Origin of the sequence: Paenarthrobacter sp. NPDC089988, from assembly GCF_044748465.1 — a bacterium.
In the GTDB taxonomy this organism is placed as follows: Bacteria; Actinomycetota; Actinomycetes; order Actinomycetales; family Micrococcaceae; genus Arthrobacter.
The window spans coordinates 57,672-173,014 of the sequence record NZ_JBIVGD010000007.1 but is presented as its reverse complement, the minus strand read 5'-3'; the positions used below and the strand labels follow the sequence as shown (position 1 = coordinate 173,014).

The 115,343-nt window shown below is 62.0% G+C and carries 97 protein-coding genes and 2 pseudogenes (2 of these 99 cut by a window edge); 52 read left to right on the top strand and 47 right to left on the bottom strand.

Going from position 1 to position 115,343, the window contains the following annotated elements; translation table 11 throughout:
* From ACIPV6_RS10845 to ACIPV6_RS10810, 8 genes are all read right to left on the bottom strand, one after another.
* Positions 1-1,328, bottom strand: partial view of a GMC family oxidoreductase gene (locus tag ACIPV6_RS10845; RefSeq protein WP_400270884.1) — the 5' portion only. The gene continues 370 nt to the left of window position 1, outside the view; only the first 1,328 of its 1,698 coding nucleotides appear in the window; it begins with the start codon at positions 1,326-1,328; the stop codon falls past the left edge of the window.
* Complete coding sequence (locus ACIPV6_RS10840; RefSeq protein ID WP_400270883.1) at positions 1,321-1,881, bottom strand: gluconate 2-dehydrogenase subunit 3 family protein; 561 nt, start codon at positions 1,879-1,881, stop codon at positions 1,321-1,323. The genes ACIPV6_RS10845 and ACIPV6_RS10840 overlap by 8 nt, the downstream gene beginning before the upstream one ends.
* Entirely contained in the window at positions 1,868-2,995 is a 1,128-nt protein-coding gene (locus ACIPV6_RS10835; protein ID WP_400270882.1) for an ABC transporter permease, read from the bottom strand. The genes ACIPV6_RS10840 and ACIPV6_RS10835 overlap by 14 nt, the downstream gene beginning before the upstream one ends.
* Positions 2,996-3,029: 34 nt before the next feature.
* Positions 3,030-4,574, bottom strand: a complete 1,545-nt coding sequence (locus tag ACIPV6_RS10830; protein ID WP_400270881.1) for a sugar ABC transporter ATP-binding protein — start codon at positions 4,572-4,574, stop codon at positions 3,030-3,032.
* Between the two features lie 11 nt (positions 4,575-4,585).
* Positions 4,586-5,659 (bottom strand): sugar ABC transporter substrate-binding protein, encoded by a 1,074-nt coding sequence (locus ACIPV6_RS10825; RefSeq protein WP_400270880.1) that lies wholly within the window; start codon positions 5,657-5,659, stop codon positions 4,586-4,588.
* A gap of 86 nt (positions 5,660-5,745) precedes the next feature.
* Positions 5,746-6,717, bottom strand: coding sequence for a 1-phosphofructokinase family hexose kinase (locus ACIPV6_RS10820; protein ID WP_400270879.1), 972 nt, complete (start codon positions 6,715-6,717; stop codon positions 5,746-5,748).
* Positions 6,714-7,520 carry a DeoR/GlpR family DNA-binding transcription regulator gene (locus ACIPV6_RS10815; RefSeq protein ID WP_400270878.1) on the bottom strand — a complete coding sequence of 269 codons (807 nt, stop codon included), beginning with the start codon at positions 7,518-7,520 and terminating at the stop codon, positions 6,714-6,716. Before ACIPV6_RS10815 ends, ACIPV6_RS10820 begins: the two co-directional genes overlap by 4 nt.
* Positions 7,520-8,890: an L-fuculokinase gene (locus ACIPV6_RS10810; protein ID WP_400270877.1), complete on the bottom strand. Its 1,371-nt coding sequence runs from the start codon at positions 8,888-8,890 to the stop codon at positions 7,520-7,522. Before ACIPV6_RS10810 ends, ACIPV6_RS10815 begins: the two co-directional genes overlap by 1 nt.
* A gap of 132 nt (positions 8,891-9,022) precedes the next feature.
* Here ACIPV6_RS10810 and ACIPV6_RS10805 point away from each other — a divergent pair, with 132 nt between their 5' ends.
* From ACIPV6_RS10805 to ACIPV6_RS10795, 3 genes are all read left to right on the top strand, one after another.
* Positions 9,023-9,874 carry a class II fructose-bisphosphate aldolase gene (locus tag ACIPV6_RS10805; protein WP_400270876.1) on the top strand — a complete coding sequence of 284 codons (852 nt, stop codon included), beginning with the start codon at positions 9,023-9,025 and terminating at the stop codon, positions 9,872-9,874.
* Positions 9,871-10,773 (top strand): aldose 1-epimerase family protein, encoded by a 903-nt coding sequence (locus ACIPV6_RS10800; RefSeq protein ID WP_400270875.1) that lies wholly within the window; start codon positions 9,871-9,873, stop codon positions 10,771-10,773. The genes ACIPV6_RS10805 and ACIPV6_RS10800 overlap by 4 nt, the downstream gene beginning before the upstream one ends.
* Positions 10,774-11,235: 462 nt before the next feature.
* The gene (locus ACIPV6_RS10795) at positions 11,236-11,961 is read left to right on the top strand and encodes an SDR family oxidoreductase (RefSeq protein WP_400270874.1); all 726 of its coding nucleotides are present in this window, start codon (positions 11,236-11,238) and stop codon (positions 11,959-11,961) included.
* Between the two features lie 481 nt (positions 11,962-12,442).
* Here the strand turns inward: ACIPV6_RS10795 and ACIPV6_RS10790 are convergent, their stop codons facing one another.
* From ACIPV6_RS10790 to ACIPV6_RS10775, 4 genes are all read right to left on the bottom strand, one after another.
* Positions 12,443-13,072, bottom strand: a complete 630-nt coding sequence (locus tag ACIPV6_RS10790; RefSeq protein ID WP_400270873.1) for a DUF1345 domain-containing protein — start codon at positions 13,070-13,072, stop codon at positions 12,443-12,445.
* Positions 13,073-13,401: 329 nt separating this feature from the next.
* Positions 13,402-14,028, bottom strand: coding sequence for a hypothetical protein (locus ACIPV6_RS10785; protein WP_400270872.1), 627 nt, complete (start codon positions 14,026-14,028; stop codon positions 13,402-13,404).
* 14 nt (positions 14,029-14,042) lie between these two features.
* Positions 14,043-15,191 (bottom strand): zinc-dependent alcohol dehydrogenase, encoded by a 1,149-nt coding sequence (locus ACIPV6_RS10780; protein ID WP_400270871.1) that lies wholly within the window; start codon positions 15,189-15,191, stop codon positions 14,043-14,045.
* Positions 15,192-15,248: 57 nt separating this feature from the next.
* Positions 15,249-16,397, bottom strand: a complete 1,149-nt coding sequence (locus ACIPV6_RS10775) for a glutathione-independent formaldehyde dehydrogenase (RefSeq protein WP_400270870.1) — start codon at positions 16,395-16,397, stop codon at positions 15,249-15,251.
* A gap of 529 nt (positions 16,398-16,926) precedes the next feature.
* Here ACIPV6_RS10775 and ACIPV6_RS10770 point away from each other — a divergent pair.
* Entirely contained in the window at positions 16,927-17,052 is a 126-nt protein-coding gene (locus ACIPV6_RS10770) for a hypothetical protein (RefSeq protein ID WP_400270869.1), read from the top strand.
* A gap of 4 nt (positions 17,053-17,056) precedes the next feature.
* Here the strand turns inward: ACIPV6_RS10770 and ACIPV6_RS10765 are convergent, their stop codons facing one another.
* Both ACIPV6_RS10765 and ACIPV6_RS10760 read right to left on the bottom strand, forming a co-directional pair.
* Positions 17,057-17,671, bottom strand: coding sequence for a helix-turn-helix domain-containing protein (locus tag ACIPV6_RS10765; RefSeq protein WP_400270868.1), 615 nt, complete (start codon positions 17,669-17,671; stop codon positions 17,057-17,059).
* Between the two features lie 481 nt (positions 17,672-18,152).
* Positions 18,153-18,905 carry an EAL domain-containing protein gene (locus ACIPV6_RS10760; protein ID WP_400270867.1) on the bottom strand — a complete coding sequence of 251 codons (753 nt, stop codon included), beginning with the start codon at positions 18,903-18,905 and terminating at the stop codon, positions 18,153-18,155.
* Between the two features lie 879 nt (positions 18,906-19,784).
* Between ACIPV6_RS10760 and ACIPV6_RS10755 the strand changes: the two genes are divergently transcribed.
* On the top strand, positions 19,785-19,955 hold the full coding sequence (locus ACIPV6_RS10755; RefSeq protein WP_400270866.1) for a hypothetical protein: 171 nt from the start codon (positions 19,785-19,787) through the stop codon (positions 19,953-19,955).
* Positions 19,956-20,290: 335 nt separating this feature from the next.
* On the opposite strand, the gene ACIPV6_RS10750 is transcribed toward ACIPV6_RS10755, so the two are convergent.
* The 4 genes from ACIPV6_RS10750 to ACIPV6_RS10735 form a co-directional block, all read right to left on the bottom strand.
* Positions 20,291-20,788, bottom strand: a complete 498-nt coding sequence (locus ACIPV6_RS10750) for a hypothetical protein (RefSeq protein ID WP_400270865.1) — start codon at positions 20,786-20,788, stop codon at positions 20,291-20,293.
* A gap of 690 nt (positions 20,789-21,478) precedes the next feature.
* A complete protein-coding gene (locus tag ACIPV6_RS10745; protein WP_400270864.1) occupies positions 21,479-22,945 on the bottom strand; it encodes an APC family permease in 1,467 nt (488 codons plus the stop codon).
* A gap of 276 nt (positions 22,946-23,221) precedes the next feature.
* Positions 23,222-23,695 (bottom strand): Lrp/AsnC family transcriptional regulator, encoded by a 474-nt coding sequence (locus ACIPV6_RS10740; RefSeq protein WP_400270863.1) that lies wholly within the window; start codon positions 23,693-23,695, stop codon positions 23,222-23,224.
* 39 nt (positions 23,696-23,734) lie between these two features.
* Positions 23,735-25,510 (bottom strand): thiamine pyrophosphate-binding protein, encoded by a 1,776-nt coding sequence (locus ACIPV6_RS10735; RefSeq protein WP_400270862.1) that lies wholly within the window; start codon positions 25,508-25,510, stop codon positions 23,735-23,737.
* A gap of 210 nt (positions 25,511-25,720) precedes the next feature.
* Here ACIPV6_RS10735 and ACIPV6_RS10730 point away from each other — a divergent pair, with 210 nt between their 5' ends.
* The 3 genes from ACIPV6_RS10730 to ACIPV6_RS10720 all read left to right on the top strand — a co-directional run bounded on the left by ACIPV6_RS10730 (position 25,721) and on the right by ACIPV6_RS10720 (position 28,614).
* Positions 25,721-26,962 (top strand): D-arabinono-1,4-lactone oxidase, encoded by a 1,242-nt coding sequence (locus ACIPV6_RS10730; RefSeq protein WP_400270861.1) that lies wholly within the window; start codon positions 25,721-25,723, stop codon positions 26,960-26,962.
* Positions 26,963-27,080: 118 nt separating this feature from the next.
* Entirely contained in the window at positions 27,081-28,319 is a 1,239-nt protein-coding gene (locus ACIPV6_RS10725) for a D-arabinono-1,4-lactone oxidase (protein WP_400270860.1), read from the top strand.
* Entirely contained in the window at positions 28,291-28,614 is a 324-nt protein-coding gene (locus tag ACIPV6_RS10720; protein ID WP_400270859.1) for a hypothetical protein, read from the top strand. Before ACIPV6_RS10725 ends, ACIPV6_RS10720 begins: the two co-directional genes overlap by 29 nt.
* A gap of 568 nt (positions 28,615-29,182) precedes the next feature.
* Here the strand turns inward: ACIPV6_RS10720 and ACIPV6_RS10715 are convergent.
* The 4 genes from ACIPV6_RS10715 to ACIPV6_RS10700 all read right to left on the bottom strand — a co-directional run bounded on the left by ACIPV6_RS10715 (position 29,183) and on the right by ACIPV6_RS10700 (position 32,576).
* Entirely contained in the window at positions 29,183-29,503 is a 321-nt protein-coding gene (locus tag ACIPV6_RS10715; protein ID WP_400270858.1) for a hypothetical protein, read from the bottom strand.
* Positions 29,504-29,698: 195 nt separating this feature from the next.
* The gene (locus ACIPV6_RS10710; RefSeq protein WP_400270857.1) at positions 29,699-31,132 is read right to left on the bottom strand and encodes a sugar porter family MFS transporter; all 1,434 of its coding nucleotides are present in this window, start codon (positions 31,130-31,132) and stop codon (positions 29,699-29,701) included.
* 234 nt (positions 31,133-31,366) lie between these two features.
* On the bottom strand, positions 31,367-31,555 hold the full coding sequence (locus ACIPV6_RS10705) for a hypothetical protein (protein WP_400270856.1): 189 nt from the start codon (positions 31,553-31,555) through the stop codon (positions 31,367-31,369).
* 127 nt (positions 31,556-31,682) lie between these two features.
* On the bottom strand, positions 31,683-32,576 hold the full coding sequence (locus ACIPV6_RS10700) for a sugar phosphate isomerase/epimerase family protein (RefSeq protein WP_400270855.1): 894 nt from the start codon (positions 32,574-32,576) through the stop codon (positions 31,683-31,685).
* 241 nt (positions 32,577-32,817) lie between these two features.
* Here ACIPV6_RS10700 and ACIPV6_RS10695 point away from each other — a divergent pair, with 241 nt between their 5' ends.
* The 15 genes from ACIPV6_RS10695 to ACIPV6_RS10625 all read left to right on the top strand — a co-directional run bounded on the left by ACIPV6_RS10695 (position 32,818) and on the right by ACIPV6_RS10625 (position 49,583).
* On the top strand, positions 32,818-33,816 hold the full coding sequence (locus tag ACIPV6_RS10695; RefSeq protein WP_400270854.1) for a substrate-binding domain-containing protein: 999 nt from the start codon (positions 32,818-32,820) through the stop codon (positions 33,814-33,816).
* A gap of 65 nt (positions 33,817-33,881) precedes the next feature.
* Positions 33,882-34,934 (top strand): ABC transporter permease, encoded by a 1,053-nt coding sequence (locus tag ACIPV6_RS10690; protein WP_400270853.1) that lies wholly within the window; start codon positions 33,882-33,884, stop codon positions 34,932-34,934.
* A 12-nt stretch (positions 34,935-34,946) separates the two neighbouring features.
* The gene (locus ACIPV6_RS10685; RefSeq protein WP_400270852.1) at positions 34,947-35,873 is read left to right on the top strand and encodes an ATP-binding cassette domain-containing protein; all 927 of its coding nucleotides are present in this window, start codon (positions 34,947-34,949) and stop codon (positions 35,871-35,873) included.
* Between the two features lie 33 nt (positions 35,874-35,906).
* Complete coding sequence (locus tag ACIPV6_RS10680) at positions 35,907-37,337, top strand: aldehyde dehydrogenase family protein (RefSeq protein WP_400270851.1); 1,431 nt, start codon at positions 35,907-35,909, stop codon at positions 37,335-37,337.
* Positions 37,338-37,357: 20 nt separating this feature from the next.
* Positions 37,358-39,307 (top strand): 3D-(3,5/4)-trihydroxycyclohexane-1,2-dione acylhydrolase (decyclizing), encoded by a 1,950-nt coding sequence (gene iolD / locus ACIPV6_RS10675; RefSeq protein ID WP_400270850.1) that lies wholly within the window; start codon positions 37,358-37,360, stop codon positions 39,305-39,307.
* The gene (locus ACIPV6_RS10670; protein WP_400270849.1) at positions 39,304-40,077 is read left to right on the top strand and encodes an HpcH/HpaI aldolase/citrate lyase family protein; all 774 of its coding nucleotides are present in this window, start codon (positions 39,304-39,306) and stop codon (positions 40,075-40,077) included. The genes iolD and ACIPV6_RS10670 overlap by 4 nt, the downstream gene beginning before the upstream one ends.
* 30 nt (positions 40,078-40,107) lie before the next feature.
* Positions 40,108-41,319, top strand: a complete 1,212-nt coding sequence (locus ACIPV6_RS10665; RefSeq protein WP_400270848.1) for a Gfo/Idh/MocA family protein — start codon at positions 40,108-40,110, stop codon at positions 41,317-41,319.
* 2 nt (positions 41,320-41,321) lie between these two features.
* A complete protein-coding gene (locus ACIPV6_RS10660; protein WP_400270847.1) occupies positions 41,322-42,341 on the top strand; it encodes a LacI family DNA-binding transcriptional regulator in 1,020 nt (339 codons plus the stop codon).
* Between the two features lie 64 nt (positions 42,342-42,405).
* Positions 42,406-43,338 (top strand): hydroxyacid dehydrogenase, encoded by a 933-nt coding sequence (locus ACIPV6_RS10655; RefSeq protein ID WP_400270846.1) that lies wholly within the window; start codon positions 42,406-42,408, stop codon positions 43,336-43,338.
* Positions 43,335-44,360 (top strand): Gfo/Idh/MocA family protein, encoded by a 1,026-nt coding sequence (locus tag ACIPV6_RS10650; RefSeq protein WP_400270845.1) that lies wholly within the window; start codon positions 43,335-43,337, stop codon positions 44,358-44,360. The genes ACIPV6_RS10655 and ACIPV6_RS10650 overlap by 4 nt, the downstream gene beginning before the upstream one ends.
* Positions 44,361-44,375: 15 nt before the next feature.
* Complete coding sequence (gene iolG / locus ACIPV6_RS10645; protein WP_400270844.1) at positions 44,376-45,389, top strand: inositol 2-dehydrogenase; 1,014 nt, start codon at positions 44,376-44,378, stop codon at positions 45,387-45,389.
* A gap of 3 nt (positions 45,390-45,392) precedes the next feature.
* Positions 45,393-46,172: an SDR family oxidoreductase gene (locus ACIPV6_RS10640; protein ID WP_400270843.1), complete on the top strand. Its 780-nt coding sequence runs from the start codon at positions 45,393-45,395 to the stop codon at positions 46,170-46,172.
* The gene (locus ACIPV6_RS10635) at positions 46,169-47,056 is read left to right on the top strand and encodes a sugar phosphate isomerase/epimerase family protein (RefSeq protein WP_400270842.1); all 888 of its coding nucleotides are present in this window, start codon (positions 46,169-46,171) and stop codon (positions 47,054-47,056) included. The genes ACIPV6_RS10640 and ACIPV6_RS10635 overlap by 4 nt, the downstream gene beginning before the upstream one ends.
* Positions 47,053-48,090, top strand: coding sequence for a Gfo/Idh/MocA family protein (locus tag ACIPV6_RS10630; RefSeq protein ID WP_400270841.1), 1,038 nt, complete (start codon positions 47,053-47,055; stop codon positions 48,088-48,090). Before ACIPV6_RS10635 ends, ACIPV6_RS10630 begins: the two co-directional genes overlap by 4 nt.
* The gene (locus tag ACIPV6_RS10625; RefSeq protein ID WP_400270840.1) at positions 48,090-49,583 is read left to right on the top strand and encodes a CoA-acylating methylmalonate-semialdehyde dehydrogenase; all 1,494 of its coding nucleotides are present in this window, start codon (positions 48,090-48,092) and stop codon (positions 49,581-49,583) included. The genes ACIPV6_RS10630 and ACIPV6_RS10625 overlap by 1 nt, the downstream gene beginning before the upstream one ends.
* A 634-nt stretch (positions 49,584-50,217) precedes the next feature.
* On the opposite strand, the gene ACIPV6_RS10620 is transcribed toward ACIPV6_RS10625, so the two are convergent.
* The 4 genes from ACIPV6_RS10620 to ACIPV6_RS10605 form a co-directional block, all read right to left on the bottom strand.
* Complete coding sequence (locus tag ACIPV6_RS10620; RefSeq protein ID WP_400270839.1) at positions 50,218-51,069, bottom strand: IclR family transcriptional regulator; 852 nt, start codon at positions 51,067-51,069, stop codon at positions 50,218-50,220.
* Between the two features lie 196 nt (positions 51,070-51,265).
* Complete coding sequence (locus ACIPV6_RS10615) at positions 51,266-52,759, bottom strand: NAD-dependent succinate-semialdehyde dehydrogenase (RefSeq protein WP_400270838.1); 1,494 nt, start codon at positions 52,757-52,759, stop codon at positions 51,266-51,268.
* A complete protein-coding gene (locus ACIPV6_RS10610; RefSeq protein WP_400270837.1) occupies positions 52,756-55,818 on the bottom strand; it encodes an FAD-binding and (Fe-S)-binding domain-containing protein in 3,063 nt (1,020 codons plus the stop codon). The genes ACIPV6_RS10615 and ACIPV6_RS10610 overlap by 4 nt, the downstream gene beginning before the upstream one ends.
* A gap of 89 nt (positions 55,819-55,907) precedes the next feature.
* The gene (locus tag ACIPV6_RS10605) at positions 55,908-56,747 is read right to left on the bottom strand and encodes a hypothetical protein (protein ID WP_400270836.1); all 840 of its coding nucleotides are present in this window, start codon (positions 56,745-56,747) and stop codon (positions 55,908-55,910) included.
* Positions 56,748-57,101: 354 nt separating this feature from the next.
* Here ACIPV6_RS10605 and ACIPV6_RS10600 point away from each other — a divergent pair, with 354 nt between their 5' ends.
* From ACIPV6_RS10600 to ACIPV6_RS10565, 8 genes are all read left to right on the top strand, one after another.
* Positions 57,102-57,926, top strand: coding sequence for an SDR family NAD(P)-dependent oxidoreductase (locus ACIPV6_RS10600; protein WP_400270835.1), 825 nt, complete (start codon positions 57,102-57,104; stop codon positions 57,924-57,926).
* A 37-nt stretch (positions 57,927-57,963) separates the two neighbouring features.
* Complete coding sequence (locus tag ACIPV6_RS10595; protein ID WP_400270834.1) at positions 57,964-59,457, top strand: aldehyde dehydrogenase family protein; 1,494 nt, start codon at positions 57,964-57,966, stop codon at positions 59,455-59,457.
* Positions 59,454-60,245, top strand: coding sequence for an HpcH/HpaI aldolase/citrate lyase family protein (locus ACIPV6_RS10590; RefSeq protein WP_400270833.1), 792 nt, complete (start codon positions 59,454-59,456; stop codon positions 60,243-60,245). The genes ACIPV6_RS10595 and ACIPV6_RS10590 overlap by 4 nt, the downstream gene beginning before the upstream one ends.
* Before the next feature lie 26 nt (positions 60,246-60,271).
* Positions 60,272-61,258 (top strand): ketopantoate reductase family protein, encoded by a 987-nt coding sequence (locus ACIPV6_RS10585; RefSeq protein WP_400270832.1) that lies wholly within the window; start codon positions 60,272-60,274, stop codon positions 61,256-61,258.
* A 587-nt stretch (positions 61,259-61,845) separates the two neighbouring features.
* A complete protein-coding gene (locus tag ACIPV6_RS10580; RefSeq protein WP_400270831.1) occupies positions 61,846-63,246 on the top strand; it encodes an MFS transporter in 1,401 nt (466 codons plus the stop codon).
* A gap of 113 nt (positions 63,247-63,359) precedes the next feature.
* On the top strand, positions 63,360-64,388 hold the full coding sequence (locus tag ACIPV6_RS10575; protein WP_400270830.1) for a zinc-binding dehydrogenase: 1,029 nt from the start codon (positions 63,360-63,362) through the stop codon (positions 64,386-64,388).
* A gap of 32 nt (positions 64,389-64,420) precedes the next feature.
* On the top strand, positions 64,421-65,920 hold the full coding sequence (locus tag ACIPV6_RS10570; protein ID WP_400270829.1) for an aldehyde dehydrogenase family protein: 1,500 nt from the start codon (positions 64,421-64,423) through the stop codon (positions 65,918-65,920).
* A gap of 756 nt (positions 65,921-66,676) precedes the next feature.
* Positions 66,677-67,597 (top strand): helix-turn-helix transcriptional regulator, encoded by a 921-nt coding sequence (locus tag ACIPV6_RS10565; protein WP_400270828.1) that lies wholly within the window; start codon positions 66,677-66,679, stop codon positions 67,595-67,597.
* Between the two features lie 332 nt (positions 67,598-67,929).
* On the opposite strand, the gene ACIPV6_RS10560 is transcribed toward ACIPV6_RS10565, so the two are convergent.
* A complete protein-coding gene (locus ACIPV6_RS10560; RefSeq protein WP_400270827.1) occupies positions 67,930-68,100 on the bottom strand; it encodes a hypothetical protein in 171 nt (56 codons plus the stop codon).
* 5 nt (positions 68,101-68,105) lie between these two features.
* Between ACIPV6_RS10560 and ACIPV6_RS10555 the strand changes: the two genes are divergently transcribed.
* Positions 68,106-68,405: a hypothetical protein gene (locus tag ACIPV6_RS10555; protein ID WP_400270826.1), complete on the top strand. Its 300-nt coding sequence runs from the start codon at positions 68,106-68,108 to the stop codon at positions 68,403-68,405.
* 148 nt (positions 68,406-68,553) lie between these two features.
* Here ACIPV6_RS10555 and ACIPV6_RS10550 read toward each other — a convergent pair whose 3' ends face one another.
* The 5 genes from ACIPV6_RS10550 to ACIPV6_RS10530 form a co-directional block, all read right to left on the bottom strand.
* Entirely contained in the window at positions 68,554-69,324 is a 771-nt protein-coding gene (locus ACIPV6_RS10550; protein WP_400270825.1) for a glucose 1-dehydrogenase, read from the bottom strand.
* Positions 69,325-69,404: 80 nt separating this feature from the next.
* On the bottom strand, positions 69,405-69,899 hold the full coding sequence (locus ACIPV6_RS10545; protein ID WP_400270824.1) for a DUF6644 family protein: 495 nt from the start codon (positions 69,897-69,899) through the stop codon (positions 69,405-69,407).
* Positions 69,892-70,659 (bottom strand): hypothetical protein, encoded by a 768-nt coding sequence (locus ACIPV6_RS10540; protein WP_400270823.1) that lies wholly within the window; start codon positions 70,657-70,659, stop codon positions 69,892-69,894. The genes ACIPV6_RS10545 and ACIPV6_RS10540 overlap by 8 nt, the downstream gene beginning before the upstream one ends.
* Before the next feature lie 58 nt (positions 70,660-70,717).
* Entirely contained in the window at positions 70,718-71,740 is a 1,023-nt protein-coding gene (locus tag ACIPV6_RS10535; protein ID WP_400270822.1) for an SDR family NAD(P)-dependent oxidoreductase, read from the bottom strand.
* A gap of 18 nt (positions 71,741-71,758) precedes the next feature.
* Positions 71,759-72,322: a cyclophilin-like fold protein gene (locus ACIPV6_RS10530; protein ID WP_400270821.1), complete on the bottom strand. Its 564-nt coding sequence runs from the start codon at positions 72,320-72,322 to the stop codon at positions 71,759-71,761.
* A 242-nt stretch (positions 72,323-72,564) separates the two neighbouring features.
* On the opposite strand from ACIPV6_RS10530, the gene ACIPV6_RS10525 reads away from it, so the two are divergent.
* Positions 72,565-73,677, top strand: a complete 1,113-nt coding sequence (locus ACIPV6_RS10525; protein ID WP_400270820.1) for an alpha/beta hydrolase — start codon at positions 72,565-72,567, stop codon at positions 73,675-73,677.
* A 279-nt stretch (positions 73,678-73,956) separates the two neighbouring features.
* Here ACIPV6_RS10525 and ACIPV6_RS10520 read toward each other — a convergent pair whose 3' ends face one another.
* Both ACIPV6_RS10520 and ACIPV6_RS10515 read right to left on the bottom strand, forming a co-directional pair.
* Positions 73,957-74,187, bottom strand: coding sequence for a hypothetical protein (locus ACIPV6_RS10520; RefSeq protein WP_400270819.1), 231 nt, complete (start codon positions 74,185-74,187; stop codon positions 73,957-73,959).
* A gap of 366 nt (positions 74,188-74,553) precedes the next feature.
* Positions 74,554-74,784 (bottom strand): cold-shock protein, encoded by a 231-nt coding sequence (locus tag ACIPV6_RS10515; RefSeq protein WP_400270818.1) that lies wholly within the window; start codon positions 74,782-74,784, stop codon positions 74,554-74,556.
* 216 nt (positions 74,785-75,000) lie between these two features.
* Here ACIPV6_RS10515 and ACIPV6_RS10510 point away from each other — a divergent pair, with 216 nt between their 5' ends.
* Positions 75,001-75,333, top strand: coding sequence for a PadR family transcriptional regulator (locus ACIPV6_RS10510; protein ID WP_400270817.1), 333 nt, complete (start codon positions 75,001-75,003; stop codon positions 75,331-75,333).
* 224 nt (positions 75,334-75,557) lie between these two features.
* Complete coding sequence (locus tag ACIPV6_RS10505) at positions 75,558-75,989, top strand: hypothetical protein (protein ID WP_400270816.1); 432 nt, start codon at positions 75,558-75,560, stop codon at positions 75,987-75,989.
* A gap of 36 nt (positions 75,990-76,025) precedes the next feature.
* On the opposite strand, the gene ACIPV6_RS10500 is transcribed toward ACIPV6_RS10505, so the two are convergent.
* A complete protein-coding gene (locus ACIPV6_RS10500) occupies positions 76,026-76,415 on the bottom strand; it encodes a hypothetical protein (RefSeq protein ID WP_400270815.1) in 390 nt (129 codons plus the stop codon).
* A gap of 356 nt (positions 76,416-76,771) precedes the next feature.
* Here ACIPV6_RS10500 and ACIPV6_RS10495 point away from each other — a divergent pair.
* The 3 genes and pseudogenes from ACIPV6_RS10495 to ACIPV6_RS10485 all read left to right on the top strand — a co-directional run bounded on the left by ACIPV6_RS10495 (position 76,772) and on the right by ACIPV6_RS10485 (position 79,040).
* Positions 76,772-77,796: pseudogene (locus ACIPV6_RS10495) on the top strand (tyrosine-type recombinase/integrase).
* 4 nt (positions 77,797-77,800) lie between these two features.
* Positions 77,801-78,133, top strand: a complete 333-nt coding sequence (locus ACIPV6_RS10490) for a helix-turn-helix transcriptional regulator (RefSeq protein ID WP_066275886.1) — start codon at positions 77,801-77,803, stop codon at positions 78,131-78,133.
* Positions 78,123-79,040 (top strand): hypothetical protein, encoded by a 918-nt coding sequence (locus ACIPV6_RS10485; RefSeq protein ID WP_400270814.1) that lies wholly within the window; start codon positions 78,123-78,125, stop codon positions 79,038-79,040. The genes ACIPV6_RS10490 and ACIPV6_RS10485 overlap by 11 nt, the downstream gene beginning before the upstream one ends.
* Before the next feature lie 129 nt (positions 79,041-79,169).
* On the opposite strand, the gene ACIPV6_RS10480 is transcribed toward ACIPV6_RS10485, so the two are convergent.
* Both ACIPV6_RS10480 and ACIPV6_RS10475 read right to left on the bottom strand, forming a co-directional pair.
* Positions 79,170-80,942, bottom strand: coding sequence for a DUF5605 domain-containing protein (locus tag ACIPV6_RS10480; protein ID WP_400270813.1), 1,773 nt, complete (start codon positions 80,940-80,942; stop codon positions 79,170-79,172).
* Positions 80,943-81,486: 544 nt separating this feature from the next.
* Entirely contained in the window at positions 81,487-82,077 is a 591-nt protein-coding gene (locus tag ACIPV6_RS10475; RefSeq protein WP_400270812.1) for a TetR family transcriptional regulator, read from the bottom strand.
* 77 nt (positions 82,078-82,154) lie between these two features.
* Here ACIPV6_RS10475 and ACIPV6_RS10470 point away from each other — a divergent pair, with 77 nt between their 5' ends.
* From ACIPV6_RS10470 to ACIPV6_RS10440, 7 genes are all read left to right on the top strand, one after another.
* Complete coding sequence (locus ACIPV6_RS10470) at positions 82,155-83,621, top strand: MFS transporter (RefSeq protein ID WP_400270811.1); 1,467 nt, start codon at positions 82,155-82,157, stop codon at positions 83,619-83,621.
* Positions 83,622-83,719: 98 nt separating this feature from the next.
* The gene (locus ACIPV6_RS10465; protein WP_400270810.1) at positions 83,720-84,724 is read left to right on the top strand and encodes an SDR family NAD(P)-dependent oxidoreductase; all 1,005 of its coding nucleotides are present in this window, start codon (positions 83,720-83,722) and stop codon (positions 84,722-84,724) included.
* Positions 84,725-84,775: 51 nt separating this feature from the next.
* Positions 84,776-86,635: a flavin-containing monooxygenase gene (locus tag ACIPV6_RS10460; RefSeq protein ID WP_400270809.1), complete on the top strand. Its 1,860-nt coding sequence runs from the start codon at positions 84,776-84,778 to the stop codon at positions 86,633-86,635.
* Positions 86,632-87,651, top strand: a complete 1,020-nt coding sequence (locus tag ACIPV6_RS10455) for an SMP-30/gluconolactonase/LRE family protein (RefSeq protein WP_400270808.1) — start codon at positions 86,632-86,634, stop codon at positions 87,649-87,651. The genes ACIPV6_RS10460 and ACIPV6_RS10455 overlap by 4 nt, the downstream gene beginning before the upstream one ends.
* A 61-nt stretch (positions 87,652-87,712) precedes the next feature.
* Positions 87,713-88,894, top strand: a complete 1,182-nt coding sequence (locus tag ACIPV6_RS10450) for an NAD(P)/FAD-dependent oxidoreductase (protein WP_400270807.1) — start codon at positions 87,713-87,715, stop codon at positions 88,892-88,894.
* A gap of 26 nt (positions 88,895-88,920) precedes the next feature.
* Positions 88,921-90,159, top strand: coding sequence for a cytochrome P450 (locus tag ACIPV6_RS10445; RefSeq protein ID WP_400270806.1), 1,239 nt, complete (start codon positions 88,921-88,923; stop codon positions 90,157-90,159).
* Positions 90,160-90,221: 62 nt separating this feature from the next.
* Positions 90,222-90,425: a ferredoxin gene (locus ACIPV6_RS10440; protein ID WP_400270805.1), complete on the top strand. Its 204-nt coding sequence runs from the start codon at positions 90,222-90,224 to the stop codon at positions 90,423-90,425.
* Between the two features lie 84 nt (positions 90,426-90,509).
* Here the strand turns inward: ACIPV6_RS10440 and ACIPV6_RS10435 are convergent, their stop codons facing one another.
* Positions 90,510-91,217, bottom strand: a complete 708-nt coding sequence (locus tag ACIPV6_RS10435) for a TetR/AcrR family transcriptional regulator (protein ID WP_400270804.1) — start codon at positions 91,215-91,217, stop codon at positions 90,510-90,512.
* Between the two features lie 494 nt (positions 91,218-91,711).
* Between ACIPV6_RS10435 and ACIPV6_RS10430 the strand changes: the two genes are divergently transcribed.
* Positions 91,712-94,024, top strand: coding sequence for a glycoside hydrolase family 3 N-terminal domain-containing protein (locus ACIPV6_RS10430; RefSeq protein ID WP_400270803.1), 2,313 nt, complete (start codon positions 91,712-91,714; stop codon positions 94,022-94,024).
* Positions 94,021-95,205 (top strand): family 1 glycosylhydrolase, encoded by a 1,185-nt coding sequence (locus ACIPV6_RS10425; RefSeq protein WP_400270802.1) that lies wholly within the window; start codon positions 94,021-94,023, stop codon positions 95,203-95,205. The genes ACIPV6_RS10430 and ACIPV6_RS10425 overlap by 4 nt, the downstream gene beginning before the upstream one ends.
* A gap of 314 nt (positions 95,206-95,519) precedes the next feature.
* Here ACIPV6_RS10425 and ACIPV6_RS10420 read toward each other — a convergent pair whose 3' ends face one another.
* The 4 genes and pseudogenes from ACIPV6_RS10420 to ACIPV6_RS10405 all read right to left on the bottom strand — a co-directional run bounded on the left by ACIPV6_RS10420 (position 95,520) and on the right by ACIPV6_RS10405 (position 101,307).
* Positions 95,520-96,632 carry a Gfo/Idh/MocA family protein gene (locus tag ACIPV6_RS10420; RefSeq protein WP_400270801.1) on the bottom strand — a complete coding sequence of 371 codons (1,113 nt, stop codon included), beginning with the start codon at positions 96,630-96,632 and terminating at the stop codon, positions 95,520-95,522.
* Positions 96,617-97,290 (bottom strand): annotated as a pseudogene (locus ACIPV6_RS10415) (ThuA domain-containing protein). The gene ACIPV6_RS10420 and the pseudogene ACIPV6_RS10415 overlap by 16 nt, the downstream one beginning before the upstream one ends.
* 120 nt (positions 97,291-97,410) lie before the next feature.
* On the bottom strand, positions 97,411-99,150 hold the full coding sequence (locus tag ACIPV6_RS10410; protein WP_400270800.1) for a DUF5060 domain-containing protein: 1,740 nt from the start codon (positions 99,148-99,150) through the stop codon (positions 97,411-97,413).
* 117 nt (positions 99,151-99,267) lie between these two features.
* Complete coding sequence (locus tag ACIPV6_RS10405; protein ID WP_400270799.1) at positions 99,268-101,307, bottom strand: hypothetical protein; 2,040 nt, start codon at positions 101,305-101,307, stop codon at positions 99,268-99,270.
* Positions 101,308-101,545: 238 nt separating this feature from the next.
* On the opposite strand from ACIPV6_RS10405, the gene ACIPV6_RS10400 reads away from it, so the two are divergent.
* The 5 genes from ACIPV6_RS10400 to ACIPV6_RS10380 all read left to right on the top strand — a co-directional run bounded on the left by ACIPV6_RS10400 (position 101,546) and on the right by ACIPV6_RS10380 (position 107,730).
* The gene (locus ACIPV6_RS10400; RefSeq protein WP_400270798.1) at positions 101,546-102,136 is read left to right on the top strand and encodes a TetR/AcrR family transcriptional regulator; all 591 of its coding nucleotides are present in this window, start codon (positions 101,546-101,548) and stop codon (positions 102,134-102,136) included.
* Positions 102,137-102,381: 245 nt separating this feature from the next.
* Entirely contained in the window at positions 102,382-103,896 is a 1,515-nt protein-coding gene (locus ACIPV6_RS10395; RefSeq protein ID WP_400270797.1) for an MFS transporter, read from the top strand.
* Between the two features lie 389 nt (positions 103,897-104,285).
* Entirely contained in the window at positions 104,286-105,488 is a 1,203-nt protein-coding gene (locus tag ACIPV6_RS10390; protein ID WP_400270796.1) for a glycoside hydrolase family 1 protein, read from the top strand.
* A 17-nt stretch (positions 105,489-105,505) separates the two neighbouring features.
* Positions 105,506-105,631, top strand: coding sequence for a LacI family DNA-binding transcriptional regulator (locus tag ACIPV6_RS10385; protein WP_400270914.1), 126 nt, complete (start codon positions 105,506-105,508; stop codon positions 105,629-105,631).
* Between the two features lie 62 nt (positions 105,632-105,693).
* Positions 105,694-107,730 carry a beta-galactosidase gene (locus ACIPV6_RS10380; protein ID WP_400270795.1) on the top strand — a complete coding sequence of 679 codons (2,037 nt, stop codon included), beginning with the start codon at positions 105,694-105,696 and terminating at the stop codon, positions 107,728-107,730.
* 190 nt (positions 107,731-107,920) lie between these two features.
* Here the strand turns inward: ACIPV6_RS10380 and ACIPV6_RS10375 are convergent, their stop codons facing one another.
* The 5 genes from ACIPV6_RS10375 to ACIPV6_RS10355 form a co-directional block, all read right to left on the bottom strand.
* A complete protein-coding gene (locus ACIPV6_RS10375; RefSeq protein ID WP_400270794.1) occupies positions 107,921-108,676 on the bottom strand; it encodes an SDR family NAD(P)-dependent oxidoreductase in 756 nt (251 codons plus the stop codon).
* Between the two features lie 61 nt (positions 108,677-108,737).
* Complete coding sequence (locus ACIPV6_RS10370; protein ID WP_400270793.1) at positions 108,738-110,522, bottom strand: hypothetical protein; 1,785 nt, start codon at positions 110,520-110,522, stop codon at positions 108,738-108,740.
* 91 nt (positions 110,523-110,613) lie between these two features.
* Positions 110,614-112,137 carry a DUF5605 domain-containing protein gene (locus tag ACIPV6_RS10365; RefSeq protein WP_400270792.1) on the bottom strand — a complete coding sequence of 508 codons (1,524 nt, stop codon included), beginning with the start codon at positions 112,135-112,137 and terminating at the stop codon, positions 110,614-110,616.
* A gap of 224 nt (positions 112,138-112,361) precedes the next feature.
* A complete protein-coding gene (locus tag ACIPV6_RS10360; RefSeq protein ID WP_400270791.1) occupies positions 112,362-113,609 on the bottom strand; it encodes an MFS transporter in 1,248 nt (415 codons plus the stop codon).
* 96 nt (positions 113,610-113,705) lie between these two features.
* A protein-coding gene (locus tag ACIPV6_RS10355) for a DUF5605 domain-containing protein (RefSeq protein WP_400270790.1) crosses the window boundary here: on the bottom strand, positions 113,706-115,343 show its 3' portion. 108 nt of this gene lie beyond the right edge of the window; only the last 1,638 of its 1,746 coding nucleotides appear in the window; its start codon lies off the right edge, out of view; its stop codon occupies positions 113,706-113,708.

The following is a 115,343-nucleotide window of genomic DNA, read 5'->3' as shown; positions in this document are numbered from 1 at the left end:
TCAAGGTCGCAGTAGTACTTCTTGGACGGGAAGCTGGGCACCTGGTTGTGGATGCCCATCAGGCGACGGTAGTTCTCGGAGAACCAGTCCTTGAAGTCCTGGCCCCAGCGGCGCATTCCGGGCGGAAGATTGTGGGCGGCCTCAATGGGCTGAAGGTCGCCGGGAATGCTGGTAAGGACGGATCCCCACAGCACGCCTTCGTCGTTGTCCGGGACGCCGTCGCAATTCAGGTCGTCCACGACGCTGGCCGCGACCAGGGGTGCCATGAAGGGGTTGCTGAACTCCGGCAGGACAAGGCTGCACCAGCCGAAGCTGTGCGTCATGAAGTTCCGGCCCACCTGTCCGTTGGCGTTGATGCCGGAGGCGAGCAGCAGGCGGCTATTCTCGAGGGCGTAGCAGGCCACCACCACGAGGTTGGAGCGCACCCTGTGGACGTTGCCGTCAGCATCGAAGTAGGAAACTCCGGTGATCCGGCGCCCGGAGGGGTCGCGGTCCAGCCTAAAGGCCCGTGAGTTGGAGCGGATTTCCAGGTTGCCTGTCTGTAGGGCAACCTCAACGGACGTGATGCGGCTGGACTGCTTGGCGTTGACGTGGCAGAGAAAGCCGTGGCAGAAACCGCAGTATTCGCATCCCTTGAGCGACTTGTAGTCTATCGAAGCCACTGCCGCCGGCTGCTGGAAGGGGCGGTAGCCGAGGCGCTGGCATGCTGCCTTAAACCGGTCATCGGCTGGCGCGGTGCGCAGCGGAGGCATCGGGAAACCCCGCTCCCGCGGGGATTCATAGGGATTGCCCTTTGGGTTTGGGCCCCCCTTGACGTTGCCCGCCTGTCCTGAGACTCCGAGTTCCCATTCGACGCGGTCGTAGTAGGGTTCAAGGTCGTCGTAGCCGATCGGCCAGTCGACCATGGTGGAGTCCGCATCCAAGGCATCGGGTCCGAACCGTTCCTCGATCAGTGTCTTCATACGGAAGTCCGCGTCGCGGTGGCGCCAGGAGGCGCCGCCCCAGTGCAGAGTTCCGCCACCGGGACCTATGGAGGGCGGCAGGTGCAGTGGTTCGCTGTTTCCGCGTACCCCAGCGGCCCAGGGGAGCAGCCGTGCGGTGGACTTACCGTCAGGCCGCCAGGTGACGGGATCGGTTGCCAGCTGAGGGACGAGTGAGCCGCGGGAGTAGTACTTCACTTCGTCCTGCTTGAAGGTGAATTCCTCGGAGGTGTGCACAGGGCCTTTGTCCAGAGCCAGCACCCGGATGCCGGCCTTGGTCAGCTGTTCGGCGATGATCCCGCCGGATGCTCCCAGGCCAACGACGATGGCCTCTGCAGTTTCAGTCATCTGCTCGCTTCAACTCTCTGCGTAGATCTTCAAGGGTTTTGATGGGGATGGTTTTGGAATCGAAGCCGGCCCGCATTTGTTCGGCGTCGTAGCCCCACTGTGCTCCGGGGAAGCCGACGAGTTGCCAGCCCAGTGCCTCGTGGTTACCGCCGTACTGGGGGTCGCAGAACATGCCTTGAATAGTGTGTTCCCAGACGAGGGCGAAGAAGGTGGCCAGGAGGCTCTCATTTTCGGGGCCTTCCGGGGCTGTGCTTGCTTCTATGCGTTCGAGCACCTCGTCTTGGCGTTCTTCGGGCAGCTCGGCGAACCGTTGGCCGTATTGCTCGGAAGTGAGCGCATTCAGGGCCTCCACTCCATCCCGGTAGCAGAGGCGCAAGGCCTCGTCCTCGTCGGCGGTGGTCTTGTCGATGTAGGTGATGACCCGGGTTTCCCGGGCACCGGGCTTTCCGTCGCTGCTGGGAAAGATCCGTGCGCTTATGGCGTCCACGGTTTGGGCTTCGGTTTCCGTGAGGAACAGCCAAGGTACTGTTGTCGTTTCGCTAGTGGCGGGCATCCGCTTCCTCCTTATCGATTGCAGGTGCAGCGCCGACCGGTGTCTCCTTGTGCGTAGGTTTGCCCGTGTAGCGCTGCTGGATGAGAAGTTTTCGCAGGGCACCGGGCAGTTTGTTGCCTACCCCGCTGGTAAACAGGACGGCCAGCAAGATCACGGCCCCTTTGACGATCAGTTGGGGCTGGGCCTGGATGCCCAGCAGGTCCATGATGTTCAGGATTACCGCGATGATCAGGCCTCCCAGGACGGCGCTGACAGGGTCACCGGTACCGCCGAAGAGGGATGCCCCGCCGACCACGACCGCGGCAATTGCGTTGAGCTCGTAGCCCTCACCGATGATGGCGCTGCCCTCGGTGAGCTGCGCGGCGATCATCACCCCGCCCAGGCCGGCCAGAAGGGAGGAAAGGCAGTAGGCGCCAATGATGTCCCGTTTGATCGGGAGTCCGGAGAGCCTGGCTGCTTCCGCGTTGCCGCCCAGCGCGAAAAGCCTGCGCCCGAAACGGGTCTGGGCCATAACCACAGCGAAGACAATGGTCACGAGCAGGGCGATCATAACCGGTGCAGGCATGGGACCGGCGTTGCCTGTGAAAGCTGCGAGGAAACCTTGGTCCTCGATGGCTACCTGCCTGCCCGTCTGGAGCATGTAGGCCACGCCGCGGGCGATGCTCATCATCGCCAGCGTCACGATAAATGGGGTGATACCGCCGTAGACAATCATCAGACCGTTGAAGATCCCGATTAGTCCCGCCGTCAGCAGAGCGAGCAGGAGGGCGACCGGCCACGGCGTGCCTTGCTGAAGGGCGAGTCCGGCTATCACGGACGATACTGCGGCGACGGCCCCTACCGAGAGGTCGATGCCGCCGGTGACGATCACGAGGTACTGTCCGACGGCGAGGACGGATACTACAGAAGCCGTGATGAGCACCGAGATGAGGTTCCGTGAGGTCATGAAGTGCTGTGAGAGGGCGCTGCCGACGAGAAGGACGATGGCGCCCACGGCCAGCAGGTATCCCTTGGATCCGAGCGAGGCGGTGAACGAGCGGAGCGAACTAAGGACGGACGGCAGGCTAGGGAACAGCCCTTGCGTCCGCCGCGCGGGGGTGGTGTTGGTTGCCACGGGTTTGAACTCCATTGTTGTGATTTCGGGACGGTCAGTTGAAGCGCTCGAGGATTGCGGATTCTCCGCACTGCTCGATTTCGCTGCGGCTCACGGCGCCAACAGTCCGGCCCCGGCTGAGGATGAGCACCCGGTCGCACATCAGGGCCTCATCGATTTCAGAAGTAATCAGGATGATGCTGCCACCCTGGTCGGCGAAGGAGCGGATGAGCTCGTAGATCTCAAGTTTTGCCCCAACATCCACGCCACGGGTGGGTTCGACGATGATCAGCGTGCTGACCTCGCTGACCAGCCACTTCGCGAGAGCAACTTTTTGCTGATTGCCGCCGCTGAGGTTTCCTACCGCTTCACCGACGTGTGCCGTCTTGATGGCAAGGGCCTCACGCATGCCTACCGCTGCCTTGTGTTCTTTGGCTTTGTTCAGGAAGGACCCGGGCGAGAACTGCGGCAGGGAGGCCATGGTGATGTTCCGTGTGATGGACATTGTCAGGATCAGTCCCTGGGTCTTGCGTTCCTCGGGGAGAAGGCCGATACCCAGGGCGATCGAGTGGGCGGGATCCTGCCGGCGCCGCTGCCGCCCGTTAACCAGAAACTGGTCGTGCCGGGACTTGTCAGCTCCGAACAGGGCGGCGGCAAGCTGGCTTTGGCCGTTACCGGACAGTCCTGCTATGCCGAGCACCTCTCCCTTGTGAAGGTCCAAGTCAACCCCGTGCAGGTTGTGGCCATCGCGGAGGCCACGGACCGACAGGGCCACCTCGCCTTCGGTCCGGCCGGTGCCCAGCCTGGGCATGTCTCCGGGCCCCACCTGAAGCTTCGCTGACCGGTCAGGGCTGACCCCGCCGAGCATTGACTGCAAGATGGCATCGTGCTGCCTCTCGTCGCCGTCGTGGAGGGCCACGCGGCGGCCGTCGCGGAAGACGGAGATTCTGTCACAGATCGTGTACATCTCGTCGAAGTGGTGCGAGATGTAGATGATGGCCAGTCCCAACTTCTTGAGCTGGTTGAGCAGGTCAAACAGTTGGTTCACATCGTGCCGCGGCAAAGTGGCTGTGGGTTCGTCCAGGATCAGCACCCGGGCGTCCCGGGTGAGGGCCTTGGCGATTTCAACGGCCTGGCGGTGCGCGATCGGCAGCGATGACACAGTGGCGCGGACATCGATGTCGAATCCGAGGCGCACCAGCTGTTCGCGTGCCTGGGTACGGACTTTGGACCAGTGGATGGTGCCGACGGCGGTGCGAGGCAGCTCTCCGACGTAGATGTTTTCCGCCACAGAGAGGTGCGGGACCAGGCTGAGTTCCTGGTGCACGGTCATGATCTGTGCCCGCTGGGCCGCCTGGGGTGTATCCAGCGTGACGGCATTACCGTCGATGAGGACTTCGCCGGTATCAGGCTTCTCCACTCCTGAGAGGATTCTCACCAGGGTGGACTTTCCGGCTCCGTTCTGTCCGGCGATGCCATGGATTTCTCCGGGCATGACCTCCAGATCGATGCCCGCGAGGGCCTGGGTTCCAGGGTATGCCTTGGACACTCCAGATACCGCGATCAGTGGGCGCAGGTCGAGCCCAGCGGGTGCAGTCATGATGGTCCCGCTTACTCGGCGCCGGCGAAGGCGAGGTTGTCCCTGATGTACTGGTTGGCGTTCTCTGGGGTTACGGCCAGAGGAGGCAGTATCCGCGTTGCCGGGGAGCCCCCGCACTTGCCGGTGGGAGTGCCGGTTACCGCGGCGATGGCTTCGTCCACAGCGTAGGCGGCCTGCAGTGCCGGCTGGTTGAGCCCATCCGCGACCACGGGGGAGGACGGATCCTGGGCCATCGCCTTGATGACTTCCATGCCGCCGTCAAAACCGGCAAGGATGACGTCGGTTTTGCCGTTCGGATCCATGCGTCCTGCGCCCTTGAGTGCCTCGATCACCGCGGGCATCACGACGTCGGTCTGGTTGAACACGACGTCGACGTCGGGGTTTCCAGAGAGTACGTTGCGCATGGCAGTCAGTGTCTTGTCGGGCAACGCTTCGCCGTAGTTGTTGGGGATCCGCTTAGTTTGCACCGTCGGGTGCTGCTCCATGTATTTGTTCCAGCCGGCCATGAAGCCGTTCTCACGGCTTTCGGTGACCAGTTCCTGTGGGAACAGGGCCTGAATGTAGAGGTTGATGGTCGAGTTTTCGCCCTTCTTGGCAATGGCGGCGGCTGCGGCTTTAGCTCCGACCAGCTCGGCCGTCGCTTCGCCGTCGTCGTGGACGTTGCAGGCCACTTTTTTGGCGAGTTCCTCTGAGACACGGTCGTTGACGACGATGACCGGGATGCCGGCAGCCTTGGCGGCATCTATACCGCCAGCGACATTTCGGTCGCCCACCGGCTCGATGATGATCGCCTTGGCGCCCTTGTTGATGAAGGTCCTCATCTGTTGGATCTGGGTCTGCGCGCTGCCTTGGGCGTCCACGGCCTCCATGGTCCAGCCCTTGGCGGTTCCGGATTTGACGGCGCCGTCGGACATGGTACTTAGCCAGGAGTTTCCGGCGATAAACCGCATGGAAATGCCGATCAGTCCTTTGTCCTCTGAAGACGTGGTGGCAGGTGCGGAACCACCGCAGGCTGTGAGGCCGATAAGGGTGGCAGCAGAGAGAGACGAGATAAGTGCGAGCCGCGCTGTTCGCTTGGTAACCATGGTTCTCCTTCGAAAATGGGTTGCGTGTAGCCAGACTTGGGCCTTGGGACCCGAGGCTGTGGTAAGTGGCGGGCGGGGGAGCGGGCCTAGACCTTGCTTCCTGCCGAAAGACCTGCTGCGGTGCAGGGCTCCTTGAGGGCTAGGTTCCGGTCGAGATCGTCGCTGATATCCACTCGTGTATGTGGCGCACGGCCGCGGTACAGAGTGCCCTCGTGTTGGACGGCAGCAGCCGCCCACGCCAAGCCTTCCCGGAGGGCATGGCGTCCATTCGCGCCGCCGGCGAGGAAGCCGGCCAGCAGTGCGTCCCCGGCGCCTACGGCGCTGACGACGCGGTCCACCCGTGCCTGACCGAAATAGCAGCCGGAATCGTCGAGGAGGATTGCTCCGTCTGATCCAAGGCTCGCCAGGACGGCACGGGCTCCCCGGTGTCGAAGTTCTTGAGCGGCGTCAACGACGTCGCCCAAGGTCTCCAACGTCCGTCCGGTGAGTTCCGCGAGCTCACTGGCATTGGGCTTGACCAGGTCAGGCCTAAACGGAAGGATGCTCCGCAAGGGTTCCCCTGAAGTGTCGACGGCAACGTGGGCGGTTCGTCCGTGTGCCCCTTCAACCAGATCGATGTACAGCCGCTCCACCGCTCCGTCCGGCAGCGTCCCGCAAAGGACTAACCAATCATCAACGCCGATCTGCTCCAAGGCATCCCGGATCAGGGCAGCGGCCTCCGCATCGCTCAAGCTGGGGCCAACCTCGTTGATCTTGGTAACAGTCGCATCAGGTTCCACCAGGCTCACATTGCTACGGATTTCCTGCGCGATCGGCACCGCGACGTGTGGGACGCCGAGATCCGAGAGCATCCCGGTGATTTGCACCCCGGAGAAGCCGCCGACAGGCAGGACAGTGACAACGTCGACAGCGTTCGCATGCAGCGCGACAGCAACGTTGACCCCCTTGCCGCTGGGCTCGCTGTAACTCCGGGGACTGCGGACAACGTGCCCGTGGCGCAGGTGCTCAACGCACATTGTTCGATCAAGGCTGGGATTGGGCGAAACCGTCACGATCATGCCAGTTCCACCTCCACTCCTGCCGCCTTGACGGCCTTGAGCTCACGGCCGTCAAGGTTGGAGTCTGTGATGATGAGATCGATGTCGGCAAGGTCGGCGTGTTTGCAGTTGCTCACACACCCGAATTTGCTGCGATCCGCCAGCAGGACTCGGCGCCGCGCACTTGCCAGCATCAACCTCTTCACCGCCGCTTCCGCGGGGTCGGGAGTGGTAAGCCCGCGGTCGACCGAGATGGCGTTCGCTCCGAGGAAGGCAACATCGACGTTGATCTCCGAAAGCGATCGGGATGCCCAGTCATCCACTTCGGCCTCCGTCAGGGGACGGACCCGCCCTCCGAGCGTGTGAACCGTCAGCAACGGCCTGCCCAGCAGGCTAGCGGCAATACTGAGCGTGTTCGTGTACACGGTCAACTCCTTGTCATGTGGAAACATCGCCGCCAGCCTGCCTGTGGTGGAACCTGCGTCGAGCAGCACCGAACCGCCGCTGGGCAGGTGCCGCAGCGCTGCCTTGGCGATACGGGTTTTTTCGTCAATGAAGTCTGTCCGCGCCGAGACGGCTGGTTCATAAGTCAGCCGTCCCACCGGTACTGCTCCGCCGTGGACCCGGCGCAGCAGGCCCAGCTGGTCCAGTGCCAAGAGGTCCTTGCGCACGGTTTCACCTGTGACACCAAGTTCCTCTGCAATCGCGGCCGCCTCGGCACGGCCATCTGTGCGGAGGCGCTCAAGGATGAGCGCGCGCCGCTGCTCCGGGAACGGGGCACGGAAATCGGAACGTGCTTCATTACGGTCAGGGAGTGGGTGCATTAGGAAACCCCTTCCGGCTGGAAGGCGCTCTCGGAGGTCCGTAAAAGGCTGGGGCTGGAGGGAAAATCTGCAATGGATCCGTAAAGGCCTGCAGCGAGGCCTCCGAAAAGGGCAGCCCCGCGTGCGCCGGCTTCTTGGGCCGGTGACACCGTCAGGGCACCGAACACTTTCTCCTTGCTCTGCAGGAGCGCCGTGCTGCGGGACCAGCCTCCGGTCACCACCATCCGGGACGGCCTGCCTGCCGCACGGGTCATCAGGGAGTGTATGTCTACGGCCTGCCCAGTTATGGCGTCCAAGGCTGCCCGCCAGATGTCTGCCGGGCTTGTTGCGCCAGTGGCACCGTGGAGGGTCAGTTCCTGCCTGGCGTTGATCGTCGCATGGAGCGGGCTGCCGCCGGATGGCCCGGCTTCAAGGCTCGCGATGTCGGTGCTCTCGAGACCGAGCATTATCAACGCGTTCCGGAGTACCAGCCCGGCCTGTGTGCCGCCGAGCAGTGTCCACTTGCCGTCGAAGACGGACCAGCCTGCAGTAATTCCGGAAGACGTCAGCTCGAGCAGGGTCTGTTCGGAAAGAGCTGGTTCAATGATGCGCACCAGCGCTTCGGCAGTTCCGCAGGAGTCCAAGACATCGCCGGCAAGGTAGGCGCCCGCTCCTGCGACAGCTGCCTGGTGGTCATGGCCGGCCACGGTGATGGCCGCCCCGGTGAGGCGGTCTATCCCTGCCTTGGCGCTCACGGCACCAAGGTTGGTCCCCGCCAGCACCAGTTCTGGCATGAGTTTCCGGCTGGCCCCTGACCATTCCAGGGTTTCGTTCCACCAGTTGCGGGAAGCGAGGTCCATCCAACCGGTACGAGAGGCTAGGGAGAGCTCGGAGACGGGTGCCCCTCCAAGTGCAAAGGCCGCCCACTCCGCAACGTTGAGGCGCATGGTCGCACGCCGGGTCTCCGGTACGTGGGTGAGGAGCCACCGGTGTTTGGTCAGGGACCACTGTTCGCGCATGGGAAGACCGGTGCGGACTGAAAAGACGTCTTCGGACATGGCTTCCCGCAGGCTTTCCAACTCAGCCAGGTCCCGCTGGTCATGCCAGGCGATGACCGGCCCCAGAGCTTTGCCGTCCGGACCGGTCAGCACACCCGATTCCCCCATGCTGGTGATGCCAACAGATCCAACGGCACCGTCCGGTGCCACGGCCAGGGCATCGGACAAGGCTGAGACCGCGGCCTCGAAAAGCTCGGAAGCGTCCAGCTGAACCCCGCGAGTCGAACGAGACCAGGGAGTCGCAGCGCGTCCTTCGGCAAGGGCAGCGCCGTGCTCATCAAAGACCACGGCTTTGATCGCCGTCGTGCCGATGTCGAGTCCTACGAGAAGCACCGTTGCATCCTGCCTGTTGGTTGATTGGAAGATATTGGATATTGTTGTGTTTCATTGGACATGTTGTCAAGCTCACACTTTCAAGCCGCAATTCAAGGGGTTGCGGTCCAACTAAAAGCAACTGGAGGGGACATGGCATTGGCACACACGGGGGAGCTCATTGGCGACGCGGCCAGGAACGGCGTCGGTCTTGCAGCCTTCAACGTCATCAGCCTTGAGCATGGGGAAGCCATCATTGAGGCTGCAGAAGATACGGGCCTGCCCGCGGTGCTGCAGATCAGTGAGAACTGCATCCGGTTCCATGGCGGCCGGCTTGCCCCGCTGCTAAGTGGGCTTGCGGTGCTGGCGGAGTCCTCCCCCGCGCGGGTGTCCCTGCACTTGGATCACATCGAGGACGAAGAGATCCTTGCGCAAGCAGCCTCAAGTGCAATCACGTCAGTTATGGTTGACGCGTCGCGGCTGGGTTACGCCGACAACGTCGCGGCCACACGAAAGGCTGCCCACTGGGCCCATGTCAAGGGATGGCACGTGGAAGCAGAACTCGGAGAAATTGGCGGAAAAGATGGTGCGCACGCCCCGGGAGTGCGCACGGATCCCTGCGAGGCAGCCGGTTTCGCCGCGTCGACAGGCGTCGACTCACTCGCGGTCGCCGTCGGCAGCTCCCACGCCATGACGTCGCGGACAGCGCGGCTGGACCACGAACTTATCGCCCGAATCAAGGCAGAAGTGCCTGTGCCGCTCGTACTTCATGGTTCTTCAGGGGTGCCGGATGATGAACTAGCCCTGGCGGTGTCGTCAGGGATGGTGAAGATTAATTTGGGTACCATCCTCAACATCGCATTCACGGACGCGGTACGCTCCGCGCTGGAAGCCACGGATCTAGTGGATCCCCGCCGTTACCTTGCGCCTGCGCGTCGGGAGACGGCGAAGGTCGCAAGCCGTTTGTTGCGCGTCGTTTCCGCGCGCCGGACCGTCGTCCTATGAATCCGCCCGAATACAGAATTTCTTCTTCCGGATACAGTGCTGCAATCGTCCTCAAGGGGGCAGCTGTTCGCATGCTCACACATCACGGCCGTGATCTGATCGTTCCGTTCGCTCCCGGCGAACCAATGCCGGACTACCGGGGCGCCATCGTTGCGCCCTGGCCCAACCGCATTCCGGACGGACACTACAGCTTCGGTGGGCTTGAACGGAAAGTGCCGATAAACGAACCTTCCAAGGCGGCCGCCCTGCACGGCTTAGTGTCACATATTCCCTGGTCGCTTCATCACCATGACGAGTCAAGCATCCGCCTGTCGCACATCCTTCGTCCGTCCGAAGGATATCCTTTCGAGTTGCGGCTCGAAGTCAACTACACGGTGGACGAAGCAGGTTTTCATACCACGATCACTGCCACCAACACCGGCGAGCACACTGCGCCTTACGGGGCGTGTCCGCACCCATATCTGATAGCCGGCCCCTCGCCCTTGGACGCCTGGCATCTGGAGCTCCATGCATCAACTTTCCTGGACGTCACGCCCGACAGGCTCATTCCGATACAGCGCAAAGCAGTAGATAGTACAGCGCTGGATTTCCGCCGTTCCCGGCCGTTGGGAGGAACGGCAATCGACCATGCCTTCACCGACATCCCAACCACCGCTGCCGGCCGCCGAGGGATAACGCTCTGGGATCCATCCGGTAAAGGCGTTGCAATGAGCTGGGGAGACGCTTGCCCGTGGGTTCAGATTCACACCGCGGACCACATCATCCCGGAAAGGCACCGGATTGGTCTGGCAGTGGAACCAATGACCTGCCCTCCTAATGCGTTCAATTCAGGGGAGGATCTCGTCATTCTGCTCCCGGCAATGACCCACAGTGCGCAATGGAGCATTCATGCGCTGTGACAGAACGCTGAACCGTCATCATCGCTGCTGGGCAACAGCGCCAACAACAGTGAGGGGACGGCGATGACAGGCTCTACTTTGGGAAGCCAAAACGAAGCTGACCAAAAGCCTCCGCGTCCCAACCAAGACTGGACTGAGATCCGCACAAAAACAACTGTGGAGGTCCGCCACTCGTCCGGCTATTCCTACCAGGCCATTGTGGATGAAAAATCGCCGGATTCCAGCGTGGTTTGGGTACTCAGCACTGACGGACACGGACGAAAAATGTACTGCAACTGGGATGGAGTCGAATTACGGAATGCCGCAGCGTTCAACGAGTCCACCAGAAGGGAACACATTGACGTCTAATGCGCTTTCGTCACACACTCCCGGAAATTGTCAACCACCGGGTTTTAGGACCCAACTGTTGCGGACATACAGCGGTATCAAACGATTACGAACGGACTAAGGCGGTAAGTTCTTATGAACGGAACAAATAGTCAGCAACTTTCAGGCAAGACTGCCTTCATCACGGGAGCCAGCGGCGGGATTGGTGCGGCCGTGGCCGGCGCCCTATCCAGATCGGGAGTTGCTGTGTCCATGGTGTCACGGTCGGGAATGGGTCCTGCACTTCCTAACAGCTTGACCTTGACGGCCGACGTCCGGGACCGGGAGGCGATGAAGAGCGCCACCGAGAGGACGGCGGAGCACTTTGGAGGCATCGACATCGTCGTAGCCAACGCAGGCGTCGGTTCATGGGCGCACTTCATTGAGACCCCCGACAGCGACGTTGAGGAAATGACCGATGTCAACGTGACGGGTCTCTTCAATACTGTGACCGCTACGTTTCCTTACCTGAAGGACAAAGGCGCAGGAGACATCATTACCGTTGCATCCGAAGCCGGTCGTCGTGGACTGCCGGATGAAGCCGTATATGTTGCCACGAAGTTCGCTCAAGTCGGATTCACGCGTTCATTGGACCACGAACTCAGGGGTAGTGATATCCGGTGCACCAATATCTGCCCGGGCGCAGTCGCGAGTAACTTTGGCATGGGACGAGGCCTACGCCTCCCTGGTATGCCCGAACTGGAAAACATGATGACCCCTGACGACGTGGCCGATGTAGTCTTGTTCGCGCTCTCCCGGCCGCGGCACATGAGGATCCTCGAAGTGGCCTTCCGTCACATGTCAGAGCAATCGTGGGGATAACAAGGCCACGAGCAAAAACGCTCAGCAGCCATGCGGCAGCAACTTGTTTCCCCACGCGGGTGATGATCAATCCTGTGACGGGAGATCATTGATCAGAAGGAACTTGCCGAGCTGTTGCTTGCTCAGGCCAAGGAACAGGGCATGAGCCTAATAGCTCCGGGCGGCCTGATGGAAGCCGGTTGGGGTAGGGGTGGTCGACGTTACGTTTTGCGGGTATATGGGCGTCTTGGAACAAGACTCAAGTTCCGATGACAGGCGAATTCAAGCTGGTTGGGCGCCCCGACGACAGCTTGGGGTGTACATCTAGTTGAGGAACGCGAGTGGCGCAGGAGCCGTGCAGGGACCTGCGACTAAGATTTCTGGACCGCCGACTCTAAGCACTGGCTTGCCTAAACCTGTTCAGGAGTGGCCATGGAACTGAAGAGGTAAGAAAGTCGCATCGTGATTATCGATCTCGCCAGCCACGGGCAACAGGCCCGGGTTAGCTGGATTGGCCGAGGCTGACGACGAGGTTGATGGCGACGGCGACGACGAAGGTGGCGAAGAAGTAGGAGAGCAGGGCGTGCCCCAGGGCGATCCTGCGGGAGGGAGTGGATGATTCGTTCACGTTGCTTGCGTTGTATGCCATGCCGATGGAGAACGCTGCGTAGGTGAAGTCGCTATATGAGGGGTCCTCGTCCTGGTTGAAGCGAAAGTGGTGGTGGTCGTTGTGGTAGTATATCCGGGCGTATTTGAAGGCGTAGACAGTGTTGACGAGAGCCCAGGCGAGCACTACGCCGAGAGCTGACAGGAGCGCTGCGGCCACGCCGATGAAGTCCTTTTGTTGGCTGCGGATTAATGCGAAGACGACAGCGACGAGACTGACGAAAGTTGCGACGATGATGAGGGTGTCAACGAGCCTCCGGGATCTGCCTTCATGGCGGGCGAGTTCACCCGTAGCCTCCGGACCAGCCGGACAAGCCTTTGTCCATGACCAGATTAGGAAGACGCAGCCGACGACAGACCATCCGATCAAGGGCGCGAGTTCGGGAGCGCCGAGCAGCGCCGGAACGAGAACGACAACGAGGCCGCTGATGGCTGACACCAAGGCCTTGTGATCAATGTGTGACATTGCAGAAGCTGCCCTCCAGACTGGATTGACCGTGACGGGCCGATAGTCCGCTGTTTGGGTTAGCGAGGATCTCAGCATCACGGAATGGCCCCCGGAACCATGACTTGTGTTCAGGGTTGAGCGGGGGGATGGTTGCTGGTTGTCTGCGCGCTGATTCTGGTAGTGCGCTGGCGAGGTGTCCGGGCTGTTCCTGAATCCTGAGCCCTTGCCCCCGAGTCGGTGCCCTGGATCGGGCAGTTCTGCAGGACATTACCCGCCCAGCGACTCCAGTCGCGGTGCCCACTTCGCGTGGGTCACCGCGGCAGGAGCTGCGGCGCGCTTCGCTGCTGTTACCGTTTGTTTTCCGTCTTTGCCGCGGAGCGGTTGTCAGTGTGTATGCGCTTCTTTCGCAGGGTCTTATAGGCCGCCGCTGTGAGCCCGACGGCCGCCATCACCCAGGGCCCGGCCACGATGATGGGGTCCATCCATCGATGGTTGACGTCCGCGCGGTTTTGCGCGGTGCGTGAGCTCAAGCCACCCCGGCGGAACTCGCTGACTACCCCGGTTTCGGTCATGGGGTTGTCGGGATGCCGGGTGGCAAGGGATTTCAGGTGGTGTTCCCCTGCGTCTACCCGGTCGGCGGCGATGAGCAGGAGCCAGTGCGCGGCCCGGCCTTCGCTGTACTTGTAGGCGTATTTTCGGATGGCACCCGACAGGCCGGCGGGCGGTGTCGAGGTTCCGAAGACTGGGGGTAGGAAAGCGTGTTCGATGGATCGTTCGCGTGGCCATTTCTCCGGTTGGCGTTCGGGGAAGTCCCAGCGTGCGCCGGTTTCGATGCCGGGTTGTTCGCGGGGGTAGGAGGGTCGGTCGGCGGGGTCGAGGTCCGCGCCCCACCCGGGGATTCGGGCCCGCAGTTCTTCTGCGGACTTCGACGGGACGCGCTTGTTGGGGATATAGGGTGTGGCTGTCTCAGTCATGATGGGGTGTCCCTTCAGGAATGGCCGGCGACAACGAGCGGCTTGATGATGTTGTCCAGTTTGGCGGAGAACATGTGGTATCCCTCTGCGATGTGTTCAAGCGGAATGCGGTGGGTCACGATGTCGCTTGGTTTCAGGTACCCGTTTCGGATGTGCTCGAAGAGGCGTGGCCATTGGCGTTTGACCGGGCATTGGTTCATCCGCAGTGTCAGGCCCTTGTTCATCGCGTCGCCGAATTTCACGGCGCTGAAGATGGGCCCGTACGCGCCCACGACAGATACCGTGCCGCCTTTGCGGACCGAGTCGATGGCCCAGTTCAGCGCGACGGGGGAGCCGCCCTGCAGCTTGAGCTTCGACGCGGTGACGTGTTGGAGGAAGTTGCCGTCCGCTTCTGCCCCGACGGCGTCGATGACGACGTCGGCACCCAGGTAGTCGGTTTCCTTCTTGAGGTGGACCACAATGTCGCCGTACTCGGCGAAGTTGAGTGTCTCGGCGTGGGCGAAGCTGCGTGCCTTCTCCAGCCGGTATTCCAGGTGGTCCACCACGATCACCCGTCCTGCCCCCATGAGCCAGGAGGACTTGGCCGCGAACAGGCCTACCGGGCCGGCGCCGAACACCACCACGGTGTCGCCTTCGGCAATGTCGCCGAGCTGGGCGCCGAAGTAGCCGGTGGGGCAGGCGTCGGTGAGCAGTACCGCGTCCTCTTCGTCCATCCATTCCGGGATCTTCGAGGGCCCCACATCAGCAAAGGGGACGCGCACGAATTCCGCTTGGCCGCCGTCGTAACCGCCGCAGGTGTGGGAGTAGCCGTAAATGCCGCCCACCGCCGTCGCATTGGGGTTGACGTTGTGGCAGTTCGAATAAAGGCCGCGGGCGCAGAAGTAGCAGGAACCGCAGTAGACGTTGAACGGCACCATGACGCGGTCGCCCACCGCCAGGTTCTGCACGGAGGAGCCCACCTCGTGGACCGTGCCTACGAACTCGTGACCAAAGGTCATGCCAACCCGGGTGTCCGGCATCATGCCGTGGTAGAGGTGTAGATCGGAGCCGCAAATGGCGCCCCTGCTGACCTGGACGATCGCGTCGTTTGGATGTTCAGTCTTTGGAATGTCTTTTTCTTCGACCCGTACTTTGTACGGGCCGCGGTAAACCATTGCTTTCATCGATTCCAAGCCCCTTGCATTGGACGTTTCGACATGAACGTTCTCATCTCCGGCCTCTCAGGCCCCGGCGGGGTGGAGGACCACTTTGGTCCAGCCGTCTTCGCGGCTGTCGAAGTTGCGGTAGCCTTCGGGCGCCTCGTCCAGGGTCAGCTCGTGGCTGACAATGAAGGAGGGGCTGGCCTTTCCACCCGCGATGAGATCGCGGAGTGGACGGTTGTATTTCTTGACGGGACACTGGCCGGAGCCCATCGTCTGGCCTTTGAACCAGTAGTTTCCGTAGTCGAAAGCGACTTGGCCCTGCTTCTCCAGCTCGTCGGGGCCACCCGGATCTTGCGGCAGGAAGACGCCTACCACCCCGATGCCGCCCACAAAACGGACGGAGTCGACCAGCCGGTTCAGGGTTTGGTTGGGGTGTTCGTTGCCTTCAGGGTCGTGGGCCTGGTACCCAACGCATTCACATCCCCTGTCCGCGCCGAATCCCATGGTCTGGTCCTTGACGAATTCCACAGGATCGATTTCCGCATCATTCACCGGTATGGCACCGATCTGTTCGGCAAGCTTCAACCGGTCCTTCTGGCGGTCCACCACCATGACCTTGCCCGCGCCCTTGATGACGGCCGAGTACGCGGCCATGAGTCCGACAGGGCCGCCGCCATAGATGACCACAGAGTCGCCGGGGTACACGCCTGCCATCTCCGTGGCGTGCCAGCCCGTCGGGAAGATGTCCGCCAGCATGACGTAGTCGAGTTCTTTTTCCTCGGCGTCCTCGCCAAGCCGCAGGCAGTTGAAGTCGCCGTAAGGAACCCTGAGGTACTCGGCTTGTCCGCCCTGGTACGGGCCCATGTCTGCGAAGCCGTAGGCGGCGCCGGCGAGCTTTGGCTCAGGTTGCATGGTCAGGCAGTAGTTGGTGTAGCCGCGTTCGCAGTTCTTGCAGAATCCGCAGGCGATGTTGAATGGCAGGACCACGCGCTCACCTACTTTGACTTTGCTTACCGCGGCCCCAACCTCCACCACCTCCCCCAGGTTTTCGTGGCCGAAGGACCGTCCGGGCTCAAAGCTCGTCCGTCCCTCGTACATGTGGAGGTCCGAACCGCAGATGTTCGCCGAGGTGATTCTCACCAGCACGTCGGCGGGGTGCTCAATCTTGGCATCGGGGATCTCCTCGACGCTGACATCGTTTGGTCCTTTGTAAACTACTGCCTTCATTGTTCCGCTCTCTTCCTGTGCCACCCCCGGCAGCATGCACGGAGTTGCCCAAGGCGCAAGACAGCCAGGTGTACCGGCATGAGCCTGGCGGGAGTGGGTAATTTAGGACCCCTGCCCCACGAAAGAGCAGGCGGCCTGAGGTTATGAGGTTGTTGGCCGCCCGGGACAAACCCGGCCGACCGTATCCCTAGCGAAAAGTAGCTACCACGGCTTAATCGTAAGCATCCTTATAATGTATGTCGAGGGGGCGAGGGCACTGGGTGTCCCGCTGGCTGATTGATGTTCGATACGGGGGCGGCTGGCGTAGGGAGCGGGTGTATATCTGGTCGCCCACCTCCCGGTGGGTGAGGGTGCCGTTGGGATGCAAGCCGGTCTGGGATCGATTCCGCCGGGTCCCTCCGTCCGGTCCAGGCTGATGCCGCCTGCCCGTCCAGCCATCAGTCCAGTGGCAGTGGCGGTGGCGCAGAGGTGCCCCACGAGGATTACCGTTGCCATCCACCAAGCGCAGTGATCCGTTTATCCTTGGCTCATGTCGACTGATGACGAGAAGGATCCTCCGGTACCTGCGGACGTTGAGGGCAAGATCCCTAAAAGAGTGCACGACGCTCCTGATCCAGATGTCCCCGCTAACGACGACGGACAGGACGGATCGTAGGTGCTCAGTGGCCGATCCGTTCTCTGAGCTCGGCGGCATGGACCATGGGCAGCCCGGAATTGTCCTGTAACTCGCGCAGCGAGAGCCCGGTTGTCTCCCTGACGGCACGTCGCATGGCCTGAAGGTTCGTGAATCCGCTGACCTCTGCAATGTTCCCCAGCGATCGCTTCCAGGAGTTTGGTTCGGCAAGGAGTTCCAAAGCTTCTAAGGTTCTTAGCGCCCGTATGTATTTGTTCACCGGGAGGTCTTCGTCTTCGAAAAGGTAGTAGAGGGCCCTGCGGGAGAGGAATGCATACGCCACGATTTCGTCCACGTCCAGTGAAGGGTTCCTGAAATTCCGCCGAATGAACTTTTTGATTGCTGCGATGCGGGCCGGTTTAGTGTCTGCGTCGGCGACGGGTACTTCCAGCAATGAGCCTGTAAGGGCGGTCAGCAATGAGCGGAAAACCGGCTGCAGCCGCGACAACTCCCGTTCCAGGCCGGCACTTTGCCAGCCTGACATTGCTGGAAGGATGAGTGCGCTCACCAACGGGTGTTCCCTGATGTCCGCGAGGCTCTCCAGGCGCTTCATTGACCGGTCGTTCAAGCCCAGAAGGTCACGGTCGAAGTGGATCCGCATTGCACTAAGCCCAGCTGGTGCATGGAAACTTCCGGGGGACGAGTGGCCCATGAACCTCACGGTGCCAGGGGCGATCTCTTCGGAGCGACCGGAGAAGCTGAACCCGGCGCACGAACTCCGGAAATACAGCAACCAGCTCTGGGAAGTGGAAGGTGCACTCCAGTGGCAGGCAACCGGCTCATTGTTGACATCCACAAGGCTGAAGCCGGGACCCTCCAGGCTTACAGCAGTCGGATTGAAACCCGGGCGAATAAGCCGTTCCGTTTTCTCCAGCCGTGCCGGAGTGTCTATCGCGCTTCCATACCAACACCGCCAGTGTTCAAACTTCTCTTCAAGGCTCAATCCTGCCGGGACGCCGTAGTGCCGCAGCCCTCTCATGCGGTGCAGGGTTTCCGAACGCGGTTCTCTGGGGCGTGTAGCAGGCGGGGTGTTCATGAAGTGAAGGCCTTTTAACTGCCGGGCAGGCGTGGTTGAGCAGAATTCAATGCAGGGGCGGCATTTTCTGCGTTTGGGGGACACTCCAGTCTAGGTTCCCGGTAATAAGCTCATGTGCATCCGTGGCGGAGTTCAAGACAGTGGGACTCCCGAGCAGGAAACCCTGCCCTGCCGGGACACCAATCTCCCTTAGGGTGGCAAGTTCCCCTTCCCTCTCGATTCCTTCGGCAACCAAAATGGCTCCCGTGCTGGAAGAGAACCCGACCATGGCCACTCCGAAAGCCCTCTTCGCGTAATCGGTATCGATGCCGCCAATGATCCCCCGGTCAAGCTTGATGAAGTCCGGCTTGAGTTCGAGGACATGGCGCATGGAGGCGAAGCCCGCGCCAGTGTCATCGACAGCGATTCTCAGGCCGGCTGCTCTTACCCGCGCCAAAGAGGCACGGAGTGCATCGTAGTCCGTTATGCGGCTGTGCTCGGTAAGTTCCAGAACAACCCGTCGGGGCCTGACTCTGGCATTCCCAATCACCTCATCCAGCCGCGGGTCAAGGCACGACTGTGGCGAAAGATTCACGGAAACGTAGACATGCGGAGGCAGGACAGCAGCCGCGATGAGCGCTGCCTCCATTGCCCGAAACTCAAGTTCAACGACGCACCCTGCCAAGGAGGCCGTCTCGAACGACATCCCGGGGGATTGGCCTGGCCGCCCGGCGAACCGTGTGAGCGCTTCAACGCCTAAAACAAGACCGGTGTCCAGCGCACGGATCGGCTGGAACGCAGTGGACAGTGTCGAATGCATGGCTGCTACTTTCGGTGCACGGCAGGGAAATGTCCAACTGGCTGCACAGAGTGATGCAGTGGCTCAAAAGTTCTGCACACATTGATATCAACACCGACCAAACGGCTTCCGTGTCGAAGCTAGGCTTTCAATGTTCCCGTTCCGTCCGGCCGTCCCCCCCAACACGCGGGGCGGAATGGGGACTACAATGCGACGCACGCGCCCTCGGCGGCAGATACATCACCAGAAGGGGCACAGGCCTGGGGCAAGCGCCAGCCTCATCCGGCACATGCTCTCACCCACCGCAGTACACCCACCTCTCACCGGTCCGCCGGTCAGTCCAAGCGTGCCTGGACCCGACGGTCCTCACACCAATTGATCAGATGGTCGACGCAGAGACTCGGCTCCCGAGGCGGCGCTCTGACCTTGCAGTCCTTGCATCCCTGTCAGAATGGGGTGGAAACTCACCTTTACTGACAGGGGCCCACCCTGTCCTAAGATCCCATCCTGACAATCCTGACAATCCTGACGGCAGGAAACTCCCAAAAAAGTAGGCCACGGGGACATAAAGACTCCCGCCAATCTGCGCAACTGGGTCAGCAGACGCCTCGGGCAGTATGTTGCGACCGGGGACAGCCAGCAAGTCGTTCGAAAATCGCTCCGCGAACAAGAGTTTCCCCATCTCAGCAGCACGCAGCGTCAGGTTGGGGTGTAGATAATTAGATGATCCATTCGGCGCCGAATTACTTTAGCTTTCCTTTGAACTTCTTTGACCCCATGTCTTGAAGAAAACCCGGACGGTCGGCGGTGTTCTTCGATTGAGGGCGGCTGGACCGGCTTCGTAGGATGGGGGCACGCACAGGCGGGGAAGGGCTGGGTGTTGGCTGCGGGGATCAACGCATGGATGAGCGTGAGGACCGGAGGCAGAACCGGGCGGAGTTGCGCCGGGCGTTCGTGATTCCGGCCATGATCGGGTTGGTGGTGCTCGGGGTTGCCGGGGTGAACTTTGCCAACGGCCTGGCCACGAAACAAAACCGCTCAGTACTGGACGCGGAGGATTTCCCAAGTTAGGTTTACCGGAAACTACTCAGTTTTGACTTTACGTTCAAGGGGAGAACGATGAGAAAAACGCTCTGGTTGCAAACCGCTGTTCTGGCCGTTTTGCTTGGATTGATCGGACCGTCAGCCCACGCGTCTCAATTTCCGGCAAGGGTTTCAACCGAGATTACCGGGTCACAGCAGTCCCAGGAATCAGAAAAGCTAACGGTCTGGATAAACGGGCAACAGTTCGTACCACCCGGTGAGTCGGCTAACGGAAAAGATGCCAAAATCAATGCCCAGACGTGTCATTGATTACCAATGACAACCCTGAGCCCTTCCAATTACGCCCAAGTCCTGCCGTGCCGCTATTTACCGGCGTCTTTGCCCTTTGGCGGCATGAAAATCGTGTTAGACGAAGGAGCATAAGCGGTCAGACTTCCGTCCTTCTCGGCTTCCAGACGATTCATTTGGTTCTGTTCAATTCGGATCTTCGTGGCCAGGACATCGAAAGCGGTGACGGCTCGGGGATTGGGAGCCTTGGTCCCGTGGAACCTGCGGGGCTGTGCATTCTCTACATATGGCGTGAACTCAACTTCGTATTTATCACCAAGTTCATCCGCCACCCGTTGGGCCAGATGTTCTCCCTGTTCAGTGAACCTTGTTGCCTCGTGCGGGGACTTCCAGCCTAGATCCGGAGCCAACGCGGCGTAGTACGAATCTTCCCAGGCCCGGAGGTCGCGAACGAGCGACTCGGCGAGCCCCGTCCTGTCATAATCCACTGGCCCACCAAACCACAGCACCGTCTCTGCGTAGTCGGGAAACATCCTTACCTTTGCCCGCTCGTTCTGATCCGAATCTTCCATGCCGCGATACTACTGCTTGAATCATTCAGCAGGAACGTCCCTGAATCGTTGTTGGCCCAACCAGGTACGTTGGCGGCATGGACTTGGTGAACTCCATGCGCAATGCTCCCATCCGATCCTGACGCTTGGCGGCCTACTTGAAACGCCGATGAAAACTCCCCCAGGAGAGGGAGCGATTGAGATCGCCAACCCATAGGCAGTTCGAAACCAGGCCATCGCTGTCCACCGGTGTCCGGCTAGGGCGAAGCCTTGATTTATCTGACAGTGGCACACGACGTCCAGAGATCTCATCCTGACAGTTCAGGGCCGAGACGAAGGCTGATAAACCCGAAAACGAGACAGTAGTTCGAGGAACTTGAACCATTTGAATGGGACTCAGGGTCTTTCGGCGCCCAGATCACACAGTGCGACCGCCGGCGGACATCCTGCAATCATTGTGTGTCTCCTTCGAAGGCCGAGTCCTCCCACGTCAAGCGGTCTTATCGTCAGGTTGGGGTGTGCTTCCAATGACAATCAGCACGACGGGCTGCGGCCAACCCGCCTCCGCTCTTGGCAGCCCTAGGCTCGCCGAGATCCGAAAAATTGGGCTGAGCTGTCTGCCCGCGGAAATGCACCCGCGCGTTATTGCGCGGGTGCATTAGCATCCCGTCGGTTCCTTACCTGACGTCGCTTGCGAGGGAGGGTTTTGGGTTATTCAACCGCGCGTCCTATCCGTCGGTATAGTGGTGATCCTTTCTTGCGCAGGACTAGGGCCGTGATGACACCTGAACCCAGCAGGATGTAACTGACAAGCAGCAGTGCGTTGAGCAAGAGCGGGTCACCGGCGACGAGGTACTCCATGTTGAAGGTGGCGAGCAGTAGTGCAGTGCCGATCGCCAGGATGGAGATGATTGGTGCCACCAGCGTTCTCCACACTGAGAATGTCGTGGTCCGGTTGCGTCGGAAGTAGACGATGACCGCGATTCCCGTGAGGAACAGCAGAAGAATAATTCCGTAGAACGCGACCCCGGCAGCCCCCGCGTAGAGCGCATTTGGGTCGCCTTGGGAAACGATGAGGATGATCAGGGCTACGAGCAGTGCGAGGCTTACGGCCATGGCTGACCGGTAGGGGGATCCGTGGACTTCGTGGACTCGTGCCAGCCGCTTCGGGAAGATCCCGTCCACTGATAGTGAGTGTGCGTAGCGGGTGATGATGTTTTGCAGTGAGAGCAGGGATGCGAAGAAGCTGGTGATGATCAGGATTGATACCAGTTGGTTGGCGAAAACTCCGAAGTACTGCGTGATTGCCGCGGGCATGATCCCGGTGGGATCCGCCTTCGCCGTGGCCACGGCTTGGGAGGTTCCTGTGGACAGTATGAGGGCGTATCCGGAGATGGCGTAGAAAACGCCGAGGAATCCGACGGTCAGGAACGTGGCCCGAGGGATGGTCTTGGACGGGTTCCGGACTTCGTCGCGGTAGATTGCCGTCGCTTCAAAGCCGTTGAACACACCGATGGTGAAGAGCAAAAGGATGCCTACTGACGGCGTGATGATGTTGGCAGGGTTCCAGGGTTCGAAGGTGTTACCTTCTGGCCCGCCGTTAGCGATCATGACGAAATCAAAGATGGCCACGATGGTGACTTCGATGACGAGGATTACCGAGAGAATCTTCGCTGAGAGTTCGATGTTGAAGTAACTGAGCACACTGGAGATAACGAGAAAGGCCAGGCTCCAGACCCACCACGGCACAGTTGCGTCTCCCACAAAGGCCGATATGAGGTTGTTGGCGGATATTCCGGCGACAACGATGCAGGAGATGGTGTTGACTCCGTATGTGCCTATTGCAAGGAAGGAGCTGCCCAGTCCCATAGGCCGGCCGAGTCCTTCGCAGATGTAGGTGTAGAAGGCTCCTGGACGGGGTATTGCTTTCGTCATGGCAGTGAATCCGGCGGCGAACAGCGCGACGAGCAGGGCCACACCGAGAAACATGATCGGGACGCTGATGCCGAATGAGATGTTCACCGGAATGAAGCCGAACACGATACCCAGCGGGGCTGTGAATGCCAGTACGGTTGTCAGGAGGCCGAAGGTGCCCATCCGCCCCCGAAGTGTGTATTGCGAACGGGGTTCCGTTGCTGTGGCCTCCGTTGGTATCTCTTCAGGCTTTTGTGTTTCCATGTCTATCCTCCTTGATAGAACGGTGTGAATGGAGAGAGTTCTTGCGGGAATGCAATGCAGGTCCTTTCTTGAGGACCGGGCTGCCGACCGTGCCATGGACTTGGCGGACCAGGTTTCGGGGATTGCAGGTCTGAGGGGACGCCAAAGACTGTCGGGGCGTTGAGGCGGGGTGCGCTGTATGGCCCCCATGCCGGTGCGCCTCGATGATCTATCGGGCGAGCAGGGGTGGCGGAAGGAGCCACGGCCGGTGGCAGCTTTGGTACTGGTGCGGTGGGCCTAGAGGTAGCTGGGGCCCTTGTAGAGTTGCTTGAATACCTTCAGGTAGGTGTCGCCCTCGACTTCGACGACGCCCTCCAGCGAATGGATGTCGCGCCATAGTTGGTACATTCCAGCGCGGTCGTGGGCTACCAGTTCAACGATGATGTCGCTGCCGCCTGATGTCAGGGCGAGGAACGTGCATTCGGGCATTGCACTGACTTTTTCTGCGACGTGCTGGGGATCGCCGGTTACTTTCAGGCGGTACATCGTGATGATGGTGGTTGGGGCGGTCATCGGCCTGACAACGGTCACGACTTGGATCAGGTCTTCGTCGAGTAGCCTGCGCATGCGGTTCCGCACGGTAGTTTCGGAGGTTCCGATTTCGTCAGCGATACTGCGGTAGGAAGCCCGTCCGTCGACTTGGAGCCGCTGAACGATCATGCGGTCAAGTTCGTCGAGCACGTTCTGCTCGTCGATGGCTTCGATCGACATGGGCTGCCCTTTCTGTCGTGCTGATGACCACCCCGTCGGTCAGAAGCCGCGCTTTTCCTCGTACGTGGCGCGGGAATCCGTGAGGTACTCGGGAATTGTAACGTCCCACCATCCGGTCTGTTGCATCATCGTTCGGGGTATCTCATTTGCCGACCTTACTTCAATGAGCACCGGCCGACGCGCTTCGAAGGCCCGCTTGAGCGCCGTCCCGATTTCGGCGGGGTCATCAACCCGCTCGGCCTCGCAGCCCAGGGACTTGGCCAGCCCGCAGAGATCAGCGAAGTACGGTGTGGCACCAATTTCGCGGAAGTCGGTGGCAAGATGGCGGTCTGAGCCGTGTTGGAGCAGCTGGGTGTCGCGTACGGAGTCCCAGCCTCCGTTGTTAAGGGCCAGCACAACGAGTGGTAGATCGAGCATTGCTGCAACGGCAAGTTCGGTGCCTGTCTGGAGAAGGCTGCCGTCTCCAACGAAGGCTAGAACGGGTGCTTCCGGACGGGCCAGGCGGGCGCCGATCGCTGTCGGAATGGCGAAGCCCATTTCCGACATCGCCCCCGAGACAATGTTGTGCCGGGGTTCGTAGACAGGAAATTCGTTGAATGCCTGATCTGCGCAGTAACCGGTGTCGGTGACGAGGATAGTGTCGCGGGGTAGCGCGGCTGCCATTTCAGCCAAGGCCCGCGAGACGGTAACCGGCTGCTGATCATCAGAGCGGGCCGGGTCGAGTTTGATTTCCCAACCTGCACGGAGCTCTGTCAGCTCGGCATACTGTGCGCTGGAACGGTAGTCCCGTGGTTCGTGCTCGGAACTGAGGGTCTTCTCGAGGCTCTCAAGCACCGCCTTGGCGTCCCCGTTGATACCAATCTCGGCCGGATAGTTCTTACCAATTTCGAAGGCGTCGATGTCCACGTGGATAAGACGTGTCCCGCCCGGTATGTCGAAGGTGATTCCCGGCCGGTATGAGGAAGAGACCCGGTCGGTGAACCGGCAACCTACGGCCAGCAGAACGTCTGCAGAACGTGCCATGGCGTTACCTGCGTCGGTCCCGATGTCACCGCAGCCACCTGCATAAAGGTCATGGTCCGCAGGGAAGGCACCCTTTCCTTGATAGGAGTGGATGACGGGCGCGCCGAGGAACTCGGCGACCTTGGCAAGCGCCGGCGAAGCCTCCGACAGGATGACACCACCACCGGCGAGAATGACTGGCCGCTCAGCGGTCGCCAGCAGTTTGGCGGCCGCAGCCACGGCCGCCGGATCGCCGAACGGACGGGACTTCCTCGCGCTGCACACCGGCGTCGGCGGTTCCCACACGGCGCTCTCGGCTTGGACATCCTGTGGGACATCGATTAGAACCGGCCCGGGACGGCCCTCAGTCATGGCGCTGAACGCCTGGGACAAGGTGAAGCCCAGCTGATCAACTCGGGAGGGCTGCCACCACCTCTTAACCACTGGTTCTGCCATCCTGGGAAAGTTCGAACCGTGCGGGCGGTCGATCTCTTGGAACGTGCCCCGCCCGACCATATACGTGTGCACACCTCCAGTGAGCAAGAGAACCGGTACGGAATCGGTGTAGGCGCCGGCCAGCGCCGTCAGGGTGTTCGTGGCACCCGGCCCGATGGAGACACAGGCGGCAGCAATCTTGCCCGCAGCCCGGTACTGGGCCGCTGCCATGTGTACGGCGCCCTGCTCATGCATGGCCGGTAGGACCGTAATTTCGTCCTTGCGGTCCACGAATGCATCCAGCAGCGCGGTATTGCCGTGCCCCGGAATCGTGAACACGTACTCGACCCCCTCACGTATGAGGTAGTCAACGATCATTTGGCCGCCTGTCAGCTCCAAAACTTACTCCCTATCTGTACTTCGAATGACTTACATCACTCTTTGGATACCGCACAGCGTATGCCTGCAGGTAACGGAAACGCAAGGAAAATTTAATAAAACTATCGACTTCCAAAGTCATGACGTGCCAAGATTGCGGAAACCGCATCATCGTCGATGTGGTGCTGTGCACGTAATTGGAGGAAACCGATGGAACTGACACGAACTGAATGGACCAACTGGTTTGGCAATCAGTCCTGCCGACCCGCGGAGCGGGAATGGCCGCTGGACGCTACAGAGACCCAAGAGATCATCGCCCGCGCAGCGGCAGCGAAACAGGAGGTGCGGGCTGTCGGGGGAGGGCACTCCCTGCCGGCAGTGGTACCGACCAAGGGAATCCTGCTGGACTTGGAAAACGTTCAAGGCCGCTTCGATGTCGACTCCGGGAACCAGCTGATGACTCTTGGTGCCGGACGGCGGCTGAGCCAAATCTTCGATCCCCTGTGGGATGCCGGATTCGCGATGAAGAACATGGGCGAGTTGGCCGACAGCACCATCGCCGGTGCTGTCTCAACGGGGGCTCATGGCACAGGAATCTCACTGCCTTGTACCTCGGCATCCGTGGTGGCGGCACAGCTGGTGACGGCATCGGGGGATCTGCTGGAGCTATCTCGTGAATCGACGCCGGAACTGCTGCGCGCGGCCCAGGTCTCCATAGGCATGCTGGGGATCTTCACCGAGCTAACCCTTGAAGTGGTGCCGGCCTATGACCTGGTCGAGCACTCAATCCTGATGAGTGTGGACGAAGTGCTGGATGGCTGGGAAGAAATCCTTGCCAAGCACCGCCACTGGAACTTCTACTACATCGCCACTCCTGCGGCCGCGGCCGCCTTTGCCGACCAACTCGAGCATCTGCCGGCAGGGTCCTCTGACGTTTGCTATTCAACCCTCGTAGATGCCGTCGCGCCAGGTCAATCCCATCCCCACGATGGTGTTCCCCACGTTCGCAGGGACAGAATGAATCGAATCCTGACCATCGAATTTGATCCGAACTACCGCGAAATTGAGTACGCCGTTCCCTACGACATCGGGAAGGAGACGTTCATCGCACTGCGTGAGATGCTGCGTCGAGATCATCCGGATTATGCGTTCCCCATGAACGTTCGCTTCGTTGCCGGTGACGATGCCTACTTGAGCGCGTACGGAGGCGGACCACGAGTCGTCTTCTCCCTTTCAGACGACCCCAAAGCCCCATATTCCTCGGTCCTGGGACGTGCTGAAGCCTTCTTCCTCGAACGCGGTGGCCGGCCGCACTGGGGCAAAGAGCACGCCCTGACAGAGTCAAACGCCCGTGCTGTCTTCCCGGACTTTGACCGATTCGTGGAAATCCGCCGGGAACTGGACCCGAACGGCATGTTCCTCAACCCGCACCTGAAGACCATCTTCGCCTGAACACCCAGCACCGCCGCAAGTCCCCGGCGGCACACACCACCGGAGGCAGCCGCCATCCGGAGGCGGCGTTGCATCAATGAACTTCCGAGAGACGCAAGAACCGAACAGGAGAAATTCCTTGAACCATACATCCCAACAAGTAACAGCACCCACATGGTCGAACTGGTGGGGTGGCCACCAATGCGAACCCACCCGTCTGGAGATCGTCAAGACCGAGAACGAAATTCGTGAATCGATCAGCCGGGCGGCCAGTGAAGGGCTCGGGGTCCGCGTTGCAGGAGGAGGCCACTCATTCGGACCAGTCGTGGTCACCGACGACGTGTTGCTCGATGTCCGCCTCAACGGTTCGATCCAGACAGGTCCTTCCACGGTCACCGTCCCTGGCAGCATGCACCTCTCACAGCTTTTCGATCCCCTGTGGGAATCAGGGGCCGCACTGCGGAACATGGGCGAACTGGAGACAGTTTCCATAGCCGGCGCAATCTCCACCGGTGTCCACGGAACCGGCCTGACGCTGCCTTCGATATCGTCATCGGTACGCGAACTGCGTATCATCACGGCCTCAGGAGACACACTGACGCTCTCCGAAAAGGACGGCGACCAATTCCGGGCGGCTACCCTTGCCATCGGCATGCTCGGCGTCATCACAAAAGTGACATTGGAAACCTTGCCCGCATACGACCTGGTCGAAGACTCCTTCTTCCTCACACCCGAGGAGGCGCTGGAAAGCTGGGACGAACTGCTCCACAAACACAGGAACTTCTCGTTCTACTACCTCCCAAGCCCCCGCGCAGCCGAAACATACTCACTGCTCCCCAGCCCACCTGAGCACAGCCAGGAAATTTGCTATGCGACAGTGCGCGATGCTTCAACCCCTGGGCAGCCAACGGTCGGACCAGGGCCTTTCCAACGGCGGGACCGGATGAACCGGATACTCAGTTTCGACTACGACCTCCGCTACCGTGAGATCGAATTCGCAATCCCTCTTGAGGAAGCCAAAACCGTCTACAACAAGGTCCGCGCCCTCATCAAGGACCATCACCCCGACTACGCCCACCCCATCGACGTGCGGTTCGTTGCCCAGGAAAACTCATTCCTCAGCTGGGCCAGCGATGGGCCCAAAGCCATCTTCTCCGTTCCTGAAACAGCCAGCGAACCGTATCAGGCAGTCTTGGCAGGCTTCGAGGAACTTTTCTACGAGCACGGTGGACGACCTCACTGGGGCAAGGAACACACCCTGACACGGTCACGGCTCGATCGACTCCAGCCCGGTGCTGAGCCGTTCCGTGAGGTGCGCCGCGAACTCGATCCGACCGGAATATTCCTCAATGAACACCTGCGCCCACTCTTCGAATGATCACATCCTGACGGATCAGGCTACCAATCCTGTATTGGGGTATCACCAGCTCACATACGACGACTGGCTCTACCTGAACCCAGGCGACAGAGTCATCGTGCTCAGGAACGGTTACGCCCCGCAGGCCGCCACTGTGGATGACGTCAGTGACGACGCCTCCTACTTCTGGCTGCAAGTTGACGGCCAACAACGCGTGCTCGTCATGGAAGGCGACGTGAAGATCCTCGCCACCGCAAACACGGAGCCACAAAACGAGAATGCCGGCGTCGCCCAACTAGATCTCAGCCCGATTTAGTCACGATCTCTGCTCGGAGTCGCGACAAAATGATCGCAACGCAAAAATGGCTGGGTGATGGTCAGCAGGCCACCACCCAGCCATACCTGTCAGAGCACCGAGGCAAGGACTGGGTTCGGATCCATCCTCTGCAACACACGGGGCTCACCCTCTCGTCCAGACACGGGAATTGCCCCAGCGTCTTCCATGCACCCCACTCAACCGCCGATAGCGAATACCCCGAACGGTTAAGAGCGTCAGGCTAATGCGAACTCCGGATTTCCTGACAGCGGCTCGCGATGTTCTTAGGCCCTATTCTGACAGTCGGCTGGGAAAGGATCCGTGCCCGGCTGGGTGGTGAAGTCCCGAAACAGCCCTAGAAAAGACCAGATTTGCTCATGTTAGTGGTGCCTCGGGCACATTCCTCCGCGCTGTACCTTAACTAACTCCGGTCAGGCACGTATTTTCCATTGTCAGGAGGCAACGACGTCAGGTTGGGGTGTAGTTCAGTTTGGAATCAATCATCCCGGTACCGGACAGTTCCATCCGCCTGACAGAGCAGCACGCTGCGGCGCTCCTGTGCGATGGCTCAGCGACGTCGTCCTTGGCTGGGCAGGCCGCCGCTCACGATGCTTCTCACACGAACGCTGGCTCGCCTGCCGACCTCCCAGTCCAAGACCAAGAGGTTGTATTCCTGCTCCGCTTGGGTCATTGCGTCGGTGCACTCGTCCATGATGTTAAGCCGTTCGAGGTGGTCCCACATGTCGCTGATTGTCGAACCCTCGAAGTGTGACTTCTGAGCCTCACGGGCCAGATCACCCACAATGTCGCACCGATTCGTCTGCGAGAGCACGAAAGCGCCAAAAACCGGCTTCTGTGTTCCTTTGGCCTTCCTCGGAGTCCGTCTCATGGCCCTCATCCTTTGTCAAGACGCAAAGAATCGGCCCCCTCAAGTGAGGCAGTCAGGACGAGAACCACTGCGGGACGGTTCTGTTCTGATGGAAGGGGGGCTCTCTTGAACAGCAGTTTCAGACAGTGCAAGGGGAGTTCCTTCGTATTGTGCGTTTCGCCGTCCGGTTGGTTGGGGGTATCACAAGGTATTCCATCAAACCGACTGAGCCCTGAAGCTTTCTTCGAAGTCTTCGAGGCTTCGGCCGCCCGTTTCCGGCAGGCACTTTGCTGTGAAGACGATAGCGAAGAGGCCGAGTACTGCGAAGAGGAGGAATGTGCCGAATCCGAGTGCTGCGACCACGGGAGGGAAAACCAAGGAAACTGCGGCATTGGTGAGCCAGAGTACGAGCACTGATGCCCCGATCATGAGCCCGCGCATCCGCAGCGGGAAGATTTCGGAGATCATCAGCCAGGCCAGCGGTCCGATCGTGGCTTGCATCATGGCGATAAAGGCCAGGATAAAGACGAGCAGCAGCCAGGGACGGAGCAGGTTGTCTTCGGGGAGGAGAATGCCGACAAGCCCGACCCCTATGTGTGCTGTCGTCGTTCCGATGAATCCTGTAAGCATCATGCTCCGACGGCTGACTCGGTTGATGATGTAGAGCGCTACGATCATTGGAACGACGGAGGCTACGCCGTTTAGTACGTTGAATCCTAGTGCTGCGTTGCGGTCGAATCCTGCTTGTTCGAGCACCTGCGTTCCGTAGTACATCATGGAGTTGATACCGGTGAGTTGCTGGAAGATGCCGATGCCGAATCCAATCAGGAGCAGCTTGCGGGTCCATCGGGTGGAGAGGATTTCTTTCCACGAGCCGAGGTTTTCTTGGCGTTCCTGGTCCGCCAGTTCCCTTACTTCGGCCATTTCTGCGTCGGCCCGGTCTCGAGATCGCATAGTTTTCAGTACGGTGTGGGCTTCGTCGTCGCGCCCCTTGGAGACCAGCCATCGCGGGCTTTCCGGCATGCGCAGCATGCCGAAGAACAGGACGAAGGCTGGCAGTACGGCCACTGCGAGCATGTAGCGCCACACGTCCGGATTGGTGCCCCAGAGGTTGCCGATGATTGCGTTGACGAGGAAGGCGAGGAACTGTCCGCTGACGATCATCAACTCGTTGCGGGAAACGAGGCTGCCACGCTTCTCGAACGGAGCTACCTCGGCCAGGTAAACGGGGACGGTGACTGAGGCGCCGCCTACTGCGAGTCCGAGAATGAAGCGGAAGGTAAGCAGGACGTCGTATTGCAATGACAGGGCTGCCCCGAGCGTTCCGATGAAGAACAGGACGGCCAGAACGATGATGAAAGGTCGGCGGCCGTACCTGTCGGAGACCTTACCCCCCAAAAGGGAGCCAACCGCTGCGCCGATGAGCAGAATGAAGGTGATGAGCCCTTCTTCCCAGGGAGAGATGTTGAAGTAGTTACTCATGAAGGTCAGTGCGCCGTTCAGGACGCCGGTGTCGTAACCGAAGAGCAGTCCGCCGAATGTGGCAATAACGGTGATCATGCCGAGGCGTTTGTTGTAGGATCCCCGCCCCATGGCGGGCAGCTGCTTTCGTCTTCCAGCAGAGGCTGTCACGTCGAGTTTTTGGGCCAAAACAACGCTCCTTCGCGTTTAGTGCGTTAGGTGTTCTAAGGGTTAGTTGTGTGTGTGCATGTCAGAGATAGTCGAAGTTCGTTCGAAGAAGGTCGATTGCTACCGGGATGGGCACCCAGTCAGAATGAGTGCGTGTTTCAGTCACCGCTTATCCCTCAGCGATGAACGTGCAGGAAGTTACCGTCAGCTGATTGCGGGTACGTGCGCGGAAACGACCGGCAGTTATCGCCGCGGCTAAGCGACGGCGTCTATGCGGTTGGATGCGGGTGCCCAGTGGTGAACGGGTGTGGTTTCCCATTTGTATTCAATCCAGGCCGTGTACCCCTGGAAGCGTTCGAACATGGTCCGGGGTTCTGCGCCGTAGGCTGCCAGCCACAGGATGGATCCATCTGTCGTGACGCCGTCCACGAACCCACTTCGCACGGGCTGTCCGTTATGACGGATTTCGACGAGTTCTCCAACGAGGGGTTGCCAATCGTGCTGAAGGTGGAATCTGTCTATCAATGTGTGCTCCTCAGTGCGTTGGAGCCCAAACCGTGGAATCCCTGGTTCAGGTACGTCCGACGGGGGTGGTTGGTTCGTCAGCTGCATCGAAGCATTCCAGCGCTGTGGAAAGTGCGAATTCCAGAGCCCGTCGCACAGGCATTGCGCGATGCTCGTTGGAAAGGATCTCGACGCCCCAAGGGCCGTTGTAGCCGAGGTTCCTGAGGGTTTTGATGAACCCGACAACGTTTTGGTCGCCGTGACCGCATAGGCGCCGGTGATCGCGTGTGTCCTCAAACAATGTCCCCCGGACCTCCTTGTCTGCGTCGTTGAGTTCCACTGCGAATATCTGGTCGGCAGTGAGGTTCTCAGATAGCTCGTCCAGGGTGGTTCCGTAGCGGAAGACATGCCAGTAGTCGACGACAAGACCGCAGTTGGGGTGATCCACGGTGCGCATGAGATCGGCTGATGTGGGGATTGACTGGGCCATGGAAAAGGCAATGGGTTCCAGAGCAATGCGGGTGCCCCGTTCGGTCGCCTCTTCCGTGAGATGACGCAAGGGGAGTGCCAAGGGAGTGTAGTCGTCCAGTTCGGCACCAAAGGCCGTGCCCACTTTGATGAACCTGGCACCGAGGGTCTCTGCTGCATCGAGGAGCAGGTCAAACTGTGGCCGCCACTCGCTGGCCTTGGATTCGTCCCACCAGTTGCTGAGGAATTCGACCTCGATATAGCGGAAGCCTTCTTGGTCGATGATGTCGCGCAGCCCTGCAAAGCCGATTGTGTCCCGGATCTGGAGCAGATCGTCATGGGCCAGTCCGAAGCCGGCCCAGCCTGTGGCGGCCAGAGCTTCCATTCGCTCGCCTATGGGGACGGGGCTTGTTTCCGGAACCCTGAGCGGGGCCGTGTCTCCTGCGCTGGTCCAGCAGGAGGCCACGAGTTCGGGGGTTGAAGAGTTGGTCAATGGTTCTCCTTCGAAGCAATGAGGCGTGGATCACGCAGCGCCTTAATCATGAAAGCACACTTCGTTGGAACGGTCTATTGACATCGTGTAATGTCTAGAATTACTGTTGGACCGTTCCACAAAGCGATGTGGGTCACATTCCGTTCTACATCAGATCCAAGACCTCCGTACTGGCCTTCATCAGAGCAAGGCCGAGGCCTGCACAAGGTCGAGTATTTACGCGAATCAAAGGAGATTTCACGTGGCGAAGTTCAATTGGCGGCGAGGTGCTCTCGCACTTGCCGTAGTACCGCTTTTGGCACTGGGGGCATGTTCAAGCCAGGGCGGCAAGACCGAAGCTGCAGGTGGCGACGGCGGATCGGGCGGGCAGGTTGCCAGCACCCCACGTATGAAGGTTGCCCTGATTACGCACGCCGAGGCCGGTGACACTTTCTGGGACATTGTCCGCAAGGGCGCCGAAGAGGCTGCTGCGAAGGACAACGTCGAAATCCTGTACACGAACGACTCCGATGCTGGCCGTCAGGCCCAGCTGGTCCAGCAGGCCATTGACCAGAAGGTCGACGGCATCGCCGTCACCATCGCCAACCCTGGCGCCATGAAGGACGTCATGAAGAAGGCCAAGGACGCCGGTATTCCCCTTGTCAGCTTCAACGCCGGCGGGGACGTCTCCGCACAGCTGGGTGCGTTCACACACTTCGGTTCCAACGAGTCACTGGCCGGCGAAGCCGTGGGGGCCAAGCTCGCCGCCGACGGCTACAAGCACCCCATCTGCGTGATCATGGCCCAGGGGCAGGTTCAGCTGGAGCAGCGGTGCGCTGGTGTCAAAGAGAAGGTCCCGGCGACGGAGATCCTCTACGTAGATGGCAAGGACATGACCGCGGTGCAGTCCACGGCAACGGCCAAGCTTCAGGCCTCCAAGGATGCCGACGTGATCGTTGGCTTGGGCGCTCCCTACACCGTCACTATCCTCAAGGCCGTGACGGACGCGAACAGCCAGATCAAGGTAGCCAGCTTCGACCTCAACCCGGCACTGGCCCAGGCCATCAACGACGACAAGGTCCTCTTTACGGTAGACCAGCAGCCCTACCTCCAGGGCTACCTCTCCGTTGACGCCCTGTGGCAGAACAAGCGGGGCGGGTTCAAGGTCGGTGGCGGCCAGGCTGTCCTGACAGGTCCCTCCATTGTGGACAAGTCGACCATCGCTGACGTCCTGAAGAACGTCCAGCAGGGTATCCGCTAATCCGAAGCGTTTCGGGCCGCACGAGGCTTCCCTCGTGCGGCCCGAACATCAAGGAGCTTATTCACATGACTACTGCAACAGCCCCAGCGCCGACGCCTGCCCCCGGCGATGAGCGCATCGGACGACGCAACCCCTTCCAGCAACTCCTCGCCCGCCCGGAAGTGGGCGCCCTCGTCGGCGCTATCCTCCTGTTCGTCTTCTTTTCGGTTGTAGCCCCCACCTTCTTGCAACCGAATTCCTTCGCGACCGTCCTTTACGGTTCTTCGACCATCGGCATCATGGCCGTGGGTGTCTCGCTGCTGATGATCGGCGGCGAGTTCGACCTCTCCACTGGTGTGGCCGTGATTTCCTCGGCCCTGACCGCCTCCCTGTTCAGCTGGTACTTCTCTACCAACATCTGGGTCGGTGTCACCCTCGCCTTGGTGGTCTCCCTGGGTATCGGCTTCATCAACGGGTGGATCCTGGTCAAGACCAAGCTGCCCAGCTTCATCGTCACGCTGGCCACCTTCCTCATGCTGACCGGCCTGAACCTGGCACTGACTCGGCTCATCGGTGGATCCGTTTCCTCCCCGTCGATCGCCTCCATGGACGGCTTCAGCGTGGCGAAATCGATCTTCGCTTCCTCCGTGAATATCGCCGGAGTCGACGTCAAAGTCACCGTCTTCTATTGGATTGTGCTCGTCTTGGTCGCCTCCTGGGTGCTTCTCCGCACCCGGATTGGTAACTGGATCTTCGCCGTCGGCGGTGATGCGAATGCTGCCCGCGCCGTTGGTGTTCCGGTGACCAAGACCAAGATCGGTTTGTTCATGGCTGTCGGTTTTTGCGGCTGGGTCCTGGGCATGCACAACCTGTTCGCCTTCGACGCCGTGCAGTCCGGTGAAGGCGTGGGCAACGAGTTCCTCTACATCATCGCCGCCGTGATCGGTGGCTGCCTCCTCACCGGTGGCTACGGGTCCGCGGTGGGTGGCGCTATCGGTGCGTTCATCTTTGGCATGGCCAATAAGGGCATTGTCTACGCACAGTGGAATCCGGACTGGTTCAAGTTCTTCCTGGGCTTGATGTTGCTGCTGGCCACCATCGTGAACCTGATCGTCAAACGCCGGGCAGAACTGAAGTAAGGGGCCGGACCAATGAATGCACAACAGATCGACCAGCAGACCCTGCTGAAAGACGAGAAGGATCCCTTGACCCACACGCCCGTGCATCTGCTTTCCCTCGAAGCCGTGGGCAAGCATTACGGCAACATCATCGCCCTGCGGGACGTGACCATGGCGGTGGACAACGGCCGCGTCACTTGCGTCCTGGGCGACAACGGTGCCGGTAAGTCCACGCTGATCAAGATCATCGCCGGCCTGCACCAGCACGACGAAGGCACACTGCAGGTGATGGGCGATGCGAGGAAGTTCTCTTCACCCCGTGAAGCGCTCGACGCAGGTATCGCCACCGTGTACCAGGACTTGGCGGTCGTTCCGCTGATGCCGATTTGGCGGAACTTCTTCCTGGGCTCCGAGCTGACCACCGGTGTCGGTCCGTTCCGCCGCATGGATGTCCAGAAGATGAAGGCCATCACCAAGAAGGAACTCGCGGACATGGGCATCGACCTGCGCGATGTGGAACAGCCTATCGGCCAGCTCTCCGGCGGTGAGCGCCAATGTGTGGCGATCGCCCGCGCCGTGTATTTCGGCGCCAAGGTCCTGATCCTCGACGAACCGACGGCCGCGCTGGGAGTCAAGCAGTCCGGCGTCGTACTCCGCTACATCCTGCAGGCCCGCGACCGTGGCCTGGGCGTCATCTTCATTACCCACAACCCGCACCACGCGTTCCCGGTTGGCGACCGCTTCCTGCTGCTCAAGCGCGGCAAGTCGATCGGCTACTACGAGAAGAAGGACATCACCCTGGATGAGCTGACGGCCCAGATGGCCGGCGGCGCCGAACTCGCTGAGCTCGCCCATGAGCTGGAGCAACTCGGTGGCCACACCCAAGCCCTCAACGAGGTCAAAGCAGAGGTCGCCGACGTGGCAGAGGCCGCACCCGACCACAACACCAAGCGCCACTAACAGCGCTTCGAACCGAACCTGGATGGAGCAACCATGGAAATGCTAGTAGCCGGAAACTGGCGAGGCGCCGCAGACGGCCGGACCGAAGAAGTCCGTTCGCCGTTTGACGGCCGGACTATTGACACGGTCCCTATCGCGACAGTCAAGGACGCCCAGGATGCTCTGGACAGGGCGGAGATCGGCGCGCACCTGCAGCGGACCATGCCCGCGCACGCCCGGGTCAATATCCTCCTGCGCGCCGCAGCCTTGGCTGACGAACGCGCGGAGGATATCGCCCAAACCATCAGCGCGGAAACCGGCAAGCCCATTACCGAGGCGCGCGGTGAAGCATCGCGGTCGGGAAACATCATTCGTCTGGCAGCCTATGAGGGAAGTCAACTGTACGGCTCGACCCTTCCCTTGGATGCTAACGCCGGCACCGGCTTGGACAAGATTGGCTTCACCCTCCGGCAGCCGGTCGGGATCGTCGTGGCAATCACCCCGTTCAACTACCCGGCCTTGTTGGTCCTGCACAAGATCGCCCCGGCACTGGCAGCCGGCAACGCGGTGGTGCTCAAGCCCGCGAGGGCAACCCCCCTGACGGCACTGAAGCTGGCACAGTGCTTCGTCGACGCCGGTTTGCCCGCGGAGGCGCTGTCGGTTATTACCGGTCCCGGCAGTTCCTTGGGCGATGTTCTCGTTTCCGACCCACGCGTCCGCAAGGTGTCCTTCACCGGTTCGACCGGCACCGGAACCCACATCTCCTCCATCGCAGGAGTGAAAAAGCTCTCGCTGGAGCTCGGTGCGTCCTGCCCCGTCATCATCCTGCCCGACGCCGACCTTGAGCTGGCTTCCAGTGCCGTGGCCGCGGGTGGCTTTATCAACGCCGGACAGGTGTGCATCTCGGTGCAGCGTGTCATTGTTGACCGCCGCGTTGAGGCTGATTTCCTCGATGCCCTGGTACCAAAGGTCGAAGCCATTGCGGTAGGAAACCCCAAGGAAGAGGACACACGGCTGGGTTCTTTGATCTCCGAACAGGAAGCCGCCCGTGTGCACGCTTCCATCACCGAGGCACGGCATTCCGGCGCCAGGGTTCTGACCGGTGGTGAGCGGGACGGCGCCGTGGTGACCCCCGCAGTGGTCGCAGGCGTTGATCCCCGTTCAAACCTGAGCCGCAACGAACTGTTCGGCCCCGCTGTCGCCGTCTCCTCCGCGCAGGACATCGAAACGGCCATCGCCTTGGCCAACGACAACGACTACGGCCTTGGCGCCGGCATCTTCACCAACGACGTCGCGGGCACCGTTCAGGCCATGCGGCAGATCGACGCCGGCAACATCCACATCAACTGGTCTCCGCTGTGGAGGGCAGACCTGATGCCCTACGGCGGGCTCAAAGGCAGCGGCATCGGCAAGGAAGGCGTCCGTTCCGCAGTCCAGGAAATGACCGAAGAGAAGACCATCGTCCTGCACGGACGTCCCTGGTAACGACAACCCGAAACAAGGCAATGACTACACCATCACAGACCATCCGGCTTACCACGGCCCAAGCGGTCATCAAGTACCTCGCAGCCCAGCATTCAGTCGCCGACGGTGTTCGCCGTCGGCTCGTCCCCGCCGCTCTCGGCATCTTCGGACACGGCAACGTCGCCGGCCTCGCCCAGGCACTCGACCAGCTCGCCGACGACATGCCCTTCATTCAGGGCCGCCACGAGCAGTACATGGCCCACATCTCCACCGCCTACGCCAAGGCCACGCGCCGTCAGTCGGTCCTCGCCGTCACGGCATCCATCGGCCCCGGTGCCTTGAACCTGGTCACGGCGGCCGGGCTGGCCACCGTGAACCGTCTTCCGCTGCTCCTGCTGCCCGGTGACACCTACGCCACCCGTCACCAGGGCCCGGTGCTGCAGCAGCTCGAACACCCCACCGAAGCCGACGCCACCGTCAACGACGCGTTCCGCCCGGTCTCCCGGTTCTTCGACCGGATCACCCGGCCGGAGCAACTCCTCACGGCGCTGCCGCAGGCCATGCGCGTGCTGACGAGCCCCACGGACACCGGTGCCGTCGTAATCTCCCTGCCCCAGGACGTTCAGTCCCACGCCTATGACTTCCCGGCCGAGTTCTTCGAACCCCGTGACTGGAAGATCCGCAGGCCCCTGCCCGATCCGCAGGAAATCTCCGACGTTGCTGAACTGGTCCGCAACGCCAAGCGGCCCGTGATCTTCGCCGGCGGCGGGGTCCACTACTCGGACGCCCACGCGGCCTTGGAAGCCCTCGCGGGTCAAACGGGCATCCCGGTGGTTGAAACGTTCGGCGGCAAGGGCGCCGTCACCAAGGATGAATGGTGGCAGGTGGGCGGTGTAGGCCTGGAAGGCAACTTCGCCTCCAACACCCTCGTGAAGCAAGCCGATCTTGTCCTTAGCGTCGGCACCCGCCTGACCGACTTCGCCACCGGATCCCAGTCGATCTTCGAAAACCCCGACATCCGCTTCGCCTCGCTGAACATCGTTGACGCCGACACCCGCAAGCAAGGAGCTACGGGAATCCTCGCCGATGCCCGCCGTGGGCTGGAAGCCTTGGCCCAGGCTCTTGAAGGCCACGCAACCAGCGAGAGCTGGCAGGAAACCGTGCAGTCGGAGAAGGCCGCCTGGGCTCCCATCCGGTCCCAGTGGCTCGATGCGGACACCGCCTACCGCCCCGAAGACCACCCACATGCACCCGTGACCGAAGCGGTCCTCACACAGCCCCAGCTGATCGGCCTGATGCAGGAACACGCCCGCTCCGGTGACACGATCATTGCCGCGGCCGGCGGCCCTCCCGGGGATCTCCAGAAAGTCTGGGACGCCACCGGCAACCGCAACTGCCACCTGGAGTTCGGGTTCTCCTGCATGGGCTACGAAATCGCCGCCGGCATGGGCGTACGACTGGCCGAGGGCAACAACGACAACCGCGTGGTCACCTTCATCGGCGACGGTACGTTCCTCATGGCCCCCACGGAGATCCTCACGGCAGCCCAGGAAGGCCTGAACGTTACCGTCGTCGTGTCCGAAAACCATGGCTACCAAGTCATTCACCGGCTCCAGATGAACAGGATGGGACGCGAATTCGGCAACGAATTCCGTTACCGCACCACAGCCGGAAGCGTTGCCGTCGAAGACGCCCCCAAGGCCCGCCTGGAAGGCGACTACCTCAAGGTGGACCTTCGCCAGATCGCCGAAGGCCTCGGCGCCCTGGCCATCCGCGCGACCACCACTGCGGAGGTCCGCGAGGCCCTGGCCTCCACCCGCGACACACAAGGCCCAGTCGTAATCATCGTTCCCACCGTCCCGCACGTGGACCTTCCCGGCGGCGACGTCTGGTGGGATGTTGCCCCTGCGGAAGTCTCCGACCAGGAATGGGTCCAGGATCTGCGTGCCGACTACGAGACCGCCCGCACCCGTCAGCGGTGGTTCGGATGAGCCGCAGCCCTCTCGACGGCGGCAACCTGCGCGCCCGGCTGCGCGCCGGAGAGACCACCGTCGGCACCTTCGTCGGATTGGCTTCGGCCACGGCCGCCGAAGTGTGCGCCGCGTCCGGCGCTGACTGGGTGCTGATCGACCTCGAGCATGGTTCCGGCGGCGAGGACGCCGTCCGGGAAGGCGTCCTCGCCGCCGGAAGCTACGGTGTTCCGACCATCGTCCGGGTCGAAAGCGGTGAACGGATCCGGATCGGCCGTGTCCTGGACCAAGGCGCAGCGGGCATCATGGTCCCGCGCCTGAACACCGTTGAAGAGGCGGGACAGGCCGTAAAGCACATGCTCTACCCTCCCTACGGAGACAGGGGAGTGGCCACCTACAATCGGTCCTGCCGGTGGGGCATGGACCGGGCGCCGTTGAGTGCGGAGCAGCAGAGCACCGTCGGGGTCATCCAGATCGAAACCCTCGATGCCCTGAATAGCGTGGATGACATCGCAGCCCAGGACGGCGTGGACGTTCTGTTCGTCGGCCCCCTGGATTTGTCTTACGCGCTGGGGGTACCGCTGCAGTTGGACAGCAACGCCTTCCAGGAAGCACTGCAAAAAGTCGTGGCAGCGGCCGAAGAACACAACAAAGCGGCCGGCATCCTCGCCGTGGATGGCGTCGCGGCCGCCAAGTACGTCCGGCAAGGCTTCCGCTTTGTGGCCATCGGCTCTGACTCGACCATCATGGCGGCCGCGTTCCGAGACGCTTTCGCTACCGCCCGCAACTGAACCAAGACTTACCGAAAGAAAGGCATGAAAGTGAGCCAAGAATCCCGCACCGTCGGTGTCGGCCTCATCAGCGTTGGATGGATGGGAAAGCTCCACTCGCGCGCCTACCAGACCGTCCCCTACGCCTACCCTGAGCTGGGGCTCAACACCAGGCTGGTCATCGCCGCAGATACCGAACCCAGCCGCATCGACTACGCCCGCGACGTCCTGGGCTTTGCGGAAGGCACCACCGACTATCACGACGTGCTCAACCACCCCGACGTCGAGGTCGTCTCAATCTGCGCACCGAACTTCCTGCACGCCGAAATCGGCATTGCAGCAGCGAAGGCCGGCAAGCACTTCTGGATCGAAAAGCCTGTCGGCCGCGGCTACGAAGAAACCGCAGCTGTCCAGGACGCCGCAGTCGAAGCCGGCGTCATTACTTCCATCGGCTACAACTACCGGCACGCCCCCGCCGTTGAGCACGCACGCAAACTCATCGCTGAAGGCCGCCTGGGCCGGATCACCAATGTGCGGGCAGTATTCTTCTCGGGCTATGCCTCCGAACCCAACGGGGCACTGTCGTGGCGGTTCAACCGGAAACTCGCCGGAACCGGAGTCCTCGCTGACCTGTTCAGCCACGCGACGGACCTGTGCCAGTATGTAGTTGGTCCCATCGCCGAAGTGACCGCGCTGACAAGCACTGTTTACACGCAGCGCCCCAAACTGGCTATGGGCTCAGGAACACACTTCGCGGTAATCGAGAACGGTGAATTGGGAGAGGTCGAGAATGAGGACTACGCAGCAGCGTTGGTCCGCTTCGGCCCGTCCGCCGTCGGCGCCGGCGCCGTGGGCACCATCGAATCCTCCCGGGTTGCAGTCGGACCCGAGTGCGGCTACCAGATCGAGGTCTACGGCACCGAAGGTTCCCTCAAATGGGACTTCGAGCGCATGAACGAACTGAAGGTCTGCCTGGGACGGAACAACGACGAACAGGGATACACCACCGTCAACGCCAGCCCCCGCCACGGCGATTACTCGCACTTCCAGCCCGGCCCGGGCAACAGCATGGGCTTTGACGACTTGAAGGTTATCGAGGCCAAGAAGTTCCTGCTGGCCGTCACCGGTGGGGCACAGGAGAACTCCAACATCCACGACGCTGCCTCCGCGGCCGCGATCGTCAGCGCAGCTGAAGCCTCCGCACACTCCGGGCAGTGGCAGAAGCTCGAGGAAATCCACGGCACCACGGCAGCGCGGGTGTAGCGATGACCACTGCATCCGCCCGGCGGCCAACAATCAAGGACGTAGCCGAACGCGCCGGTGTTTCCAAGTCCTTGGTATCGCTCGTCCTGCGCGATTCGCCCCGCGTCAGTGACGAGCGCCGCCAGCGGGTGCTCAAGGTCGTTGAGGAGATGGGCTACGAACTAAACCTCGCCGCCCGTTCCCTGGCCACGCGCGACAGCGGCAACATCGGTGTGCTGGTCAGCGACCTGCACAACCCTTGGGCTTTCGACGTAGCCGACGCTGCCCGCCCGGTGCTCGAAGATGCCGGCCACACGGTCCTCTTCAGCGCCGTAACGGCCAAGGGCAGGGGAGTGGACCAGTCCATCCTCCAAGCTTTCCGGGACCTGCGCGTCTCAGGGCTGCTCGTGATCGGAACGGTCCCCGACAAAGCCCCCTTCAACCGGGCCGTTTCCGGGGGAGCTGTCGTGTTCGCAGGCGGCGGACCGGACTACATCGACACCGCCGATGTAGTCCGGTCCGATGACACCCACGGGATGGTCATGGTGGTCGAACACCTTATCGCCCAAGGACATGAGAACATCGTGCATCTGGGCGGTCTGGGCGGATCAGTGGGCAGGGCGCGTGTGGACGGCTATTCCGCTGCCATGGAAGAGCACGGCCTCTCGCGGCACATCAGCATCGTCGACGCTGATTTCTACCAGGAATCCGGCTACGTCGCGGCGCAGAAGGCCTTGAACTCCTCACGCTCACAACATCTTCGGCCCACGGCCCTGGCCTGCCTGAACGATCTGGCAGCTTTGGGAGCGATGACGGCGGCCGATGAGTGCGGGGCCAAAGTCGCCATCACCGGTTACGACAACATCGCGCTCGGAGCGATGCCCCGTCTTGGGCTCACCACGGTGGACCCGGACAGCACCGCAATCGGCGTGACAGGTGCCAAGTCGCTTCTGGAACGCATCCACGGCGAAGGCAACGGCTTCGTACACCACCCCATCGCGCCACGCCTGGTCGTGCGCACTTCAAGCCTCATTGGCCTCTAACACCCACCTACACACGGCCCCACCTGAGCGGTGCCGCCCCGTACCCACATCTTCAAGGATGACGATGGCTTCCCTTAACAACACCCAAAAACTTGTCGCACTTGGCAGTGTCGAACCCGGTCTCGTGCGGCCGCTCCTGGCCGAAAACCAGCAGCTCGTGCTTGACCCTACCGAAGAGGATCTGGCCACCGCCGACGGCGCTATCGTCCGTGCAGCGTATCGGGTGGATCGGGACCTGCTGGACCGCATGCCTTCGTTGAAGGTCATCGCCAGGACCGGTGTAGGAACAGATCTCGTCGATGTCGCCGAAGCCGACCGCCGCGGCATTCCCGTGGTCATCACGCCCGGAAGCAACACTGCCTCCGTCGCAGAGGGGGTATTCGCCCACCTTCTGGCCCTGGTGAAGCGGCTTGCTCCGCTCACAGGCCTGGTCCGCGAAGGGCGCTGGGACGAACGGTCAGGCGTTGATATTGGGGATCTTGAAGGATTCACTCTGGGCATCATCGGCTACGGGCGTATCGGCCGCCGTGTGGCACGCATCGCCGAAGCCTTCGACCTGGCCGTCCTCGCCTACGATCCCTACGCCGAAATCCCCGAAGCAAGCCGGTGCGCGACCGTCGAAGAACTCCTTGAACGCAGCGACTTCGTCACCCTCCACGCACCTCTGACACCGGAAAACCGGAACCTGATCAACGCTGAGCGCCTGCGGGCCATGAGACCGGGTGCGGTCATCATCAACTGCTCCCGGGGCGGCCTGGTCGACCTCGACGCCGCCTACCAGGCCTTGCAGTCCGGGCACCTCGCAGGGCTTGGCCTTGATGTCTTCGACCCGGAGCCACCTGCCCACCACCCGGTGTTCGACCATGACAACGTCACCCTCACCCCGCACCTGATGGGGTTCACCAAACAAGGGATGGCCCACACCGTCCGGGACGCCGCCCAAGGCGCCGTCGACGTTCTCGCCGGACGCGCACCGATGGCGGTGGCACGGCCATGACGGTCCGCGTAGGAGTCATCGGTACCGGCGTCATGGGCGCCGAACACGCCCGTATCCTGCAGGGAAGCATCTCAGGGGCAACGGTGACGGCTGTTGCCGATACGATCTACGGGCGAGCCCAGGCAGTGGCTGCCGACACCGGGGCCCGCAGCTTCAACTCAGCAGAAGAACTCATCGCTTCCCCCTTCGTCGACGCAGTGCTCATCGCCTCGCATGACAGCGTCCACGCCGCACAGGTCAAAGCCTGCCTCGCCGAGGGCAAACCAGTGCTGTGTGAAAAACCGCTGGCGCCCACCACGGAGGAGTGCCAGGAACTGGTCGCCCTCGAATCCGTTCTTGCAGGGAACCCCCTGATTTCGGTCGGCTTCATGCGCCGCTTCGACCCCGCTTACCGTGACCTCAAAGCCACTTTGCGGGCAGGCGGCATCGGGCAGGCACTCATGGTCCGCAGTTCGCACCGGAACGTGCACTCATACCCGGGCGGTGACTCAGCTGCGACCATCACCAACTCCGGCATCCACGAAATAGATATCACCGCCTGGTTGCTCGACTCGCCCATCGACGGGGTGAGCTGGCACGCCCCCAAGAGCACACGTGAAGACACCACCCGCCAAGACCCGCAGGTCTTCCACCTCCACACCCGCGACGGAGTTCTCAGCATCGTTGACGTCTTTGTCAACGCCCGCTACGGCTACGACGTCCGGTGCGAGGTGGTCGGCGAAACAGGATCCCTGGAACTGGCCGGCCCCCGGCCGACAATCCACAACCGGGCCATGGGACAGACCCGCGCCTACGCAGCCGACTGGCGGCCCGTCTTCGCGGACGCCTACAGGATTCAATCCCAGGCCTGGGTAGATTCCATCGCTGCCGGCACCCCCTCACCATTGGCCACGGCACATGACGCCCTCCACGCCACACGTGTCGCCCAAGCGCTCATCGACTCCATGAACGCCGGCGGAACGACAACCAACGTCGACCACGGAATACCCGCCCCGGCACAGCCCGCCCAGACGACCCCCTAGAAAGGACCGCAAACCATGTCCACTGAACGACCCCTGAAGGTTGCGCTGTTCGGCTCAGGCCGCATCGGGCAAGTCCACGCCCGCAACATCGCCGCCCACCCCGACCTCGAACTGGCCTGGATCGCCGACCCCTTCATCGAAGGAGCCAGGAAACTCGCCGCAGGCACCGGCGCGCTGGCCGTCGAAACCGCCGACGAAGTGTTCGCCAACGCCGACCTGGACGCCATCATCATCGGCTCGCCCACCAACACCCACGTTGACCTGATCTCCCGGGCGATGTCCCAAGGCGTGGCCGCACTGTGCGAGAAGCCCATCGACCTGGACATCGACCGTGTCCTGGCGTGCCGGGACAAAATCCGTGGCAACAAAACCCCGCTCATGCTCGGCTTCAACCGCCGCTTCGACCCGAACTTCGCCGCCATCCAAACCCGGGTGGCAGCAGGGGAGATCGGACGGCTGGAACAGCTGACCATCATCAGCCGTGACCCCGCCCCGGCCCCGGCCAACTACATCGCGACCTCCGGCGGGATCTTCCGCGACATGAGCATCCACGACCTCGATATGGCACGGTTCTTCGTCCCGGACATCATTGAAGTATCCGCCTCCGGCGCCAACGTCTTCTGCGACTACATCGAAGAAGCCGGCGACTTCGACTCCGTCGTCATCTCCCTGCGCGGACGCAACGGCGAACTGATCACCATCACCAACTCCAGGCACAGCAGCTACGGTTACGACCAACGCCTGGAAGCGTTCGGCAGCGAGGGCATGCTCAACGCAGGCAACGTCAGCCCCACCACCGTCCGCAAATACAGTGCTGCCGGAACCGAACAAACCGACGCTTACCTGCCCTTCTTCCTCGAACGCTACGTCGATGCCTACCGCAACGAGCTTGACAGCTTCGCCAAGGCGATCCGCAGCGGCACCGCCTGCAGCCCAGGCTTTGACGACGGCGTCCAGGCCCTCGTCCTGGCCAACGCGGCCGAAGAATCGGCACGTTCCGGCCGGACCGTGAAGATCGGACAGGAGTAACCCATGCCATTGCTGACAGACAAAGTCATCCTCATCAGCGGCGGCACCCAAGGCCTCGGAGCCGGCGTCGCACGCCGCGCCGCCGCCGAAGGCGCCGCAGGCTTGGCCATAACCGGCCGCAACGCGGACAGCGGCGAAGAACTCGCCCGGGAACTGTCCTCGGCAGGAGTGGAAACGCGCTTCATCAAAACCGACCTGGCAGACGTGGAACAGGCCCGCAATTCTGTTCTGGAGACCGTCGCAGCCTTCGGCAAAGTTGACTGCGCAGTCAACGCTGCCGGGCTCACCACCCGCGGCACCATGCTGGACACCACACCGGAGCTCTTCGACGCCCACATCGCGGTGAACCTGAAGTCGCCCTTCTTCATCATGGCTGAAACCATCAAGCACCTGCGCAGCCGCAACGCACCCGGCAACATCCTGAACGTCATCTCCATCGCCGAGCTCGGTGGACAGCCCTACCTTGCCCCTTACGTCGCCGCGAAAGCCGGCCTAGCCGGAGCCACCCGCAACGCAGCCCACGCCCACCGCTGGGACAAGATCCGCATCAACGGTCTGGACATCGGCTGGACCGCCACGGACGGCGAAGCCGAAACCCAGAAGAAATTCCACGGCGCAGGCGATGACTGGCTCGACAAGGCCAACGCTTCCGTCCCCATGGGAAAGCTCGGACAAGTCGACGAGATCGCCGAATTCATTGTCTTTCTCCTCTCCGACAGGAGCGGAGTAGTTACCGGATCAGTCATCGACTGGGACCAGAACGTACTTGGAGGATCAGATTGAGCACCATCACCAGCCGTTTGGCAGCCGCCCCCATCTCCTGGGGCGTTTGTGAGGTCCCGGGATGGGGACACCAACTCGAGGCAGACAAAGTCCTGACCGAAATGACCGCCTTGGGCATCAGCGCCACGGAATTCGGCCCGGAGGGTTTCCTTCCCAAGGAAGCAACCCGGCGAGCCGAGGTCCTGAAACAGCACAACCTCCAGGCGATCGGTGGATTCTTCCCCGTGATTCTTCACGACCCGGCCAAGAGCCCACTGGACGTCGTGGCACCCGAACTGGACGCCTACGAAGCAGCAGGGGCAAGCATCATGGTGCTTGCCGCTGAGACCGGTGTTGCAGGGTACGACCAGCGCCACGAGCTCGACGCCGACGGATGGGATCTTTTCGGACGGAACCTGGACTCCATTGTCAAGGCAGCAGCGGACAAGGGCATCCAGGCCGTGGTCCACCCGCACGTGGGCACCATGATCGAGAGCACCTCGGACGTCAACCGGGTCTTGAACGACACGGCAGCCAACCTCTGCCTGGACACCGGCCACCTGCTCATCGGCGGCACCGACCCCAGCCAGCTCGTGCGCGACTATGCAGCCCGCATCGGGCACACCCACCTCAAAGATGTCCGCAAGGCTCTCGCAGAGCGTGTCCAGGCAGGCGAGCTCTCCTACACCGACGGTGTCAAGACCGGCATGTATGTACCCCTCGGCCAAGGCGATGTCGGCATCGCCGGTATCGTGAAGGATCTGTTGGCGGCAGGTTACTCCGGGTGGTTCACCATGGAACAGGACACCATTCTGGAAGGTGCACCGGCCGATGAAGGTCCCGTCCAGGACGTCCGCCGATCGGTCGCGTTCCTGCGTGCACTGGAACAGGAACTTCACGGATGAGCGCCGTCCGCTGGGGCGTACTCACCACCGCACGTATCGCCCAGGACCGTTTCCTTCCGGCTATCAAGACGGCACGCAACGCCGAGGTGGTTGCCATCAGCAGCCCCAACGGCAAAGCCGCAGCCGTGGCGGAGCAGTTCGGTATTCCGACGGCGTACACCTCCCACGAGGAACTGCTTGCAGATCCCAACGTCGAAGCCGTGTACCTGCCTTTTCCCAACGGTCTCCACACGGAGTGGATCATCGCCGCAGCGGAGGCCGGCAAGGACATTCTCTGCGAGAAGCCATTGGTGGCAAGCCTTGAAGACTACCAACGGGTCCGCGAAGCATGCACCCGCAACGATGTCACCCTGATGGAAGCGTTCATGTACCGTTTCCACCCCCAGCACCAGAAGGTCAAGGAGTACATCAACTCCGGGCGCATCGGGAAACCGGTGTCGCTGCATGCCCGCTTCCATTTCCCGATGGACCGCAGTGAGGGCGAGATCAGGCTGCAGCCCGGTCTCGATGGAGGGGCCATTAACGATGTCGGGTGCTATGCCATCGACATCATGAACATGGTCATGGAACGTGCCCCGCACACGGTCTACGGCCGGGGAACCAGCCCTAATACCGGGGACCCGGTAGAGACATCAGCCGCAGCCATCCTCGACTACGGCGATGTCATCGGCACGCTGGACTGCGGGTTTGAAGGGGGCGGAACCCGAGCCCACACCCTCCACATCATCGGAACCGAAGGGCAGATCAGCCTCGACAAAGCGTTCGACCCAGCGCCTTGGGAAACAGCCAAGGTCACCGTCTCCTCCCGTGACGGACGCGCCGAGACCTGCGACATCGGGGAAGACCAATTCAAGATCGAGATCGAACGGTTCAGCGCCTGGGTCCGTAATTCCAGCGCCGACCTTATCCACCGTCCTCTGACCGAGGAAAACCTTGCAGTCCGCCTGGCACTGCACGAATCCATCGCCACCGGTTTGCCGCGGTACGTCACCGACGTCCACGCGGTTGAATACCACCTATCCCAGGAGCAGTAATGACCGTCATCAACCACTTCATCAGCGGCATTGAGGCCGCAGGCAACGGCACGGAAACCAAGCCCGTGTACAACCCCGCCACCGGCGCCGTCACGGCGCAGCTGCGGCTGGCCAACCGCGACGATCTCGACAACACCGTCGCCATCGCCAAGAAGGCCTCCGAAACCTGGGGCGACATCTCCTTGGCCAAGCGCACCGCCGTCCTGTTCAAGTTCCGCGAACTCGTCGCCTCCCACGTCGATGAACTCGCCGCCCTGATTACCGCCGAGCACGGCAAGGTCCTCTCAGACGCCAGGGGTGAGATCGGCCGCGGCCTGGAAGTCATCGAATTCGCCTGCGGAATTCCGCAGCTGCTCAAAGGTGAGTACTCCGACCAGGCTTCCACCGGCATCGATGTCTTCTCCTTCCGCGAACCCGTCGGTGTTGTCGCCGGGATCACCCCGTTCAATTTCCCCGTCATGGTTCCGTTGTGGATGGCCCCCATGGCAATCGCAACTGGCAACGCCTTCATCCTCAAGCCCTCCCACAGGGTGCCGTCGGCCGCCATGCTGCTGGCCAAGCTGTTCAAGGAAGCCGGGCTGCCCGACGGCGTGTTCCAAGTCCTCCATGGTGACCGCGAAGTCGTCTCCGGCCTGCTCACCCACCCTGACGTCGACGCGATCTCCTTCGTCGGTTCCACGCCGGTGGCCAAGCACATCAACGAGGTCGGGACCGCACACGGCAAGCGCGTCCAGGCCCTTGGAGGGGCGAAGAACCACGCCATCATCCTGCCCGACGCCGATCTGGACAATGCCGCAGACCACGTAGCCGCAGCCGCCTTCGGCTCCGCCGGCCAGCGCTGCATGGCCATCTCCGTCGCCGTCGCCGTGGGAGACGCCGCGGACCTGCTCGTAAAGAAGGTCGAAGAACGCGCCTTGGCCATCAACGTCAAGAACGGCACGGAATCCGACGCCGACATGGGCCCGGTCATCAGCCCGGAATCAAAAAACTTCATCCTCAAAACCGTCAGCGAGGCCGAAGCCGCCGGCGCCGCGATGGTCGTGGACGGCCGCGAGCTCATCGTCCCGGGCCATGAAGAGGGCTTCTGGGTTGGACCGACCGTGATCGACCACGTGAAGACCGAGATGAGCGCCTACACCGAGGAGATCTTCGGACCCGTGCTCGTGGTGGTCCGCGTCGATACCCTCGAGGACGGCATCAATCTGATCAACGCCAACCCGTACGGCAACGGCACAGCGATCTTCACCTCTTCGGGAGCAGCGGCACGGAAGTTCCAGCGCTCGGTGGACGTCGGAATGATTGGTATCAACGTGCCCCTGCCCGTTCCGGTCGCCTACTACTCCTTCGGTGGATGGAAGGCCTCGCTCTTCGGCGACAAGCACATCTACGGACCCGAAGGCGTCTCCTTCTACACCCGCGGAAAGGTCGTTACCTCCCGCTGGCCCGAAGCTGACCACGCCTCCGGTGCCTCCTACAACTTCCCCTCAACCTAAAGGGGAATCCGGCTGCGGTGCGCGGTGGCACTGGCACTGGGCCCCAGCGCACAGCTCCGGAAACAGGGGCCGGACCGGTATACGGGTCCGGCCCCTGTCATCTGCCTCCCAAGGCCTCACCATGTCCGCAAGATGCTTATCCAGGCGGAGATCACATGAACAGCTACTACCCTCTGGCCCTGCTCATAGCCAGGCAACAACTGGCAGAAGCACGAAGTGCGCTACCCGACGCGCCGACTGTGCAACGAGCAACCAGCTCCAATGGAAAACCTGAAGGACTCTGGCGAGGAAGAATCGCCACAATCCTCCATCGCGTGGCCTGGGCCATTGAAATGCCCGCTCGGCACCGCCGATGACGAATATGTCTGAGCTGGGGAGAGCGGCGCGTCTTGCCACCAAGAACGTCTCAACGATGACGAGCACCGGTAGCCTCGGGGGGTCACGGCATAAGACCGGTAAATTCAGCAGCTGCGGGGCGCTGCGCTCTTTGCCAGGACCCCGTCATGAATTGTGTCCATAACTTGCCAGCCCTGCCTCTGGAGCCCGCCGTGGTGTGCGGATCGTTAGGGCCGGGCTGGCCGGTTTACCTGCAACCCCGGAATGGAGCACGATGCTGAATGGTCGCGACGCTAGGTCAGAGAGCTATGGCGTTGTTGTCCATTGCTTCGGTGGCCCCGTCCAGTTCTTGTCGGGCCAAGAGCCGTTCGGAAATGATGGCTGCTGCCTGCTTGACGGCAAGTACCGCACGTTCGACGTCGACGTCGCGGCGTTCCCTCTCGTCCCAGGCGACGCCGACGCTGCCGAGCGAGGTTTTCTGGTCTGTGAGGACGGGGGCGGCAACGCTGTAGACGCCTGGGTTGAACTCACCCTTGGTGAGTGAGTATCCGTCTTTTTTGATCTGGCCCAGGGCCGCCCGGAATTCCGCCCAGTTGCTGCCCAGCCCGGAACTGGCGATCTCCGCTTGTTGGCGTGGGTAGATGGCCTTCAGCCGGTGATGGGGCAGGTAGGCGAGGATGACCTTGGATACGGCGCCTTGGAACAGGGGGCGGCGTTGTCCGCGGCTGAAGCGGTTGGTGGGGCTTTGCGGGGCACGGGCCTCCCCGACGCACAGCACGGAGTCGTGGTAAGCGGTACATAGAAGGGCCGAGTGGCCGATGGTGGCAACAAGGTCTTCCAGAATCCCGTGGCTGGCCAGGAGCAGCGGGTCGGTTAGCCGGATTTGGAGGTCCATTTCGATGATGCCCGGGCCTAGCGTGTAGTAGCCGTTGCGGGAGGAGTTCAGCAGCCCGGCATCGTGAAGGGTCTTGATGTACCGGTATCCGGTCGACCTGGAGGTTTCCAACGTTTCGATGATCTCGGCTGTGGACCATACAGGTGCTGTTTCGCTGAACAGCTGCAGGATATTGAGCATTTTGCCCAAGCTGCTGGCACTGTCTGTCGCGGCTGTGAGCTCGATATTGCCGCGTAGCGATTCGTTGGATTTCACGACAGGGGTCCGTGCCCTTCTCTTGGCGGCCTACTCAGCGACGTCACAAAGCAAGCACGATTCTTGGCAGAATTCTCACGATACAGGATATCGTACGCGCCTTGTCGGGTTCTATGTCGAGTAAATGGAACCGGGCCTGAGCGGATGCTGTTTCGCCGCTCAGGCCCGGGGCTGGGGGCCGGCTCCGGTCCGTGCGTTATGCGCGGGGGACGGCCATGTACTTGTATTCGAGGAACTCGTCGATCCCTACGCGGCCGCCTTCGCGGCCGAGGCCGGAGGCTTTGACGCCTCCGAATGGTGCCGCGGCATTGGCAACGATGCCGGTGTTGAGGCCGAGCATGCCGACTTCAAGGGCTTCGCCAACGCGGAAGCCTCGGTCCACGTCCTGGGTGAACAGGTAGCCGACCAGGCCGTAGGGGGTGTCGTTGGCCATGCGGATGGCTTCCTCTTCGGTGTCGAAGGGGATGACGGGAGCAACGGGACCGAAAATTTCCTCGGTCATGAGGCTAGCTTCGGTGGGAACATCCGACAGGACAGTGGGGGAGTAGAAGTACCCGGGACGTTCGGGCCGGGTACCCCCGGTGATGACTTTGGCTCCCTTGGCCACGGCATCGTCGACAAGTTCCTGGACTTTGCGTCGGGCTTTCTCTTCAACGAGCGGGCCGACCTGGGTGCCGGGTTCTGCTCCATCGCCGACGGATAACGCGCTGAGCCGTTCGCCCAGACGGCGGGCGAATTCTTCGGCGACGGGCCGCTGGACGAAGATCCGGTTGGCCGCCGTGCAAGCCTCACCCATGTTGCGCATCTTGGCTGCGACGGCTCCTTCGACGGCACGGTCAAGGTCGGAGTCCTCGAAGACGATGAAGGGGGCGTTGCCGCCGAGTTCCATAGAGGAGCGCATGACGTGCTGCGATGCCTGGGCGAGCAGACGGACACCGACTTCCGTGGAGCCGGTGAAGCTGATCTTGCGGGCGATGCCGCTGGTCATCCACGGGGTGACGACTGCGGAGGCCTTGGTTGTGGGAACAACGTTCAGGACGCCTGCGGGGAGGCCAGCCTCTACCAGGATGTCGACCAGTGCCAGGGACGTCAGTGGAGTGAGGGCTGCCGGCTTGAAGACGATGGTGCAGCCAGCGGCGATGGCCGGGCCGATTTTGCGCATGCCCATCGCGATCGGGAAGTTCCACGGGGTGACGAGAACGCAGGGGCCTACGGGTTCGCGGGTGACCAGGACGCGTGTTTTTCCGTCGCTGGACTGGGTCAGGTCGCCTCCGATGCGGACGGCTTCTTCGGAGAACCAGCGGAAGTAATCGGCGGCGTAGGCGACCTCACCCTTGGCTTCGGCCAAGGGCTTGCCCATTTCGGTGGTCATGATGAGGGCCAACTCGTCCTGGCGGGCCATGACAATGTCGTAGGCGCGGCGGAGGATTTCGCTGCGCTCCCGCGGTGAGGTCTTGGCCCATTCCTTCTGCACGCGGCCAGCGGTTTCGATGGCTCGCTGTGCGTCCTCCGGGCCGCCGTCGGCCACCGTGGCAATCACTTCTTCGGTCGCGGGATTCACGACATCGAAGCGGGCGCCTGAGGCGGCTTCGACCCATTCGCCATCAATGAAGAGGTTGGTGCTGACTTTGGCGATGGTTGCGGCTGCCTTCGCGGACAGCTGGGAGCCGGTGGTTGTTTGGGTAGTCATGAGGGTTCCTTTTCTGCGCTGGAGGAGAGTGCCTTGGTGGTGTCCGGGGAGAGTGGTTGATCGCCGGGATCGAGCAGCTGGGCGAGATGCAGGCCCGGCCTCGATGCGTCGAGTTGATTGACCTGCATCGCACATGAAAAGCCATCCGTGAGAATCACTGAGGCCGCGGTTGTTGCTCTGAGTGCTGGTGCGAGGGCTTGTTCAGCGACGAGCATGCTGACGTCGAAGTGTTGTTTCTCGAAGCCAAAGTTTCCGGCAACCCCACAGCAGCCTGTCGCGTCCACGACGTCATCGACGCCGACAGCACCCAGCGCAGCGCGCTGCGTTGCCGCGCCGAAAACGGAGTACTCGTGGCAGTGCGTCTGCAGTACCACTTGTTCCGGGAGCGGGCTCTGCGGGGCAGGCTTCCAGCCGGCCTTGGTCAGTTCGTGGATGTGGGAAGCGAAGCTGCGGACTCTGGCAGCGACTCTGCGCGCCTGTTCGGTGTGGACGAGCTCGGGAAGATCTTTACGAAGGGCTGCGGCGCAGCTGGGCTCGACGACCACGATTGGCCGGTCGGTGCCGTCATCGAGGGCCGCTGCGGCGTTTCCCAGCAACTTCTTCGCGGCATCCAGCTGTCCTGTCGAGATCCAAGTCAGCCCACAGCAGGCATCCGCGGAGCACTCCGTGGGGCCGGTTCCGGCGAGTACACGCGCTGCCGCGGCTGCGACCTCCGGGCGGAATCCCTTGGTGAACGTGTCGACGAACAGCACCACGCCTTCGGCGGCGCCTGTATCGGAACCGGCCGGGGTGACGCCGGCGGCTGAGACTGCGGTGCGCCATTCGTGGGCTCCGGCAAACCGGGGCATTGACCTTTTCGTTGTGAGTCCGCCCAGGGCAGAGGCCACCTTCGCCAGGGGGGTGGCCATGACGGCGTTCACGACCGGGGCGATGCGTCCGGTGATCTTCAACCAGCGCGGCAGCCAACCGAGCGAAAAGTGCGAGAGGGGACGGCGCTTGCCGTCGTAGTAGTGGGAGAAGAACTCGGATTTGTAGGTGGCCATGTCAACGCCGGTGGGGCAGTCGCTGGAGCAGGCCTTGCACGCCAGGCACAGGTCCAGCGCTTCCCGGACCTCCTCGGATTTCCACCCTTCTTCAACGGTCCGGGCACCGCGGACCATATCCTGCAGGACACGTGAGCGACCGCGGGTGGAGTCCTTCTCGTCTTTGGTGGCGCGGTAGCTGGGGCACATTACCCCGCCGCCATCTGAGCGGCAGCGGCCCACCCCAATGCAACTCTGGACGGCATCGACCCAGGGATCCAACGTCGAAGATCCGACGGGGCGCAGGTCGAAGCTGGTGCGCCATTCCCGCTCCGGCACACCGGCGAGGGCCAGGTTTGCGTCCATCGGATCAGGATCTGTCATGGATCCCGGGTTCAGGATCCCGGCAGGGTCCCAAAGCCGGCGGCATTCGGCAAAAGCTGCCATCACCTCGGGGGAGTACATCAGGGGCAACAGCTCCGAGCGGGCGCGACCATCGCCGTGTTCACCGGAGAGCGATCCGCCGTGGCGGACAACCAGTTCAGCGGCGGCGCTTGTGAACTTCCGGAAGACCTCACGGCCTTCTTCGCTGCGCAAGTCATAGGTGATGCGGATGTGCATGCACCCGGCACCAAAATGCCCGTACATCACTCCGGTGAGATCGTATTCGGCCAGCAACTCCCGGAGGTCCGCTAGATAGTCCGCGAGTCGTTCCGGGGCGACGGCGGAGTCTTCCCAGCCGGGCCACGATTGCCCGCCGGAGGCCAGCCGCGAGGACAGCCCCGCGCCGTCTTCACGCACGCGCCACAGGGAGGCCCGTTCGGCAGGGTCGGCGGCGGCCCGGCCTTGGACAAGCCGCCCGTTCTCTGCCAACCGGGCCAGCAATAGCTCAGCCTGGGACCGGACGGCGTCCATGTCGTCGCCGTCGAGGTCGACAAAGAGCCAGGCCCGGCCTTCGGGCAGACCCAGGACCGAGTCCGGACCGCGGCGGTGTCGCATGGTGGCGACGATGGCCTCATCGGTGCCTTCGACGGCGGCAGGGTTGAACCTCAGGATCGTGGGAATGTCACGGGCCGCGTCGACGACATCCTCGTAGCCGAGACACACGAGCAGTGCGGCGGCCGGTTTCGGCACGAGTTTCATGCGGGCGCCGACCACGATGGCCCACGTACCTTCGGAACCGACCACGGCGCGGGCGATGTTGAATTTCTTCTCGGGCAGCAGATTCTCAAGGTGGTAACCCGACACCTGGCGCGGGATGTTGCCGAATTCGAGACGGAAGGTGCTGAGGTTCTCGTGCGCGATCCGGGCCAGTGCTGTGCTGAGGACAGAGGCGCGGGCAGCCGAGACAGAGTCCGAGGCGTCGGTGGCTCGAAGCCCCGTTTCGGTGGCCGTCAGCCGTGCTCCGTCGGAAGTCACCAGGTCAATTTCCGCCACGTGGTCGGACGTGCGGCCGTAGCGGACGGAATGGTTGCCGCAGGCGTCGTTGGCGATGGATCCGCCGACTGTGGCGCGGTTCTTGGAGGAAGGATCGGGGGCGAAGGTGGAACGGCCGCCGGTGGCGCGTTCGACTTCACGGGAGAGGACCGAGAGGATGACGCCGGGCTGGACGTCGACGGTTCCGGCGTCCTCATCGATGGCGAGGATTTGGTTCATGTACCGCGAGAAGTCCAGGACAAGGCCAGGGCCGACGGCGTTGCCGGCCATGGAGGTCCCGCCGCCTCGGGCGATGAGGGGGGTACCGCTTGCCCGGCACACGGCAACGGCCGCGACGACGTCCTCCACGGTGCGGGGGAACGCGACTGCCAGTGGTTCCACCCGGTAGTTGGAAGCGTCGTAGGAGTATTCGGACCGGCGCCTGGGCGATGCATCTGCAGGGATCCCGGCGCTCTCAAGGTCCGTGAGCAAGGATGTTGCCCGGTGATGGTCGGTCGTGATCGCACCCGCGCTGGAGCCCGTCGAGACACCTTGGTTCGGGTGTGGGGGCGAGAGCGGTTCGGGACGGGGCAACACCGGATGGCTGGCCGATTCGGTCATGGGCGTGAGTTCTTTCTTGAGGGCAGGCAGTAGCCGGTGAAGCGCGACACCAGAGCGCTGGGGCCGGTGCCGCGCTTCAAGGAATCGACTTAGAACGTGTGCAGCACTGCGCGCAGGAACTCGGTCGGCTCGATGGCTTCAAGGGGCACCGGACCCTCATTGGCAAGGAATTCGTAGCCGGACTCGGGGCCGTACTTTTCTCCGCCGGCGGTGACCTGGCCCTTGATCTGGAACAGGATTTCAATGGAGGGGAACTGGCCGGCCTGGTAGATGGCCCCGGCATCGAGCTTCAGGAAGCCAATCCGGAAGTTGCGTTCGGTGAAGCTGCCCAACCACTTTTCGGCTACGCCTTCGTCGGCGGTGGGAAGCCAGTCGTACGCTTCAGGGTTGATCGCGATGACATCCTCGTACCGAGGAGTGGCGAATTCCAGTTTGCGGCCAGTGGCGTGCTCGAAAATTGCCTGCGACCCGTCGACGGCCTGCTCCACGCCGTTATCGTCCGTGTAGTGGTACAGGCCCTTCTTGAACTCACCGCTCTTGGCCAGCTCAGCATTGCCGGCCTCGCGCTGGGCGACGCTCAGGTAGCCCTGGCCGCTGGCGCCGCCGGCCTGCAGCACCATGGTCCGAAGGCCTTCAGCGCGGGCCTGGGGTCCGTAGTGGACACTTTCCGGGAAATAGCCAACCCAGCCCTGCTCCAGGACATCCTTCTCGGTATAGGGCAGACGGCCCTCGATCACATAGCGGACCTGGTCGAAGTTGTGCCGGTGCCGGGGAGTTCCCCAGCCACCACCACCGGTCAGGCCCATGTTCAGGTCGTAATTGTTGGGCGAACCGTCCTCACCGAACAACAGGTGTTTCTGGTCAAGCTTGCCTTCACGCATGCTTCCGACTCGTTCGCTGCCGATATCGGCTGACTTGCTGACGCGCATCTCTTGCTCCTTCACAAAAGTCGAATAATCCCGCGGCGAGAGCCGGTGGGCTGAGGCGATATGGCCAGTCCGCTTCCGTTCCTTGGGCATCGGTGACGGACCAGCTGCCATGATTGACGTTATCCCATATTGCGGGATATTGTCTATAGCAACAGGAATGCCGCTCTTGATGCCTCACCGGCCAAAGGCTCTCCCAGATGCTGCTCAACGATGACGCTTCCCCGGCTGGGAAAGGTCTTCCAGGAACGTCGTCTGCAGGCTGGCCCGGACGAGACGCAACGCGGATCAGCGAGGCACTCAAACGCCCCACCGCCTGCCCATCCACCACAACAAGCGACGCCACGAGGATCGACTATGACGACGACATCCCTGACCCACACACCCCAGGACTCCGGCGTACCGGCAGCGGCCAGGGACTTCAGCGTGGAGGACCGGGTGGTCCTTATCACCGGCGCTGCCCAAGGCATCGGCCGTGAGCTGGCCCGCCAGTTCGCCGCGGCAGGAGCCCGCCCCGTCATTGCCGACCTTGATCTCGGCAAAGCCGCATCCGTCGTGAAGGAAATTGAGGCCGCCGGCGGTACGGGCCTTGCCGTCCAGGTCAACGTCGCAGATGAGGCATCCGTCGAAGCCATGGTGGAGACGATCGTCTCCACATGGGGACGGATCGACGTGCTCATCAACAACGCATCCATCTTCGCGACCATCGAAAAGGGACCGTTTGACCAGATCCCCCTGGCCCAATGGGAACAGGTGCTCAAGGTCAACGTCACCGGAACGTACCTGTGCGTGCGTGCTGTCGCCGCCCACATGCGTGAGGCCGGATTCGGCCGGATCATCAACATTTCCTCTGACTCGGTGACCCGCGGCACGGTGAACTACCTGCACTACGTCACCTCCAAGTCCGCCGTGATCGGCATGACCAACGCCCTGGCCCGGGAACTGGGTGGCTACGGCGTAACGGTCAACTGTGTTCGACCCGGCATGGTCGCCACTGAAGTCGAGCGCACGGTCAACCCCACCGTTGAGGGCCGGGAGCGCGCAGCATCGCAGCAATGCATCCCCAGGGGCATGGTCCCCACCGATCTCGTCGGGGTGATGTTCTTCCTGGCCACACCCGCATCAGCCTTCATCACCGGACAAACGATCGCCTGCGATGGCGGCTACACCCACAGCAGCTAAGTACGACACGGCCCCACAGTCTGAGGAGACCTCGTTCATGAAGCACTACCCTCACCTCTACATCGACGGTCAATGGGTTGACCCGATCGAACCGCGCGACGTGGAACTCATCGACCCCACCCGGGAAGAGCCTTTTGCAAAGGTCACCCTCGGAACAGCCGCGGATGTCGATCTCGCCGTCGCCGCCGCCGAACGCGCCTTTGAAACCTTCTCCACCACCTCGGTGGCCGAACGGATCGCGCTGATTGACCGCATCATCGACGTCTACGAGTCCTACGCCGATGAATTTTCCGAGCTGATCGCACGGGAGGTCGGAATCCCGGTCAGCAACCGCGCCCAGGTCACCGGCCCGGCCGAGCACATGAGGGCAGCCCGGGACGTGCTGAGCGCTTACCCGTTCGAGTCGCGGATCGGCAACGCCATCGTCCGGCGCGAACCGATTGGCGTCTGCGCGCTCATCTCACCGTGGAACTGGCCCATCCAGACCGGCGTCATCAAAGTCATCTACGGACTGGCCGCCGGGTGCACCATCGTCGCCAAGCCCAGCCTGAACTCAGCAGCGAGCGGCACACTCATGGCCCAGGTATTCCACGAGGCAGGCGTCCCCGCCGGAGTGTTCAACCTCGTCAACGGCACCGGCCGCGATGTCGGGGACGCGCTCTCCCGCCACCCCGGCGTCGACATGATCTCCTTCACCGGATCCACCGCAGCAGGCAAACAAGTCGGGGCCGCCGCAGCCGGCACGGTCAAACAGGTCAGCCTCGAACTTGGCGGCAAGTCAGCGAACATCGTGCTGCCAGACGCCAATCTGGAACAGGCCGCCCGATGGAACATCCAACGCTGCTTCTTCAACGCAGGGCAGTCCTGCCACGCACCCAGCCGGATGCTGGTCCACGAAAGCCAAATCGACCAGGTGGTCCCCTTCCTGGTCGACGAAGCGCAGCGCTTCCGCCTCGGAGACCCGCTCGACACGACCACCACCATGGGCCCGGTCGTCAGCGCCGCCCAATACAAGTCGATCAGGGACCTCATCCAAAGCGGCATCGACGAAGGCGCCCAACTGGCCACCGGTGGCCTGGAGCGGCCCGAAGGGCTGGACCAGGGCTACTTCATCCAGCCCACGGTCTTTACCCACGTCACACCCCAGATGACCATCGCCCGCGAAGAAATCTTCGGCCCCGTCCTGGCTGTCATTCCCTACCGCGACGAGGACGACGCACTGCGCATCGCCAACGACTCCCCCTACGGGCTCGGAGGCTACGTCTTCGGCGGGCAGCGCACCAACCCCCACCGCGTCGTGAACCGTCTCCGTGCCGGGCGCATCAGCTACAACGGAGCACCCACCGATTCCTACACCCCCATGGGCGGCTACAAGCAATCAGGGGTAGGCCGGTCAATGGGCAGGTTCGGTCTCGACGAATACCTCGAGGTGAAGTCCGTCTACGGATTCGAAGACGAGGCCCAGGCGTTGCCCGAACTCTTCGCGCAGGTCGGGGAGACCCACAACCCGGCAGGAGCCATCAGCGAATGACCAACGAAACCACACCCCTGCTCCGGAACCCCGCCAAGGAAAAACTGTTGCGGGGCGAGCCGGTCTTCTCAATGACCATCAGGCTCGTCCGGACCGTTGACATAGCCTCCATCGCCCACACCGCAGGCTTTGAATCCGTCTACATCGACATGGAACATAGCAGCTTCCCCCTCGAAGCGGCCGGCCAGATCTGCATGGCCTGCAACTCCCTCGGAGTCACCCCGCTCGTCCGCGTCCCAGGCCCGGACCCCTTTTTCATCGCCAAAGTCATGGACGCCGGGGCCATGGGCATCATCGTCCCGGGCGTCCAATCAGCCGAAGAGGCCCGGGCCGCCGTCCAGGCCGTCAAACATGCCCCGTTGGGAATCCGTTCCTTCTCCGGGGCAGCGCCCCAGCTGAACTACCGGTCCCTCCCGGCGGACGAAACGATCCGGGAGTTGGACCAGGCATCCATGGTCGTGGCGATGATCGAATCCCGCACCGGCCTTGAGGCTGTGGAGGACATCGCCGCCGTTGAGGGAGTGGATATGCTCCTGGTCGGAGCAAGCGATCTCAGCACCGAACTCGGCGTGGCCGGGCAAGTCGATCACCCCGAAGTGCATAAGGCCTTCCTGCGCGTCATCGAGGCCTGCAAAGCCAACGGCAAAGCCGTGGGGATCGGCGGAATGGGCGGCCGCCCCGATCTGGTCCGCCAGTACCTCGACCTCGGCGCCGGGTTCGTATCGACCGGCAACGACATCACCTTCCTCAGCGGTGCCGCCGCGCAAAAACGCAAACAGTTCCTCTGACCGACCAGCCACGAGCAGGAGTACACATGAAAATCTGCATTTACGGCGCCGGGGCCGTCGGTGGACACATCGCAGGACGGCTCGCCGACAGCGAAGCGGACGTCTCATTGATCGCCAGGGGAGAGCAGCTCGCCGCAATCCGGGAGCACGGCCTTCGGGTCGAAACCCGCGAAGGAACCCTGATCTCCCACCCACGGGTCACCGACAACCCCAGCGACCTTGAACCACAGGACATTGTGATCGTCGCCGTCAAAGCACCTGCTCTGCCGACCATCGCCGAACCCATTGGCTCCTTGCTCCACAAGGACAGCCTCGTGCTGTTCGTCATGAACGGCATTCCCTGGTGGTACTTCCACGCCCACGGCGGCGAACTGGACGGCACCCAGTTGCGCCGTCTGGATCCCGACCACAAATTGTGGGATTTCATCGGTCCCGAACGGGCAGTAGGCGCCGTCGCCTACACCGCCTGCAGCGTGACCGCCCCCGGGGTGATCCGCGCCGAGAACCCTGTCAACCGCTTGGTTATCGGACGCCCGGACGGACAACCGAACCCCACCCTCGATGCCCTGGCAAAGATGCTGAACCCCAGCGGGCTCGAGGTGACCGTCACCGACACGATCCGGGACGCGGTCTGGACGAAGCTGCTGATGAACCTGATCGGAGGATCGCTGGCCGTCCTCACAGCCTCACCGATGAAGAATGTCCTGAACACCCCCGCCATTGCTGGGCTGGCCAAAGCGATGGCCGACGAAGGAGCCGCTATCGCCCGTGCCCTGGGCTGCGACCCGGGTGATGCCTACGCCGGACTGGAGAAACTGGCGAAGTCCGGACACCTTCAAAGCATCGGCCAGGACCTGCTGGCCAACCGGCCCATGGAAATCGACGCGATGCTCCGCGTCCCGCTCGATCTGGCCGCACTCGTCCAGGTTCCAACTCCCAACCTTGACCTGGTCATCGAGCTCGCCACCCAGCGTGCCCGGGCCGCCGGCCTGTACACCGACACCACCCACTAACCCGCCCCCAAGAGCTTGCAGAGGCCGCAATCCCAAGGACTGCGGCCTCTGTGCCATGCCCCGGAACTGCCCACTCTGACGCGGCAGAACAGCATCGAGTGGCCAGAGGGCACAGCAACGGCCCGTCCAAGGCAGGAAAAGCGACGTACGGGCCTCTGGCCTCGGCAAACAAATCCGGGCGGTCATCCCGGACCCCGGGACCCGGTAACACCCGCATTCCAGAACTATTGACAAATTCTCACAGTGCGGGATATCGTGAATCACGCTTTGAAGAGCTGTGCTCCACGACACATCGTGAAAAATCGAAGCAGAGCCAGCAATCAGCTTGATCGAGACGGTCCACCTGCGTCGAGAAAGAGCGGTTCATCTACACACCGTTGTGTTCGCGCTGAAGTGCACTGAACACCCAGCCAAAAGGTAGTTAGACGCATGACCGAACAATGTCGATCGAACTCGTGCGAGTCTCGTATCCCCTGCCCAGCCGACAGCACCCGCTCCGCCGGGACGAACAGGAACCGGGCACTGCTCCCCTTCATCCCCGCTGGCAAGACCAGCACCTGCCACGCACCCAAGGAAGGCATCAAGCGATGAGCATTCACGTCAACGCGGGCCGCCGGCTCGACCAACTCCCGGTAGGCAAGTTCCACCGGCGCCTGGCCGTGCTGGTTGGCCTGGGCATGTTCTGGGACTCGTTTGATAACACGCTGTCCTCCGCCGTATTGGCATCCCTGCTGCCAACAGGCTTCTCTACGCTCGAACTGAACTCGCTGTTCCTGTCCTTCACGTTCGCCGGACTGGCCATCGGTGCAGTCTTCGCCGGATGGCTCAGCGACCGGTTCGGCCGTGGCTTCGCCTTCCAGTTCAACCTGGCACTGTTCGGCATCCTTTCACTCTGCGCCGCAGCAGCACCGAACATGGAAGTACTCATCGCCCTCCGCGGCCTGATGAGCATCGGCATGGGTGCCGAATACGTCATCTGCTACGGTATGATCACCGAATTCATCCCCCGCGCCAAGCGTGGCCGCTACCTGGGCCTGCTCGGAATCTTCGCCGGCCTCGGCGTCTCGTTGTCTTCCCTCGTCGGCTACCTCGTCATCCCGGTCTGGACCTGGCGGGCAATGTTCATCATCGGCGGCATCGGCGCGATCATCACCTGGTGGCTCCGCCGCGGCATGCCGGAATCCCCCCGCTGGCTCGAATCGCGCGGACGCAACAAGGAAGCCGAAGCCATCTTCGAACGCATCGCCCGTGAATCCGGCACCACCCATGAAGTGGTCAGCCCGATCACCGTCAACGACGTCGAAAACGAAAAGGCCGACTGGGTCCCCTTCACCGTTCTGTTATCCCGCCCTGTCATCCGCCGGACACTGATCGCACTGCTTCTCACCATCACGTGCCTGTTCGGCTCCTACACCGTGACCGGCTGGGTGCCCACGTTCTTCGTCAAGCAGGGCATGGACGTCTCCAAGTCCCTGGCCTTCAACGCAGCCATCATGTCCGGATACGTCGCAGGACCGCTCGTCATGATGTTCATCGCCGACAAACTGGGCCGTCGCAACATCATCATCCTGTTCGGTACGCTCGCCGCGATCTTCGCCGGTATCTACCCGTTCATGAAAGAACCCGCCCTGATCATCGCCATCGGATTCATCCTGGTTGCCATGGTCGCCTCGTTCCTGGTCCTGGCACTGGGAACGGCACCGGAATTCTTCCCCACTGCCTTCCGCTTCCGCGGCGGTGGCCTGGCCCAGACCGTCGGACGCGTGGGCCTGATCTTCTCGCCCTTCTTCGTTCTCTGGCTATTCAACAGCTACGGCGTCCTGGGCGTTATCCTGACCGTCTGCGGCATGTACATCCTCGTGACCGCAATCATCGCCATCGTGGGCGTTCAACCAGCCCCCGAAACCCTCGAAGAGGAGGCAAACGCCGTCGTGGAAACCCACGCCGGGGACAAGGGCCACAAGGTCACCCACGACCAGCAGCTGTAAGCCCAATTACCTGAACTGACCAACACTGGATCCCCGGGCCGCACCCGGCCCGGGGATCCATCCCGACGGCACCGTTTGGTAGCCGTCCAGCACTGAATATCGAAAGCGTTGACATGAAAGCCGTTGTTTTCCTGGGCGAAAGTAAGCTCGAAATCCGTGAATACCCCGACCCCGTACCGGGTCCGGATGAAGTCGTTATCCGCATGAAAGCCTCCGGCATGTGCGGAAGCGACCTCAACCACCTCCACGGACCACTGCGCACAGGATCACAACTGGTCATCGAAGGGCACGAACCCTGCGGCGTCGTCGAACTCGTCGGCGAAGCAGTACGCCCCAGCGAAGCCAAAGTCGGCGACCGGGTCATGGTCCACCACTACGACGGGTGCCGCACCTGCCAATACTGCCGGTCAGGCTTCACCCAATACTGCCCCAACGCGCGTACCGTCTACGGCGGTTTGGACGGCGACGGCGGCCACGCGGACTTCATGAAAGTCCCCGCACACACCCTCATCAAACTTCCCGATTCCCTCTCGTTCAAAACTGGAGCAGCCATCTCCTGCGGCACCGGGACGGCCTTCGCGGCCATCAAGCGGGTCGGCCTCTCCGCCGACGACACCGTGGCGATCTTCGGCCAGGGACCAGTCGGCCTCTCCGCCACGATGCTCGCCAAAGCCTTCGGCGCACGAGTCATCGCCGTGGATGTCGAACCCTCCCGCCTCGAAATGGCCCAAAGGTTCGGTGCAGACTACGTCGTCAACTCAAAAGAGCAGGACCCCGTTGCCGCTATCCGGGCACTGACCCGCAACGGAGAAGGCGCGGACAAATCCATTGAATGCAGCGCCAACACCATGGTGCGGACCCAGGCTATCCAGTCGCTGCGCCGCTGGGGAACCGTCTGCATGGTCGGTGTCTTCGGCAAGGTCGAATTCGACAGCGAGGAACTCATTCAGCTGCAGAAGACCGTCGTCGGGTCGCTGACCTTCAGCAAGAACCAGCAAGAAGAATGCGCCCAGTTCGTCGCTGAACGCGGACTGGACGTCGAATCCCTGTTCACCAACGAATTCCAGCTGGGCGATGCCGAGAAAGCCTACGAGCTGTTCGACCAACGCAAGATCGGCAAAGGCGTCTTCATCTTCAACTGACAGTTAGTCAAGGTCACTTGAGAGGAAAACAAATGACCACCACCCAGCAGAACTTTCCTTTGACTGAGCAGGCCAGGAACTTCTTCTCCCGTGACGTGCACGGCCTCTTCATTGATGGCCACCACGTTCCGGCCGAGGCCGGCCAGACACTGACCACCACGAACCCATCTACCGGTGAGGTCCTGGCGCACTTTGCTTCCGGCGGCCCAGCCGACATCGACAAAGCCGTCCTTGCTGCCCGCAAAGCCTTCAACGGTCCGTGGAGCAAATGGAGCCCCTACGAGCGTCAGGCACTGCTCACCAACATCGCCCAAGTCCTGGACCAACGCTTCGAAGAACTGATCCAAATCGAAGCCCTGGACATGGGCGCCCCGGTCTCACGTCTGCGCAACTCCAAAGTGTCCCTGATGAAGATGCTGGCGTTCTTCGCCTCCCAAGCGACCAGCATCTCCGGCGAGACGCTCATGAACGGGATCCCCGGAAACGTCACCACCATGACCCTCAAAGCCCCCGTAGGGGTCATTGGTGGCATCATCCCGTGGAACGGCCCCCTCAACAGCCAGTTCTGGATAATCGGAGCAGTCCTGGCCAGCGGCTGCACCGCCGTCCTCAAACCCGCGTCCGAAGCATCGCTGTCGGTCCTGCGGGTAGCGGAGATCCTCCACGAAGCCGGCGTTCCCGCCGGGGTTATCAACGTCGTCACCGGTCCGGGCAGGGCCGCCGGCAACGCCCTGGCAGCCCACCCCGACGTGGACCGCATCGCCTTCACCGGGTCCACCGAAACCGGACGCAAAATCATCGAAGCGTCCACCGTGAACATCAAGAAGCTGCAGCTCGAACTCGGCGGCAAGTCAGCAGACATCATCTGCGCCGACGCCGACCTCGCCAAAGCCGTACCGGGAGCTGCCATGGGCGTCTTCTCCAACTCCGGTCAGATCTGCTTCGCCGGAACCCGGGTGCTCGTCCAACGAAGCATCGTCGACGAATTCACCGAACGGCTGCTGACCTTCATGGACACCCTGCGCGTCGGGCACAGCCTGGACGCGAACGCCACCATGGGCCCTGTCATCTCCCAACCCCAGCTCGACACGGTCCTTAACTACATCGACGTCGGCCGCAACGAAGGCGCAGAACTGCTCTACGGCGGCCAACGACTTGGAGAGGACCTCAGCAACGGCTACTTCGTGCAGCCCAGCGTCTTCGGCGGCGTAAACAACGACATGCGCATCGCCCGAGAAGAGATCTTCGGACCCGTCCTGTCCATCCTGCCTTTCGACGACATCGACGAAGCCATTGCCATCGCCAACGACAGCGAATACGGACTCGGCGGCGCCGTCTGGTCACAGAACCTATCCACCTCCCTGCGCGTCGTCCAAGGCGTCCACACAGGAACCATGTGGGTTAACTGCTACGGCTACATCGACCCGCTCGTGGGATTCAGCGGCACCAAACTCAGCGGCTACGGCTACAAAGGCACCGCCGCCCACATGGATACCTACCTCTACACCAAGAGCGTTTACCTGCAGCTCTAAACCAGCCTTCCCTCCGGCTGCAGCACTGGACGGGCGGGCCCCTGGCCTGAGTAGGAACGGCAAATGAATGACTCAAAGGAAAGAGGGAAGGAGACTGTGGCACTCAAGAACTGGGCGAATCTGAGGCCAGGGGACCGGGTCAGCGTCATCGAAGCGACCTAGTACCCGTACGAGGCAACCGTCGACGTCCTGACCCCCGATGGACGCATCGTCTGGGTGCTCCCCGCAACCGGAGATCACCGCCGCGCCTACGACTGCAGAGAAGAAATCGTCATCAGCCGAATCCGAGACAGGCACTAACTCCCGCGCTACGACGCCACAACGAGCCTCCCCTCGGTATTCCGCACGCCGAGGGGAGGCTCTCTGTGGTTGGCCGACCAGCAGCAGGTACCGACGCTTTCGTGCGTCGCCTGCGTGATTAGTCTTCCGTCTGTGTCATCTGCTCGCCGATAACACGAGGCTGCCAGTGATGATCATCAGACCCTGACTGGTGCTGGGCCTGTGCTGCCTGATGGACCGGCGCCAGAAACCTGCATCAAATGCATGAGCCTCTCATCTGATAGCTATGACGACGTAATGCCGATACCCGCGATTCCATCAAGCTGGGGGAGCGATTGAGATTACCAACCCCTTGAGCGGCTTCGATCGCCTCACCCCTTATTCCGAGCCGCGCAGAAAAGAGGTGAGGACGTGACCCCTTGGCAGGGGTACTGCGGGAGACTCCCTCGGCGCGGGTCTGCTCGTTACCGTTAAGGGATGGACAATAAGCCGGAAGTACGCGAGTTTCTGACCTCCCGTCGCGCAAAGGTGGAACCGAAGGACGTGGGTCTGCCCGCCGGAACGAACAGGCGTGTCGAAGGCTTGCGGCGCAGCGAGGTCGCCACGCTTGCCGGCGTGAGCATCGAATACTACACGAAGCTGGAGCGCGGGGCTATCAGTGGTGCGTCCCCCGAGATCCTCCATGCCATAGCTAGGGCGTTGCAGCTCGACGACGCGGAGCGGGCGCACTTGTTCAATCTGGCCCGGGCTGCCAGCCCTGCCGCGCGGCCGCCGCGGAGGCGCAGCTCGAAGGTCTGGACCCCGCACCCGAGCCTGCAGTGGACGCTGGACGCGGTGACAGCGGGGCCAGCGTTTGTTCGCAATGGGCGGATGGATCTGCTGGCGGCGAACGCGCTGGGCCGGGCGTTCTACAAGGACGCATACGACATGCGGGCTCAGCCGCCGAACATCGCCCGTTTCACCTTCCTGAACGAGCGCGCGTACGCGTTCTACCCGGACTGGGACTCCTTCGCGGAGATCACTGCGTCGATCCTGCGGACCGAAGCGGGGCGTGATCCGCACAATAAGGAGTTGCACGACCTGATCGGGGAGCTTTCAACCCGCAGCGAGGAGTTCCGACGGCTATGGGGCAAACACGACGTCCGTCACCACGGCACAGGATTCAAGACCTTTCGCCACTCTGTTGTCGGGGAGATGACTCTGGCCTATGAGGGAATGGAGATGGAAGCCGAGCACGGCCTGACCTTGACCATCTACGCGGCGGAACCGGGCTCGACGTCGGCGGAGCGGATGGGTCTGTTAGCTTCCTGGGCGGCCAGTGAGGAGCTCGAAGCGAGGACCGCCCGGGAAGCGCCGAGCACGGCGGCCAACGACGATGCATCAAGGCGCGCCCTTTGAAGTTCGCCCTCACGCGAAGGAAACAGATCGATGGGGATCAACCTACGCATCGCGTCGCTGCTGCGGACTAGTGCGTCGCTCCGGCTCGAGCGGAAATGACGACGCCCGGCTCTTTTCGCGCGAGACGGAGCGTCCGCATGTTTTGGTCGGAGATGTCAGATGGGGGCCGTGGCCGACTCCTCCCTGTGGAAAGCCGTCCCCGGCGGCGGGTCGCTCCGCGCGGCGTTTCTTGAGAAAAGGGCAGTCAGCGGCAGGAAGTAAAGTGCGGTGATGGTGGCCCCTACGACGGGTCCGGTCGCACCGAGCGCGGACTGCAGTGCAAACGCGGCGATTCAGCAACCGACCGCGGTGCCACCGTCGAACGACGAGGTGGCAAGCGCGGAGGCCAGCGTCGGCCCTTCATCGGCATAGCATACGGCCTTCCCGATGAGGATCGGGTTGGTCGACATGCAACTGTCGGTCACGCACCCCACCATCGTCGACGAAGGGCTGTCGTCGAACATGGGGCTTGGATTTCTCGATCGCAAGGGACGATGGCCGGTTGGTTGGCCATGCCCGGATCAACAGGATCACGCTGCAGGCCGGGTCGCCGATTCAGAAGGACTTCCAGGACTCTGTCTTCTTCGACTCACCCGACTACCCGGTCCCGAACACCGTGCTCGGCTGTCTGGTCTCGAAGTACCCGGTGACGCCGACGGCGACTGCGGTCGCGTGGATCGGTCGCCACCTCGCACCATCCAGGTCGTGGTCGGCACGACCAAGTCCGGACGCGTCGCCGACGCCGCGGCGGCTTCGGACATCCCGCTGACACGCAGCGAGTGGTGCGGGCCGGTGCAGGCAGCGGGCACAACGTTCCCCGAGATCCTCGTGCGAAGAATCTGGGTGAGGCAAAGAAGTGCCCCGAGTGCGGGCAGCTGGACTCGGGGCACTTCCTTCTCTGGCGCTGGCCCGTGCAGTCACTGCGCGGTGTGTCCGGCGTCGACGGGCAGTGCCGCTCCGGTGACGTAGCTGGCGGCGTCCGAGCAGAGCCATAGGACAGCGGCGGCGATCTCGTTGGGGCGGCCGAGGCGGCCCAGCGGCACGCCAGCGGCGGCCTGGTCGCGGTCGAGCTCGCCGCCGTCGGCCATTCGGGCGACCATGGGGGTTTCGATGGTTCCCGGGCAGACTGCGTTGCAGCGCACCCCGTGCTTCCCGTATTGGAGGGCCACGCTCTTCGTGGCACCGATAACGCCGTGCTTGGTGGCGTGGTAGGTGCTGCGCCCGTCGCCGCCCACCAGTCCACCAAGGGAGGAGCAGTTCACGATCGCGCCGGAGCCCTGCTCGCGCATCTGTTTTAGCTCGTGCTTCATGGAGGCCCAGACACCTTTGAGGTTGACCGAGACGAGCTTGTCGAACGCCTCTTCAGTCTCCTCGGCCGAGTCAACCGGGGGCAGCATGATGCCGGCGTTGTTGAACGCCATGTCGAGGCTGCCGAATGTGTCGACTGCGGCGCGGACAGCGGCGGCGACCTGGTCCTCGTGGGTAACATCGCATGCGATGCCGATGGCCTTCTGCCCCCGGGCAGTGAGCTCGTCGGCCAGTGCCTTGGCGGCGTCGGCGTCCCGGTCGACGATGGCGACGTTCGCGCCGGCCAGGGCGAAGGCGCGGACGGTGGCCTCGCCCATCCCGGCGCTGCCGCCGGTGACGAAAGCGGTTTTACCGGTGAAATCGTAGGTGAGTTGGGTCATGTGGCTCTCCTTACTGTGTGTAGTGGTATCGATGACGAAGCGGATGCGGTGCTCGGCGTCCTGCCTGCTGGAACAAACGATCAGATGTAGGCGAGGAATCGTCCCGCAAAGATTACGCCCGTCCACGTTGTCATCGACACGGCTGCCGAGATGCGGGCCGCGAGCGGGGTCGTGTGGGCGTCGGCCCATTCGTCAATTCGACGGTGGACGCCGTGGTGGAACATGAGCACGTTCAGCCCGGCCAGGAGCAGGAGCCCGAGCTTCCACGGTGCCGCACCGGAACTGGCGACGCCGACGGCCTGTGCGCTGAACAACAGGACGCCAGTGGCGACGGCGATGGCCAGTCCGAGGTGGGATACCGGCAGGAGATAGCGTGCGGCCTTCGTGACGGACAGCAGCGATCGCCCGACGCCCAGCAGCCGGAGGTCGAACGCGAAGGCCGGGCCCACGAGCACGGCGATCCCAAGGATGTGGAGGCTCTCGATCGTCGCGTACATGAACGGAGTGGAGCGCACCGCGTCCCCGAGCGGCGTATCCTGCAGGCAGCGCAGGAGCGGTTCGAGCCAGTCAGGCATCCTGGTTCCGTTCGTCCTGGCGGGTGCGGCGGCGCATGTAGAGGACGCCACCCGCGGCCGCCACGACGATGACGGCACCCAACACGGACCAGACGGGCCACGCATCGGAGCCGCTGTCATCGGCAGTGCCGGTATCCTCTGCCGATGGTGCCATCTCTATGGGGTCCGCCACCGCGGACGGCACGTCGGCAGGATTATCGCCTGGCTGCGGCGCGCCGCCTGGCAGTGGCGCCCTGACCGGTAGCGTGTTGCCGATCACCTGATTGACGGGTGCACTGTCTTCCCCGTACCAGAACGCGACCGGACGGAAGAGGCCGTCATCGGTGCGGTTGATGTACCCGACGCCCTGGAAGCGCTCTCCGACCTCCAGGATGCGGTCCAGCCCGTTGCTGCGCGACCACCACGGCGGCGCGATGATGACCTCAAGCTCGTCGTGGGGGCCGCCGTACGCGGGAGCCGCCTCGACCCGGATGCTGTCCTCGGGTCCTGACAGGTCTTCGGGGATCGGGAGATCGGGCGTGTTGGTTGGGAGTTGTGCGTCCAGTGTTACATCGAAAAGCGAATGCGGGTCGCCCCAGTTCCCTTCGGATGAGACGGTGCCGGCGATGTAGACGAGCTCGTTGGTTTCGAAACCGTCCCAGCCGTGGTGCGCTGCGGCTGGTGAAGCCGGGAGTAGCGCGATCGTTGCCGCGGCGAGGACGGCTGCCGTGGCCAGAAGGCCGCGGCGGAGTGGTCGGGGGGTGTGTGTGGGGACGCTCAAAGTCGTCGGTCCTCTCTGTGGACGTGCGGCTCTCGTCCGCGGAGCTTTGGGTCGGGGTTCAGTTTTCTGCGGGGAACGCTACGCCGGTCTGCTCGGCGTAGGCGGCCAACAGCCGGTCCTGTGCCTGGGCGTCGTGCACGAGCTCGTTCACGCGGGTCTCCACCTGTTGGTGGAAGAGGAGCTGGCCGGTGATGTCACTGCCGTTCTCGACGCCCTCGGCCAGCCAGACCTGGGTCATGTAGCCGTCGCGCAGGCTGTCGGGGGTGCTGGTGTTCCCGTTATGGAAGCCCATCAGAGTGGGGATCCAACCAGGGGCGACTGCGTTGACCTTCCGGCCTGGCCAGAGGCGGGCCGTTGCCGTGGCGATCATCGCCATGTGCAGCTTGCTGTCGCCGTAGCCGATGCCGCTGCCTGAGCGCACCTCGTCAAGTCTTAGGCCTCCGCCGAGGTGCAGGTCTGAGGTGAGGTAGGTCAGCTGGCGCGGCGGGGTCACCAGCGCGGTGAGGAGATACGGCGCTAGGGAGTTGGAAGTGAGCAAGTCGCTGACGGGGAGACCGTACTCACCGGCATTATGGATAATGACGTCGAACTTGCCGAGTGCGTTGATCTGCTCAGCCAGCGCTCTGATCTGGTCAAGGTGGAGTAGGTCGCCGGTCACGACGGTTTCGAGGCCCGGCAGGTCGCGGCGTACGTCGGCGGCGCGCTGGTCATTTCTGGCGTGCGCCACGACCGTGTGCCCGCGTTTGAGGAGATGGGCGGCGGCGAGTTGCCCGGCGCCGGCAGTGGAGCCGGTGATGAGGATGCGCTTCGTACCGCCGTTGAGCGGCCGGACGTTCTCGTCGATCCATACCAGCTCGTCGGAGACCTGCTGGGTGTTGTACACGCCGGCACCATACAGGCCGCCCTCGGCCCTGACGGCGTTTCCGGAGGTTTCGGTGCGAGCGGACGCGGGTCCGGCCGGCGCCAATGTCGAGGGGATCTCTGAGGGAGTGCTGGTGCAGGCTACCAGGGCCGCTGCGCCGAAGGAGGTGACCGTCAGCAGGAGGCCGCGCCTGGTCAAAGGAGCATTAGAGAGCTTCATTCTTGTTGTTTCCTTCGTTCAGCCGGCAACGGCGATGGTGACCTGCTGCCCGTCCAGCTGTTCTATCTGCTCGATGTCCTGGGTCTTGCCGATCCTGGCCAGGTCGTTCGAGAAGGTGTTGCCGGCGGTGTTGTAGAAGAACCCGAGGTTGCCCCACGGCTTGTAGGAGAAAAGGTCCCCTGCTTCCGGGTCCAGGCCCGGGGCGTCGGTGAAATCCCACACACCGGTAGGGGTAGAGATCTTCTCCTTGCCGCCGTAGTCGGAGAACACCAAGGTCATGGGCAACATCGCCAGGAACGAGCGGGTTGTGGGGTTGTCCTCGTCGATGACGACTTCGACGACGGCACCCTTGGCGGTGAAGCGCACTACGGTGCCCACGACTCCGCGGTCTGCGGTTGGGGACAACGACCCGACCGTGGACGGCGTTACGGACGAGGCCGCGGTCGGCCCGGTGCTCCGGCTCGCCGACGAGTCCTGGGACTGCGCGGGGCCCGGGCTTTCACCGGACGACGCTCTGCTGCACCCGGCGAGGAGCAGCGGCAGCGCGATCGCAGCAAAGAGGGCTGTTCTGGGCAGTCGCATCGTGAAGGCCTTCCGGGTCGGTCCAAAGGGGTACTCAATCAATGCAACACAGCAAATTGACTTCGCGGGAGTCCCTGTCATGAGGGGTACCAGGAGGGACTCCCGCGCCGGCCACCCGCGGTGTTCCATGGATTCGTCCGAAAGACAGAATCGGGGAAGGACCATCCCGCCTGGACCGGACGGAAAGGCTGCATCGACGACGCCGCGGCACATCGACATCCACGAACCCAGAAAGGCCACCCATGACCTCGATAGAGTCCCGTGAACCGATAGACGGCGAGCAGCCCGGGCGCGGCCTGCAACGCCGCCACCTGCTGAAACTCACCGGAGCCGTCGTGGCGACCGGAACGCTCGCCGCAACGGGCGTCACCGCCGCCTACGCCGAGGCCAAACCCCAGTGGAACAGGAACTGGGACAAGACGTTCCCCCGCAGCAAGAACGTCGACCATAAGAAGGTCTCGTTCAAGAACCGCTACGGCATTGAGCTGGTCGCCGACCTGTACCGCCCCAAGGGCCTGAGCGGCCGGGCCCGGGCGCTGATCGTCGGGCACCCGTTCGGCGGCGTCAAGGAGCAGACCTCCGGCCTGTACGCGCAGACGATGGCCGAGCACGGCTTCGTCTCGCTCGCGTTCGACGCCTCCTACAACGGCGAGAGCGGCGGCACCCCGCGCAACATCGCCTCCCTCGAAGCCTTTGTAGAGGACTTCAGCGCCGCGGTGGACTACCTCGGCACACGCCCGGGCATCGACCGCGGACGGATCGGCGTGATCGGCGTCTGCGCCAGCGGCGGGTTCTCCCTTGCCGCCGCGCAGGTCGACCCGCGGCTGAACGCCGTAGCCACAGTGAGCATGTACGACATGGGACGCGCCTACCGCGATGGCCAGGGCTACGCCCCAGTTGCAAGCGAGGTCAACACCGTCGCCGAGCGCCATAAGGCCTTGGCCGAAGCCGCTGAACAGCGCTGGACCGAATTCGCCGGCGGAGAGATCCGCTACGGCGGCGGCGACGCGGTGCCGCTCAAGCCCTCGCAACAGGCGGCGGCCGATGAGTTCGCCGAATACTATGCCACCCCGCGTGGCCAGCACCCGCGGTCGCACGCGTTGAGCCTAACGAGCCTCGGAGCCATCACCAGCTTCATGCCGATGTCACAAATCGAAATGACCGCCCCGCGGCCGCTGCTGCTCATCGCCGGGGAGAAGGCGCACTCCCGCTACTACACCGAGGACGCCTACCGTCAGGCACCGGGACCGAAAGAGCTTCACATTGTCCCCGGCGCCGGGCACGTGGACCTCTACGACAAGGTCGACCTGATTCCCTGGGACAGGCTGACGGGTTTTTTCGACCAGAACCTCTGACCAGTCCCGAAACCAGGGAACGGGCACTGGCGCAATCGGCAGGTACCGTCAGCTGGACAGGAAGGTTACAGGGATTCCCAATTGAAGAAAGCTAGAGCCGTACATGTGAACAGGCAGGGTGCGACCCTAGTCCGCGGCTGGTGTCAGGACGATGCGCGGTTTGAACGCCGATAACCGTGATTCCGTAAAGCTGGGGGAGTGGATCTTGCGGCGGAGGCTCTGGTGCCATAGCCGGCCGACGCCAGGCTCTATCGCCAGGCAATGGAACTGCTGCCGACGTTAGACGGAGGAGTCGGAGCGTTCGACCCGGTCGGCTACCGCGGAGAAGCCATCCTGCTGGGCTTGGTGCCAAGTCAGACGCACGTGCTCGTCGGGCAGTAGTTCAAGGAACTCCTGGTTCTGTTGGGCGATGCAGGAGAAGTGGGCGAAGCACACGATCCCGGACCCATTGATTGCAATGGATCCCCAACCCTCCTCGGGGTTCCAGGCCACAACGGTTCCATCATCCATTCGATTACCCATGGAACCGATCGTAGGCCTTGCCGACAGCCGATACCGCAGGCGGACGGGCGCCCACGGGCTCAAGGAAAATGCGTACCCACGCACGACATCCACGTGCGGCCGCCGAAACCCGACGGGCGGCGTCCTCCACGGGCCCTTCCCGCAGTAAAGTAGCCGGCACGGCCCAACCATCGTCTAATGCGCGATGCTCTCATTCAACGACGCCTCGTCTGGAACGCCGATAACGGATATTCCGTAAAGCTGGGGGAGTGGGGGGAGTCGCGGCAGAAGCTCTGACGCTATTGCCGGCCGACCTCGGGGCCGGGTCGGGTCGCGGCCATGCTCCAACGTCAGGCAATGGCACTGCTGCTGCCGTTATGCAGAGGAGCCGGAGCGTTCGACCCGGTCGGCTACGGCGGAGAAGTCATCCTGCTGGGCTTGGTGCCAGGTGAGTCGCACGTGCTCGCCGGGCAATAGTTCAAGGAACTCCTGGTTCTGTTGGGCGATGCAGGAGAAGTGGGCGAAGCACACGATCTCGGACCCATTGATTGCAATGGATCCGTAACCTTCCTCGGGGTTCCAGGCCATCACGGTTCCATCATCCATTCGATTACCCATGGATCCGATGGTAGGCCTTCCCGGCAGCCGCTCCCGCCGGCGCGAACGATACCCGCAAGGGCTTTACCTGAACTTCAGGTTCTGGGGTACGGGCTCAGGCCGTAATGGCGCTTCGGATTGCCAAGAACGTTCACAGCGAACGTGGAACATTTGGGCCTCGGAGACCAACTTGACTTCTAAATCTATATAGATAGATTTAGAAGCATGGAGACTTTGGGGCGTGTCACACCAGCTACGGCGGCGGTGCTTGAAACCCTGCTGTCAGCAGAAAGCGTGTGGGGGCTTCAGATCGTCAAAGATACAGCCAAGAAGCCCGGAACGGTTTATCCCATCCTGGAGCGGCTTGAGGAAGCAGGATGGGTTCAAGGCGAGTGGGAAGCCGGTGAAGGCCGGAAGGGTCCTCGCCGCCGCTATTATCGTCTCCTCGCCGAGGCCAAGCCGCTTGCGCTCGAGTACGTCAGAGCGCAGCGAATGAAAGCCTTAACCGTCCAACGCCCATCTCCAGTCCTGCGAGAGGCCAGATGGGCTGCGGGATGAGGTCCGCTGAGACCGTTCTTGCGGTCTGTGTTGCATTGACCCCGGCGAGGCTTCGTTGCCTTCGCGAGGAACAGTGGAGAGCTGATCTTCGGGATGGACCTGCGATGGGCGTTTCAGCGGGTTCTGTGTTGGTGGGCGCGGCGTGCTCATCGGCAGCATCGCGGTTCCGGGATTTTTATCAGCGCGGCCGCATGCTCCTGTCGCGCCTTTCTAAGGGGGAAAACATGAAATTGGTAGTAGGCGTGGCCGGGGCCGCGGCGGTCCTGGTTGGAGCCGTGGTTGTTGGCGTTCAAGCCAACGCTGCAAACGGACAAGCAGATGCCTCTACGCTCAAAGCGTCAGCGGACGCCCGTGTACCAGGTGGATACGAAGGTTGGTGGACATCAACCCCTGTTTCCGGGGAAACGACAGGGCTTCCGGAGGAAACTAGCGCAGTTAACACCACCACCGGCCAGATCGTCGATGTCTTCAACCGCACCAAGAACGAGGCACGGCAAGAGATCTCCGTGGCGGACGTTCAATTCAAGGTTGTCCGGGATCCCTCTTGGCCTGAGCATTCTGTGGTGATCATAGATACAGCCTCCCGCAAGGTCATCGAGGACTTCCCGGTAGATGAAAAAGGGATTCCTATCATTTCAGGCAAGAGCAGCTTTTGACGTAGCTCTGGCCATGGGGTCCGTCCAGGTCAAGCCTCACCCTGCGACCGCGAACGCCCTTGCGGCCCCCAGGACCCGCTGGGCAGTGTCTTCCAGGGGGGCTTCCCGCAACAAAGTAGCCGGCACGGCGTCATCCAGGTACGGGTTCATGCCCTGGAACCAGGCCTGGACCACGGCCGGGGAATTCGACTCGGCCAGCACCGCAGCCACATGGTAGGCGTGCCGGAGCCGGACCATCACCTCGGCAGAGGGCTTCCGTTCACCCTCGATCCATTGCCGGACCGCCCGGGTTTCCTTCACCGAACCGATGTACGCCACCAGGCTCGCGCCCAGCATCGCCCGCAGGCCCAGCACCAGCAACGGGTCCTCCAGCCTCACCGAATACAGGTGCGCACTCAGACCACCAGGTGTTGCTGCTGTCTCCATGGCTCCATCGTCCCACAACACAGACCAAAACACACGCAAATCACACTCTGAATCACAGGTGATAAAACGCCGATAACCACCGTTATGTCAAGTAGAATAGTGATTATTGCATCTGATGCATGATCACCCCTCTCCTGCTTATCGGTCGCCGGATCCGCATTCCTGGACGCCGAAATGTGCCCCTGAACTGGGGAAACGCAGAACTAACGGTTGCCAGTGGTCGGTCGCTGGTCCATCGCAGCGGACCCAGAAGCTGGGTTGCAACAGGCTGGATTGGCCCGTGAATCCGCGGATTTGCGCGGGCTATGCATTAATTGCATGATTCTTGCATCCAATGCAATGTATCAGGAGGCTTTGTGGCGGTTGATTCAGCGGGACGTGTGCTCGAATTCGGCGCTGTGCGTTTCCTTCACCCGGAGGACCACGTGTTCACCCAGATGCTCAGCGGCTGGCGCAACCAGCAGTTGAGCCGGAACCTTGCGTTTGGCACCATCGAGGGCCGGGAACGGCTGGTGACGCGGTTTCAGGAGTCCACGAACGAGTATCCATGGCGATGGACGCCGGCCCACGTGGATGAGTTCTTCGGTGATCTGCGCAGCGTGAAACACTCTGCCCAATCCACGAGCCGAAGCTATCAGGCGGCTCTTCGGGCATTCTGCTCGTACGTCGCTTCGCCCGATTATGGCTGGGACCGGGTCTGCGAGCAGTATTTCGGATCGCACCCTTCACAGGTCTGTTTCGATTGGAACACGGCGGTCCACGCCCAGACCAACGAATCGGATCCCAAGCGGCGCCCCTTCACCCGGCAGGAGCTGCAGGTCTTCTTTGACCGGGCCGATGACGAGGTCGACAGGATCGCGACGCTGGGCCGCAAGGGCTGGCTGCCGGCCTACCGGGACGCTGTCCTATTCAAGGTTGCTTACTCCTGGGGTCTGCGGCGCAATGAGGTCAGGCACCTGCAGACCGTCGATTTTGCCCGGAACCCGCACGCGCGGGAATTCGGCAAGTACGGGGTCCTGCAGGTCCGCTACGGCAAAGCCATGAAGGGTTCACCACCCAAACGCCGCAGCGTCCTGGACCTGTTCCCTTCAGAACGGGGCACCCTTGTTTCGGAGACCGCGCTGAACCGAAGGTTCAACCGGTACTGCGAGGACCTGGGCCTCTCCCCCGGTTTGGACATCCACTCGCTACGCGCCGCTCCTACGTCACCCACCTGATCGAATCAGGCATGGACGCTTTGTTCGTCCAGCACCAGGCCGGGCATGAGCACGCCTCAACGACAGCCCTCTATACCTCCGTCTCCAGCGCCTACAGAGTCAAAACCCTGCGCCGTGCTCTGGACTCCACGGTCCGGGACGCGCTGGCCGGAATGGAAGACTGAACGCATGAAACGAGAGATCGACTACCGGTGGCGGCTTGCAGAACTTATGGCAGCCCGGGGAATGCACAACAGTACAGACCTCAGTCCCTTGCTCAAGGAGCGCGGCATCGAACTCTCCGCTTCCCAGGTCTATCGGCTCGTCACCCAACGCCCGGAGCGCGTCTCACTCATGATGATCGCTGCGCTCTGCGACATCTTCTCCTGCGGACCCGAAGACCTGGTCACCGTCACGGCGACAGATGCCAAGGTCCGCAAAGTCGCCTCCGACGCCAATGTCGTGGACCTGAACAAGACCATCCGGCCCAAACGTGCCCGGGTAATCCGCGATGACGGCTGAGATCAGCCCCCGGATGGCCATTCGGGGCCGGCCCCGCACCACCGGGGCATTCACCTGCGACAGGTGCTCCCGGGCAGCCAGCAAACACCGCGCCAGCTGGCCCGAAGGCAGGATCTGCGGGACCTGCTTCACGGTCGCCATGCGCACCCACGGGAACTGCCCCGGCTGCGGAACAGAACGCATGCTCCCCGGAAGGTCTGCTTCCCACAGTGATAACCCAGTCTGCGCCGATTGCGCCGGCATCACCCAGGACTACCACTGCTCCGGTTGCGGCACGGAAACCGAGCATTACCGCCAGAACACTTGCGCCCGCTGCTCACTCCGAAGCGACCTCGCCGGGCTGTTGCACGTCGAGGAGTCTCAGGGCACGGAAACCACGGCAGCGAAGCTGCTCGGGGCGCTCACCGGGGCCCAGCGCCCCGAAAGCATCCTCACCTGGCTCCGCAAATCCGGCGTCCGCGAACTGCTCGAACGAGTCGCTATTGGTGAGATCCCGCTCAGTCACGAGGCGCTGGACAGGGAACCCAGGAGCCTGCGGGTGGAGCACCTGCGCAGCCTGCTCATCCACCACAAGCTACTCCCGGTCCGGGACCACTACCTCGCGCTCTTTGAGCGGTGGCTAAGCGGCAAGCTTGATGACATTGATGACATCGAGGTTCGGCGACCCATTGAGTCCTTCGCCCGCTGGCATCACCTGCGACGCATCAGAACACTCTCTACAGACGGGAAGCCCACCCGCGGTCCCGTGCACAGCGCGAAGCAGGAAATCACCGAAACCATCAAATTCCTCGTCTGGCTCAAGGTCACTCACGAGCCGGCGGTCATCCAGCATCTCTGGAGGCCACTACAGGATCGAGCCAACGACTATATGAACGCCATGGCTTCACAGTTGCCCAGTCTGAGATAGAAGCCACAGAGTTCCCAGTAGCAATGACTAGGCCAGCCCAAAGTGAGCAATGAAGACGCAGCCCAGCCCCCGGAACAGGGCTAACGCCGTGCCGTGCCGGACGATCTGTTCTGCACGGCACGGTGCTCCCTATGGCGTACTTTCCGCCGTATGCACTGCCCGCAAGCGCAGGGCAATATACTGGCGGCCTGGAAGTTCCACCCTGAACCGGCCCGAGTAGGTGCCGGGGAGCGTTTCCAGCGTCATGTTCCAAGTGTCGATGATGTCAACCTCAAAAGCGATTTCCTGGGGTTTGACGAACCGCCGGTAGGTGGGTTGGAAGAAGCCAAAGTAGGTGAGCTCATACTCGTTTGCTATCCCTGCGCTGACCACATCCCAGGGACCGGTGAGAGGTTCCAACCGGCCGCCGGGGGCTTCGTCCTGGATCCTGCGCAGGAAACCGATGCGGTCAGGGCTGGTCCCCTTCAACGAACCACCCTTGGCCCACCACAAGACATCCTGCGAGTCCGTGTAGGTCTCTCCGTGGCCGACGTATCCCCCTCGTATGGCGCCTTCCCAGAAACGGCGGGTCATCTCCTCGCCGGTGATGTTGCCCCAGCCCTGGTCAATGTTGCCCTCATAGGCGCACTCGTCGATGACGATCGGCTTGCCGTACTGTTCTCGCCATTCACTGGTCATTTCGGCGGTTTTGTAAATGTCCCTGCGCTGGATGCTGCAATGGGTCACCCACGGGCGGCTGTGGTCGTAGAATTCGCGGCAGTTGTGGATGGAAAGTAGGTGACCGTTGGGGTCGTTGGCAACCACGATGTCCGCGAAGCGCTCCCAATCCTGAGTAGTCTTTTCAAACATCAGGTCATACTCATTTGCAAGTGACCACCAGATGTTTCGTTTCGACGCAAGGCGGGCTACGGCGTATTTCACAAACAGATCGTCCTGATCAGGGCTCATGGTGGAGAAGCCCCAGCGATCGTAGGCGTGGAAGAGGATCAGATCAGCTTCGATGCCCAGGTCTTCGAGCTGATCGATACGGCCTTCCAAGTGGGCCCAAAACAAAGGGTTGGGCCGAAGATAGTCGAATCCATCTGCGACCGATCCCTCGTATGGGTAGATCTCCGGTTCGTTTTCGTTGAACAGGTAGGACTTGGGGAAGACGCACATGCGCATCTTGTTGAAGGGGCCGTGGGCGAGGGTTGCGAGGGTTTCTTCTTCGAGCGCATCACCTTGGTGGGTCCACACGTAGGAGGTGGTGCCGATCGGCAGGTAGGGGGTGCCGTCGTCGTAGGCGAAGTGGAACTGCTCGGCTACCCGGACGACGCCGCGGGAGGATGCTTCCCCGGCATGGAAGTTTCCGGTGATGCCGTTCAGCGAGCGGGCGTTGCTGCGGGTGCTGAAGGCCCAATCCCCTGCTTCGGGGACCAGGAGGCGGATGCGGTAGCTGCCGTGGCCGTCGTAGAAGCCGGGCACTGTGTGGGTGTTGCCGTTGCCGGCGGTGAAGTCGGCGGCCAGTTCGACGTCGGTGAACGGGTTTCCGTGCTCGGGGCCCTGAAGCTGGATTTCGAACGGCGCCCATTTGGCCGCGGTGGCGGAGAACACCGCCTTCGCACTTCCCTCCGGCGTCTCTTCGGGTTCATAGTCCGCCTGTGGACGGGGCGCCCTCGGCGCTGTAGCTGCCGGCGTCAGAGATGGATCGATAGAGGTGATTCTGGCGAGAATTTCAGCTTTGCGTGCGTCATCGTCCTGGAGGCAATGTTCGGTTTCGAGGATGAGTCCGAGCGGGTAGTCGTACAGGGTATGCAGGATCGGGTTGGTAGCCAGCTCGGGGATTTCCGTTGCAATGACCCGGTGCCCGGACGCATCGCGCATCACATCAAGCAGCGGCGTGGAGGCTGTGAAATTAGCCATGATTCCTTTCAAGATTTCGGTCAGTTCGAAGCGACGGCGGTCAGCCCTGGCGGCGCCGATGTATGCCTGGGTAGCCAGCAACTCAGTCTGCGGCGCTTCGTTGAGTCCTGTGCGACCTGACCCTTTAAAACTCTGGGGGTTGACAGTATCCACGTCAACCGGTTGACCAATAATTTCATAGCCAAGAGCTCCAAGGTGCGAGCTTGAGAGTTCCCTCGTGGCAATGTCCACTCCAGTCCAAAGTGAGCTATAGCAACGCAGCCGAGACCTGGGAAACACCCGGGGGCACCACACTGAGTGAGTACTCAACAGTGAAAAACGGCTGGCCCCATCCGTAGAGCGAAAGGAGCCTGTCGGTGAGCACGCCCTCGGTGAACCACCGCCAGCGAGATGGGCATCCTGGCTCCGGCTCGAGACGGCACCGTGATCCCTTTGGCTTCCACCGCAACCTGGGCATCTACGCCGTTGCACTTCGCCTAGCCGCAGACCAGCAGTTTGGATAGTGCTGGCACTGTCGGTGTAAGCGCCATGCTTACCTGCCGATTCAGGCAGGATGGTGCTGGATTCCAGCGGTTTCGAGCCGCTGGAAAATCCCGTCGACAATTTCACGGAAGTCGGCGCCGTCGCTTGGTGTCCACTGCTCCCAGGCGATGTCGACCGCGGCGAGTCCGGCGGTGGCCAGGACTCTTGCCGTGAGTTCGTCCTCAACATGTCCCAGCAGCGCGGCCGTGAGCGCTTCGGTGTTGGCCGCTCGCCGTTCCCTCAAGCGGGCCTTAAGCGCTGGCTCGCTCGCAATCAGACGGAGCCGGGCCCGCAACTGCCCAGGCTCGTGCGTGGCTGTCTGCACCACGGGCTCAATGGCAGCACGCAGCAAGTGCCAGCCACCGGAATGCGATCCCGGAGCAATGGTCTCGATGGCTGCCAAGTAGTCGATTTTGGCGCTCTCTACTGATGCGACCACAACATCTTCCTTGCTGCCGAAGTAGCGGAAGAACGTCGCTCGGGATATTCCGGCCGCACGTGCTGCGTCATCCACGGTCACCGCCGCATAGCCGCGTTCGATAAACACCTCGAGTATGGCCGCAGCCAGCTCGGCCTTGACCAATTCCCGGGTTCTTTCCCTGATTCCCACCATCACCGTCCTAGTATAAGATCTGAGACGCAGTATCAAAGCAGATATCTCATCTCAGTTTTAGCGGGTTAGGACAGACCATGGCCATAGCAAGTGCCACTCTTGAACCACCAGCCGTAGGGACGCCTGTGCGGCCAAATCTTGTCATCGCTGTACTCGCCTTTGCCGGTATGAGCGCGTCATTCATGCAGACCATCCTGATTCCCATCCAGGCGAAACTTCCTGAGCTGCTGGGCGCAAGCAGGGACGACACGGCGTGGGTCATTACCGTTACTCTGCTTGTGTCGGCGATCTGCACTCCCGTCTCAGGCAAACTCGGTGACATGTACGGCAAACGCCGTATCGCCGTCGTCCTGTTGTCCTTGCTCATAGCAGGCTCGGTGATCTGTGCGTTTTCTCCTTCCGTGATCCCCCTGATCATCGGGCGCGGTCTGCAGGGCACGGGGATGGGCGTGATCCCGCTTGGCATCTCCATCCTTCGCGATGTCTTACCGAAGCAACGGCTCGGTTCCGCGATCGCTTTGGTGAGCGCGACGCTCGGTGTCGGCGGTGCCCTTGGCCTGCCCATCAGCGCACTGGTTACCGAGCATTTCGACTGGCATGTCCTATTCTGGGTCGCCGCCTGCCTTGGCGGACTTGCCCTGATCTTCTACCTGGTTGTCGTCCCGTCCGCCGGCTCAAATGTCCGCGGCCGCTTCGATGTCGGCGGCGCCATCGGCCTCGCCATCGGACTGGTCGGCCTTCTTCTTGCCGTATCCCGCGGCAATGAATGGGGCTGGACCAGCGCCCCGACCCTCATCTGGTTGGGCATCGGTCTTGTCTCACTGATCCTGTGGGGCTGGTACGAACTTCGTCAGGCCAATCCCCTTGTCGATCTGCGGGTCAGCGCCCGGGGAACCGTCCTGATGACCAACCTTGCATCTATTGCCATGGGCTTCGCACTGTTCTCCTCCAGCATTGTTTTCCCACAACTGCTGCAACTCCCGGAAGCCACAGGCGGACTCGGCCTTCAGTTGCTCAACGCGAGCCTGATACTCATGCCATCCGGCCTCGCAATGCTCGCGATGTCGCCCGTCGCCGGCAGGATCGAACGCCGCGTCGGACCGAAACCACTGCTCGTCGCAGGGGCCATGATCATTGCCCTGGCCTACGCGGCGGCGGTCGTGCTCGATCTGAACATGTGGCTCGTCCTCAGCATCAACACCGTTATCGGCGTCGGTATCGGCCTCGGATATGCGGCCATGCCCACGCTCATCATGCAGGCAGTACCCGCAGGTGAGACAGGGGCCGCCAACGGGCTCAACACACTCATGCGAGCTCTGGGAACAAGCATTGCCGCAGCCGTGGTCGCGGCCGTTCTGGCGAACTCGGCTTCCAAAACCGCCGGCGGTGCTGCGATTCCCTCCGCGGGCGGCTTCGAACTGGCGCTCGTCTTCGGGCTGGGCTCAGCAACGTTGTGCGCGATCCTTGCCGCCCTCATTCCCAAGCCCAAGCCCGCACTCAACGAAGAGCCGTCACTGCCCGAAGAATCCCATTCAGGGAAATGACTACCGCGCGCGAAGTAACCACCAGCACCCCCAAACCATAGACGCAACTCCCCTGCCGCTGACCCAAAGCACGCAGCCACCTGCAAAGGAGCAAACCCATGAACACAACGCCCCTTACCTCAAGGAACACCATCCAAGAATGGTTGGATGACTCCGTGGGAGGTCCCGTCCTTCGTGACGTTCTCGCCCGGGGCGGCCAAACGGAGGCTGACCTGCGCCCGGTCCGCCAGCTAAGCCTGCGTGCACTGGTGGAACTCGGACAGGAAAGGTTTCCCCAGGAACTCGTCGACACCCTCGTCAAAGAAGCGAACAATGGCGTGATCCCTGCTGAGGAAACCGCAGAAGCCCACGCCCCGGTCACGGTCGGCCGTTTCGAGGGGAAGACCGTGATCGTCACCGGGGCAGGCTCCGGCATCGGCCGGGCAACGGCACGCCGCATCATCAGCGAAGGTGGCCGCGTCATCGCAGTCGATCTCGCTCCCGACCGTCTGACAGATCTCGCAGCAGCCTCCCCAGAAGAATCCGTTGTCGTCGTTGCTGCGGACATCACCTTCGCCGAAGGCCGGGCAGCCATCCTCGCCGCCGTCGAGGGACGTGTAGACGGCTTGGCCAACGTCGCCGGAATCATGGACGGCATGACGCCACTGCACGAGACCGACGACGACCTGTGGAGCCGGGTCTTCGCCGTGAACGTTGAAGGCACCTTCGCGCTCAGCCGAGCCGTTATCCCCGCCATGCTCGCCCAAGGCCGGGGCGCCATCGTCAACATCGCATCCGAAGCGTCCCTGCGCGGCAATGCCGCGGGGACCGCCTACACCGCGTCCAAGCACGCCGTCGTCGGTATCACCAAAAGCTCCGCCTTCCTCTACGGCCCGTCCGGTATCCGCACCAACGCCGTCGCCCCCGGCCCCACAGCCACCGGCATCGAAGGAACCATGTCCTCCCCCTTCGCCCGGGAACGGCTGAGCCCCTTCATGGCCCTCATCCCGCCCGTCGTTGACGCGGACCGGATGGCCGCCTCCATCGCCTGGCTCCTCAGTGACGACTCCGAGAACGTCAATGGCGTCGTTTTGGCCTCCGACGGCGGCTGGTCTGTGCAATAGCGGACCGCCAGTCCCACCCACCTCAAAACACGGCCTGCAAGGAACAACAGCATGACTTATCAGCATGAGCAAAGCGCTTCGTTCGATTCCACGGAAGAATTCGACGTCGAAGCCCTGCGCGCGAAGTACCGCCACGAACGCGACCGGCGGATCCGCCCTGACGGGGCACGACAGTATCGACGCACGGCGGGCGAGTTCGGCTACTACGCGAAGGACCCCTACACCCCACGTACCGACCGCGAGCCGGTGACTGAGCGGGTCGAGGTCTTGGTCATCGGCGCCGGTTTCGGTGGGCTTCTTACTGCCTCCCGGCTCCGCGAACAGGGTGTTGAGTCCGTCCGCTTGATGGACGAAGCAGGCGACGTCGGCGGCACCTGGTACTGGAACCGCTACCCCGGAATCCACTGTGACATCGAATCTTACGTGTACCTCCCGCTCCTCGAAGAAGTCGGGTACATCCCGAAATGGCGCTACTCCCCCGGCGAAGAAATCCGCCAGCACGCCATCGCCATCGCCAAGCGTTTTGACCTCTATCAGGATGACCTCTTCCAAACCCGGGCCACTCGTCTGGACTGGGATGAGACGGCCAATGAATGGATCGTCGAGACCGACCGCAACGACCGCTTCCTGGCTCGGTTCGTCGTCACCTCTTCCGGCACCCTCACCCAACCCAAACTCCCCGGCATCCCCGGCATCGAAACCTTCACCGGCCACACCTTCCACACCAGCCGTTGGGACTACGACTACACCGGCGGAACCCCCGACGGCGGCCTGACTGGTCTCGCGGACAAGAGCGTCGCAGTCATCGGGACCGGCGCGACTGGGCTGCAGGTTGTTCCTCACGTGGGTGCCGACGCGAAGGAGCTCATCGTCTTCCAACGCACCCCCTCCACCGTCGACGTCCGCGACAACCGCCCCACCGACCCGGCATGGGCCGCGGGCCTGAAACCCGGATGGCAGCGGGAACGGATGGAAAACTTCCTCGCCGTCCTGGCTGGCGAACCGGTCAAAGAGAGCCTCGTCCAAGACGGCTGGACAGCCACCACCACGCTGCAACGCAAGATTCTCTCCGGCGCCGTGGACACCACCCTCCCCGCCGAAGAACGCGAACGACTCGACGAGCTCGACGACTTCCGCACGATGAACAGGCTCCGTGCGCGGGTGGACGAAGTGGTCAAGGATCCCGTCACGGCCGAGGCCCTCAAGCCCTGGTACCGGTACATGTGCAAGCGTCCTGGCTTCAGTGACACCTACCTGCAAACCTTCAACCGGCCCAACGTCACCCTGGTGGACACCGCCGACACCGGCGGCATTACCCGCATGACCGAAACCTCCGTCGTCGTCGGCGAGACCGAATACGACGTGGACTGCGTCATCTTCGCCACCGGATTCGAGGTCGGCATCTCCGGTGTCATGTCCGGCACCCTGCCCGTAACCGGCCGAGGCGGCCAAACCCTGCTGGAAGCCTGGTCCCGCGGACCACGCACCTTCCACGGATTCTCCTCCCACGGCTTCCCGAACCTCTTCCACCTCAGCGGTATCCAGAACGCGAACTCTGTGAACTTCGCCCATATTCTTCTCGAACAGGCTGAGCACATCGCCGCTGTCATCGGCCGGGGCCGCGACGCCGGGGTCCGCTACATCGAGCCCACTGCCTCGGCCGAGGAATCCTGGATCCGCACGGTCCATGAGACCGCGATCGACAATAGGGCTTTCCAGGCCGAGTGCACCCCCGGCTACTACAACGGCGAAGGAACCCGCTCCATTGCCGGCGCCTCTTACAGTCCCGGACCGGTCGCCTTTCACCGACTCCTTAAAGAGTGGCGTCAAGGCGATATGGCCGATGTCCTCTCCCAGGGAGGCCGTGCCGAGGAGATCCTGCCGGAGGCTGCGAACGGGACTGCGCGATGAGACGCACCAAGTGGACGTCGCGGACCGTGGTGCCGGCGGTCCTTGTTTCGACTCTCGCCCTGGCTGGCTGTGGCGGGCCGGCGTCATCGACCAACACGGCTCCATCGGCACAGAAGGCCCGGCAGGTCATGCAGGTGACCACGGTCCATCCGGCAACAGGGATGACCCTGCTCGAAGGACCAACCTTCGGCCCCGACGGAGGCCTTTACCTTGTCGATGTCACCGCACCTCCAGGGTCCGGAAAGGTTCTGCGGGTAAACCTCGAGGATGAATCGGTAAGTACCGTATACACCGATGACCGAAGCGCCCTCACCTCGGCCCAGTTCAATCCCCAAAACGGCCGGCTTTACGTCACGGACTACCGCGGCGGCGCCGTACGCAGCATGACCGCGAACGGCCAGGACGTCCAGGAAGTCTTCGCCGGACCGGTTGACGGGACTCCAATGCAACCGGACGACCTCTCCTTCGACCAGGCCGGCAACCTCTATATCACCGACGCCGCCGGAGCCAGGGCACCGTACTGGGATGCGGCCGGACGCATCGTCCGGGTAGACGCCGGCACCGCGAAGGCATCAGTTCTGGCCCGGAATCTCCCGTCCCCGAACGGGATCGGCTTCTCACCCAACAACGATGCTCTCTGGGTCAGCCTGAACACCGGCAACCGCATTGACCACCTCACCTTGACCAAGGACGGAGCAACCGTAGCAACTGCCCACCCTGCCATCTATGCCTCCGCCGGCCAGGCCCAGGTTGACTCCATCGCTGTAGACAGCGAAGGGAACCTATACGTCGGGCTGCACAACAACCCCGAAATCCTCATCTTCAACCCCAACGGCGAACTCCTGCAAACCATCTCCATCCCCGCCAATGAAACAGGCGCAAGCAGCTCTGCAACGAATATCGCCATCAAACCCGGCACGACCACCGCATACGCCACCGTCAGCGGAACCAATGGCGGCTATCTGTACAAATTCAACGCACTCGCCCAAGGGACACGGCAATCAAACGGCGGGTAGAGCACGTACCAACAATCGTGCATAGCGACAAAAACACGCCAGATCCTGGGAGGCAAACATGATGGACATCGATCAAGACGTGCTGGTCGTCGGCGCTTCAGCCGCGGGCCTATCGACCGCAGAGGCACTTCGCAGAAAAGGCCACCGTGGCCGCCTGACCCTCATCGACGCAGAGCAGCATCACCCCTATGACCGCCCGCCCCTTTCGAAACAGGTCCTGGCAGGCACCTGGGACGCTTCCCGGGCCGCCCTTCGCAACGAAGAGGCCCTCGCCGCTCTGGAAGCCGACTGGCTGCTCGGGGATCCTGCCGAACACCTCGAAACCGCCGCCTTGTCAGTTCGCACCGCATCAGGCCGGCTTCTCAGCGCCGACGCGATTGTCCTGGCCACCGGCGTGAGCCCGCATCAGATACCCGGAACCGAGGACATGTCCGGCGTGCACGTCCTGCGGACCCTAGGGGACCCAGCCCGCCTTCGGCAAAGGCTCTGTCCTGGCCGCCGCCTCGTCGTAGCAGGCAACGGTGTCCTTGGCTCAGAGGTAGCTGCGACGGCGGCGGCTATGGGCGTACATGTCTCCCTGGCCGGAACGGCACCCGCTCCGATGGCATCTCAACTGGGTCCGTTCGGTTCGTCCCTTCTGGCAGCCAAGCACGAGGCGGCCGGTGTCCGGCTCTTCGGGGAGGTCCGGATCGAAAACATCGTCAGCTACGGTGACGGCACCATGGGCGTCGCACTTTCCTCCGGTGAAGTGCTCCCCGCAGACGACGTTGTAGTCGCCATCGGATCCAGGCCTGGTACCAACTGGCTTTCCACCAGCGGTCTCGCCCTCAACGACGGAATTGTGTGCGACGGCTTCTGCCGTGCTGCCCCCAACATCTGGGCTGTGGGGGATGTTGCGCGCTGGACACACCCGGACCTCGGCAGTCTTCGACTCGAAAACCGCACCAACGCAGCTGAACAGGCTCTCGCTGTGGCCTCAGACATCCTGGGGCACGGCGAACCGTACGCACCGATCCCCTATTTTTGGACAGATCAACACGGGATCAGGATTCAGGTGCACGGCACCATCCCCTTCGATGCCGTCTTGCAGGTCACCGACGGGGACCCCATGACCGACAGATTCGTCGCCGTAGCCCTATCCCCGGATAGGGACAAGACCGTCGGCGTTCTGGGCTGGGGAATGCCCAAACAAACCCGGTTGAGGAGGCAAGAACTCCAAAAATCCGCAGCCCCTGTCCTTTAAGCAACCAGTTCGATTGGAGCACTCCCATGACCCGAAGCGACACCGCCAGCGCCACGGCGGAAACCACCACCGACCCCATCCCCGCGTTCCCCATGGTGCGGGAACCACGCTGCCCCTTTGACCCACCCCCGGCCGGAAGCGCAGCGAGGGAAGCAGGACCGCTCAGCCGTGTCGAACTCGCCGACGGCACTACCCCGTGGTTCGTGACCCGCTACGCCGAACAAAGGGCCCTTCTCAGCGACCCACGCATCAGCGCGGATGTCACCCGGCCGGGCTACCCAGTGCCGGCAAGCGGTGGCAGCACCAGTTCCCCCTTCAGTTTCATTCTCATGGACGACCCTGAACACGCGCGCCTGCGCCGAATGGTGACAGCACCCTTCATGGTCAAACGGGTCGAAGCCATGCGGCCAAGCGTCCAACAGATTGTTGATGAACTGATAGATGACATGCTCACTACCGGAGGTGTCGTCGACCTCGTCCAATCATTTGCACTGCCAATGCCCTCGTTGGTCATCTGCAGATTGCTCGGAGTCCCCTACTCCGACCACAGCTTCTTCCAACGCAACAGCAACGCCCTGATCAATCGCCAGGCCAGCCCCCAGCAACGTCGGCAAGCCGTGGAGGAACTGGTCGAATACCTGCACGGTCTGCTTGAACTGAAGAAAAAGCAGCCCGGTGAGGACATATTCTCGGACCTGGCAGCGAAGACTGAAACCGGAGACCTCAGCCGCGACGACGCTGCGATGATGGGCGTCCTCTTGCTGGTCGCCGGTCACGAGACAACGGCCAACATGATCGCCCTCGGGTCGCTGGCCCTGCTGGAACACCCCAGCGAACTCAAGAAGCTGCAGGAAAGCGACGATCCTGCGTTTGTTAGTTCGGCAGTCGAGGAACTCCTCCGCTACCTGACCATCACACATGACGGCCGGAAACGTGTTGCCCTCGAGGACATCGAGATCGATGGCGACACCATCCGGGCCGGCGAAGGCGTCATCATGGCCACCGACCTTGCCAACCGGGACCGTTCAGCCTTCCCGGATCCGGACACCCTGGACCTTGAGCGGGACGCCCGTCACCATGTCGCTTTTGGTTTCGGCGTCCATCAATGCCTGGGCCAACCGCTCGCCCGCATGGAACTGCAGGTCGCCTACAGCACCCTGTTCCGCCGGATCCCCAATCTGCGCCTGGCAACCACCTTGGACAAGGTGCCCTTCAAACATGACGGATCCGTCTACGGGGTCTATGAGCTGCCTGTGACGTGGTAACCCTCGTCCGACACCAATGACGACCAGCTAGAACACCACCAACAAACCAAGGAGAAACCCACATGCTGAAAGTCACTCTGGAACAGGACAAATGCGTTGCCTCAGGCCAATGCGTAACCGCGGCCGACAGGGTTTTCGACCAGCGCGACGAGGACGGGATCGCGGTCCTGCTGGATGAGAACCCCTCGGACGAGCTCGAAGCAGAAGTCCGTCAGGCGGCAGCGGTTTGCCCGGTACTTGCCATCCACGTCGCGGCCGGAAACTAACGAAGACTCAATCCGGTGCTCCCTTTCCAGCCCTTGTCGGCATTGGAAAGGGAGCGCCTTGTCTCACTTCATCAGGGGCCACCGCTATGGCAAGGACAGTGTTTCGTGGCTTGCAGGTGCCCGTGAGCTTGTGGTCCTGAGTTCGCTGGGTGGCTCGGCAAGCGAATGGCCGAGCATCGCGTGTATGGCCATGAGATTCTGCCCAGTCAGCCTCCGGACAGCGTCTTCGAGAAGTGGTTCGACGTCAAATGTCGGGTCCGATACCCGCATCTGGGCGAGCCCGTCCCAGACGGCTATCACTTGCCGTGCCGTTGCAACTGGATCCAGTCCCGGAATCATGCGTCCTGCCTGCTGGCTACGCGTGATGAGATCGGCAAAGAGCTTGACTTGGCGAACCGTTCGCTCGGCGAAGTACGCCGCTGCTGGATGCCCGGGGGTGGCCGCCTGTCCTTTGAGCATGATGAAAAGGCGGTGTCGCGGGGTTTCCAAGGTGGCGCCTGAGGTCTCTGCGAGCATTCTCGCATCCAACACAGCCTCGGGGGCGTAGGCATGTGAATTTTCTGCCGACTCATCATCCGCACGCGCGAGGGCGGCGACAAGGAGATGGTCCTTCGACGGAAAGTGGTAGAGGATGGTTGCTTCGCCCACGCCGGAGCGCTGCGACACAAGAGCGGTGGTAACCCCGTCATGGCCCAGTTCGTCGACTAGACCCAGCACGGCGCGGGACACGACATCCCGGCGCTTTGCTGATGAAGCATAGGGCCCACGCTTGTTTGGAGCTGCAGTGGTCATAGGCCCAGTTTAACCAGACGCATTCTGAGTGAGAAGTAGCATTCGTTAGTCTGTTGGCTCTTGCATCACTTCAAATTTTGGGTTTTACTAAAATTCAGCCTGATCGCACCGTGTCGACCAAGCTCCCCGCAGTATCGCCCTAGCAGAGGAAGCAAGCACGACAATGACGTCTTCGTGGGTCGCAGGGTATCCCGGTGCGGTGCGGCAACCCGCGTGGTTGCTCTCCCGCAAAGCCGGGAATCCGTGCGGGTGGTACCGGCCGAGAAGACGGGACGCCCCACCTCCCAAGACTCCGAAAGCGGGCTGCCGCCGGTCGTACTGGTCCCTGGCCTTGGATGCGGTGCCCGACGGAGCTGCAGCACGAGCTCACACCCCTCCCCATTGCTATCGACTTGGCTAACGCCTCTGACCGACCGAACAGAGAAATCCCATGGCAGGGATGTCCGTCCACAGTGCCTGAATTCCAGAAGACCTGACTACAGAAGGATTTGATAATGACCACCGTTACGGCCTTGCCCTATCGTGATGCGGGACTGCCGGTTCACGAGCGCGTCGATGACCTATTGAGCCGACTCACCCTTGAAGAAAAGGCGGGCCAGCTGACCCAGTACTTTTACCTGGGCATAGCAATGAACATGCCCGCTGATTTCGACATCGAATCGGTCCCCAGCGAGCAGCGAGTATTCCTGGAGCAGCCCGCCATGGTCGAGGCAGCCATTCGAAAGGGCATGGCGGGGGCGGTTTTGTTCGCGAAGGACCCCAAGCTAATTAACCATCTGCAAAACATTGCAGTAGACCAGACCCCGCACGGCATTCCCTTACTGGTGGGATATGACGTCATCCATGGTCTGCGCACTATTTTCCCTGTCCCGATCGCCATGGCCGCATCGTGGTCACCGGAGACGGTGGAGGCCGCACAGTCCGCTGCCGGCCGTGAAGCCCGGGCTGTCGGCATCAACTGGTCCTTTGCCCCAATGATTGATATTGCCCGGGATCCCCGATGGGGCCGCATCGTCGAAGGCGCGGGCGAGGACCCATGTCTTGGATCGGCCATCGCTGCCGCCCAGGTCCGCGGTTTCCAGGGCGACGACCTCACAGCCGAGAACGTGCTCGCCGGACCTAAGCACTTCCTTGGGTATGGAGCCTCACGCGGAGGCCGCGATTACGAGGACGCGGAAATCTCCGATTCGGAGCTGTGGAATGTATATATTCCGCCGTTCCGCGCTGCGATCCAGGCGGGTGCGGCCAACGTCATGAGCGCCTACATGGACCTCAACGGCGTACCGGCTTCGGGCAACAAGTGGCTGCTCACCGACGTCCTGCGGGATGAACTCGGCTTTGACGGGTTTGTGGTCTCGGACGCCAACTCAGTACGGTCCATGGAAATCCAGCATTTCGCCAAAAACCTCACGGATGCAGGAGCCCGGGCGATCAACTCGGGACTCGATATGGAAATGGCAATGTTTGATGCCGCCTTCAGTCGCCTCCCCGATGCGGTCGCCGCAGGCCTGGTTTCGGAGGAAACCGTGGATCACGCAGCGCGCCGCGTCCTGGCCGCGAAGTTCCGTTTGGGTCTGTTCGAAAACCCCTACGTCGACGAAGACACCTCAGTGGAGGTTCTCGAAGCGGAGCAGGCCAGGGAACTGGCCCGGGTGGCAGCAGAAAAGTCCATCGTGTTGCTGAAGAATAATGGTGACACATTGCCGTTGAGCAGCAGCTCGCCTGCCACCATCGCGGTCATTGGGCAACTTGCTGCAAGCAAGCGAGATACGCTCGGCCCGTGGGTGTTTGACCAGAAAACTGCCGAAACGGTCACGATACTCGACGGAGTCCGCGCCCGCGCCGGAGAACACATCAGTGTTGATTTCGCCCCGGGCGCGGGGATCACCGAGCGAATGACACCGTCATTGTTCGACTCCTCGGACCGTGATCTGGAGAGAACCGCCGAAGACTACGATGATGAGGCCGAGATCCAGAAAGCTGTTTCGATGGCCGCGTCCGCGGACGTCGCGATTGTGGTCGTTGGCCAGCGACAGAACCAGATCGGTGAAAAGGCTTCGACCTCAACGCTCGATCTCCCAGGGCGGCAGCTTGAACAACTGCGGCGCATCACCGAAACCGGTACTCCTGTTGTGCTCGTCGTAATGAGCGGACGTCCGGTCGATCTCCAGTGGGCGGACGAGAACGTTCCTGCGATAGTACAGGCCTGGTACCCCGGCACCCGTGGTGGAGAAGCAGTCGCCTCAGTCCTGTTCGGCGACACCTCCCCGGCAGGGCGGCTTCCGTTCACCTGGCCACGGCACGTCGGCCAATTGCCCATGTTTTATGCCCACAACCGTACGTTCCAGCCGGACGAACATGAATCCAGGTACAGCAACGAGCCCAGTACCGCGCTGTACCCGTTTGGCCACGGCCTGTCCTATGCAACGTTTGAGTACGAGAATCTCACCATCGAGCCCCGTGACGTGCAGATCGGAGAGACCTTCTCAGTCTCCGTCGAGCTCACCAACACATCGGACATCGCAGCTGATGAAGTCGTCCAGCTCTACATTCACCAACGCTACGGAACCGCCAGCCGCCCCGTCCGCGAGCTCAAGGGATTCAGGCGAGTAAGCCTGGACGCACGTGAAACGCGCGCCCTCAAATTCGAGGTCGGTCCGGAGGAACTTCGGTACTGGAGTGCGGCCACCCGCACCTTCGTCCAAGACCTGAGCACCTTTGACGTTTGGGTGGGCGGCAGCAGCACATGCTCACTCGGCGGAACATTTGAAACCATCGCCAACAAGGACGGGGAAACAGGAAAGTGACAAGCTCATGGTTGTGGGGGGCGTCAACGTCGCCTCACCAAACTGAAGGTAACAACGTCAACAGTGACTGGTGGGCGCTGGAACAACGGCTGCCGCACCTTGAGCGCAGCGCTGATGCCGACGACAGCTACCACCGCTACGCCGAAGACATGGAGCTACTGGCCGCTGCGGGGTTGAACGCTTATCGCTTTGGTATTGAGTGGGCCCGCATCGAGCCGGCTCCGGGAGAATTTGCCCTCGCAGAGCTGGCACACTACCGGCGGATGATCGAGACCGCCCACAGTCTGGGCCTTACACCGGTAGTCACCTTGCACCATTTCAGCAGCCCCCGCTGGTTGGCTGAGGAGGGGGGATGGATGGGGGCGACAGGGGTCGACCGGTTCGTTGCATACGTTTCCCGTGCCTCTGACATTCTGGGGGACGTCCCATGGCTTTGTACCATCAACGAGCCCAACGTCTTCGCCCTCATGACGGGAATGAGCGCACTGCTCAGCGGAAGTCCTGCCCCAGAACGGCCGGCTGGAACTCCTGCCGGGCTCCCGGCTCCGTCTGTTGAAGTGGGGGCACGACTCGTCGAAGCGCACCAGGCAGCCCGGGCAGCACTTAAGGAACGCACAGACGCCGCGGTCGGATGGACTGTAGCCGGACAGGCGTACTACGCCGCCCCCGAGCATGAGGACCGGCTGGTTCAGGAGCGCTGGGTCCGTGAGGACCTGTACCTGGAGGGTGCACGCGGAGATGACTTTGTCGGGGTGCAGTCCTACCACACGCAAGAAATCGGGGCCGCAGGCCCTATCCCCCATCCCGATCTGCCCGGCAACACGGACTCCGGGCCCTTTACCCCCGAAGCGCTGGGAATCTGTGTTCGCCACGCTTGGGACGTCACCGGGGGGACACCGATTCTCGTAACGGAAAATGGAATCTCAACTCGCGATGACGCCCGCCGGATTGAATTCATCTCCAAAGCAGTTGAGGGACTCTTTGCGGCGTGTGAAGACGGCATCGACATCCGTGGATACCTGCACTGGAGCCTTCTGGATAACTTCGAGTGGGGCAACTGGGACAGCCGCTTCGGTCTCATCGAAGTCGACCGGCAAAGCTTCGAACGTCGGCCCAAACCCAGCCTGGCATGGTTTGGGGAGTTCGCACGGCGCCACGACCCCGCCATGTTCGCGTTGTAAGGGCACGTTCGGAATGCACCGCCACTGCGCGGTTGTAGCCAGTGTCGTGGGCCTGAGGGAGCTGCCCTTTCTGGCATGACCGCGTTTGGTGCGGTCATGCCAGAGGCGCCCTACCTGATTCTGGTAGCCCCTTCGAGAATTTGTACAACTGTCGCCGCGCACCAACCAATGACCTGGAATCTCCAGTAGGCGCCGTTCCTGCCTGGGCGCCAGCAAACGTCGACCTGGAACATTGGGCAAGAAATGACACCCCGGTCCGAGGACCGGGGTGTCATGGGCGCTTCGTGGGCCCGTGCGTCACTGACGGACGACGGTCAGGACGTAGCGCCTGCGGCTACTTGCCCTGGTTTCGTCAGCGGCACGGGTGCCGGACGTTCGGGAGTGCTTTGGATTGAGACGGCCGTGCCGGTGTCCGCAGACTCGAGTAGCCCCTCCATGACTTCCAAAGCATGATAGGCCAGCGCGCCCCCGGCCCGGGGTTCTTTCCCCGGCGGTGTTGCGGCCAGGTCCGCCAGACCATACCCCCGCCCAGCGTTTACGTAGCCGGCAGAAACCGGCAGGGTTGTCCAACTGGTTTCGTCCAGCGTAAACAGCTCAACGTCACCGTCAAAAAGGTTGGGATCGGGAACCGTGAGGGATCCGAGCTCCCCGTGCACCTCGATGCTGGGCGCCTTGGTCTGCACCGCGTCGAAGCTCATCACCAGGGTCGAAAGCGCCCCTGAGGCGTGCACCAGCACGCCTGTGACATGCGTGTGAACCAGGACGGGAATGCTTTGGCCTGCACGGGGTCCCGCTCCGATGACACGGGATGGTCTGGCGCGGTGTCCGGCCCCCATGACAGAAGCCACCGGACCCAAAAGTGTTACCAGCGCGGAAATATAGTACGGGCCCATGTCAAGCAGCGGCCCACCGCCGGGCTGATAGTAGAAGTCCGGATTGGGGTGCCAGCGCTCATGCCCCGGTGTGACCATGGTCGCCGTGGCCGAGATCGGACGGCCGATCACCCCATCGTCAATGGCCTTCCGCGCTGTCTGTACACCCGTCCCGAGGACGGTATCAGGGGCGCACCCGATCATAACGCCGGCGAGTTTCGCGGCATCCAGGACCTGTCGGGCGTCCGTTAACGTGGCCGCCAGCGGCTTTTCACCGTACACACTCTTTCCAGCGGCGATTGCCTGCAGCGCAACGTCAGCATGCGCGGCAGGGACAGTGAGGTTCAGGACAAGATGGACGTCGTCGGCGGAGACCAATTGCTCGACGGTCAAGGCACGGACATCCTTGAAGTCGTTGGCCACTGCCCGGGCGCGGGCGGGGTCCACGTCGGCGACAGCGACCACATTGATATCAGGCAGCCTGTTTATGCTGGCCAGGTACTGTGCGCTTATGGCCCCGCAACCGATGAGGCCTACGTTTAGCGGCTTGCCCACAGCATGCCTCTTTCGATGATCGTGCGGATGTTGCTGTTCTTTAAGTCGTCGATGTCATGGCGGGGGTGCAAACAAAGATGCGGCCCTTGCCCCACTTCCGTGTCCAGATTGCCGGGGAGGTAACGTCGCGATGCCACGAATCCCAGTCCCGGACATTATGGGTGGTGGTCGCCAGGACATCGATGTAGTCGTCGGTCAGAACCCAATATTGTTCGGTGACCAGGTCGAAGTCTGCCAGCCCGGTCGTAACGGGATGATCCGCTGCGGCCGGAAGCATGCTGATGCGGTGGGAAATGTAGTTGTCCTCTTGTTCACCCGTCCTGTCCCGGGGGTTCTTGCCGGGGTGGCACGCGAACTGGCCGCCGATGAGCTGCAGGTAGTCTGAAGTGTTCCGGAACGAGTCGGCGATTCCGCCGTGCCAACCGGCCAGTCCTGTACCCTTTTCGATCGCGGACCGCAGGCCTTCTACCTCATCCTGCTCGATGCTGGACAGGGTCATGCACTGCACAACCAGGTCAACATCGGCCATGACCTCGGCTTGGGCGTAAACCCTCGGGGACTCTTCCACCCTGACCGAATAGCCGTTCTGCTTGAGATAGGGAATGAAAAGCTCGGTTGCTTCAACCGGCCGGTGCCCATGCCAGCCGCCGCGCACCACGCGCCGTTTTGTCTGTGGTAACCATGACTTTCCTGGAAAATGGGAGATGGGTGTGGAGACTTACTTCGGTTGCGCGACACTGCCGCTAGTGGGGCATGGGAACACCGTCACAAGACATGCCTACAGGTTGGGCCGGCGTCGGATACGCACGGCCAGGTTGGGCCGGCCCGGCAAGGACAGTTCGAAGGGGCCGGTGAAGTCACCGGGTACGGTATCGACTGTCGTGGTCCAGGTGTCGATGATCTCGACATCGGCCGTCGTGCCCTCCGGCCAGTCGAACTTGAGGGAGCGGGGCTGGTAATGCCCCAGATAGTGCAGTTCGTAAACGCCGCGCACGCCGGCACCGCGCAGGTGGAAGTGACCGGACAACGGCTCGAGATGACCGGTCGGGCATTCAGCGATCATCTGCGCCAGAAGGCGGATCCGCTCGGTACTGTTCCCCACGAGTTCTCCACCCGCTGCCCACCATAAAAGGTTGTCTTGGTTGGCGAAGGTTTCCCCGTGGGTGGCGTAGGCGCCGCGGACGGCAATCTCCCAGAAGCGATGTACGAGTTCCTCACCGGAGAGGCTGCCCCACTCGAATTGAATATCTCCTTCGTAGCCGAGCTCGTCGATGATTATGGGCTTGGACCATTTCGCAAACCATTCCTCAATATGAGGCACCGGCGAGGCCGGATCGGTTTTCTGGATGCTGCAATGAGTGATCCAGGGGCGGGTGAAGTCGAAGATCCGGGTTCCATTGTGGATCGACAGGAGGTGGCCGACCGGATCAGCATCGGCCACGGTCAGGCCAATGCGCTCCCAGTCTTCGTCCCGTTTGTCGGCCATCAGATCGTATTCGTTGGCCAGTGACCACCACACATTGGGCAGAGCAGCCAGGCGTCGCACGACGTACTGGGTGTAGCGGTCATCCGCGGCGGCCCCCAGGCTCTGGAAACCCCAGCGGTCGTACGGGTGGAACAGGATCAGGTCCGCTTGAATGCCGAGCCTGCCCAAGTCGAGGATCCTTCGCTCAAGATGGTCGAAGAACTTAACGTCAAAGCGGGTGGTGTCCCATTGTCCGTTTGCAAGTTGTTCGAAGGGGTAGCGCGGTGGCTCGCCGGAGTTGAACTCGTAGTGCTTGGGGAAGACGCACATCCGCACCTTGTTATAGGGTGCCTCCGCCAGCGTCTGCAAGGTGCGTGCTTCCTGCACATCATCCTGATGGGTCCAGGCGTAAAGGGTTGTTCCGACGGGGATAAACGGGTCGCCGTTGTCGTAGCGGAAGTGACACCCGTCAGCGCGCACAGGACCCGGACGGTTCGAAGGGGCCACGCGGAATTGGCCTTCGATACCGTCAAGCGAGCGGGCGTTGGACGTTGTGAGAAAGCTCCACGGTCCATGTTCCGGTGGCAGGAAACGAAGTCTGTAGCATCCCTCGCCGTCGTAGAACCCCCCGACATTCACCGTCCGGTCCGCGCACCTGAAGGTCGCGGTGAGGTCCACGTCGACGAAGGGATTGCCGTGCGAGGGTCCGGCAAAGACCAGTTCGCAGGTGTCATTCTGTTCAGCATTTTGCGGCAGAGTCACTCGGGCTGACCCACGGTCGACTTCGTCGGACTCGTAATTCGGGTCCGTTGGAATGGCAGGTTCTTCGGCTTTGTCCGCCACCGGTACGGCGGAGAGGTCTGCAAGGAGTTGATCCGCCGCTTCTCCGGACAGCCGGGCGTAGTCCATCAGGGTACCGACGAGGAGTTCCTGCGCTGCGGATGGGCCCTGGGATTGCGCAAACAGCTGCGGCAGGGCACGCCGTAGCGCCTGCTCTCCGTTTGGGTCTGCGAGGACCACGGCGACCTTGGTGTGGCGATCTGCATAAGCCATGTACTTGGTGTCCTTTTTGATCAGTCGTGGAGTCGTGCCTTCGCGCCGCCGTGAAGGTGGCCGGCGGTGGTCGCACCTTTGAGGCGGCGTGCAGCCCGCAAGAGATATATCTGCTTCCTAAGCTTTGGCCGCGACAACGACACGCGCACGTGCCACGTTCTGTACCAGGGCGTGGGGGGATGCAGCGTCACCGTTTGTTTGGGCAGCGACGCGCACCGAAATGAAGTGCGTACCCGGCGTATCAAAAGTGCGCTGCGTCTCGACGACCACACGCTGCGACGGGCGGATTTCCCACGGCTCGCCGAGCGTTTCCACCCCATCAACGCTGGTCGAAACTTCAAGGATCTCGGCGACGATCCCCTCGGGCGCTTCGGCCTCAACCCGGATTGAGACGGATTCACCGGCCAGCACATCTGCTCGTTCGGAACCATCGACGGTCAAAGAAATGACGGGCTGGACACCGCCCCGTTCCGGCGCCGATCCGGGAACGGACACCTGGCCGTCGGTGATTTCGTATGCGGTCGACGGAGCAGGCTCTATGCCCTTTTCCACCCAATCCGCCAGCTGTCGCAATGCCGTTTCCAGCGCACCAAGATAGGAAACGCTCCTTGCCGGGTACTCCTGCGGGTCTTCATCACCATGCAGCGCGTTGTCAACGTACCAGAGACGGAATTGTTCATCGGTGCCAGCACCGAGCTGCTCACGCACCAGAGACCGATACCAGTCGGCCTGCCAGGGAAACGCCTCGCGGTCGAGCAGGCAAGCCACAACGATCATCTTGCCTTCGATCCGACCGGTCATGGGAGTAGCCGTTGCACCGCGGCTCATGAGCGGGCCCAACAGCATCGGACGTTGCGGATAGACAGGCTCCCCCGCGGCATCGCGGAACTGGTCCCAAACCGTGTACTCGGGGCCGGGGACCTGATGCCGGTGGTAGGTCTGGACGGCCAGGAAGCTCGAATTATCCAGCACCACCGCATCACCGACCTCCAGTCCGGCCGGCACCGATCCCTGCCAGCCCTCAAGGTGGGCGATGTCGTGTTCGACGCCGGACAGCCTCAAAGTCTGTCCCGCGGCTTTGCCGCTGACGATCCGCAGTTCCGCCCCAAGGATCCAGCCCGTGGGGGCCGCGGCAAGGCGCAGTCCGACAATGCGTGAAGGTTCGGAGGTGCGGGAGTGTTTGAACGATTCGTCGACTCCACCGGATACAGGCTGGGCGGGTGCGTCTTCATGGATGAATCCAGCGATTTCGGTGGGCAGCTGGATCCTGTCAGCGTGAACGGAGGCATCCGGGTCGGCGCCCATGTAGCCGGGTTGGGTCCAGAAATCATCAGTGTAGGACGGATCAGCGGCGATGACCCCTGGATAGAGGGCACTGAAGCCGTGAAGGTCCATGCTCTTCCAGCCGAACCACGACCTGACGGGGAATCCCATGCGGGAGACTTCCTCGAACGCGCTGCGTTCCTGGCCGGTCAGATTCAGGGCGGACGGATCACCGCCTGCATCATAGGCATCGACGATTTCCGGGAATTTGTCACGCAGGATACGCAACGCGTGCATCCGCACGCAGAAGACGTTGGGAATGGCCATGGAACTTCCAATGACGTGGGGGACGTAACCGTCCCACGCGCCTGCGGAGTTCTCGGAACTGGAAATGGTCCGGTATCCGCCGCCGCTGCCGCCGTAGAGGTAGCCGTAAGTGCGGTGGTCGCCGTAGATGGCCTGGGCCACGGAACGTGCAAAGCGAGCGACAGCCGCATTGGCCCGGTACGCGGAGATGGCCGGGTCGACGCCCCCGAACGGATCACCGGCTTTTTCACCGCCGCCGTTGGTCTCAACGAAGAAGGCTCCGCTGGCATTGGCGAACACGATCTTGTTCGATTCAAGCGGAACTGATGGAGCAAGATGCTCACTCTGCGGGAAAGGGGTTACATGCTGGAAGAACCTGCCCTCATAAGCGGGCGCTTGAGGGAAGTAGAAGGAGAATCTGGTGTCGGTACCGTCAAAGCCACCGTGCACGTACCTGTGGCGCACAGGAGTGTCCCGCCATTCATCGACATCGACATAAGGGGACTCAAACAGGAGATCCCCGGGATTAAAGTCCCATGCCGCGTCCAGCAGCGACGGCTGTGTGTTAAGTTCCTGGTCGATTGTCACGCAGAGACTCGCTCTCTTTACAAGAAGATTGGGGGCAGTGCCGAACGGGCGAAGCGGGGACGACGGCATCGACGCTGAACTCCTTCCTTGGAGTTCAGGCCCTTGGCCTTGAATCCTCACATCAGGACATGACCGTCGTGGCACTGTTCTGGGACGGTTGCCCGAAGTACTAACTCAATGAATCCAGCATGGCATGCGATTTTCAATCCGACAAGAGCCTCGCACTTATACTGGCCTTATGTCAGCACGAGGCCCTTATGCAAAGGGGAAAGCCCGGAGGGCCGAGATCCTCAACGTCGCGGTGGAAGTCATTGAACGCCACGGCTACTCAAAGGCGACGGTGAAGGAACTGGCTGAAGCCGTCGGCATCAGCCAAAACGGCCTTCTGCACTATTTCGGCTCCAAGGATGCCCTCTTCGCAGAGATCCTCAGGCACCAGGACGAGCTGAACACGGCGCAGATCAAACCCGACCTCCATGACTTCACCGACGAACTGGTGGACGGCATTCTGGCAGCCGTCGAAGCGGAAATCGCATCCCCCGGCATGACCCAGCTCACGCTGCGGGTGACCGGTGAAGCAACCGAAAACGACCACCTGGCCCATGAGTTCCTGAGGGACCGCTACGCCGCTGTCCGGCAGCTCATAGAAACCGCCGTGCGGGGCCGGCAGGAGCGTGGGCAAATGTCCAACGACGTTGACGCCAACGCCATCGCATATCTCGTCTACGCCAGCTGGGACGGACTCCGCATCCAGTGGATGTATGACAAAAAGGTCGATATCCGCGGGCACATGGCCTACCTTCTCAAGAGCCTCGGCCTCGACAGCTGAGTAGCGCACCCTCTGTAGTCCTGAGAGTGGCCGGCCCATTTTGCTAGCGCAAACATTCGGGCGATTCAGGTACAGGCGCGCGCCCATCCGCCCCTGAGGTGGCAATTCCCAAAAGGGTCTTGACCGCGAATCCCGGATGGCATACGATTTTCGATCAGCGGGAGACTCAGACGTGATGAGCCTCACCTCCTCCAATCGCATCTCACCCTTCACCCGGCACCGACCGGTCAGGGAAAGGACAGACAATGACGTCCAGCAGCACCGCCCCTCCACGCACCAAACCCAGCAAGGCTGAACGCGCGGCAGCAAAAACAGAGGCACGCAAAGACCGCGTGCCCCTCAAGAAAATCGTTCCGTGGTCCGCGCATGCCTTCTCGATGAATGCCCTCATAGTGCTCATCGGGTACTTCACGATCTACGCCACCGACACCTTGAAGCTCAACCCAGCAATCGTGGGCGGGCTCCTGGTCGCGGCCAAGGTCGTGGACGCAGCCGGTGCCCTTTTCGCCGGCTACATCGTTGACCGGGCGCCAGAGACCAAGCTAGGCAAGGCCCGTCCCTTCGAACTGGTCGTGATCCTCTGCTGGGCCGCCACCGCACTCATGTTCTCCGTCCCGGGCAACATGAACGAAGTGGCCAAATACATATGGCTGTTCACGTCCTATATTCTGCTCACAGCGCTCTTCATGCCGCTGTACAACGCGAACAACCCGCTTTTCACCGCACGCGTGTTCCCCAAGCGCGAGCACTACACCGACGTGGCGGCCAAGACCGGCCTGGTTACCGTGCTCGTTGCCATTCTGATCACGGTCGGTATGCCGATGGCCATCCAGGCAGCTGGCAAAGACCCTTCAGCATGGGCCCTGGTGGTCATCTGCGTCGCCATCCCAGCAGCCGTTGTGGGGCTCATCCGCTTCTGGGTCTTCCGGGAATCGGCCCAGGCTGCAGAGATTGCCACGCAGGCCGTCCGCCTCCGTGACATCGTGCATGTACTCAAATCCAACCGCTACATGTGGATGCTTTCGGCAATCTCCCTCATCGTGGGTATCTACTCCAGCGTCGCGGCCATGACGTACTACTTCCGTTACGTCGTTGGGAACCTTGGTCTGATGGGCGCAGTGTCCATTTCCTTTGTGGTGCTCATCCCGCTGATGATCTTCTTCCCCAAACTGCTGCGGAAGTTCTCGGTCTCCCACATGATTGCCGTGTCCAGTTTCATCGGCGCAGTCGGTTTCCTCATCCTGATGTTCGCGGGCGACAACCTGCCGCTGATCATGGTTTCCTCGGTACTGACAGCTCTTGCCGCGCTGCCCTTCAATTTCCTCGCACCCATCCTGGTGATCGACAACGCAACCTACAACGAATGGAAAGGGAACCGGCGCCTCGAGAGCGTGGGCGGCGCCTTCTTCTCCTTCGCCGGCACCGTGGGCCAGGCCCTTGCCGCAGGTATCACCGGTGTGGTCCTGGCACTGACCGGATACGTCGGGTCGGCCGACATCCAGTCCCAGTCTGCGCTTCAGGGCATCGTCGCAACCAGCAGCTGGATCCCTGCCATCTTCGCCGTGGCCGTGGGTGTACTGGCACTGTTCTACCACCGCCTCGAACACAACATGAAGGCCATCAGCGCAGAGGTCCTGGCACGCCGCGAAATCGACATGCAGTCCGAAATTATCCCCGGCGCACCTTTGACAGGAACCGAAGCCATCGAGATCGTGCGTCAGAACAGCGAAGCCAAGCCAGGGTGGTTCCGCAAAAAGTAGACCCGAACGTTCCTCCTCGCTGGCAACCGTCGAGCCAGGGGCGTCCAAATGATGGCCTGTGGGAACCCCAAGTCCCCACAGGCCATCACGGGCGTCCGTCACAGACGGACCCTTCCCCCTGTTTTATCGTCTACGGCAGCGCGTCGGGGACTCCCGTAAGTTCCACACAGCTTCCCGACTCCGAAAGTCGGTGGCTCCCGGCCTTTTGCGTGAATCACCTCAGCTGACCCATCTAAGCGCTGAGAAAGCACCGGTCCTGGCAAACAAAGGCAGCCACTGCTGCATACCCGGACTGATGCCCGGGCCGATCGGCACACTAGGCCAATTTTCCGAACCGCTGGACACGGTTCATTTTGTTCGTTGCCGCCCACCGATTTACGGAGCATTCCATGACTGATCTTGCATTCCCAACCGACTTCCTTTGGGGAGCAGCCACAGCCGCCCACCAAATTGAAGGGAACAACGTCAACTCCGATTGGTGGGAACGTGAACACCGGCCCGGCGGGGCCATCCAGGAGCCCAGCGGTGACGCTGCCGATAGCCTCCACCGGTACCCGGAAGATATCCGGCTCATGTCAGAGTTGGGATTGACGTCCTACCGGTTCAGCATTGAGTGGGCGAGAATCGAGCCGGCCAAGGGCCGCTTCTCCAGGGCCGCGGCCTTGCACTATCGGAGAATGATTGATCTGTGCCGCCAGCATGGGCTGGAACCCGTCGTCACGCTCCACCATTTCACAAACCCACAGTGGGTCGCAGCCGAGGGAGGATGGCGCAACCCGGCTGTCGTTGAATACTTTCAACGCTACGTGGAATACCTTCTGCCCACCCTCGACGGAGTGACGTGGGTCTGCACGATCAATGAACCCAACATGCTGGCCATGGCCCATGATTCCCAAGGCGCAACCCTCGATGCTTCGTCTCAGCCGGACCCGGACCCAGTTGTCACCGAGAATGTCATCGCCGCCCACCATAAGGCCCGCGCTCTGCTCCACCGTGTACCCGGCATCCGCGTCGGATGGTCCATCGCCGGGCAGGCCTACCATGCAGTACCGGGGCATGAAGAAGCAATGGCCGCCTACCGCTACCCCCGCGAGGACGTCTTCCTGGAGGCGGCCAGGGACGACGACTACATCGGAGTCCAGGCCTACCTGCGCACGTTCATCGACGACAACGGCCCCGTCCCCGTCCCGGAAGATGCCGCGACGACGCAGATGGGGTGGGAATACTTTCCCCCGGCACTGGAAAACGCAACCCGGCATGCCTGGAAGCTGACCGATGGAACGCCCGTCCTGGTGACCGAAAACGGGATTGCTACAGCCGACGACAGCCGGCGCATCGACTACACCTACGACGCCCTGAGCGGACTGCACAAGGCGATGGAGGACGGCATCTGCGTGCAGGGATACCTGCATTGGTCGGCGTTGGACAACTATGAATGGGGATCCTTCGCACCAACATTCGGCCTCATCGCTTGGGACCCCGTAACATTTGAGCGCACCCCGAAGCCAGGCGCCTTCTGGTTGGGTGAGGTCGCCCGAACCGGTCGGCTGCTCCGTCCCACCGTTGGAGCCGCGCGAAGTTCACTTGCGTGAGCAAGCGGCGTCCCACTATGCACGACGTCGCGGCACGCGCCGGAGTCGCCATCGCTACTGTTTCCTGTGCCCGAAGCAAGCCCACTAAGGTCTGTTCCGCGGCCCTTGCGAAGGTATGCGCTGCAGTACGCGATGTGGGCTGACTTCCGAGCGCAGCGGCCCGGCGATCCCGGCCTGTCGCTCAACCACCACTAAGGAGATTTGGTTGGATAAGTTCCTTTTCGGCGCGGCCTATTACGACGAATACATGCCCACGGACCGCATTTCTACGGACATAGAAATGATGAAGAAGATCGGTTTCAACACCGTCCGGATTGCAGAATCAACGTGGAGCACGCTCGAACCCCAGCCTGGCGTCTTCGACTTCACGCATATCGACCGGGCGCTTGACGCTTTCGAAGAGGCCGGCATCAACATTATTGTTGGTACCCCGACGTACGCCGTTCCCGCATGGCTGGTCGCGGCCCACCCCTCCGTGCTGGCGACAACCCACGCGGGTCCAGGCCGCTACGGCGCCCGCCAGATCATGAATATCACTGACCCGGCCTACCTCTTCCACGCCGAGCGGGTCATTCGCAAGCTCATGGAGCGGACCGCGCATCGGCCAGGTGTCATCGGCTTCCAGATCGACAACGAGACCAAATACCACGACGTCGCTTCGCCGGACGTGCAACGTATGTTCGTCAAATACCTCCGTAACCAATTTAAGGACGACCTGAGCGCGCTCAACATGGCCTTCGGCCTGGACTACTGGTCAAACCGTGTTGACGCCTGGGAGGACTTTCCGGACGTGCGAGGAACCATTAACGGGTCGCTGGCAGCAGAATTCGACAAGTTCCGCCGCGGCCTGGTCGACCAGTTCCTCTCCTGGCAGTCATCCCTCGTGCGGGAATATTCACGCCCGGACCAATTCGTCACCCAAAACTTCGACTTCGATTGGGCGCCCGGGTGGTCCTACGGGCTGCAGCCCTCGGTGAACCACTTCACGGCAGCATCCGCGGTCGATGTCGCGGGCGTGGATATCTATCATCCAACCCAGGATCATCTCACTGGAAAGGAAATCGCCTTCGGCGGGGACATGACCCGCTCCATCAAGGGCGGGGCGAACTACCTCGTCCTGGAGACCCAAGCACAAGGGCAAGTAGGCTGGCTCCCCTATCCGGGCCAACTGCGCCTGCAGGCCTTCAGCCATCTGGCCAGCGGCGCCGACGGTGTCATGTACTGGCACTGGCACTCCATCCACAACTCCTTCGAAACGTACTGGAAAGGGGTGCTGAGCCACGATCTGGCCGCCAACCCGACATATGAAGAGGCAGGAGTGATTGGCCGCGAAATTGAATCGCTCCGGGAATCACTGGTCCATCTTCGCAAGAACAACCGGACCGCCATCATGGTGAGCAATGAAGCACTCACCGCCTTGAAATGGTTCACGTTGGACACGGGTTTCCCAGACAACCAGCAATCACCCGGGACCTCCTACAACGACGTTCTCCGTTGGGTCTACGACGCGCTGTTCGACCTGAACGTGGAGGTGGACTTTGTCAGCACCGAAGACGATGACCTTGGCCGCTACGATCTGCTGTTGGTTCCCGCCCTCTACACGGCTGATCATTCCGTTTCCGAACGTTTGGCCGCCTTCACCCACGATGGTGGAACCCTCGTAACGACATTCCGCACCGCGGTGGCTGACGAGTACACCAAAGTCTGGCACGACCGTGCACCCCACGGGCTCACCGACGTCCTGGGATGCACCTACAACCAGTTCACCATCCCAGAAAACGTACAGTTAGAAACCCACCATGATCTAAAGGACGCACCCGGAATGGATCCCGCGCGCACCTTTATGGAACTGCTGACCGCCACCAGTGCCGAGACCCTTGTCTCTTATGACCATCCCGCGTGGGGCGGATACTCCGCAGTTACACGCAACCGCTTTGGAGCAGGAACGGCCTTCCACATCGGGACGATGACCTCACCAGCGACACTGCAGCACATACTGAGAGTGGCTGTTCAGGAAGCTGGCGTCGAGGACTGGGCCCAGAAACTTGCCGGCAGTATCACCGTGCGCCGCGGGACCAACCAAAGCGGCCAATCAGTGACGTATCTGCTCAACTATTCGAGCGAAACCGTTGAGATCAGATCGCCACATCCGGCCCGCAACATCATCACCGACTCCGAGCTCACGGCTGGTGGCAACCTGGGAATCGGCCCTTGGGACCTCGCAGTCCTCGTGGCCAAGTAGATTCCGGGCCCTGGATTTCAAAAAGTGCTGTCTTCGTTCATTCCTTCAAATGCGAAGACAGCACTTTTTTCAACTTCTATTTCGGCCGGACGGTCGAGGTCGCCACGAGATAGCGGCCGATAGAAGCACTCGATCGGGCACCGTCTCAAACGCTTCCATCGGCATCACGCGCTAGCTTGCCGGGCAGCTGTTAAAGGGCGGTGAGACCGCCGTCGACGGTGAAGAGGCCACCTGTTGCATACGCTGCATCATCGCTGGCAAGGTACACCATGATGCCCTCCACATCTGCTGCGGTTCCGGGACGACCGAACATGGTTGAGTCGACGAGACCGGCACGGCTCACGGGGTCATTGGCGATCGTCTGCACCAGGGGTGTTTCGGTGTATCCCGGCACTACGGTATTCACACGGATGCCGGCGTGCGCGTAATCTGCCGCGACGACACGGGCCAGCCCGTGGACTCCAGCTTTGGAACTGGTGTAGGCGGTAAAGGTCTGGCCACACGCCACGACGGCTGTGGGGCTGCCGGTGCAAATGATCGAACCTCCGGTTCGCTCCATGGCCCGGACAGCGTGCTTCAGCGTCAAGAACGCCCCCCGTTGGTTGATACTGACGGTTTTCTCCCACACCGCCAAGTCCAGGTCGCCGACCTTGGCGTCCTGGCCGAAGAGCTGCACGCCGGCGTTAGCGACGACAATGTCCAGATTGCCGTTGGTTGTGATGAGAGAGTAGGCAGCTTCCACGCTCCCCTCATTGGAGATGTCCATGTGCACGGCAATGGCGGCGTCGGAGCCCGTAGCTGCCGCAGCTTTTTCCGCTGCGGTGACGTTGATGTCGCCGAAGTAGACTGTTGCGCCTTCGGCCACGAAGCGCTGCGCCACCGCAAGACCGATCCCTGAACCGGCTCCGGTCACGAGCGCCGTTTTGTTTTCAAGTCGCAGACCCATGGGAAGGTCTCCTTTCAATATGGTTGGGCCCGGCTGAAAAGCCGGTACTTTTACGATGCGTTCAGAGGGTGAACCGTAGAATCCCGGCCGTGTACGGTTCGAGCGTAGTGCTCGCGGTCCGGGGTGCTGTGAGTACGGTCTTGTTGTCGATGGCCAGTTCCACGGTTGACGGTGAAAGGTTGGCTGTGAAGATGGTCAGCCCTTCGGGTCCCACAATCGGGTACACCGTGACGGGAAGGTCCGTCTCGAGTTCAACCCCGAGCACCGAGTTGCCGCGGTGCCCAGCGATTTCCTTGATCACCTGGCCGGCCGGGTTCAGAACTCCTTCGACGACCGTGGCACCGGCCGGGCCTGAGGCCGTGTAGTACGTGATGGATTCGACGCCGTGCAGAGTCAGCGCGGCGATGCTTGCTACTGTCCATGCTGCCGTGAACGGATGGTTCTGCAACTCGTCCGCTAAGGCCACGGATGCGTCGGCCGACGTTGCTACTGCGTTGAAACGCGGCAGGAGAGTTACCGGCCCGATGTGCAGGGGTTTCCCCTTGCCCAGTCTTCGGGCGTTCTTGGCTGTGAGGGCCTGCATCGGAACGCTGTCGATGATGTGTGCTGTTTCCGTGCTGTGCATCTGGGGTGTGATGCTGAACGTCAGTGCGTCGCCGTCCGGGAGTCTGGAGCTGTTGCGGTTCAGTTCGGTGAAGTGCGAGCGTGCGCCGGCAAGGAAACTGCCGGTGAACCCGGCAGCCCGCGCCATCTCTGTGAATTCCTGCCAGGTGTCCGGGTCGGTCGCGTGTGAGGCCGGGTGGAAGGCAGCGAGCCGGATGGTCCGCGGGAGGAACGGGGCAAGGTCAGGGATCGTTCGGGCAGGGGTGGAGGAAACGACTCTGATGTCGAGTCCAGCCCCACATCCAGCTGCGTAGTCAGCAGCAGCCCTGAGTTTGGCGGCCCAGTCGGTTACCGAAGCAACGCCGGGCGTCTCGACAAGTTCAACGAGTAGGCCTTCCAAGCCGGGAATCACCGCCGGAGTATGTTGGGGGGAGGCTGCTGCCAGGGCAAGCCCGGGGACTCGTCCCGCGGAGCTTCCCAGAGTGACTTGGATGCGGTGTGGCTTGTCGTCGCCATAGCCGCCGTCAGCGGTTGTGTAGGTATGGGCCCCGGTTGGGTGAGTTAACGGGGATGCCTCGAGGCGGATCGATTGCTGAACGGTGTCACCGGCCCCTATGTTGCGTGGGAAGGGTCTGGACAGTGGCGTGCTGTATGTCTTGAACGATGCGTCGGTCCAATTCCTTTGGTCTTCAGTTTCGAACACGTCACCGCTGAAGGACAGCCGGAAGCCGGTCCCGGCATCACGCCATTCAAGCGCCGCTATGTCCATGAAGGGCTGGTGGGGGCTGATGTCGACGGGGAAGCGGGCGTTTTCCTTGCTTCCGTCAGTGTGGTCCACGGTAATGTCTTTGCCGGCATCCGTGGGCGGGTGCAGGACCACGAGTCCGATGCGGTTGCTTTGGAAGGCCTGCACTGCTTTACCGGTGAACCCGACCTCTACCGCTTCGGTGGTGAACTTGGCGGTTAGGCTGCCGTCGTAGTGGATCCCCGCACCGGCGTATGTAACGCTCCAGCGCACGTCCATCCCCTTGTCTCCCTGCGAGACTTCCACCGTGTCCAATGATGGCGGGACAGTGCCCCAGTTGTGGTCCCGCACGACGGCCTTGATGGCACGGAGCACCGGCTGCCCGGCATAACTGATGTGCGCGAGTTCATCGCCGACCAGACGGGCGGACCATGGGCCTGCGCTGAGCAGCTTCACCGGTGGCGACAAGCGCGCCCGGACTGAATGCGGTAAGTTCACGATTTGTGGATGAGGTGATAAGGACATGTTTACGCCTTTCAGGTCCGGGGCGCCGTGCTCGGTCGGAGACGCCGGCAAACGGTTGAAGAGATTAGGCCTTCGAGGGGGCCGTGTCGACTACGCGCATGCGTAGAGCCATGTAAGGGCGGGCTGGCATCTGTACTGTTTGCCTGCCATGGAACTTTTCGGGAAGTGTCTCTATGGTCATCGCCCACGTGTCGATGACGTCGATCTCCGCTGCGCACCCGTCAGGGACGTCGATGGTGCGGAATTTGTGCTGGCTGTAGCCGTTGTAGTGGATCTCGTACTGGCCCTTCACTCCGCTGATAGGTGTAGGTGACAAGGAGAAAATGGGCTCCAGCCGGCCTGTGGGAGACTCGCTGCTGAGCCTGTCCAGGAAGGCGATCCGGTCGACGCTGTGGCCAACGAGGCGGCCTCCCTTGGCCCACCACAGCTGGTCGTTGTCTTCGTAGTAGGTTTCTCCGTGGGTGTAGTAGCCGCCCCTGAGCGTTGTCTCCCAGGCGCGGCGGACCACCTCAGTGGGGCTGAGGCTTCCCCATTCGTATTCGAGGTCGCCTTCGTATCCGATCTCGTCCATGACGACGGGTTTGCCCCATTTGTCGCGCAAGTCCTGAACGAGTTCGGCAGTCTTGTAGTAATCCACCTTCTGAAGGCTGCAGTGGGTGGCCCAGTTCGCCGAGTAATCGTAGAACCGGGTGCCGTTGTGGATGGAGAGGAGGTGGCTTGCGTGGTCTTCCTCCACCACGATCCGCCCAAACCGGTCCCAATCCTCGCGGCGTTTGGTTGTCACGAAGTCGTACTCGTTAGCCAACGACCACCAAACGTTGGGCAGGGCGGCGAGACGGCGGACGAGGTAACGAATGTATCGCTCATCGGCCGCTTTTCCGAGGTCTTGGAATCCCCACCTGTCGTAAGGGTGGAACAGGATGATGTCTGCTTCAATGCCGAGTTCGCCCAGGTCCTGGACCCGGTTTTCCAGATGCTGGAAGAAGGCCGGGTTGAACTTTTCCGTGTCCCAGCCCTGGCCATTACGCTCGAACGGATAGAGGTCCGGTTCGTTGTCGTTGAAGATGAAGGCCTTGGGAAACACGCACATACGGACCTTGGTAAAGGGGCTCGACGTGAGTGTCTCCAGGGTTTCCTGCTGAAGCTCAGGGGTCTGGTGGGTCCACGCGTAGAGGGTGGTCCCTACGGGCCGGTAGACCTCACCGTTCTCGTACGAGAAGTGGAAGCTGTCAGCCACTTTGACGCGGCCTCGCGCTGGGGAGGCTTCGATGTCGAGTTCGCCGTTATGGCCGTCGAGGGAACGGGCTGTGGAGCGCGTCCGAAACTGCCATGTGCCTGTCTTTTCGGGGAGGAACCGGATGATGTAGCGGCCGTCGCCATCGTAGAAGCCGCCAACGCGGACTTCATGTCCATCGAGTGTGAAGTATGCGTGCAGCTCTACGTCGGTGAAGGGGTTCCCGTGGGAGGGGCCTTCAAACACCAGTTCCACCGGACTGTTGACCTTCGCGGAATCAGGCGACTTTAGACTGGCTGAAGTGAGGGGAACATCATCGCCTTCGTACTCCGGGTTCTGTGTAACTGGTTCCACCTCTACACGGTCCGGGACGGCTACCTTCGAAAGGCTCTCCCATAATTCGTCTTGAACATCGGCTTTTACCTTGAAGAGCGTTGTTAGGGCCGCGATGGGGAGGTCTATAGCCCCACCCATTTTGTCGGCGTTCCTGACGACGTCGGGTAGCGCTTTTTCAAGGGCTGAACGTCCTGATGCGTTATGCAGGATGTCGCGCGTTCGTGTCTGGTCGTCCATAAAGGTCATGATTCCGTACCGTTCTTGTTGAGTTGTCGGTTGACGTGGGCTTCCCAGGACACCGCTGCCGTCAGGGCAAGCACCATGACCGCGGCAGCCCAGTACGGAAGAGCCCCAAGGCCCGTTTGATTGATAAGTACGCCACCGAGGAATGCGCCGCCGCCGATGCCCACGTTGAACGCCGTGGTTTGCAAAGCCGCGGCGGTGCCACGGATGCTTGGCGACGCCGCCCACAGCATGCGGGTCTGAAGCATGACCGGCACTCCTCCGAATACCGCCCCCATTACTGCCGAAAGGATCCATACTGCAGGTTGGGATCCGGCCGCAGTTGGCATTACCGCCAGCAGGGCGATCAGGGCAATCAGGGCCCCCATGAACAGCCGGATTGGAAACATGCTGTAGAGGGCGCCGGTGACTGCTACTCCGACTGCACTGGCCGCTCCCCCGATGAGGAGAATGACCGGTACTGCCGCCGCGGGCATGTGCACGACATCCAGCAGCCACACCACGTTGAACGTGCCAAAGCTGTTCTGCGCTGCGACTACCAGGATGATGAGCAGGCAGATGATGAGGACTGCCGGCAGCGTGCTGTCCTTGGTGGCGCGGGCCGGCGGACTACTAGGCGAATGTGCCTCCGGAGCTGTAATCACTGGCAGCTTCCAAGCAATCAGTAGCCAGACGATGACGACCAGAACTGCGAGCACGCCGAACGCTACACGCCAGCCAAACGCCTGTCCCAGAGCATTTCCAATGGGTATTCCGAGCACACCGGCTACAGAGCCGCCCGCTGCGGTGACGGCCGTTGCCTTTCCCAGCTGGGCGGGGCGAAGAAGATATGCAGGGTAAGCGGCCACGACCGACCAGAAAGCGCCATGGGCGAGTGCTCCCAAGACGCGCGCTGCCAGCAACATTTCGAAGGTGGTGGCAACGATTGTGACGATGTTTCCGGCGCCAACCAGGGCGAAGGCAATCAGGACCATCATTTTGCGCGGAACGCGCCGGGTGAGAAGGGCCAGTGGGGCCGCCGTCAGTATGACCGTGAGTGCGAACACGGTGATGAGATTGCCCACCTCTGCCGGGGCGCGGTCGAACTCGGCGGCGATCAGTGGGATCAGCCCACCGGGAAGGAACTCGGTGGTCATGGAGATGAAGATCGCCGCCGAGAGGGCGAGCAGTCCGGACAGTGGAAAACCGTCGGATGAGGTCCGACGGGTTTCCACTCTCGTCTGGTCCGGGTTCACGGAAGAAGTCATCCTGTTTCCTCACAAGATTGATGTTTCCTGCCGCGAAGACTGCGGAACAGTAGCCCTGTGGGCCGTTAGGTTTGTGAAGCCCGCGGGCGGGCAGCTTTATGCGCGTCGGACGCGGATGGCCATGTACTCACGCCCAGGAAGATCGACTACAACCCGCCCTTCCACGGGTTCAGGCAACGTCTCGATAGTCATGTTCCAGGTGTCGATGACATCTATGTGCCAGGCTGACCCGGGCGGGACCAGCACGGAACGGAAGTGGGGCCGGCCGACTCCAAGGTAGATGATGCGGTGATCGGCATCTCCGCCTGTACGCGAGTCCCAGTCACCGGGCAGCGGGTCCCACCGTCCGCTGGGCGCTTCGGCGACCAAACGGCCGAGGAACCCGATACGGTCGGGCGACTCGCCTTTAAGAACGCCGCCTTTGGCCCACCAGATGACCTCGTCCTCGGCCAGATAGGTCTCGCCGTGATTGACGTATCCGCCCCGGACCGCACCTTCCCAGCAGCGGCGCACAAGTTCCTGCGGGCTCAGGTTGCCCCATCCTTCGGCAACATCGCCCTCGTAGCCGACCTCGTCGATGACGACAGGCTTGTCCCACTGCAGGCGCCATCCCACCGTATTCTCAGCTGAAAGGTAGTTGTCGGTCCGCTGGATGCTGCAGTGCGTGACCCACGGCCGTGAGTAGTCGTAGAAAGTCGCTCCATTGTGGATCGAGATGAGGTGGCCTGCGTGATCTTCGCGGCCGACGACCGCCGCGAAGCGCTCCCAATCCTCTTCGTCCTTAGTCCCCATGAAGTCGTACTCGTTGGCCAGGGACCACCAGATGTTTCGGAATGCTCCGAGCCTACGCACGATATAGCTGAGGTACATGTCGTCCGCCCACGCCGGCATGTCGGAAAACCCCCACCGGTCGTAAGGATGGAACAGGATCAGGTCTGCTTCGATGCCAAGCTCTTGAAGACGAAGAATCCGCTGTTCCAGGTTCCGAAAGAAGGCGGGGTTGAACCGGCTGAAGTCCCAGCCGCCGTCGGCAGTCCGCGCATAGGCATAGTCGATGGGTTCATTGGAATTGTACGAGTAGGACTTCGGAAAGACGCACATGCGGATCTTTGTGAATGGCGCCCCGGCGAGCGTCTCCAATGTTTGCTCCTGGAGGTCCCTTGCCTGGTTTGTCCAGGCGTAGGCAGTCGTTCCAAAAGGAAGGTACGGCGTGCCGTCTTCGTAGGCAAAGTGGAATTTATCCCTGACGACCACACGGCCGTGGTTGTCCCCGTGCGGCTCGGTCACATTAAAGATCCCGGTGGCTCCACTGAGCGAAGCAACGTTGGACCTGGTCGTGAAAGTCCACGGTCCGGGGCACGGGGGCATGAACCTGATCAGGTAAGTCCCGTCCCCGTCGTAAAAGCCGCCTACCCGGACGGCTTCCTGGCCGCAGCAGAAAATTGCTTCCAGCTCCACGTCGGTAAAGGGATTTCCCTCTGCCGGTCCACTGAGAACAACTTCCGCCACATCCCATTGCTGCGCCGCAGACACGGAAACAACGTGAACCGACCCGCCTGTATTCTCGCCATCCTCGTAGCCCGCGTTTAGTGCAGGCAGCGCAGCAACTGCCCGGGGCGCCGGGGAGGAATCCAAAGCACCCAGATCGGCCCACAGGGCATCCAGGACGGGGCTTGGCTCCCCTACTCCGCGGGCCCAATGCGCGACTTCGTCCAACTTCGCAAGCGGCGAGAG

Bases quoted from the DNA above. Each gene is read 5' to 3' on its own strand.
- ACIPV6_RS10805 (WP_400270876.1), top strand. From the start codon at position 9,023: ATGGCATTGGCACACACGGGGGAGCTCATTGGCGACGCGGCCAGGAAC.
- ACIPV6_RS10745 (WP_400270864.1), bottom strand. From the start codon at position 22,945: ATGGAAACACAAAAGCCTGAAGAGATACCAACGGAGGCCACAGCAACG.
- ACIPV6_RS10660 (WP_400270847.1), top strand. From the start codon at position 41,322: ATGACCACTGCATCCGCCCGGCGGCCAACAATCAAGGACGTAGCCGAA.
- ACIPV6_RS10615 (WP_400270838.1), bottom strand. From the start codon at position 52,759: ATGACTACCCAAACAACCACCGGCTCCCAGCTGTCCGCGAAGGCAGCC.
- ACIPV6_RS10400 (WP_400270798.1), top strand. From the start codon at position 101,546: ATGTCAGCACGAGGCCCTTATGCAAAGGGGAAAGCCCGGAGGGCCGAG.
- ACIPV6_RS10580 (WP_400270831.1), top strand. From the start codon at position 61,846: ATGAGCATTCACGTCAACGCGGGCCGCCGGCTCGACCAACTCCCGGTA.
- ACIPV6_RS10535 (WP_400270822.1), bottom strand. From the start codon at position 71,740: ATGAAGCTCTCTAATGCTCCTTTGACCAGGCGCGGCCTCCTGCTGACG.
- ACIPV6_RS10715 (WP_400270858.1), bottom strand. From the start codon at position 29,503: ATGAGACGGACTCCGAGGAAGGCCAAAGGAACACAGAAGCCGGTTTTT.
- ACIPV6_RS10595 (WP_400270834.1), top strand. From the start codon at position 57,964: ATGAAGCACTACCCTCACCTCTACATCGACGGTCAATGGGTTGACCCG.
- ACIPV6_RS10510 (WP_400270817.1), top strand. From the start codon at position 75,001: ATGGAGACTTTGGGGCGTGTCACACCAGCTACGGCGGCGGTGCTTGAA.
- ACIPV6_RS10375 (WP_400270794.1), bottom strand. From the start codon at position 108,676: ATGGGTCTGCGACTTGAAAACAAAACGGCGCTCGTGACCGGAGCCGGT.
- ACIPV6_RS10790 (WP_400270873.1), bottom strand. From the start codon at position 13,072: ATGTCACACATTGATCACAAGGCCTTGGTGTCAGCCATCAGCGGCCTC.
- ACIPV6_RS10655 (WP_400270846.1), top strand. From the start codon at position 42,406: ATGGCTTCCCTTAACAACACCCAAAAACTTGTCGCACTTGGCAGTGTC.
- ACIPV6_RS10750 (WP_400270865.1), bottom strand. From the start codon at position 20,788: ATGGAAGATTCGGATCAGAACGAGCGGGCAAAGGTAAGGATGTTTCCC.
- ACIPV6_RS10480 (WP_400270813.1), bottom strand. From the start codon at position 80,942: ATGGCTAATTTCACAGCCTCCACGCCGCTGCTTGATGTGATGCGCGAT.
- ACIPV6_RS10475 (WP_400270812.1), bottom strand. From the start codon at position 82,077: ATGGTGGGAATCAGGGAAAGAACCCGGGAATTGGTCAAGGCCGAGCTG.
- ACIPV6_RS10560 (WP_400270827.1), bottom strand. From the start codon at position 68,100: ATGTTCGACGACAGCCCTTCGTCGACGATGGTGGGGTGCGTGACCGAC.
- ACIPV6_RS10825 (WP_400270880.1), bottom strand. From the start codon at position 5,659: ATGGTTACCAAGCGAACAGCGCGGCTCGCACTTATCTCGTCTCTCTCT.
- ACIPV6_RS10490 (WP_066275886.1), top strand. From the start codon at position 77,801: ATGAAACGAGAGATCGACTACCGGTGGCGGCTTGCAGAACTTATGGCA.
- ACIPV6_RS10530 (WP_400270821.1), bottom strand. From the start codon at position 72,322: ATGCGACTGCCCAGAACAGCCCTCTTTGCTGCGATCGCGCTGCCGCTG.
- ACIPV6_RS10440 (WP_400270805.1), top strand. From the start codon at position 90,222: ATGCTGAAAGTCACTCTGGAACAGGACAAATGCGTTGCCTCAGGCCAA.
- ACIPV6_RS10465 (WP_400270810.1), top strand. From the start codon at position 83,720: ATGAACACAACGCCCCTTACCTCAAGGAACACCATCCAAGAATGGTTG.
- ACIPV6_RS10505 (WP_400270816.1), top strand. From the start codon at position 75,558: ATGAAATTGGTAGTAGGCGTGGCCGGGGCCGCGGCGGTCCTGGTTGGA.
- ACIPV6_RS10770 (WP_400270869.1), top strand. From the start codon at position 16,927: ATGTCGACTGATGACGAGAAGGATCCTCCGGTACCTGCGGACGTTGAG.
- ACIPV6_RS10640 (WP_400270843.1), top strand. From the start codon at position 45,393: ATGCCATTGCTGACAGACAAAGTCATCCTCATCAGCGGCGGCACCCAA.
- ACIPV6_RS10730 (WP_400270861.1), top strand. From the start codon at position 25,721: ATGGAACTGACACGAACTGAATGGACCAACTGGTTTGGCAATCAGTCC.
- iolG (WP_400270844.1), top strand. From the start codon at position 44,376: ATGTCCACTGAACGACCCCTGAAGGTTGCGCTGTTCGGCTCAGGCCGC.
- ACIPV6_RS10410 (WP_400270800.1), bottom strand. From the start codon at position 99,150: ATGGCTTATGCAGATCGCCACACCAAGGTCGCCGTGGTCCTCGCAGAC.
- ACIPV6_RS10520 (WP_400270819.1), bottom strand. From the start codon at position 74,187: ATGGATGATGGAACCGTTGTGGCCTGGAACCCCGAGGAGGGTTGGGGA.
- ACIPV6_RS10785 (WP_400270872.1), bottom strand. From the start codon at position 14,028: ATGACTGAGACAGCCACACCCTATATCCCCAACAAGCGCGTCCCGTCG.
- ACIPV6_RS10390 (WP_400270796.1), top strand. From the start codon at position 104,286: ATGACTGATCTTGCATTCCCAACCGACTTCCTTTGGGGAGCAGCCACA.
- ACIPV6_RS10500 (WP_400270815.1), bottom strand. From the start codon at position 76,415: ATGGAGACAGCAGCAACACCTGGTGGTCTGAGTGCGCACCTGTATTCG.
- ACIPV6_RS10760 (WP_400270867.1), bottom strand. From the start codon at position 18,905: ATGCATTCGACACTGTCCACTGCGTTCCAGCCGATCCGTGCGCTGGAC.
- ACIPV6_RS10685 (WP_400270852.1), top strand. From the start codon at position 34,947: ATGAATGCACAACAGATCGACCAGCAGACCCTGCTGAAAGACGAGAAG.
- ACIPV6_RS10740 (WP_400270863.1), bottom strand. From the start codon at position 23,695: ATGTCGATCGAAGCCATCGACGAGCAGAACGTGCTCGACGAACTTGAC.
- ACIPV6_RS10445 (WP_400270806.1), top strand. From the start codon at position 88,921: ATGACCCGAAGCGACACCGCCAGCGCCACGGCGGAAACCACCACCGAC.
- ACIPV6_RS10610 (WP_400270837.1), bottom strand. From the start codon at position 55,818: ATGACCGAATCGGCCAGCCATCCGGTGTTGCCCCGTCCCGAACCGCTC.
- ACIPV6_RS10735 (WP_400270862.1), bottom strand. From the start codon at position 25,510: ATGATCGTTGACTACCTCATACGTGAGGGGGTCGAGTACGTGTTCACG.
- iolD (WP_400270850.1), top strand. From the start codon at position 37,358: ATGACTACACCATCACAGACCATCCGGCTTACCACGGCCCAAGCGGTC.
- ACIPV6_RS10780 (WP_400270871.1), bottom strand. From the start codon at position 15,191: ATGAAAGCAATGGTTTACCGCGGCCCGTACAAAGTACGGGTCGAAGAA.
- ACIPV6_RS10830 (WP_400270881.1), bottom strand. From the start codon at position 4,574: ATGACTGCACCCGCTGGGCTCGACCTGCGCCCACTGATCGCGGTATCT.
- ACIPV6_RS10755 (WP_400270866.1), top strand. From the start codon at position 19,785: ATGGATGAGCGTGAGGACCGGAGGCAGAACCGGGCGGAGTTGCGCCGG.
- ACIPV6_RS10600 (WP_400270835.1), top strand. From the start codon at position 57,102: ATGACGACGACATCCCTGACCCACACACCCCAGGACTCCGGCGTACCG.
- ACIPV6_RS10515 (WP_400270818.1), bottom strand. From the start codon at position 74,784: ATGGATGATGGAACCGTGATGGCCTGGAACCCCGAGGAAGGTTACGGA.
- ACIPV6_RS10820 (WP_400270879.1), bottom strand. From the start codon at position 6,717: ATGATCGTGACGGTTTCGCCCAATCCCAGCCTTGATCGAACAATGTGC.
- ACIPV6_RS10670 (WP_400270849.1), top strand. From the start codon at position 39,304: ATGAGCCGCAGCCCTCTCGACGGCGGCAACCTGCGCGCCCGGCTGCGC.
- ACIPV6_RS10605 (WP_400270836.1), bottom strand. From the start codon at position 56,747: ATGCGCGTCAGCAAGTCAGCCGATATCGGCAGCGAACGAGTCGGAAGC.
- ACIPV6_RS10550 (WP_400270825.1), bottom strand. From the start codon at position 69,324: ATGACCCAACTCACCTACGATTTCACCGGTAAAACCGCTTTCGTCACC.
- ACIPV6_RS10630 (WP_400270841.1), top strand. From the start codon at position 47,053: ATGAGCGCCGTCCGCTGGGGCGTACTCACCACCGCACGTATCGCCCAG.
- ACIPV6_RS10570 (WP_400270829.1), top strand. From the start codon at position 64,421: ATGACCACCACCCAGCAGAACTTTCCTTTGACTGAGCAGGCCAGGAAC.
- ACIPV6_RS10765 (WP_400270868.1), bottom strand. From the start codon at position 17,671: ATGCGGATCCACTTCGACCGTGACCTTCTGGGCTTGAACGACCGGTCA.
- ACIPV6_RS10525 (WP_400270820.1), top strand. From the start codon at position 72,565: ATGACCTCGATAGAGTCCCGTGAACCGATAGACGGCGAGCAGCCCGGG.
- ACIPV6_RS10435 (WP_400270804.1), bottom strand. From the start codon at position 91,217: ATGACCACTGCAGCTCCAAACAAGCGTGGGCCCTATGCTTCATCAGCA.
- ACIPV6_RS10690 (WP_400270853.1), top strand. From the start codon at position 33,882: ATGACTACTGCAACAGCCCCAGCGCCGACGCCTGCCCCCGGCGATGAG.
- ACIPV6_RS10795 (WP_400270874.1), top strand. From the start codon at position 11,236: ATGAACGGAACAAATAGTCAGCAACTTTCAGGCAAGACTGCCTTCATC.
- ACIPV6_RS10815 (WP_400270878.1), bottom strand. From the start codon at position 7,520: ATGCACCCACTCCCTGACCGTAATGAAGCACGTTCCGATTTCCGTGCC.
- ACIPV6_RS10460 (WP_400270809.1), top strand. From the start codon at position 84,776: ATGACTTATCAGCATGAGCAAAGCGCTTCGTTCGATTCCACGGAAGAA.
- ACIPV6_RS10485 (WP_400270814.1), top strand. From the start codon at position 78,123: ATGACGGCTGAGATCAGCCCCCGGATGGCCATTCGGGGCCGGCCCCGC.
- ACIPV6_RS10360 (WP_400270791.1), bottom strand. From the start codon at position 113,609: ATGACTTCTTCCGTGAACCCGGACCAGACGAGAGTGGAAACCCGTCGG.
- ACIPV6_RS10455 (WP_400270808.1), top strand. From the start codon at position 86,632: ATGAGACGCACCAAGTGGACGTCGCGGACCGTGGTGCCGGCGGTCCTT.
- ACIPV6_RS10680 (WP_400270851.1), top strand. From the start codon at position 35,907: ATGGAAATGCTAGTAGCCGGAAACTGGCGAGGCGCCGCAGACGGCCGG.
- ACIPV6_RS10625 (WP_400270840.1), top strand. From the start codon at position 48,090: ATGACCGTCATCAACCACTTCATCAGCGGCATTGAGGCCGCAGGCAAC.
- ACIPV6_RS10395 (WP_400270797.1), top strand. From the start codon at position 102,382: ATGACGTCCAGCAGCACCGCCCCTCCACGCACCAAACCCAGCAAGGCT.
- ACIPV6_RS10430 (WP_400270803.1), top strand. From the start codon at position 91,712: ATGACCACCGTTACGGCCTTGCCCTATCGTGATGCGGGACTGCCGGTT.
- ACIPV6_RS10470 (WP_400270811.1), top strand. From the start codon at position 82,155: ATGGCCATAGCAAGTGCCACTCTTGAACCACCAGCCGTAGGGACGCCT.
- ACIPV6_RS10800 (WP_400270875.1), top strand. From the start codon at position 9,871: ATGAATCCGCCCGAATACAGAATTTCTTCTTCCGGATACAGTGCTGCA.
- ACIPV6_RS10565 (WP_400270828.1), top strand. From the start codon at position 66,677: ATGGACAATAAGCCGGAAGTACGCGAGTTTCTGACCTCCCGTCGCGCA.
- ACIPV6_RS10840 (WP_400270883.1), bottom strand. From the start codon at position 1,881: ATGCCCGCCACTAGCGAAACGACAACAGTACCTTGGCTGTTCCTCACG.
- ACIPV6_RS10385 (WP_400270914.1), top strand. From the start codon at position 105,506: ATGCACGACGTCGCGGCACGCGCCGGAGTCGCCATCGCTACTGTTTCC.
- ACIPV6_RS10575 (WP_400270830.1), top strand. From the start codon at position 63,360: ATGAAAGCCGTTGTTTTCCTGGGCGAAAGTAAGCTCGAAATCCGTGAA.
- ACIPV6_RS10545 (WP_400270824.1), bottom strand. From the start codon at position 69,899: ATGCCTGACTGGCTCGAACCGCTCCTGCGCTGCCTGCAGGATACGCCG.
- ACIPV6_RS10775 (WP_400270870.1), bottom strand. From the start codon at position 16,397: ATGAAGGCAGTAGTTTACAAAGGACCAAACGATGTCAGCGTCGAGGAG.
- ACIPV6_RS10585 (WP_400270832.1), top strand. From the start codon at position 60,272: ATGAAAATCTGCATTTACGGCGCCGGGGCCGTCGGTGGACACATCGCA.
- ACIPV6_RS10450 (WP_400270807.1), top strand. From the start codon at position 87,713: ATGGACATCGATCAAGACGTGCTGGTCGTCGGCGCTTCAGCCGCGGGC.
- ACIPV6_RS10720 (WP_400270859.1), top strand. From the start codon at position 28,291: ATGAACACCTGCGCCCACTCTTCGAATGATCACATCCTGACGGATCAG.
- ACIPV6_RS10650 (WP_400270845.1), top strand. From the start codon at position 43,335: ATGACGGTCCGCGTAGGAGTCATCGGTACCGGCGTCATGGGCGCCGAA.
- ACIPV6_RS10590 (WP_400270833.1), top strand. From the start codon at position 59,454: ATGACCAACGAAACCACACCCCTGCTCCGGAACCCCGCCAAGGAAAAA.